The 112,095-nt window shown below is 68.4% G+C and carries 106 protein-coding genes, 1 pseudogene and 1 other annotated feature (2 of these 108 only partly in view); of the genes and pseudogenes, 46 read left to right on the plus strand and 61 right to left on the minus strand.

Features of this window, described 5'->3' with window-relative positions; translation table 11 throughout:
- From J4O73_RS01870 to hslU, 10 genes are all read left to right on the plus strand, one after another.
- On the plus strand, nt 1-639 hold the end of the coding sequence (locus J4O73_RS01870; protein WP_426214207.1) for a CHAD domain-containing protein. 885 nt of this gene lie to the left of the window's left edge; only the last 639 of its 1,524 coding nucleotides appear in the window; its start codon lies off the left edge, out of view; its stop codon occupies nt 637-639.
- A 318-nt stretch (nt 640-957) separates the two neighbouring features.
- Nucleotides 958-2,211: a Zn-dependent hydrolase gene (locus J4O73_RS01875; RefSeq protein WP_426214208.1), complete on the plus strand. Its 1,254-nt coding sequence runs from the start codon at nt 958-960 to the stop codon at nt 2,209-2,211.
- A 257-nt stretch (nt 2,212-2,468) separates the two neighbouring features.
- Complete coding sequence (locus tag J4O73_RS01880) at nt 2,469-3,752, plus strand: beta-ketoacyl-ACP synthase (protein WP_426214209.1); 1,284 nt, start codon at nt 2,469-2,471, stop codon at nt 3,750-3,752.
- A complete protein-coding gene (locus J4O73_RS01885; protein ID WP_426214210.1) occupies nt 3,749-4,513 on the plus strand; it encodes an SDR family NAD(P)-dependent oxidoreductase in 765 nt (254 codons plus the stop codon). Before J4O73_RS01880 ends, J4O73_RS01885 begins: the two co-directional genes overlap by 4 nt.
- A gap of 7 nt (nt 4,514-4,520) precedes the next feature.
- Nucleotides 4,521-4,802, plus strand: coding sequence for an SH3 domain-containing protein (locus J4O73_RS01890; RefSeq protein ID WP_426214211.1), 282 nt, complete (start codon nt 4,521-4,523; stop codon nt 4,800-4,802).
- 99 nt (nt 4,803-4,901) lie between these two features.
- A complete protein-coding gene (locus J4O73_RS01895) occupies nt 4,902-5,924 on the plus strand; it encodes a zinc-binding dehydrogenase (protein WP_426214212.1) in 1,023 nt (340 codons plus the stop codon).
- 76 nt (nt 5,925-6,000) lie between these two features.
- A complete protein-coding gene (locus tag J4O73_RS01900; RefSeq protein ID WP_426214213.1) occupies nt 6,001-6,996 on the plus strand; it encodes a lipid A biosynthesis lauroyl acyltransferase in 996 nt (331 codons plus the stop codon).
- A gap of 9 nt (nt 6,997-7,005) precedes the next feature.
- Nucleotides 7,006-7,791: a DUF1223 domain-containing protein gene (locus J4O73_RS01905; protein WP_426214214.1), complete on the plus strand. Its 786-nt coding sequence runs from the start codon at nt 7,006-7,008 to the stop codon at nt 7,789-7,791.
- A 52-nt stretch (nt 7,792-7,843) separates the two neighbouring features.
- Nucleotides 7,844-7,899, plus strand: a sequence feature (sul1 is cis-regulatory element that is thought to sense ions involved in sulfur or methionine metabolism; They are found in Alphaproteobacteria).
- Nucleotides 7,900-7,999: 100 nt separating this feature from the next.
- On the plus strand, nt 8,000-9,448 hold the full coding sequence (locus tag J4O73_RS01910) for a SulP family inorganic anion transporter (protein WP_426214215.1): 1,449 nt from the start codon (nt 8,000-8,002) through the stop codon (nt 9,446-9,448).
- Between the two features lie 98 nt (nt 9,449-9,546).
- Nucleotides 9,547-10,860, plus strand: a complete 1,314-nt coding sequence (hslU, locus tag J4O73_RS01915; protein WP_426214216.1) for an ATP-dependent protease ATPase subunit HslU — start codon at nt 9,547-9,549, stop codon at nt 10,858-10,860.
- Between the two features lie 342 nt (nt 10,861-11,202).
- On the opposite strand, the gene J4O73_RS01920 is transcribed toward hslU, so the two are convergent.
- Nucleotides 11,203-12,240 (minus strand): SDR family oxidoreductase, encoded by a 1,038-nt coding sequence (locus J4O73_RS01920; protein WP_426214217.1) that lies wholly within the window; start codon nt 12,238-12,240, stop codon nt 11,203-11,205.
- Between the two features lie 181 nt (nt 12,241-12,421).
- Between J4O73_RS01920 and J4O73_RS01925 the strand changes: the two genes are divergently transcribed.
- The 3 genes from J4O73_RS01925 (at nt 12,422) to J4O73_RS01935 (ending at nt 14,920) form a co-directional block, all read left to right on the plus strand.
- Nucleotides 12,422-13,168 (plus strand): YebC/PmpR family DNA-binding transcriptional regulator, encoded by a 747-nt coding sequence (locus tag J4O73_RS01925; RefSeq protein WP_426214218.1) that lies wholly within the window; start codon nt 12,422-12,424, stop codon nt 13,166-13,168.
- Nucleotides 13,169-13,257: 89 nt separating this feature from the next.
- Entirely contained in the window at nt 13,258-14,319 is a 1,062-nt protein-coding gene (ada, locus tag J4O73_RS01930; RefSeq protein ID WP_426214219.1) for a bifunctional DNA-binding transcriptional regulator/O6-methylguanine-DNA methyltransferase Ada, read from the plus strand.
- A gap of 181 nt (nt 14,320-14,500) precedes the next feature.
- On the plus strand, nt 14,501-14,920 hold the full coding sequence (locus J4O73_RS01935) for a hypothetical protein (RefSeq protein ID WP_426214220.1): 420 nt from the start codon (nt 14,501-14,503) through the stop codon (nt 14,918-14,920).
- A gap of 10 nt (nt 14,921-14,930) precedes the next feature.
- Here the strand turns inward: J4O73_RS01935 and grpE are convergent, their stop codons facing one another.
- Both grpE and J4O73_RS01945 read right to left on the minus strand, forming a co-directional pair.
- The gene (grpE, locus tag J4O73_RS01940; protein WP_426214221.1) at nt 14,931-15,521 is read right to left on the minus strand and encodes a nucleotide exchange factor GrpE; all 591 of its coding nucleotides are present in this window, start codon (nt 15,519-15,521) and stop codon (nt 14,931-14,933) included.
- 111 nt (nt 15,522-15,632) lie between these two features.
- Nucleotides 15,633-18,425 carry a [protein-PII] uridylyltransferase gene (locus tag J4O73_RS01945; RefSeq protein ID WP_426214222.1) on the minus strand — a complete coding sequence of 931 codons (2,793 nt, stop codon included), beginning with the start codon at nt 18,423-18,425 and terminating at the stop codon, nt 15,633-15,635.
- A gap of 157 nt (nt 18,426-18,582) precedes the next feature.
- On the opposite strand from J4O73_RS01945, the gene J4O73_RS01950 reads away from it, so the two are divergent.
- Nucleotides 18,583-19,548 (plus strand): aliphatic sulfonate ABC transporter substrate-binding protein, encoded by a 966-nt coding sequence (locus J4O73_RS01950; protein WP_426214223.1) that lies wholly within the window; start codon nt 18,583-18,585, stop codon nt 19,546-19,548.
- A 10-nt stretch (nt 19,549-19,558) separates the two neighbouring features.
- Here the strand turns inward: J4O73_RS01950 and J4O73_RS01955 are convergent, their stop codons facing one another.
- Together J4O73_RS01955 and J4O73_RS01960 are read right to left on the minus strand one after the other, a co-directional pair.
- Nucleotides 19,559-20,965, minus strand: coding sequence for a TAXI family TRAP transporter solute-binding subunit (locus J4O73_RS01955; RefSeq protein WP_426214224.1), 1,407 nt, complete (start codon nt 20,963-20,965; stop codon nt 19,559-19,561).
- Nucleotides 20,966-21,027: 62 nt separating this feature from the next.
- Nucleotides 21,028-22,431, minus strand: a complete 1,404-nt coding sequence (locus J4O73_RS01960) for a TAXI family TRAP transporter solute-binding subunit (protein ID WP_426214863.1) — start codon at nt 22,429-22,431, stop codon at nt 21,028-21,030.
- A 140-nt stretch (nt 22,432-22,571) separates the two neighbouring features.
- Between J4O73_RS01960 and J4O73_RS01965 the strand changes: the two genes are divergently transcribed.
- From J4O73_RS01965 to polA, 6 genes are all read left to right on the plus strand, one after another.
- A complete protein-coding gene (locus J4O73_RS01965) occupies nt 22,572-23,144 on the plus strand; it encodes a regulatory protein RecX (protein WP_426214225.1) in 573 nt (190 codons plus the stop codon).
- Between the two features lie 87 nt (nt 23,145-23,231).
- Complete coding sequence (locus J4O73_RS01970) at nt 23,232-24,446, plus strand: putative DNA modification/repair radical SAM protein (protein WP_426214865.1); 1,215 nt, start codon at nt 23,232-23,234, stop codon at nt 24,444-24,446.
- Nucleotides 24,446-26,035 (plus strand): UdgX family uracil-DNA binding protein, encoded by a 1,590-nt coding sequence (locus J4O73_RS01975; protein ID WP_426214226.1) that lies wholly within the window; start codon nt 24,446-24,448, stop codon nt 26,033-26,035. Before J4O73_RS01970 ends, J4O73_RS01975 begins: the two co-directional genes overlap by 1 nt.
- 134 nt (nt 26,036-26,169) lie before the next feature.
- Nucleotides 26,170-26,424: a hypothetical protein gene (locus tag J4O73_RS01980; RefSeq protein WP_426214227.1), complete on the plus strand. Its 255-nt coding sequence runs from the start codon at nt 26,170-26,172 to the stop codon at nt 26,422-26,424.
- Nucleotides 26,425-26,552: 128 nt separating this feature from the next.
- Nucleotides 26,553-26,687: a hypothetical protein gene (locus J4O73_RS01985; protein ID WP_426214228.1), complete on the plus strand. Its 135-nt coding sequence runs from the start codon at nt 26,553-26,555 to the stop codon at nt 26,685-26,687.
- A gap of 25 nt (nt 26,688-26,712) precedes the next feature.
- Complete coding sequence (gene polA, locus J4O73_RS01990) at nt 26,713-29,841, plus strand: DNA polymerase I (RefSeq protein ID WP_426214229.1); 3,129 nt, start codon at nt 26,713-26,715, stop codon at nt 29,839-29,841.
- Nucleotides 29,842-30,014: 173 nt separating this feature from the next.
- Here polA and J4O73_RS01995 read toward each other — a convergent pair whose 3' ends face one another.
- Nucleotides 30,015-30,302, minus strand: a complete 288-nt coding sequence (locus J4O73_RS01995) for a GIY-YIG nuclease family protein (protein WP_426214230.1) — start codon at nt 30,300-30,302, stop codon at nt 30,015-30,017.
- 194 nt (nt 30,303-30,496) lie between these two features.
- Here J4O73_RS01995 and J4O73_RS02000 point away from each other — a divergent pair, with 194 nt between their 5' ends.
- On the plus strand, nt 30,497-31,471 hold the full coding sequence (locus J4O73_RS02000) for an NADPH:quinone oxidoreductase family protein (protein ID WP_426214867.1): 975 nt from the start codon (nt 30,497-30,499) through the stop codon (nt 31,469-31,471).
- Nucleotides 31,472-31,531: 60 nt separating this feature from the next.
- Here the strand turns inward: J4O73_RS02000 and J4O73_RS02005 are convergent, their stop codons facing one another.
- The 6 genes from J4O73_RS02005 to J4O73_RS02030 form a co-directional block, all read right to left on the minus strand.
- Entirely contained in the window at nt 31,532-32,545 is a 1,014-nt protein-coding gene (locus J4O73_RS02005) for an adenosine kinase (protein ID WP_426214231.1), read from the minus strand.
- A gap of 74 nt (nt 32,546-32,619) precedes the next feature.
- Nucleotides 32,620-34,011 (minus strand): MFS transporter, encoded by a 1,392-nt coding sequence (locus tag J4O73_RS02010; RefSeq protein ID WP_426214232.1) that lies wholly within the window; start codon nt 34,009-34,011, stop codon nt 32,620-32,622.
- Nucleotides 34,012-34,078: 67 nt separating this feature from the next.
- The gene (locus J4O73_RS02015; protein WP_426214233.1) at nt 34,079-35,008 is read right to left on the minus strand and encodes a glutaminase; all 930 of its coding nucleotides are present in this window, start codon (nt 35,006-35,008) and stop codon (nt 34,079-34,081) included.
- 141 nt (nt 35,009-35,149) lie between these two features.
- On the minus strand, nt 35,150-36,919 hold the full coding sequence (locus J4O73_RS02020; protein WP_426214869.1) for an ABC transporter ATP-binding protein: 1,770 nt from the start codon (nt 36,917-36,919) through the stop codon (nt 35,150-35,152).
- 200 nt (nt 36,920-37,119) lie between these two features.
- Entirely contained in the window at nt 37,120-38,511 is a 1,392-nt protein-coding gene (locus tag J4O73_RS02025) for an MFS transporter (protein ID WP_426214234.1), read from the minus strand.
- Nucleotides 38,508-39,260, minus strand: a complete 753-nt coding sequence (locus J4O73_RS02030; RefSeq protein ID WP_426214235.1) for a PRC-barrel domain-containing protein — start codon at nt 39,258-39,260, stop codon at nt 38,508-38,510. The genes J4O73_RS02025 and J4O73_RS02030 overlap by 4 nt, the downstream gene beginning before the upstream one ends.
- A gap of 279 nt (nt 39,261-39,539) precedes the next feature.
- Between J4O73_RS02030 and J4O73_RS02035 the strand changes: the two genes are divergently transcribed.
- Nucleotides 39,540-39,935: a hypothetical protein gene (locus tag J4O73_RS02035; protein WP_426214236.1), complete on the plus strand. Its 396-nt coding sequence runs from the start codon at nt 39,540-39,542 to the stop codon at nt 39,933-39,935.
- A gap of 6 nt (nt 39,936-39,941) precedes the next feature.
- Here J4O73_RS02035 and J4O73_RS02040 read toward each other — a convergent pair whose 3' ends face one another.
- Nucleotides 39,942-40,376 (minus strand): PRC-barrel domain-containing protein, encoded by a 435-nt coding sequence (locus J4O73_RS02040; RefSeq protein WP_426214870.1) that lies wholly within the window; start codon nt 40,374-40,376, stop codon nt 39,942-39,944.
- A gap of 451 nt (nt 40,377-40,827) precedes the next feature.
- Between J4O73_RS02040 and J4O73_RS02045 the strand changes: the two genes are divergently transcribed.
- Complete coding sequence (locus J4O73_RS02045) at nt 40,828-41,184, plus strand: SWIB/MDM2 domain-containing protein (protein WP_426214237.1); 357 nt, start codon at nt 40,828-40,830, stop codon at nt 41,182-41,184.
- Between the two features lie 66 nt (nt 41,185-41,250).
- On the opposite strand, the gene J4O73_RS02050 is transcribed toward J4O73_RS02045, so the two are convergent.
- From J4O73_RS02050 to J4O73_RS02065, 4 genes are all read right to left on the minus strand, one after another.
- The gene (locus J4O73_RS02050; protein ID WP_426214238.1) at nt 41,251-41,406 is read right to left on the minus strand and encodes a hypothetical protein; all 156 of its coding nucleotides are present in this window, start codon (nt 41,404-41,406) and stop codon (nt 41,251-41,253) included.
- Between the two features lie 114 nt (nt 41,407-41,520).
- A complete protein-coding gene (locus J4O73_RS02055; RefSeq protein ID WP_426214239.1) occupies nt 41,521-42,915 on the minus strand; it encodes an MFS transporter in 1,395 nt (464 codons plus the stop codon).
- 126 nt (nt 42,916-43,041) lie between these two features.
- A complete protein-coding gene (locus tag J4O73_RS02060; RefSeq protein WP_426214240.1) occupies nt 43,042-43,779 on the minus strand; it encodes a peptidase inhibitor family I36 protein in 738 nt (245 codons plus the stop codon).
- Between the two features lie 4 nt (nt 43,780-43,783).
- Nucleotides 43,784-44,416, minus strand: coding sequence for a 2OG-Fe(II) oxygenase (locus J4O73_RS02065; protein ID WP_378968606.1), 633 nt, complete (start codon nt 44,414-44,416; stop codon nt 43,784-43,786).
- A gap of 260 nt (nt 44,417-44,676) precedes the next feature.
- On the opposite strand from J4O73_RS02065, the gene J4O73_RS02070 reads away from it, so the two are divergent.
- The 3 genes from J4O73_RS02070 to J4O73_RS02080 all read left to right on the plus strand — a co-directional run bounded on the left by J4O73_RS02070 (nt 44,677) and on the right by J4O73_RS02080 (nt 46,763).
- Complete coding sequence (locus tag J4O73_RS02070; RefSeq protein WP_426214241.1) at nt 44,677-44,997, plus strand: hypothetical protein; 321 nt, start codon at nt 44,677-44,679, stop codon at nt 44,995-44,997.
- 113 nt (nt 44,998-45,110) lie between these two features.
- Nucleotides 45,111-46,379: a PQQ-dependent sugar dehydrogenase gene (locus tag J4O73_RS02075; RefSeq protein WP_426214242.1), complete on the plus strand. Its 1,269-nt coding sequence runs from the start codon at nt 45,111-45,113 to the stop codon at nt 46,377-46,379.
- Between the two features lie 66 nt (nt 46,380-46,445).
- Entirely contained in the window at nt 46,446-46,763 is a 318-nt protein-coding gene (locus J4O73_RS02080; RefSeq protein ID WP_426214243.1) for a c-type cytochrome, read from the plus strand.
- 123 nt (nt 46,764-46,886) lie between these two features.
- Here J4O73_RS02080 and lepA read toward each other — a convergent pair whose 3' ends face one another.
- The 3 genes from lepA to J4O73_RS02095 all read right to left on the minus strand — a co-directional run bounded on the left by lepA (nt 46,887) and on the right by J4O73_RS02095 (nt 49,965).
- Nucleotides 46,887-48,689 carry a translation elongation factor 4 gene (lepA, locus tag J4O73_RS02085; RefSeq protein ID WP_426214244.1) on the minus strand — a complete coding sequence of 601 codons (1,803 nt, stop codon included), beginning with the start codon at nt 48,687-48,689 and terminating at the stop codon, nt 46,887-46,889.
- Between the two features lie 213 nt (nt 48,690-48,902).
- Nucleotides 48,903-49,139: a hypothetical protein gene (locus tag J4O73_RS02090; protein ID WP_426214245.1), complete on the minus strand. Its 237-nt coding sequence runs from the start codon at nt 49,137-49,139 to the stop codon at nt 48,903-48,905.
- A 46-nt stretch (nt 49,140-49,185) separates the two neighbouring features.
- Complete coding sequence (locus tag J4O73_RS02095) at nt 49,186-49,965, minus strand: HugZ family protein (protein ID WP_426214246.1); 780 nt, start codon at nt 49,963-49,965, stop codon at nt 49,186-49,188.
- Between the two features lie 225 nt (nt 49,966-50,190).
- Here J4O73_RS02095 and J4O73_RS02100 point away from each other — a divergent pair, with 225 nt between their 5' ends.
- From J4O73_RS02100 to J4O73_RS02115, 4 genes are all read left to right on the plus strand, one after another.
- On the plus strand, nt 50,191-50,901 hold the full coding sequence (locus tag J4O73_RS02100) for a response regulator transcription factor (protein WP_238201179.1): 711 nt from the start codon (nt 50,191-50,193) through the stop codon (nt 50,899-50,901).
- A gap of 11 nt (nt 50,902-50,912) precedes the next feature.
- Nucleotides 50,913-52,757, plus strand: coding sequence for a stimulus-sensing domain-containing protein (locus J4O73_RS02105; protein WP_426214247.1), 1,845 nt, complete (start codon nt 50,913-50,915; stop codon nt 52,755-52,757).
- A complete protein-coding gene (locus tag J4O73_RS02110; RefSeq protein WP_426214248.1) occupies nt 52,757-53,197 on the plus strand; it encodes an HPr kinase/phosphorylase in 441 nt (146 codons plus the stop codon). The genes J4O73_RS02105 and J4O73_RS02110 overlap by 1 nt, the downstream gene beginning before the upstream one ends.
- A gap of 173 nt (nt 53,198-53,370) precedes the next feature.
- The gene (locus J4O73_RS02115; RefSeq protein WP_378975367.1) at nt 53,371-53,772 is read left to right on the plus strand and encodes a PTS sugar transporter subunit IIA; all 402 of its coding nucleotides are present in this window, start codon (nt 53,371-53,373) and stop codon (nt 53,770-53,772) included.
- Here J4O73_RS02115 and J4O73_RS02120 read toward each other — a convergent pair.
- From J4O73_RS02120 to J4O73_RS02135, 4 genes are all read right to left on the minus strand, one after another.
- Nucleotides 53,738-54,577: an EamA family transporter gene (locus J4O73_RS02120; protein WP_426214872.1), complete on the minus strand. Its 840-nt coding sequence runs from the start codon at nt 54,575-54,577 to the stop codon at nt 53,738-53,740. The genes J4O73_RS02115 and J4O73_RS02120 overlap by 35 nt on opposite strands.
- A 47-nt stretch (nt 54,578-54,624) precedes the next feature.
- Nucleotides 54,625-55,311 (minus strand): ribulose-phosphate 3-epimerase, encoded by a 687-nt coding sequence (gene rpe, locus J4O73_RS02125; RefSeq protein ID WP_426214249.1) that lies wholly within the window; start codon nt 55,309-55,311, stop codon nt 54,625-54,627.
- Between the two features lie 171 nt (nt 55,312-55,482).
- Nucleotides 55,483-56,343 carry a phosphoribulokinase gene (locus J4O73_RS02130; RefSeq protein WP_426214250.1) on the minus strand — a complete coding sequence of 287 codons (861 nt, stop codon included), beginning with the start codon at nt 56,341-56,343 and terminating at the stop codon, nt 55,483-55,485.
- A 27-nt stretch (nt 56,344-56,370) separates the two neighbouring features.
- A complete protein-coding gene (locus J4O73_RS02135; protein WP_426214251.1) occupies nt 56,371-57,420 on the minus strand; it encodes a class 1 fructose-bisphosphatase in 1,050 nt (349 codons plus the stop codon).
- Between the two features lie 167 nt (nt 57,421-57,587).
- Between J4O73_RS02135 and J4O73_RS02140 the strand changes: the two genes are divergently transcribed.
- Both J4O73_RS02140 and J4O73_RS02145 read left to right on the plus strand, forming a co-directional pair.
- Nucleotides 57,588-58,535, plus strand: a complete 948-nt coding sequence (locus J4O73_RS02140) for a LysR family transcriptional regulator (RefSeq protein ID WP_426214252.1) — start codon at nt 57,588-57,590, stop codon at nt 58,533-58,535.
- 2 nt (nt 58,536-58,537) lie between these two features.
- On the plus strand, nt 58,538-59,773 hold the full coding sequence (locus tag J4O73_RS02145) for an NAD(P)/FAD-dependent oxidoreductase (RefSeq protein ID WP_426214253.1): 1,236 nt from the start codon (nt 58,538-58,540) through the stop codon (nt 59,771-59,773).
- On the opposite strand, the gene J4O73_RS02150 is transcribed toward J4O73_RS02145, so the two are convergent.
- Nucleotides 59,748-60,647: a LysR family transcriptional regulator gene (locus J4O73_RS02150; protein WP_426214254.1), complete on the minus strand. Its 900-nt coding sequence runs from the start codon at nt 60,645-60,647 to the stop codon at nt 59,748-59,750. The genes J4O73_RS02145 and J4O73_RS02150 overlap by 26 nt on opposite strands.
- A gap of 104 nt (nt 60,648-60,751) precedes the next feature.
- Here J4O73_RS02150 and J4O73_RS02155 point away from each other — a divergent pair, with 104 nt between their 5' ends.
- From J4O73_RS02155 to J4O73_RS02180, 6 genes are all read left to right on the plus strand, one after another.
- Entirely contained in the window at nt 60,752-61,366 is a 615-nt protein-coding gene (locus tag J4O73_RS02155; RefSeq protein WP_426214255.1) for a glutathione S-transferase family protein, read from the plus strand.
- A gap of 7 nt (nt 61,367-61,373) precedes the next feature.
- Nucleotides 61,374-62,306, plus strand: a complete 933-nt coding sequence (locus J4O73_RS02160; protein ID WP_426214256.1) for a pyridoxamine 5'-phosphate oxidase family protein — start codon at nt 61,374-61,376, stop codon at nt 62,304-62,306.
- Nucleotides 62,307-62,410: 104 nt separating this feature from the next.
- Nucleotides 62,411-62,791: a response regulator gene (locus tag J4O73_RS02165; protein WP_378975365.1), complete on the plus strand. Its 381-nt coding sequence runs from the start codon at nt 62,411-62,413 to the stop codon at nt 62,789-62,791.
- Between the two features lie 47 nt (nt 62,792-62,838).
- On the plus strand, nt 62,839-64,812 hold the full coding sequence (locus tag J4O73_RS02170; RefSeq protein WP_426214257.1) for an AI-2E family transporter: 1,974 nt from the start codon (nt 62,839-62,841) through the stop codon (nt 64,810-64,812).
- Nucleotides 64,813-64,909: 97 nt separating this feature from the next.
- Complete coding sequence (locus tag J4O73_RS02175) at nt 64,910-66,511, plus strand: hybrid sensor histidine kinase/response regulator (protein ID WP_426214258.1); 1,602 nt, start codon at nt 64,910-64,912, stop codon at nt 66,509-66,511.
- Nucleotides 66,512-66,537: 26 nt separating this feature from the next.
- Entirely contained in the window at nt 66,538-66,849 is a 312-nt protein-coding gene (locus tag J4O73_RS02180) for a plasmid stabilization protein (protein ID WP_426214259.1), read from the plus strand.
- On the opposite strand, the gene J4O73_RS02185 is transcribed toward J4O73_RS02180, so the two are convergent.
- Nucleotides 66,846-67,748 carry a ketopantoate reductase family protein gene (locus J4O73_RS02185; protein ID WP_426214260.1) on the minus strand — a complete coding sequence of 301 codons (903 nt, stop codon included), beginning with the start codon at nt 67,746-67,748 and terminating at the stop codon, nt 66,846-66,848. The two genes, J4O73_RS02180 and J4O73_RS02185, sit on opposite strands and share 4 nt — an antisense overlap.
- Entirely contained in the window at nt 67,745-70,795 is a 3,051-nt protein-coding gene (gene ydiJ, locus J4O73_RS02190) for a D-2-hydroxyglutarate dehydrogenase YdiJ (RefSeq protein WP_426214261.1), read from the minus strand. Before ydiJ ends, J4O73_RS02185 begins: the two co-directional genes overlap by 4 nt.
- A gap of 96 nt (nt 70,796-70,891) precedes the next feature.
- Between ydiJ and J4O73_RS02195 the strand changes: the two genes are divergently transcribed.
- The 6 genes from J4O73_RS02195 to rpmG all read left to right on the plus strand — a co-directional run bounded on the left by J4O73_RS02195 (nt 70,892) and on the right by rpmG (nt 76,410).
- Complete coding sequence (locus tag J4O73_RS02195; protein ID WP_426214262.1) at nt 70,892-71,230, plus strand: hypothetical protein; 339 nt, start codon at nt 70,892-70,894, stop codon at nt 71,228-71,230.
- A 149-nt stretch (nt 71,231-71,379) separates the two neighbouring features.
- Nucleotides 71,380-73,692 (plus strand): ribonuclease R, encoded by a 2,313-nt coding sequence (rnr, locus tag J4O73_RS02200; protein WP_426214263.1) that lies wholly within the window; start codon nt 71,380-71,382, stop codon nt 73,690-73,692.
- 57 nt (nt 73,693-73,749) lie between these two features.
- Nucleotides 73,750-74,211, plus strand: a complete 462-nt coding sequence (locus J4O73_RS02205) for a DUF983 domain-containing protein (RefSeq protein ID WP_426214264.1) — start codon at nt 73,750-73,752, stop codon at nt 74,209-74,211.
- Nucleotides 74,171-74,923 carry an NUDIX hydrolase gene (locus tag J4O73_RS02210; RefSeq protein ID WP_426214265.1) on the plus strand — a complete coding sequence of 251 codons (753 nt, stop codon included), beginning with the start codon at nt 74,171-74,173 and terminating at the stop codon, nt 74,921-74,923. Before J4O73_RS02205 ends, J4O73_RS02210 begins: the two co-directional genes overlap by 41 nt.
- A 71-nt stretch (nt 74,924-74,994) precedes the next feature.
- Nucleotides 74,995-76,134: an MFS transporter gene (locus J4O73_RS02215; protein ID WP_426214874.1), complete on the plus strand. Its 1,140-nt coding sequence runs from the start codon at nt 74,995-74,997 to the stop codon at nt 76,132-76,134.
- Between the two features lie 108 nt (nt 76,135-76,242).
- Complete coding sequence (gene rpmG / locus J4O73_RS02220; protein ID WP_010684598.1) at nt 76,243-76,410, plus strand: 50S ribosomal protein L33; 168 nt, start codon at nt 76,243-76,245, stop codon at nt 76,408-76,410.
- A gap of 46 nt (nt 76,411-76,456) precedes the next feature.
- Here the strand turns inward: rpmG and J4O73_RS02225 are convergent, their stop codons facing one another.
- From J4O73_RS02225 to J4O73_RS02370, 30 genes are all read right to left on the minus strand, one after another.
- Nucleotides 76,457-77,362: a LysR family transcriptional regulator gene (locus J4O73_RS02225; protein WP_426214266.1), complete on the minus strand. Its 906-nt coding sequence runs from the start codon at nt 77,360-77,362 to the stop codon at nt 76,457-76,459.
- Nucleotides 77,363-77,440: 78 nt separating this feature from the next.
- Nucleotides 77,441-79,102, minus strand: coding sequence for an OFA family MFS transporter (locus J4O73_RS02230; protein WP_426214267.1), 1,662 nt, complete (start codon nt 79,100-79,102; stop codon nt 77,441-77,443).
- Nucleotides 79,103-79,237: 135 nt separating this feature from the next.
- Complete coding sequence (locus J4O73_RS02235; protein WP_378968553.1) at nt 79,238-79,531, minus strand: formate dehydrogenase subunit delta; 294 nt, start codon at nt 79,529-79,531, stop codon at nt 79,238-79,240.
- 5 nt (nt 79,532-79,536) lie between these two features.
- Nucleotides 79,537-82,404: a formate dehydrogenase subunit alpha gene (gene fdhF / locus J4O73_RS02240; RefSeq protein WP_426214268.1), complete on the minus strand. Its 2,868-nt coding sequence runs from the start codon at nt 82,402-82,404 to the stop codon at nt 79,537-79,539.
- A 10-nt stretch (nt 82,405-82,414) separates the two neighbouring features.
- On the minus strand, nt 82,415-83,974 hold the full coding sequence (locus J4O73_RS02245) for a formate dehydrogenase beta subunit (protein ID WP_426214269.1): 1,560 nt from the start codon (nt 83,972-83,974) through the stop codon (nt 82,415-82,417).
- Nucleotides 83,971-84,447 carry a formate dehydrogenase subunit gamma gene (locus J4O73_RS02250; RefSeq protein WP_426214270.1) on the minus strand — a complete coding sequence of 159 codons (477 nt, stop codon included), beginning with the start codon at nt 84,445-84,447 and terminating at the stop codon, nt 83,971-83,973. The genes J4O73_RS02245 and J4O73_RS02250 overlap by 4 nt, the downstream gene beginning before the upstream one ends.
- 258 nt (nt 84,448-84,705) lie before the next feature.
- Entirely contained in the window at nt 84,706-85,362 is a 657-nt protein-coding gene (locus tag J4O73_RS02255; protein ID WP_426214271.1) for a glutathione S-transferase family protein, read from the minus strand.
- Nucleotides 85,363-85,453: 91 nt separating this feature from the next.
- Entirely contained in the window at nt 85,454-85,915 is a 462-nt protein-coding gene (locus tag J4O73_RS02260; protein ID WP_426214272.1) for a cytochrome c-type biogenesis protein, read from the minus strand.
- Nucleotides 85,912-87,915, minus strand: a complete 2,004-nt coding sequence (locus tag J4O73_RS02265; protein ID WP_426214876.1) for a heme lyase CcmF/NrfE family subunit — start codon at nt 87,913-87,915, stop codon at nt 85,912-85,914. Before J4O73_RS02265 ends, J4O73_RS02260 begins: the two co-directional genes overlap by 4 nt.
- 7 nt (nt 87,916-87,922) lie before the next feature.
- Nucleotides 87,923-88,435: a cytochrome c maturation protein CcmE gene (gene ccmE, locus J4O73_RS02270; protein ID WP_426214273.1), complete on the minus strand. Its 513-nt coding sequence runs from the start codon at nt 88,433-88,435 to the stop codon at nt 87,923-87,925.
- 105 nt (nt 88,436-88,540) lie between these two features.
- A complete protein-coding gene (gene ccmI, locus J4O73_RS02275; RefSeq protein WP_426214274.1) occupies nt 88,541-90,025 on the minus strand; it encodes a c-type cytochrome biogenesis protein CcmI in 1,485 nt (494 codons plus the stop codon).
- Between the two features lie 144 nt (nt 90,026-90,169).
- Nucleotides 90,170-91,588, minus strand: coding sequence for a sensor histidine kinase (locus J4O73_RS02280; protein WP_426214275.1), 1,419 nt, complete (start codon nt 91,586-91,588; stop codon nt 90,170-90,172).
- Nucleotides 91,589-91,673: 85 nt separating this feature from the next.
- Nucleotides 91,674-92,351, minus strand: coding sequence for a response regulator transcription factor (locus J4O73_RS02285; RefSeq protein WP_378968539.1), 678 nt, complete (start codon nt 92,349-92,351; stop codon nt 91,674-91,676).
- Nucleotides 92,352-92,393: 42 nt separating this feature from the next.
- Nucleotides 92,394-92,765, minus strand: a complete 372-nt coding sequence (locus J4O73_RS02290; protein ID WP_426214276.1) for a PepSY domain-containing protein — start codon at nt 92,763-92,765, stop codon at nt 92,394-92,396.
- An 88-nt stretch (nt 92,766-92,853) separates the two neighbouring features.
- Entirely contained in the window at nt 92,854-93,063 is a 210-nt protein-coding gene (locus tag J4O73_RS02295) for a hypothetical protein (protein ID WP_426214277.1), read from the minus strand.
- Nucleotides 93,063-93,392 (minus strand): hypothetical protein, encoded by a 330-nt coding sequence (locus tag J4O73_RS02300; protein WP_426214278.1) that lies wholly within the window; start codon nt 93,390-93,392, stop codon nt 93,063-93,065. Before J4O73_RS02300 ends, J4O73_RS02295 begins: the two co-directional genes overlap by 1 nt.
- Before the next feature lie 28 nt (nt 93,393-93,420).
- Entirely contained in the window at nt 93,421-93,921 is a 501-nt protein-coding gene (locus J4O73_RS02305; protein ID WP_426214279.1) for a hypothetical protein, read from the minus strand.
- A complete protein-coding gene (locus J4O73_RS02310) occupies nt 93,918-94,436 on the minus strand; it encodes a phage tail tip lysozyme (RefSeq protein ID WP_426214280.1) in 519 nt (172 codons plus the stop codon). Before J4O73_RS02310 ends, J4O73_RS02305 begins: the two co-directional genes overlap by 4 nt.
- A gap of 48 nt (nt 94,437-94,484) precedes the next feature.
- Nucleotides 94,485-95,951, minus strand: coding sequence for a DUF2793 domain-containing protein (locus J4O73_RS02315; RefSeq protein WP_426214281.1), 1,467 nt, complete (start codon nt 95,949-95,951; stop codon nt 94,485-94,487).
- A gap of 17 nt (nt 95,952-95,968) precedes the next feature.
- Entirely contained in the window at nt 95,969-99,874 is a 3,906-nt protein-coding gene (locus tag J4O73_RS02320; protein WP_426214282.1) for a baseplate multidomain protein megatron, read from the minus strand.
- A gap of 17 nt (nt 99,875-99,891) precedes the next feature.
- Complete coding sequence (locus tag J4O73_RS02325; protein ID WP_426214283.1) at nt 99,892-100,350, minus strand: peptidase P60; 459 nt, start codon at nt 100,348-100,350, stop codon at nt 99,892-99,894.
- On the minus strand, nt 100,347-101,222 hold the full coding sequence (locus tag J4O73_RS02330; protein ID WP_426214284.1) for a DUF2163 domain-containing protein: 876 nt from the start codon (nt 101,220-101,222) through the stop codon (nt 100,347-100,349). Before J4O73_RS02330 ends, J4O73_RS02325 begins: the two co-directional genes overlap by 4 nt.
- Nucleotides 101,219-101,854, minus strand: coding sequence for a phage distal tail protein, Rcc01695 family (locus tag J4O73_RS02335; RefSeq protein ID WP_426214285.1), 636 nt, complete (start codon nt 101,852-101,854; stop codon nt 101,219-101,221). Before J4O73_RS02335 ends, J4O73_RS02330 begins: the two co-directional genes overlap by 4 nt.
- 13 nt (nt 101,855-101,867) lie before the next feature.
- The gene (locus tag J4O73_RS02340; RefSeq protein ID WP_426214286.1) at nt 101,868-102,449 is read right to left on the minus strand and encodes a phage tail tape measure protein; all 582 of its coding nucleotides are present in this window, start codon (nt 102,447-102,449) and stop codon (nt 101,868-101,870) included.
- The gene (locus tag J4O73_RS02345; RefSeq protein ID WP_426214878.1) at nt 102,446-102,664 is read right to left on the minus strand and encodes a phage tail assembly chaperone; all 219 of its coding nucleotides are present in this window, start codon (nt 102,662-102,664) and stop codon (nt 102,446-102,448) included. The genes J4O73_RS02340 and J4O73_RS02345 overlap by 4 nt, the downstream gene beginning before the upstream one ends.
- On the minus strand, nt 102,661-103,017 hold the full coding sequence (locus J4O73_RS02350) for a gene transfer agent family protein (RefSeq protein ID WP_426214287.1): 357 nt from the start codon (nt 103,015-103,017) through the stop codon (nt 102,661-102,663). Before J4O73_RS02350 ends, J4O73_RS02345 begins: the two co-directional genes overlap by 4 nt.
- Nucleotides 103,018-103,031: 14 nt before the next feature.
- Entirely contained in the window at nt 103,032-103,442 is a 411-nt protein-coding gene (locus tag J4O73_RS02355) for a phage major tail protein, TP901-1 family (protein WP_426214288.1), read from the minus strand.
- Between the two features lie 13 nt (nt 103,443-103,455).
- Nucleotides 103,456-103,872: a tail completion protein gp17 gene (gp17, locus tag J4O73_RS02360; RefSeq protein ID WP_426214289.1), complete on the minus strand. Its 417-nt coding sequence runs from the start codon at nt 103,870-103,872 to the stop codon at nt 103,456-103,458.
- The gene (locus J4O73_RS02365) at nt 103,869-104,222 is read right to left on the minus strand and encodes a head-tail adaptor protein (protein WP_426214290.1); all 354 of its coding nucleotides are present in this window, start codon (nt 104,220-104,222) and stop codon (nt 103,869-103,871) included. Before J4O73_RS02365 ends, gp17 begins: the two co-directional genes overlap by 4 nt.
- A gap of 24 nt (nt 104,223-104,246) precedes the next feature.
- The gene (locus J4O73_RS02370; RefSeq protein ID WP_426214291.1) at nt 104,247-104,810 is read right to left on the minus strand and encodes a head-tail connector protein; all 564 of its coding nucleotides are present in this window, start codon (nt 104,808-104,810) and stop codon (nt 104,247-104,249) included.
- Nucleotides 104,811-104,836: 26 nt separating this feature from the next.
- Here J4O73_RS02370 and J4O73_RS02375 point away from each other — a divergent pair, with 26 nt between their 5' ends.
- Both J4O73_RS02375 and J4O73_RS02380 read left to right on the plus strand, forming a co-directional pair.
- On the plus strand, nt 104,837-105,559 hold the full coding sequence (locus tag J4O73_RS02375; protein ID WP_426214292.1) for a S1 family peptidase: 723 nt from the start codon (nt 104,837-104,839) through the stop codon (nt 105,557-105,559).
- Between the two features lie 168 nt (nt 105,560-105,727).
- Nucleotides 105,728-106,579, plus strand: coding sequence for a S1 family peptidase (locus J4O73_RS02380; protein WP_426214293.1), 852 nt, complete (start codon nt 105,728-105,730; stop codon nt 106,577-106,579).
- 79 nt (nt 106,580-106,658) lie between these two features.
- Here the strand turns inward: J4O73_RS02380 and J4O73_RS02385 are convergent.
- From J4O73_RS02385 to J4O73_RS02400, 4 genes and pseudogenes are all read right to left on the minus strand, one after another.
- Nucleotides 106,659-106,760: pseudogene (locus tag J4O73_RS02385) on the minus strand (phage major capsid protein); the annotation flags it as partial.
- A 71-nt stretch (nt 106,761-106,831) separates the two neighbouring features.
- Nucleotides 106,832-107,428, minus strand: coding sequence for a hypothetical protein (locus tag J4O73_RS02390; RefSeq protein ID WP_426214294.1), 597 nt, complete (start codon nt 107,426-107,428; stop codon nt 106,832-106,834).
- A 9-nt stretch (nt 107,429-107,437) separates the two neighbouring features.
- Nucleotides 107,438-109,621, minus strand: a complete 2,184-nt coding sequence (locus tag J4O73_RS02395; protein ID WP_426214295.1) for a hypothetical protein — start codon at nt 109,619-109,621, stop codon at nt 107,438-107,440.
- A 60-nt stretch (nt 109,622-109,681) separates the two neighbouring features.
- Nucleotides 109,682-112,095: the 3' portion of a phage tail tip lysozyme gene (locus tag J4O73_RS02400; RefSeq protein WP_426214296.1), read on the minus strand. Its footprint extends 493 nt past the window's final position; only the last 2,414 of its 2,907 coding nucleotides appear in the window; the start codon falls outside the window, past its right edge; it ends in the stop codon at nt 109,682-109,684.

A 112,095-nucleotide genomic window follows, 5' to 3' on the forward strand; every position in this document is an offset into this window, starting at 1 on the left:
ACGGAGCCGTTCGGCCACGCCCGCAACCTCGACGTGTTCCTGCACGATACGTTGCCGGTCCTGGCCGAGCACAACCCCGACCATCCGGGCATCGGCGAGATTGGTGAGAAGGCCAGGGCCGCCCGAGAAGAGGCCTATGCCGCCGTTAACGAGATCCTGGCCAGCGCACAATGGCGCGGCCTGCTCCTCGACATCGCGGGCTGGGTCGAGGCAGGACCGTGGACGGAGCAGGACGCGGCCCGGCAGGATGGGCGGCACTTCGCGGCCGGTATCCTCGACAAGGCGCGTCGCCGTCTGAAGAAGCGGGGGCGCGGCCTGCGCCACCTCGATGCCCATACCCGCCACAGGGCACGGATCTCGGCCAAGAAGCTGCGCTACGGCGCGGAGTTCTTCGGCGGCCTGTTCCCGAAGTCCAAGGCGCAGCGGCGCCAGAAGGCGTTCGGCCATGCCCTGTCGGACCTGCAGGACCATCTCGGAACGCTGAACGACATCGAGACCGCCCGCAGCCTGCCTCTCGGAATCGCGAGCGAGGACGGGCCGGCGATGCCTGAGATCGATGAGAAGCGGGTGACGGAGTTGCTCGACAAGGCGGCAGACGCGCGCGCCGACCTCCTCGACGTCAAGCCCTTCTGGCATTGAGGCGGTCGCACGAAAGCACCGGAACGGCGCGGCTCTGGGGCATGCCGCATTCCGCTCCGGCGCTAACGGGACGAGGACGAACCCGACCAGGGATTGGAAGGGTTCGTCCTGTCGGCCGCGCGAGGGGGGGAGCGCGACCGGACATGATCATGAATCGCTCATGTTGCCGGTCGATGTCTGAACGTCGCCGAATTCAACGCTTGCGAGAAAAATTCGCTCTCCACGGCCATGTTCCGCACCGTCATGCATGCGTTGCAGAGCGAACTGGCATGCTAGATGCCATCATGCGTCGGCCGCGCGAAGCGACGAGGATCCGGTATGAATGACGTAAGCCCTAGCAGCACCCACAACCTGCGCGCCGATGGTTCGCGCCTTTGGGCGACGATCCATGAGACGGCGCGATTCGGGGGCACGCCCAAGGGTGGCATCAACCGGCTGACGCTCTCCGCCGAGGACGGGCAGGTGCGGGACTGGTTCCGGGATGCCTGCGAGGCGGCGGGTCTGACGGTGAGCGTGGATGCGCTGGGCACCCAATACGCTCTGCGCCCCGGCAAGGACATGAGCTTGCCCCCGATCGCCTTCGGCTCTCACCTCGATACGCAGCCGACCGGCGGGAAGTTCGACGGGGTGCTCGGCGTGCTCGCCGGTCTCGAGGTCATGCGCAGCCTGAACGATGCGGGCATCGAGACGCGGGCGCCTCTTCTGCTCGTGAACTGGACCAACGAGGAAGGCTCACGCTTCGCCCCCGCCATGATGGCATCGGCGGCCTATGCGGGCGATTTCACCACGGACGAGATCCTGGCCAAGCGCGACGTGGCGGGCACGACCGTGGCCGAGGCGCTGGACGCCATCGGCTATCGCGGTGGCGAGGCGGTGGGCGAGCGCGCCATCGGTGCCTTCGTGGAACTGCACATCGAGCAGGGGCCGATCCTGGAGGCCGAGGGCAAGACCATCGGCGTGGTCGAGGGCGGACAGGGCATCGCGTGGTTCGACGGCTCGGTGGAGGGCTTCGAAAGCCACGCGGGCACGACGCCGATGCCCCGCCGCCGGGACGCCCTGCTCGGCCTTGCGGAATTCGCTCTCGCAGCAGAGCGCATCGCCCTGGCTCACGGGCCGAGCGCCGTGGCGACGATCGGCGAGGCGACCATCCAGGCGCCCTCGCGCAACGTCGTGCCGGGCCGTGTCGCCTTCACCATGGATACGCGCGACCCGCGCTCAGAGACCCTCACCGCCATGGAGGAGGAACTGCGGGCCGCCGCCCAGGAGATCGGCGAGCGTCGGCGCCTGTCGATCGTGCTGGAGCGGATCTGGCGCAAGGAGCCGGTGCCGTTCGATCCCAAGGTCGTGGCGGCGGTGGATGCAGCGGCCGAGGGGCTCGGCCTGTCGCGGCGGCGGATCATTTCGGGGGCGGGGCACGATGCCTGCAATCTCGCCGCAAAGGTGCCCGCCGCAATGATCTTCGTGCCCTGCAAGGACGGCGTGAGTCACAACGAATCCGAATCATCGACCGAGAGCGATTGCGCGGCCGGGGCCGACGTCCTGCTCCAGACGGTGCTGCGGCTGGCGAACTGATCGTCCGACCTCGGCCCGTCCCTGGATTGCTTCGCTCCGCTCGCAAAGACGGCGGTGGGGCTTCGTCTCCCTCGACGTCATCGCGAACGCAGTGAAGAGACCCAGGGCAGCGGGACGATTCCGTTCGAGGCACATCCCGGAATGATTTCTCTCCGCTGATATAGTCGGTGCAAGTCTCGACGGGCGGCGTGACGCGCCGCCCGCCTTTTCATTCCACCCGGCTGTGCGGCGGCGAAAAATCTCGTACAGAGCCGTTCATGACCGCAAGCGCCTATCGCGACGCCAGGGGCCGACCGCTCATCGCGGTGACGGGCATCGGCCTGGTTTCCTCCCTCGGCCAGGGCCAAGCCGACACCTGGGCCGCCCTGACCGAGGGGCGCTCCGGCATCCGCGAGATCGCGCGCTTCTCGACCGAGGGGCTGCGCACACGCATCGCGGGCACGGTCGATTTTCTCGATACCGACCCGCTGGTGGCCCCGCTCCTCTCGGAGCGCTTCGCCGCCGTGGCGGCGGAGGAGGCGCTCGAACAGGCGAGTCTCGGGACGAAGGGCGACTTCCCCGGTCCTCTCTTCATCGCCGTCCCCCCGGTCGAGATGGAATGGCCGCAGCGCCGGGCTCTTGCGGAGGCCACCGGCGGCAACGGGGATGTCGACTATGCCGGTCTGCTCCGGGCGGTCTCCACCGGCCGGTTCGATGCGTGGCACGACCTGTTCCTGTTCGGCACCGTCGCCGAGCGCATCGCCGAACGGTTCGGCACGCGCGGGTCGCCGATCTCCCTCTCGACCGCCTGCTCCTCCGGCGCGACCGCGATCCAGCTCGGCGTGGAGGCGATCCGCCGGGGCGAGGCCTCCGCCGCCCTGTGCATCGGCACGGATGGCTCGGTGAACCCCGAATCGCTCATCCGATTTTCACTGCTCTCGGCGCTCTCGACCCGCAACGAGGTACCCGAGGAAGCCTCTCGCCCGTTCTCGAAGGACCGTGACGGCTTCGTGATGGGCGAGGGTGCCGCCGCCCTCGTGCTGGAGGATGCCGGGGCGGCCGTGGCGCGGGGCGCGACGATCCTCGGCTACGTGCTCGGCTGCGGCGAGAAGGGCGACGGCTTCCACCGCACCCGTTCCAGCCCGGACGGCGCGCCGATCATCGCCGCGATCCGCGCGAGCCTCGACGATGCCGGCCTCGCGCCGGACGCCATCGATACGGTGAACGCCCACGGCACCTCGACGCCGGAAAACGACCGGATGGAGGCCATGGGCATCGCCGCCGTGTTCGGCGAGCGCGCCGCGAGCCTGCCGGTCACCTCGAACAAGTCGATGATCGGCCACACGCTCACCGCCGCCGGGGCGATCGAGGCGGCGGCCTCGCTGCTCTCCATCCGCCATGGACGGATTCCGCCGACGATCAACTACCGCACCCCCGATCCGGCGCTCGGCCTCGACATCGTGGGCGAGGCGCGGGACCTGCCCGTGCGCACGGTCCTGTCGAACTCCTTCGGCTTCGGCGGCCAGAATACCTGCCTCGTCCTCGCGGCGGAGCCGGCATGAGCGCGGAGAAGGAGAAGCGCGTCCTCGTCACCGGGGGCGGCAGCGGACTCGGCGCGGCCATCGTGCGTAGCCTTGCCAAGGCGGGCTACCCGGTCGACTTCACCTACCGCGCATCGGGCGAGGCCGCCGCAGCGCTCGCCGCCGAACTGAACGAGGCCCATCCCGGCCTCGACATCCGGGCCCATGCCCTCGATCTCGCGGACAAGGCGGCGCTCGACGCCTTCTGCGAGCGCGCGGAGGAGGCGGGCTATCACGGGTACGTTCACAATGCCGGCCAATCAGCCGACGGGCTCGCGGCCATGTTCGACCAGGACAAGGCCGAGGCGGCGATGCAGGTGAACTTCTTCTCGCTGACCCGCATCGCCAAGTCGCTGGTGCGTGGCATGACCCGCGCCCGCTCGGGGCGGATCGTCGCCATCGGCTCCGTCGCGGCGCTTCAGGCGAACACGGGTAACGCGGCTTACGCCGCCACCAAGGGCGCGCTGATCGCCTATTGCCGGACACTCGCCGTCGAGACGGCCAAGCGCGGCGTGACGGTCAACGTTATCGCTCCCGGTTTCATCGACACGGCGATGCTTGCCCCCTACGCGGCCTACCGGGCCGGGATGGAGAAGCAGATCCCCGCCGGGCGTTTCGCGCAGCCCGAGGATGTCGCGGCGCTGGCGACCTTCCTGATGAGCGAGGGCGCGGCCTACATCACCGGAACCGTGTTGCCCGTCGATGGCGGCCTGACCGCGATGATGGGCGTCCACCGCACCTGACCGGCCGATGACCTTTCCCCGCCTCGCCCTCCTCCTGCTCCCGGCCGTCTTCGGCGCGGGGGCGGCCCGTGCCGATCCGGAAGCCTACCGCGTCACCGGCCTTGCACCGGGGGAGCCCCTGAGCATCCGCGCCGAGCCGGATGCCGCCGCCGAAGTGGTGGGCGAGATCCGCAGGCGCGCCCTGGTCTTTGGCTGCACCAACGACACCCCGAGCCGCACCACATGGTGCCGCGTCAGCGTCGGCCGCACGGTCGGCTGGGCGCGGCGGCGGTATCTCACGCCGGATTGAGCCGGGATGCCGCGTTCGCGGCGCTGTGATAACCCCCTTTACCGTCATTGCGCGCGGGCCGAGCCGCAATCGATCGGATCCATATCAGCGAACATGCCCATGCGAGCTCTGCAACTCTTCGGTGACCGCGACCTGCGCCTGACCGAGGTCGAGTCGCCGCCGCCTCCCGGACCCGGCGAGGTGCGGCTTCGCATTCGCGCCGTGGGGCTCAACTTCATCGACGTCTGGGGCTTTCGCGGCATGGCCTTCGCGAAGCGGAAGATGCCGCTCATCGTCGGCGCCGAGGCGGCGGGCGAGGTCGAATCGGTCGGCGAAGGCGTCACTGGCCTCGCTGTCGGCACCCGTGTCGTCCCTTACGGCGCACTGACCTGCGGCCAGTGCCGGGCCTGCCGCGAGGGCCGCGACAACCTCTGTGAGGATGTCGGCGGCGTGATGGGCTTCCACATTGACGGGTTTGCCCGCGAACTCGTCACCATGCCTGCCCGCCTCGTCGTGCCGGTGCCGGATGGCGTCGAGGATGCGGATGCGGCCTGCGCGGGCATCGCGTTCGGAACGGTGCAGCACATGCTGTTCGACAATGCCAAGCTCGAACCGGGGGAGAGCGTGCTCGTCCATGCCGGCGGGTCGGGGATCGGCACCGCCGCGATCCGCATGGCCAAGGCGATCGGCTGCACGGTGTTCACCACGGTGGGCGACGACGAGAAGGGTGCCAAGGCCGCCGAACTCGGGGCCGACCACGTGATCAACTACCGCACCGAGCGTTTCGAGGGCGAGGTGCGCCGCCTGACCAAGCGCAAGGGCGTGGATGTGGTGTTCGAGCATGTCGGTGCCGATACGTGGAACGGCTCCCTGCTCTGCCTGAAGCGCGGCGGGCGGCTCGTCACCTGCGGCTCGACCTCCGGCCCCAGCACGACGATGAACCTGATGCAGCTGTTCCAGCAGCAATATCGCATCACCGGCTCGTTCGGGTGCAGCCTCGCCAACATCCGCCAATCGTTGGACAAGATGGCGCAGGGAATCCGGCCCGTGGTCGATACAGTCTACCCGATGGCGGAGTTCACCGAAGGGTTGGAGCGGCTCGAGTCGCGCAAGGTCTTCGGCAAGATTCTCGTTTCACTGTGAGGCGCGGACGACTGACGTTCGCACCGCATCGCAAAACATGGTCTAAGGGCGCACCTCGCCCCGGAACCCGACTCCTTTGCTGCGCCTCGCCCTCATTCTGAAGCGGTCCTTTCCGCGACTTGCCGGCTTCGCCAGCATTCCCTTGATCCGCCTGATCTTCTTTCTGGCCCGCCTGCTCGGGCCGGAGCGGGCGGCCGCCTTCGGCGGTGGGCTGCTGCGCCGCATCGGCCCGCTCCTGCCCGCCCACCGGACGGCGCTCGCCAATATCCGCGCGGCCTTTCCCGGCCTGCCAGAGGCGGAGGTTAAGGCCATCGCCCTCTCGGCCTGGGACAATCTGGGGCGGACGGGGGCGGAATACGCCCATCTCGACACGTTGCTCGACTACGATCCCGAGGCCACCGGACCGCTGCGCAGCGAGGTGACGGGCATCGAGCATTTCTTCTCCCTGCGCGACGACGGTCAGCCGGGGCTGATCTTCTCGGCCCATCTCGCCAACTGGGAACTGCCCGCGATCTGCGCGGCGAAATTCGGTCTGGAGGCGACCGCCGTGTTCCGGCCGCCGAACAACCCGGCCGCCAAGCGGCTGGTCGAGGAGGTTCGCCGCAGCACGATGGGCGGGCTTGCGGCCTCCGGTCCCGGTTCGGCCTTCTCGATGCAGGGCGTCGTGGAGCGAGGCGGCCATCTCGGCCAGCTGATCGACCAGCACTTCACCCGCGGCGTGGTGGTGACCTTCTTCGGCCGCCCCTGCCTCGTGAACCCCCTGCTCGCCAAGCTCGCCAAGCACTACGATTGCCCGGTCCACGGGGTGCGGGTGGTGCGCCTGCCCGGCGAGCGGTTCCGCCTGGACCTCACCCCACCCCTCGATCTGCCGCGCGACGCCGACGGCGCCATCGACGTGCCGGGCGCCATGCAGGCGATGACCGACGTGATCGAGGCGTGGGTGCGGGAGAATCCCGGCCAATGGCTGTGGATGCACCGCCGCTGGCGCCCCGACATGCTGCCGAAGACCGCGCCGAGAAAAGCCGCCTCTCAAGGCAACGTGACTTCCCAGGTCGAGCCGACCGCGATCTGATTACGCGGCATGAGGCAATCCACCGTGCATCCCCTGTCTCCGGTCCGGCGCGCCCTTCCCTGCGCCCTGGCGGGGTTCGGCTGCCTGCTCACCAGTGCTGGGGCGAGGGCCGAGCCTGTCTCGGCGGTGGTCGAATTGTTCACGAGCCAGGGCTGCACCGCCTGCCGCGCTGCCGATCCGGTCATGCGCGACCTGGCGCGCAAGCCCGGCCTGATCGCCCTGACCCTGCCCGTGACTTACTGGGACTATCTCGGCTGGCGCGACACGCTCGGCCTTCACGTCCTCAACGAGCGTCAGCGTGCCTATGCGCGGGCGCGGGGCGCCCGGCAGGTGGTGACGCCGCAAGCCGTGGTCGACGGCAGTCTGAGTGCCGTCGGCTCCAACCGGCAGGCCGTCGAGCGGCTGGTTCAGGATTCCAGCCGTACCGCGCCCCTGCCGGTTCCGGTGAGCGCGGAGGTGAAGGGCGACCAGATCGTGGTCGAGGTCGGCGCCCGTCCCGCCGGGAAACCCGAGCCGAAGCCCGAGAGCAAGGACGAGGTCTGGCTCGTGCCGCTGCTGAAGCGCCGCGACGTCAAGATCGAAGGCGGCGAGAGCGGAGGCCGGGTGGCGAGCTACGTCAACGTGGTCCGCGGCCTCGTGCGGCTCGGCCTCTGGACCGGCCAGCCGGCCCGGTTCGAGGTGCCCGTTTCCGCTGCGGCCCTGCCCGATGCCGATGGCTGGGTCGTGCTGTTGCAGCATGGGCGCGAGGGGCGCCCCGGCCGTATCCTGGGCGCAGCCAAGGGACCGGGGCTGTGAACCTCGCCTCTGTTGCATTGCAGCGAGCGTCCGCGTAACAGGATCCTATTCGCAAGGACCCGGTGCAAGCCCGGGTGGCTCTTCCGGCCGCCGATCCGCCGGACCACGCATTCGAGACGCGCCCCTGCCCATCGCGGCGGTCTCCCTGCGGTTTCAATCGATGACCTCACCTTCCCCTACCGCCCCCGTGGCGGGATTTGGCGCGCGTTTGCGTGACGCCCGCACCGAAATCCTATCCGGCCTTGTCGTCGCCCTCGCCCTCATCCCGGAGGCCATCGGCTTCTCGGTGATCGCGGGTGTCGATCCGAAGGTTGGCCTCTACGCCTCGGTCGTGATCGCCTGCACCATCGCCTTCACCGGTGGCCGCCCGGCAATGATCTCCGCCGCCACTGCCGCCACGGCCGTAGTGATGACCACCCTCGTGCGCGACCACGGGGTGCAATACCTCTTCGCCGCGACCATCCTGATGGGGCTTATCCAGATCGCCGCGGGCTTCCTGAAGCTCGGACGGCTGATGCGTTTCGTCTCGCAATCGGTGATGACCGGCTTCATCAACGCCCTGGCGATCCTGATCTTCATGGCGCAGCTACCGGAACTGACCGGGGTCAGCCCGGCGACCTACGGGCTCGTCGCACTGGGCCTCGCGATCATCTACGGCTTCCCCTACCTCACCCGGGCCGTGCCCTCGCCGCTCGTGGCGATCGCCGTGCTCACCGCTCTGACGGCGTGGCTCCAGCTCGACGTGCGCACCGTAGCCCATCTCGGCGCCCTGCCCTCGACCCTGCCGAGCTTCACGCTGCCGGAGGTCCCGTTCACCCTCGAGACGCTGCGCATCCTCCTGCCCTACGCCGCGACGCTCGCCGCCGTCGGCCTGCTGGAGAGCCTGCTCACCGCGCAGATCGTGGACGACCTGACGGATACGGGCAGTTCCAAGAACCGCGAATGCTACGGCCAGGGCCTCGCCAACATCGCCTCGGCCCTGTTCGGCGGCATGGGCGGCTGCGCGATGATCGGCCAATCCGTCATCAACGTCTCGTCGGGTGCACGGCGGCGGCTCTCGACTTTCGTGGCGGGCGCCGTGCTGCTGGTGCTGCTCGTCGCCTTCCAGGGCCTGCTCGCCGTTGTGCCCGTGGCGGCGCTGACGGCGGTGATGATCATGGTGTCGATCAACACCTTCTCCTGGCGCTCCCTCGCGCGACTGCGGAGCAACCCCCTCCCCTCCACCGTGGTGATGCTGGCCACGGTGGCCGTGGTGGTGGCGACGCGCGATCTCGCCATTGGCGTGCTCGTGGGCGTGCTGCTTTCGGGCGTGTTCTTCGCGGGCAAGGTGGCGCGACTTAGCCGGATCGACTCGGCCCTGTCGCCTGATGGCAAGACCCGCACCTACACGGTGACGGGCCAGGTCTTCTTCGCCTCGGCCTCGACCTTCTCGGAGGCGATCGACGTGCTGGAGCCGGTGGAGCGCCTCGTGATCGATGTCGGCTCCGCTCATTTCTGGGACATCTCGGCGGTGGGCGCCCTCGACAAGGTGGTGCTGAAGGCCCGCGAGCGCGGCCGGATCGTGGAGGTGCGCGGCCTCAACGAAGCGAGCGCGACCCTCGTCGAGCGCTTCGGCACCCACGACAAGGCCGTTTCCACGCCCCTCGCACATCACTGACGGAGCGTCCTGCCACCACGCCCCCTTGCGCCGCGCGTGCCGGGACCCCATTCCCGGCAGGCCGGCACAGGGGCCGGGGTCCAGGAAAGAGTCAGGCGGTGACGACGTTCTCTCCGCGCGAGATCGTGTCCGAACTCGATCGTTTCATCGTCGGGCAAAACGAGGCCAAGCGGGCGGTGGCCATCGCGCTCCGCAACCGCTGGCGGCGACAGCAACTCACCGGGCCGCTCCGCGAGGAGGTGGCGCCCAAGAACATTTTGATGATCGGCCCGACCGGCTGCGGCAAGACCGAGATTGCACGGCGGCTGGCCAAGCTCGCCAACGCTCCGTTCCTGAAGGTCGAAGCCACGAAGTTCACCGAGGTCGGTTATGTCGGCCGCGATGTCGAGCAGATCGTGCGCGACCTCGTGGAAGTCTCGATCGGGCTGACCCGCCAAGCCAAGCGCGAGGCGGTGAAGGCCAAGGCCGAGGCGGCGGCCGAGAACCGCATCCTCGATGCCCTGGTCGGTCCCACCGCCAGCGCCGCCACCCGCGACAGTTTTCGTAGAAAGCTGCGCAACAGCGAACTCGACGACAAGGAGGTCGAGATCGAACTCGCCGCCGGGTCGCCCTCCGGCCTGCCGATGTTCGAGATTCCCGGCGTGCCGGGCGCCTCCATGGGCGCGATCAACATCGGCGACATGCTGGGCAAGGCGCTCTCGGGTCAGCGCGGCAAGCCGCGCCGCATCAGCGTGCGCGACGCCTACGCGCCCCTGCTCGCCGAGGAATCCGATAAGCTCGTGGACGACGAGGCCCTGACCCGCGAGGCGATCCGCGAGGTCGAGGATAACGGCATCGTCTTCCTCGATGAGATCGACAAGATCTGCGCCCGCGAGGGCCGCTCCGGCGCCGACGTCTCTCGCGAGGGCGTGCAGCGCGACCTCCTGCCCTTGATCGAGGGCACCACGGTCGCCACGAAGCACGGGCCGGTGAGGACCGACCACGTGCTGTTCATCGCGAGCGGCGCCTTCCACGTCTCGAAACCGTCCGACCTGCTGCCGGAATTGCAGGGCCGCCTGCCGATCCGGGTCGAGTTGCAGCCCCTGACGGTCGAGGACTTCAAGCAGATCCTCACCGCCACCGAGGCGAGCCTCATCAAGCAGACCCTCGCCCTGATGGCGACGGAGGGCGTGACCCTGGACTTCACCGACGATTCCATCGACGCCCTCGCCAAGGTCGCGGTGGAGGTGAACGGGTCGGTCGAGAATATCGGCGCCCGCCGCCTCCAGACCGTGCTGGAGCGGGTGCTGGACGAGATCTCCTTCACCGCCACCGACCGCTCCGGCGAGACGGTGACGATCGATGCCGTCTATGTCCGGCAGAGGGTCGAGAACCTCGCCGCCAACGCCGACCTCAGCCGGTTCATCCTGTAGGGGTCAGCTCTCTCCCACACTCTCGCCGTCATCGCGAGCGCAAGCGAAACGACCCAGGGCTGCGGGACGTCTCAGGACGTAGCGGCGCCCTGGATTGCTTCGCTTCGCTCGCAAAGACGAAGGGGGGCAGCAATCAGCCCCGCCGCCAGAGGGTCGAGAACCTCGCCGCCAACGCCGACCTCGGCCGGTTCATCCTGTATGGGTCGGCTCTCACTGCCCTCTCTCACACCCGCCCCGTCATCGCGAGCGCAAGCGAAGCGACCCAGGGCTGCGGGACGTCTCAGAACGTAGCGGCGCCCTGGATTGCTTCGCTTCGCTCGCAAAGACGAAGGGGGGCAGCAATCAGCCCCGCCGCAGACGCCGCCGTTCCTCGTCGCGCCCATGTGCCTCGGTGGCGAAGAGCATTGTCCCCGCTGCCAGCCCAAGGGCGGCGGCGATGCCGAGTTTCAGCCATTTGGGATCGGCCGCCGTGACGCGGGAGGACGAGCGCGAATCGAACCGGCCATGGGCGCCGGGATCGGTATCGACGGGCTCGTAGAGGTTGTCGGGGCGGTTCTTCGAGGCCTGCACGCTGGTCATCTCTCCACGATAGCCGTGACGGGCGAGGTAGGTGTCGATCCAACCCGGGATCAGCATGTTGCCGAGGATCGCCTTCCAGGCCGAAGCGCCGATCCAGAGTTCGCGGGGCGCTTCATGAGCCGCCCGGTAGACGTGCCGGGCGATGGCCTCGGGCTGATAGATTGGCGGGACGGGTTCGAGCTTGCGCGGCAGGCGCGAGCGCGCCCAATCGAATTGCGGCGTGTTCACCGCCGGCAATTGCACCATCGTGACGCGCACTTTGCTGCCGTCGTGCAGCAATTCGGAGCGGAGTGAATCGACGAAGCCGCGCACCGCCGCCTTCGCCGCGCAATACGTGGCCTGGAGGGGGATCGAGCGGTAGGCCAACGCCGAGCCGATATGGACGATGGTGCCCCGGTTCGCGGGCACCATGTGCTTGAGGGCGGCGAGCGTGCCGTGAACCTGGCCCAGATAAGTGACGTCGGTGACGCGCTGGAACTCTTCCGGGCTCGTCTCCTGAACGGGGGAATAGACCGTCACCATCGCGTTGTTGACCCACACGTCGAGACCGCCGCAGGTCTTGGCGACGGCGTCGGCCACTTCCTGCATGGCCCGTGCGTCGGCCACGTCGGCGGCGAAGGCGATGGGGTTGCCGCCCAAGCGCCGCACGTCGTGGATCGTGCCCGCCAGCCCGACCTCGCCCCGCGCCACGAGGCCGACATTCCAGCCATGGCGGGCGAATTCGCAAGCGATGGCCCGGCCGACGCCGGCGCTGGCACCGGCCACCACGACGGTTCGGCGTTTCGAGTATGAGGAGGGCATCAAGGCTCCGGTACGGGATAAGTCGTCGGCCCAACGCCCATGACAACCGTTCTTTCCCGCCTTGCCCGGGGAATGTGCGCGTTGCCTCCCTCAAGCCCGGCGGCCTATAAAAACCGCAGTTCCGCCAGTGGCACCGGGGGCTCGCCCTCCCGCGCCACGCTACACGTAAGTCCGAAGGCACATGGCCGGTCATTCCCAGTTCAAGAACATCATGCACCGCAAGGGCCGCGTCGATGCGGTCCGGTCCAAGATCTTCGGTAAGCTCGCCCGCGAAATCACCGTGGCGGCCAAGCTCGGCACGCCGGACCCCGCGATGAACCCGCGTCTGCGCGCCGCCGTGCTCGCCGCCCGCGCCGAGAACATGCCGAAGGACAACATCGAGCGCGCCATCAAGAAGGCGACCGGTGCCGATGGCGAGAACTATGAGGATATCCGCTACGAGGGCTACGGACCCGGCGGCGCCGCGCTGATCGTCGAGGCGCAGACCGACAACCGCAACCGCACCGCCTCCGATGTCCGCTCGGCCTTCACCAAGTCCGGCGGGAGCCTCGCCGAGACCGGCGCCGTGGCCTTCATGTTCGACCGCGTGGGTGTGATCGCCTACCCGGCGAGCGTGGCCGATGCCGACACGATGCTGGAAGCCGCCATCGAGGCGGGCGCGGACGACGTCACCTCCGGCGAAGAGGGCCACGAGATCATCTGCGCGCAGGATTCCTACGGCGAGGTCACCAAGGCGCTCGAAGCCCGCTTCGGCGACCCGACCCGCACGGGCCTGATCTGGAAGGCTCAGAACACGGTCGACGTCGATGACGAGACCGGCGAAAAGCTGATCCGCCTCGTCGAGGTGATCGAGGATCAGGACGACGTGCAGAACGTCTACGTCAACTTCGCCCTGTCCCCGGCGCTGATGGCGAAGCTCGAAGGCTGATCCGTCACGCGAATTGCGGAGCAAGGCGCGGGATGCCGATCCGTGAGGGCCGACGCACCATGGCGGACACCCTCGACGGAACCCAGGCCATGCAAACGACCCTCCTTCCCAGCGACGCGGATGCACGCTGGGACGCGCTCCTCACCCGCGACGCGCGGGCCGATGGAGGCTTCGTCTACGCGGTGCGGACGACGGGCGTGTATTGCCGTCCAAGCTGCGCCGCCCGCAGGCCCCGCCGGGAGAACGTGACCTTCCACGCGGACGGCGCGGCCGCCCGCGCGGCGGGTTTTCGCCCCTGCCAGCGCTGCCGACCGGATGAGCCGCCCCCGGACCAGCGCCGCCGCGAGGCCGTCACCCGCGCCTGCCGCGCGATCGAATCGGCCGAGACGCCGCCGGCCTTGGCCGACCTAGCCCGCGCGGCGGGGATGAGCCCGTTTCATTTCCACCGGATCTTTCGCGAGGTGACGGGCGTGACGCCCGCCGCCTTCGCCCGCGCGAAGAGAGCGAGCCGGCTCGCGAAGGCGTTGCCGGGAGCGGGCTCCGTCACCGGGGCGCTCTACGAAGCGGGCTACGCCGCCCCGAGCCGGTTCTATGCCGAAGCGGGGGACAGGTTGGGCATGACGCCCTCGCGCTACCGGAAAGGCGGCGCCGGGGCGCGTATCCGGTTCGGGATCGGCACCTGCAGCCTCGGCGCGATCCTCGTCGCGGCGACCGAGACCGGCCTCTGCGCGATCCTGCTCGGGGACGATCCCGATGCGCTGGTGCGCGATCTTCAGGATCGCTTCCCCGCCGCCGAGCTCGTGGGGGGTGATGCCGCCTTCGAGGAGTGGATGGCGCGGGCTGTCGGGCTCGTGGAAACGCCGGGTCTCGTCCACGACCTGCCCCTCGATATCGGCGGCACGGCCTTCCAGCAGCGCGTCTGGCAGACGCTGCGCGCGATCCCGCCCGGCACGACCGCGACCTATGCCGATGTCGCCCGCGCCATCGGGGCGCCGGGCTCGTCGCGCGCCGTAGCGCTCGCCTGTGGTGCCAACGCCCTCGCCGTGGCGATCCCCTGCCACCGGGTGGTGCGCTCGGATGGAAGCCTGTCGGGCTACCGCTGGGGCGTCGCCCGCAAGCGCGACCTCCTCACCCGCGAGGGCGTGCCGTAGAGTCTTCTGCACGCCGGCATCCGACAAAGCATCGTTTGACAGCTTTTCGACGGGTTCACTACTTCGGTTGCGCAATCCTCAGTAGTGGATGCCTATCGCGAAAAGTGTGAAATCTTCGGTTAGCCGGCCGAACGTCATTGCCGAGGTTCCGTTCCGGCCTAGCTCGCAGGGAGAGTGGGCGATGCCGGAGACTCATGCCGTGCCGAACGTTCGAACCCGTATCCTGAGCCGCGTTCCCGTCGCCTCGCTCGCCACCGCTCTGGCCTGGGCCGCCCCTGCCGCCACCGCTCAAGAGGCGATCAACACGCCGCGCGGGCCGGGCTTCCTGATCTACGGAAATTACTGCGGGCCTGGCAATCGCGGCCCCGCCTATCGGCCGATCGACGCCCTCGACACGGCGTGCATGCACCACGACGCCTGCTGGCCGGACGATCCGGCCGTCCTGCCGTCCTGCAGCTGCAATGACAGGTTGCATGTCGAGGCGGGCCGGGTGGCGCGCGACCCGCGCGCGCCGGAGAAGACACGCGAGACCGCGCGCTTCATCTCGGATCTCGCGACGGCCTTGCCCTGCGAGCCCGCCGCGGTTCGGGCGGGCCGCTAGGATCGGAAGTTCAGGCCGCGTCGGCGGGGTTCGGGGCGGCCTTCGGACCACCCTTGGCGACGCCGACCAGCGCCGGGCGCAGGACCCGGTCGCCGATGACGTAACCGGTCTGGACCACCTGCACGACCGTACCGGCGGGCACCTCGGCATTCGGCACCTCGAACATCGCCTGATGGCGATTCGGGTCGAACTTCTGGCCTTGGGGCTCCACCGGCTTCACGCCGTGGCGCTCGAGGTTCTTCACGAGGTCACGCTCGGTCAGCTCGATGCCGTCGATCAGGCCCTTCAGGGCGCCATCGGCAGCGTTGCGCTGATCGACCGGCACGCTTTCCAGCGCCCGGCGGACGTTGTCGGCAACGTTGAGCATGTCGCGGGCGAAGTTCGTCACGGCATAGGCGCGCGCATCCGCGACCTCACGCTCGGTGCGCCGACGGAGGTTTTCCATCTCGGCGAGCGTGCGCAGCATCCGATCCTTCAACTCGTCGCGCTCGGCGGTGAGCAGGGCGAGGGCCTCGGCCACGGGATCGACGGAGGCGTCGGCGGGAGCCGACACGGCCTCGTCCTGGGAGGGGACGTCCTGAGACTTCTCGTCGTTCGTCATCGCATCTTCGAAAGAGTAGCGGTCCAGGATTAAACCGGGCGTGATATCAGGCCGCGACCCCGTGAAATCAACCCAAGCCGTTGCGATGAGGGGCCTTCGTGACCGATTCGGTCACGTCTCCCGCAGCGGTGGGGTCGTCACGAGGGCTTCCAGCCCCTCGGCTTTCAGGATCGCCACGTCGGCGGCGAAGACCTGCAACACCGACTTGCGAATCGCCACCTGCCGGTCCGGCTGGGTGACGCGGGTGCCGGTGAGGTCGGTCACGTAGAACACGTCCACGGCCCTCTCGCCGAAGGTCGCCACATGCGCCGAGGTGATGTTGAGGTTGAGCGCGCCGAGCGCGCTCGTCAGGTCGAAGAGCAGGCCCGGCCGGTCGAGCCCGGTCACCTCGATCACCGTCTCCCGGCTCGACAGGGCGTTGTCGATGGTCACGTCCGGCGCGACGAGGAACGTCTTGGCGCGGGCGCTGGTCGGGGGGTGCTTGTCGGCCACGAGCTCCGCGATGCGGATTTCGCCCTTCAGCGCCCGGTCGATCACGTCGGTGATGCGCTTCATGCGGCGCAGCTCGTCCTCGTCCCGCTCGAAGGCACGGGAGATGACGAAGGTGTCGAGGGCGAAGCCGTCCGTGGTGGTGAAGATCTGCGCATCGACGATGTTCGCACCCGCCGCCGCGCAGGCCCCCGTGACGATGGCCAGTAAACGGGGGTGGTCCGGCGAATAGACGGTCACCTCCGTCACCCCGCGCACGGGATCGAGGCCGACCTCGGTGGCACTGGTGCGGCCCTCCTCCTCGGTGCGGCGGAGGAGCTGCGCGTTCTTGATCTGCCGGTTGGTGTCGACCTTCAGCCAATAGGCCTGCTTGTGGCGGGCGGCGTAGGCGTCGAACACCGCCGAATCCCAATCCGGCAATTGCTCGCGCAGGCTCATCTGGATCAGCCGCACCCGATCGGTGCGGGCAATCTCGGAATGGCCGCCCGAGAGATAGACCTCGGTCTCGTCGTAGAGGGTGCGCAGCAGCGTGCCCTTCCACGCGGTCCACACACCCGGCCCCACGGCGGTGATGTCCGCCACGGTGAGGATGGTCAGCAGCTTCAGCCGCTCCAGGCTCTGCACGATGGAGGCGAAGCGCTCGATCGTCTTGTGGTCGGAGAGGTCCCGGCTCTGGGCCGTCATCGACATGAGCAGGTGGTGCTCCACCAGCCACGCCACCGTCTCGGTCTCGGCGGGGGTCAGGCCGAAGCGTGGGCAGAGCTTGCGCGCGATCTGCGCGCCCGCCACCGAATGGTCCTCCGGCCGACCCTTGGCGATGTCGTGCAGAAGGATCGCGACGTAGAGCGCCAGACGGTTGTGGTGCGCGTGGATCAGCCGGGAGACCAGCGGATAGGTCTCTTCGACGCGGCCCGATTCGATCGCGGCCAGCACGCCGACCGTGCGCAGCAGATGCTCGTCCACCGTGAAGTGGTGGTACATGTTGAACTGCATCATCGCGACGACGCGGCCGAAATCCGGAATGAACCGGCCGAGCACGCCCGCCTCGTTCATCTCGCGCAGGGCCTCCTCGGGGGCGTTGTGCGACGTCAGGATATCCAGGAACAGCCGGTTCGCCTCCTCGTCCCCGCGCAGAGACGGGGTGATGAGGCGTAGCGAACGCGTGGCGAGGCGCTTGGCGTCCGGATGGATCGGCACGTTGTGCCGGTCAGCCAGCCAGAACAGGCGGATCAGGTTGACCGGATCGCGCTCGAACGCATCCTCCGAGCGCAGGTTGACCCGGCCGTGGTCGATCCAGAAATCCTCGGCCTCCACGGAGGTCGCGCGGAAGCGGTCGCGGAACTTGCCGATCCAGCGGTCGAGCACGGGGGTGCGCTTGGCATGGCGCGCCTCCATCTCCGCGCTGACGATGGCGGTGAGATCGCCGACATCCTTGGCGACCCGGAAATACGCCTTCATGAAGCGCTCGACGCCCGACAGGCCGCCTCGCGATTCGTAGCCGAGCCGCTCAGCGATGCGCGGCTGGAGGCCGAAGGACAGGCGCTCCTCGGCGCGCTTTGTGGCGAAGTGCATGTGGCAACGCACCCGCCACAGGAACTCGTCGCACCGCTCGAACAGGGCGTATTCCTCGGGCGTGAACAGCCCGGCGCCGACGAGCTCGCTCTGGTCGCGCACGCGGTAGGTGTATTTCGCGATCCAGAACAGGGTGTTGAGGTCGCGCAGGCCGCCCTTCCCGTCCTTGACGTTGGGCTCCACGAGGTAGCGCGACATGCCCGCCTTCGCGACGCGGGTGTCGCGCTCGCGCAGCTTGGCCTCGACGAATTCGGAGGCCGAGCCGACGATGACCTCGGCATCGAAGCGCGTCACCAATTCCTCGAACAGGGTGCGCGAGCCGAACAGGTAGCGGGCTTCCAGCAAGGCCGTGCGGATCGTCATGTCCGCGCGCCCCTCGCGCAGGCATTCCTCGACCGAGCGGGTGGCGTGGCCGACCTTCAGCTTCAGGTCCCACAGGACGTAGAGCATCGCCTCCACGACGCTCTCGGACCACGCGGTCTGCTTGTACGGAAGCAGGAACAGGAGATCGATGTCCGAGCCCGGCGCCATCGTGCCCCGGCCGTAGCCGCCAGTGGCCACTACCGCCAGTTGCTCGCCTGTGGTCGGATTGTCGTTGGGATAGAGACGCCAGACGACGGCATCATGGATCGCCCGGACCACCGCATCGGTGAGACGCGATAAGCTCTGCGCGCATTCCATGCCGTTACGATCGCGCAGGAGGTGTTCTTCGGCCTGCCGGTGGCCGGCCTCGATCACCCGGCGCAATTCGGGCACGAGGACGGCGCGCAGCCGGGTGGGCTCCCGGATATCCCGGTCGAGGCCTGCGATGAGCGAGTCGAGCTCTGCAACGGGGTCGAGCATGCCTCCCGTTAGCATGATATGCCTACGTTGCCAGTCATGCCTGCATGACGCAGTGGGCAATCCCGTCTTTCGTCCTGCAAGACGGACAGATCGTTTGACAAAAAGAACGAACCGCCCTAGCTCGGCAGCATAAGCAAGAAGCCGAGGAGACGATTCGATGCCGTTGGTCCGCCGCTCGATCCTGGGGGCTGCCGCCGCCCTGGCCATGGCCCTGTGCGGGAGCGGCCCGGCCGCCGCCGCAGACCCGTCCGAGATCCGGCTCGACTGGGCGACCTACAACCCCCTCAGCCTTCTCCTGAAGGAGCGTGGTTATGTCGAGGAGGCCCTGAAGGCAAAGGGCATCAAGGTCCGCTGGGTCCAGTCCCTCGGCTCGAACAAGGCCCTCGAATTCCTGAATGCCGGGGCCATCGACATTGGCTCCACCGCCGGGGCCGCCGCCCTCGTGGCGCGGATCAACGGCAACCCGATCAAGGCGATCTACGCGTTCTCCCGGCCGGAATGGACCGCCCTCGTCACCCGCAAGGACACGGGCATCACCAAGCCTGCCGACCTGAAGGGCAAGCGCGTGGCGGTGACGCGCGGCACGGACCCGCACATCTTCCTGATCCGCGCCCTCCAGGGTGCCGGGCTGACGGAGAAGGACGCCAAGCTCGTCCTGCTCCAGCATCCGGACGGGCGCACCGCCCTCGACCGGGGTGACGTCGATGCCTGGGCGGGCCTCGACCCGATGATGGCCGCCGCCGAGATCGAGAACAACGACGTGCTGTTCTTCCGCGATGCCTCCGCCAACACCTGGGGGGTGCTCGACGTGCGCGAGGCCTTCGCCAAGGAGAATCCCGACCTCGTGAAGGTGGTGATCGCCGCCTACGAGCGCGTGCGTGCCGAGGCCCTGAAGGATCCGGCGGCGCTCAAGGCGGCCCTGGTCGCCGCGACCAAGCTGCCGGAGCCGGTCGTCGCCCGTCAGTTGGAGCGCACGGACCTGTCGCAACCCGCCATCGGCAAGACGCAGGCGGACGCGATCCGTGCCGCCGGTGTGGCCCTCCAGCAGGCCGGGGTGATCGCGGCGGATGTCGATGTGGCCAAGGCGGTCGATGGGCTGATCGACCCCGCGTTCAACCCGTAAGGGGCCGCCTCTATCCCTCGCCCATCTCCGCCACCCGGAGATGGGTCGGCCGCGCCGTGCGGATCTCGCCCGTTGCGGCGAGGCGGCAATCATGGATCGTCGCCCTGGCCGTATCGATGGCAATCGCCACGGCCGACATGGTCCGCGAGTCGGGCTCCCGCTCGCGGGCATAGCGGACCACGTCGGCGGCGAGGCGATCGACCTCGACGGTCAGCCCTTCGATGGCGGCGGGATCGGAGAGCGCTCTGGCCTGCCCGGTGATCTCGATCAGCCGGTCCATCACGTCGTCGATGCGCTCGTGCTGCAAGCGCGACAGGCGCTGACGCACCCAGGCAAGGACCGAGACGAGCCCGCCCGCCAGGGCGCCGAGCAGATAGAGCGTGTCGCCATACCGCTCCACGAAGCCGTGCTGCTCGCGCTCGTAATAGTCGATCGCGCCGGGGTGGATCGGAATGCGGGCGCTGGTGGCCGCAGCGGTCGTCTCGTAGGCGGGGGCAAGGACGTATTCGGCGGCATCGGTCTGAAGCGCTGCCGCCGTGCGCTTCTCGAACAATTGCTGGGTGATATCCGCCGCCACCACCCGGCTGAGGGTCGAGCGGGCCATGAGCCGGTAGGAGGCACCGACCGTCTTCACGTCGTCGGCGGGGAGCTTCGGGCGTCCCGTGAACAGGCCGCCGGGGATCGTCACCGCCTGCAATTTCGGGAAGCGTTCGATGATGGCGTCGTCGTCCTCCACGGCGACGAACTCGACCTTGCCGTCCTTCGCCACCGACCGCACCGCGCCGACGAGGGCGATGGCCTTCGGCGCCGAAGGCGCGATGATGCTGAGGAAGGCATCGATCCGCTTCTCCTTGAAGGCCGCCGCGACGGCCTCCGTCTCCACGGGCACGAGTTGCACCGTGGTGGCCCCCAGGTGCCCGGCCGCGGGCGCCGTCTCCAGGGTGAGGCCGTGATAGGAGAGGAGATTGCGCAGAAGCGAGTAATCTGCGTCCTTCTGCGCCCCGATGCCGAGCCGCTTGCCGCCGAGCTTGGCGAAGGTCTTGATGCCCGAGGGCTCGGGCGAGGCTAGAATCATCGCCTGATCGCGCAGGATCGCCAGCGTGAGCCCGTTGGTCGGCAGCAGCACGTCGGGCCGCACCACGGCGAGGTCGGCCCGCCCGTCCTGCAGGGCGGCCGCGCTCTCGCGCACGTCGTCGAAGGACAGGATCTTGAGGCGGACGCCCTCGTTGCCCGCGTCGAGGGCGTCGGCATAGGCCTTGATGAGACCCGGCTCGGTGCCGTCCTTCGGGGCGACCGCAATGGTCAGCGTCGTCGGCCGCAGCAGGTACCATGCCGCCGCGCCCGCCAGCCCGAGGAGCAGGACGCTGGCGACGAGCAGCACCTCGCGGCGCATCACGAAGGCTGTCAGTGAGGGCATGGGAAGGGTTAGTCCTGCACGTGTGCGCAGGCCCAACGCAGACGTGGCCTTAGAGTGCCCTGCTATTCGGCGGCGGGCAGGTGCAGGGCCATGAGCTGAGCTGAGCGGCGGCGCTCGGGCGCCTCGCCCGGCGGCAGGCCGATCCGCCGCCTCGCATCGCCCACTGCCTCGTGGACGCCGTCCACCGCCAGGATCAGGGCGCTGACGGTGCGCATGTCGATCGACCGCTCGCGGGTCTGTGCGACGACGTCGGCGATGAGGTCGTCGATCTCGAGCACGATGGTATCGAGCTCGGCCATGGTCGTGGCGGCGCGGATCTCGCGCAGGATGTCGAGCAGCCGGTCGAGGACGATGTCGATACGCTCCCGGCGCTTGCGCGCGAGACGCTGGCCGAGCCACGCGAAGCCGGAGCCGATCGTGCCGCCGAAGAAGGCGACGAGGTAGATGTAATCCTCATAGCGATCGAGGAAGGTCTGCTGCTCGCGCTCGAAATAATCGACCGCGCCGGGGTGGTTCGGCAGCCGTGCGGAGGTGGCCGCGACGGTGGTGTCGAACTCGGGCGCCTTCATCAGCTTGGCGATGGGCGCGGCGGCGGCGAGGCGGGAGCGCCACTCGAACAGGTGCTGCGTCGCGGAGGCGACGGCGACCCGGCTCACGGTGCCCCGTGCCATCAGCCGGTAGGATGCGCCGACCGTGCGAATCTCTTCCTCGGGCCGCTTGGGCCGCCCGCCGAACGTGCCGGCGGGGATCGTCACCGATTGCAGTTCCGGGAAGCGTTGAAGGATGGCATCGCCGTCGGGGATCGAGACGAAGCCGATCTTGCGCTCCGGCGAGCCGGTTTCGACGGCCCGCACCACAGTGGACGCCACCTTGGAGGTCGGGCTCGCGATCACCGCGACCGCATCCACGCGCTTGTCCGCAATGGCTTGGGCGATCTCTCCGGGCTTTAGCGGCACCACCGTGACGTGCCCGGCTCCCGGCTCGGCCGCCTCCTCGCCCGTCGCCGTATCGGGCACGAGATCGTAGAAGGACAGGACGTTGGCGAGGAAGGGCAGATCCGCCCCGTGCCGCACCACCATGCCGAGGCGCTTGCGGGCGAGATCGGGAAAATCATCGATCTCGCTCTGCTCCGGCCGGGCGACGAGCAGGGCCTCGTCGTGCAGGATCGCCAGCGTCAGGCCGTTCTCGGGCAGGAAGACATCGGGCCGCACCACCGCAAGGTCTGCCTTGTTGCGCTGGAGCGCGAGACCGCTGTCGCGCACGTCCTCGTAGCGGACCACCTTGAGGCGGACATCCTCACGGGCCCGGTCGAGGGCCGCCGCATAAGCGTCGATCAGTGAGGCCTCGGGCCCATCCTGCGGACCGACCGCCACGGTGAGCACGGTCGGGCGCGATAGGTAGAACACCCCGCTCGCCAGGACGACGAGACCGAGCGCCACCATCAGGAGGAGCCATTCGCGCCGCATCAGGATGGCTGCGGCAGAGCGCAGCTTCCTCTGCAGTGCCCCCGACACGGCATGAGGAGGGACGGAGCCCGGCCTGTCGCGTTGCGCGCGTTCCATGGGTCGTTCATGAAGCGCAAACCTGTCCAGATCGTGAAGAACACGTGAAGCGCCCCAGCGTTGCATCTTCCGGGCCGGAGACACCTCCCACCCCGCCGCGGCCGGTCAGCGCAGCGTGGCTCGAACGGGCCGCGCTCGACTATCTGCAGCGCTACAGCGCCTCCACCGAGATGCTGCGCCGGACGCTGCTCCGGCGGGTCGAGAAGCGGGCGCGGGCGCGTGGCGAGGAGCCGTCCGACTTCGCGCCGATGGTGGAGACGACCGTCGCCCGCGCCATCTCGGCGGGTCTGGTCGACGATGCCCGCTTCGCCGAGGGGCGTCTCGCTGCCCTGCGCCGCCGGGGCGCGTCGCGCCGCGGTGCCAGCGCCAAGCTCGCAGCCAAGGGCGTCCCGCGCGAGGTGGTCGAGGCGGTCATGGAGGCGGAGCGCGACACGCTGAACGAGGAGGACAGCGAGGAGAAGGCGGCCTGGGCCTATGCCAAGCGCCGCCGCCTCGGCCCCTACCGCCCGGCGGCGCGGCGGGCCGAGTACCGCGAACGCGACCTCGGCAGCTTGGCGCGGCAGGGCTTTCCCTTCGCCCTCGCCCGGCGGATCGTCGAGGCGGACGACGTTCCCTGAGGGGTGCGGCGATCCGGCCCGGGAGCATTCCTCCGGGCCTCGAGTCTACCCCTTGAGTCTCCGGATAGAGTGTTCATCTTCCGTTCCATGGACGAAGCTCTCGCGACGAAACTGCGCATCCTCGCCGATGCCGCGAAATACGACGCCTCCTGCTCGTCGTCCGGCGCGCCCAAGCGCGCGGCGGGCAAGGACGGGCTCGGCTCCACAACGGGCGCCGGGATCTGCCACGCCTACACGCCGGATGGGCGCTGCATCTCCCTGTTGAAGATCCTGCTCACGAACTGGTGCCTGTTCGATTGCGCCTATTGCGTGAACCGGCGCTCCTCGAACGTGCGCCGGGCGAAGTTCACCGTCGAGGAGGTGGTGAACCTCACCGTCAACTTCTACAAGCGTAACTATATCGAGGGCCTGTTCCTCTCCTCGGGCATCATCAAGTCGCCCGACCATACGATGGAACTGCTCACCCGCGTGGCCAAGTCCCTACGCCGGGACCACGGTTTCGCGGGCTACATCCATCTGAAGTCGATCCCCGAGGCGAGCCCGTGGTTGATCGAAGAGGCGGGGCTCTATGCCGACCGCCTGTCGATCAATGTCGAGCTTCCGACCGAGGCGAGCCTGGGTCGGCTCGCGCCGGAAAAGGATGGCGCGGCGATCCAGGGCGCCATGGCGCAGATCGGCGAGCGGATCATCGAGGCCAAGGCCGAACGCCGCCGCTTTTCCCCTGCCGGGCAATCGACGCAGGTGATCGTCGGCGCCGACGACACCACCGACGCGGCGCTCATCGCCAAGAGCGAGAACCTCTACGGCAGCGTCGGCTTGAAGCGCGTCTATTATTCGGCCTTCAGTCCAATCCCCGATGGCTCGCAGATCCTGCCCCTGAAGCCACCGCCGCTGGCCCGCGAACATCGGCTGTACCAAGCGGATTGGCTGCTGCGCTATTACGAATTCTCGGCGGAGGAGGTCGCTTCGGCCTCCGAGGGCGGCATGCTGGCCCTCGACATCGATCCCAAGCTCGCCTGGGCGCTGAAGAACCGGGACAAGTTCCCCGTCGATGTGAACAAGGCCGATCGCGAGATGCTCTTGCGCGTGCCCGGCCTCGGGGCGCGGGCCGTCGAGAAGATCGTGAAGGCGCGCAAGCACACGACCCTGCGCCTCGACGACGTGGCCCGGCTGACCTCGAGCCTCAAGCGCGCTCGCCCCTTCCTCGTCGCCGCCGACCACCGGCCGGTCGCCCTGACTGACCGGCTCGACCTGCGCACCCGCCTCGTCGATCCGGTGCAGCAGCAGCTGAGCCTGTTCTGATGGAGGAACATTCCTCCCGACCACGCCCGCATCCTGAGGCGCCGACGCCGGGCGGCGGCCTCGAAGGAGAGATCCAGGGATCGCCGCGCGCTCTGGAGCCCTCCTTCGAGGCGGCCGAAGCCGCACCTCAGGATGAGGGCGCGGGTTGGAAAACAGGCCGTCATGCCCCCCACACCATTCTCCTCCGCCCCGGCGCCGACCTTCCCGGTTTCCGCGATGCCGCCCGGCGCCTCGTGGCCCGGGGCGTGCCGCCGGAAGCCGTGAGCTGGGGCGTCGAGACCACGCCGTCCCTGTTCGGTGGAGGAGCGGAGCCCGGCGCGCAAACGCCCCTCGCCCTGCCCCGCGCCGTAGCCGCCCTGATTCCGCAGGTCGTGCCGCACCGGGATCCCGAGCGGTACGGCCTCCTCTACAGCCTGATCTGGCGCAGCCTCCACGGCGAGCGGCATCTGATGGAGGTGGCGAGCGATCCGCTCGTGCACCGCCTGACCCGCATGGCCAAAGCGATCGCGCGCGACCTGCACAAGATGCACGCCTTCCTCCGTTTCCGCCGGATCGAGGGCGAGGCGGGCGAGCGCTTTGTCGCGTGGTTCGAGCCCGACCATCATATTCTGGAATCCGCCGCGCCGTTCTTCGTGCGGCGCTTCGCCGGGATGCGCTGGACCATCCTGACGCCCGAGGGACGGGCCATCTGGGACGGCGAGGCGCTGTCCTACGGCCCGCCGGGCAGCAAGGCCGACCTGCCCGAGGGCGACGGCTTCGAGGCCGGCTGGCAGACCTACTACGAGACGACCTTCAACCCCGCCCGCGTCAATCCGAGGGCGATGAAGGCCGAGATGCCGAAGAAGTATTGGCACAACATGCCCGAAACGGCCGCCATCCCCGCCCTGCTGCGCGGGGCCTCGGCGCGGACCGAGCAGATGATCGAGAGGGAGCCCACCGTGCCCGCACGCCGCGAACCCGCCCGAGCCGTCGCCGCGATGGCCGATCAGGATCCGAAGAGCCTGGACGATCTCAACGCGATCATCGCCCGCACCGAACCCCTCGTGCCGGGAGCGACCCAAGCCGTGCTGGGCGAAGGCCCGATCGGCGCCACGGTCGCCTTCGTGGGCGAGCAACCCGGCGACCAGGAGGATCTGAAGGGCCGCCCCTTCGTCGGCCCGGCGGGCCAACTCCTGACCCGCGCGATGGCGGAAGCCGGGATCGACCGGGAGGCGAGCTACCTCACCAACGCGGTGAAGCACTTCAAATTCACCCTGCGCGGCAAGCGCCGCATCCACGAGAAACCCACGGCGGGCGAAGTCAGCCATTACCGCTGGTGGCTCGACCGGGAGTTGGATTTCGTGGCGCCCAAGCTCGTCGTGGCTTTGGGCGCCACCGCCGTGCTGGCGTTGACGGGCAAATCGATCCCGATCACCCGCTCACGGGGGCCGTTCCGCTTCGACCGGCTGGACAACCGCTTCCAGGGCTACATCACGGTTCACCCCTCCTACCTGCTTCGCCTGCCCGACGACGCGAAAGAGGAGGCTTACGCCGCCTTCTTGGAGGACCTGAAGCGTATTGCCGCGCTCGGCGCCGAGCTCGCGGCCTAGGCAGACTGCTTTAATCCCTCGTGCCGCGTGCGAGCAGGCACGTCGCACCGGGAAAGAGCGACCCATATCCCTCTCATGACAGACGAAGCGGACGGAACAACCGATCCGCACTGCACACGGAGAGAGATATAGCCATGAAGACCCGCATTGCCGCTGTTGTCGCCGCCCTCGTCATCGGTGCCGCTGCCCCCGTCACCTCCGCGATGGCCTATCCGTTCGCCCGCGACACCGGCCCGCTCTACACCGGCTCGATCGGCGTCCACGACACGCCCTTCTACGAGGCTCATCCCGGCTATTGCCGCCCGAGCTCGGCCGCCGAAGGCAACGCCAACCAGCAGACCCGGCCGGTGAAGCAATACGGCCAGACCAGCGGCGGCAACCGCTGCTGATCGAAACAAGAGACCAGTGAATGAGAGCGGCGAGGCCAGCGTGCCTCGCCGCTCTCATGCCTGAAGCGCGCCGACGCATCGGAGCTGACGCTTGCGGACCCCATCCCCGTCTTCCATGGCGGCAGGTGATGGATGCAGGCAATGTCTATCGCCCCATGTATGATGGAGTCTCGCTGGACATCGTCCGGCTGACCATTCACGACGAGGTTCCCATCCTCGTCGCGGCGGCCGAAGCCGAACTCGGGTCACCGCCGGATCGTTGACGCTTGCCGCGAGCCCCGGAAATCGATGCCTGCCGAGTCCGCTCCTGCTTCCAAGTCCGTCGGCCCCGGCGATCAGGTGATCCTGGTCGATGGATCGTCGTTCATTTTCCGGGCCTATTTTCAGTCGATCAACCAAGATCAGAAGTACAATTCCCGCCCCTCTGACGGTCTGCCGACCGGGGCGGTGCGGTTGTTCTGCACCAAGATCGCGCAGTTCCTGCAGGATGGCGCGGCGGGCATCATGCCGACGCATCTCGGCATCGTCTTCGACAAGTCGGAGGGCTCGTTCCGCAAGGAAATGTTCCCCGACTACAAGGGCCACCGCCCCGATGCGCCCGACGACCTGAAGCGCCAGATGCCGCTGATGCGCGATGCCGTGCGCGCCTTCGGCCTGCACGCCATCGAATTGGAACGCTACGAGGCCGACGATCTCATCGCCACCTATGCCCGGCAGGCGGAGGCGCGGGGCGCGGGCGTCATCATCGTCTCCTCCGACAAGGACCTGATGCAGCTCGTCGGCCCGCTGGTGCGATTCTACGATTTCGAATCCGGAGCCAAGGGGAAGCCGGGCTACCGGCCCGAGCGCAACCTCGACGTGGACGCCATCATCGCCAAATGGGAGGGCCTGAGCCCGAACCAGATCGGCGACGCGCTGGCGCTGATCGGCGACACCTCGGACAACGTGCCCGGCGTTCCCGGCATCGGCCTGAAGACCGCTGCCGCCCTGATCAAGGAATTCGGCTCCCTCGAGGCGCTGCTGGAGCGGGCGGCCGAGATCAAGCAGCCGAAGCGCCGGGAGACACTGCTCGCCAACATCGATCAAGCCAAGCTCTCGCGAAAACTCGTCGCGCTGATGGAGGACGTGCCGGTCCCCGTCGATCTCGATGACCTCGCCGTGCCGAAGCCCGACCCGGAGAAGCTCGTCGGCTTCCTGAAGGCGATGGAGTTCAACACCCTGACGCGGCGCATCGCACAGATGCTCCATGTCGATCCGGAGAAGGTGAAGCCCGACCCGTCCCTGGCGCCGGGCGCGAAGGCGCAGGACGGCGCAGTGCCATTCTTCGGCGACAGCCTGCCGCCGGACCCCGAAACCGCCGCAGCCGGGGCCGAGCGTCCACCGGGTGCCGCTCCGCCCGAGGGGGGCGAGGTCGATCCCTTTGCCGATCTCGGCTTGCCGGATGAGGCTCCGAAGCCCCGTGGCCCCGCCGAGCCCACGCCGGGCGCCCTCGTGGCGGCACGGGCGGGCGAAGCGGTAAAGCCGTTCGATACCGCCGCCTACGAGACGGTGATGTCGGTCGAGCAACTCGATGCCTGGATCGCCGAGGCGGAAGAAGCCGGAGTGGTCGCGGTCGATACCGAGACCGACTCGCTCGATTCCTTCCGCGCGGGACTCGTCGGCGTGTCCCTAGCCGTGGCGCCTGGACGCGCCTGCTACATTCCCCTGGCCCACCTGCGGACCGCGACCGGACCGACGACCGATGCCGGTGACCTGTTCGGCCAGGGGGCGGCGGCGAGCGACGTGGTGGAACCGGTGCCCGGCCAGATTCCGCTGGCCGATGCCATCGCCCGGCTGAAGCCGCTTCTCGAAAATCCCGGGGTGCTCAAGGTCGGGCAGAACCTGAAATACGATTGGGTCGTGTTCTCCCGATACGGCATCGAGGTCGCGCCGTTGGACGACACGATGCTGATTTCCTACGTGCTCGATGCCGGCAAGGGCGGGCACGGCATGGACGAACTCGCCCGCCGCCATCTCGGCCACCAGCCGATCACCTTCTCGGACGTCGCCGGGACCGGTCGCGCCAAGGTCACCTTCGACCGGGTCGCCCTCGACAAGGCCACCGCCTACGCCGCCGAGGATGCGGACGTGACGCTGCGCCTGTGGCGGATGATGAAGCCGCGCCTCGTCGCCGAGAAACGCGTCACCGTCTACGAGACGCTGGAGCGACCGCTCCTGCCGGTCATCGCCCGGATGGAGATGGCGGGCATCCGCGTCGACAGGGACATGCTGAGCCGCCTGTCGGGCGATTTCTCCCAGATCCTCGTGCGTCTCGAGGAAGAGATCCAGGAGGATGCGGGGGAAAAATTCTCAGTCGGCTCACCGAAGCAGATCGGCGACATCCTGTTCGGCAAGATGGGCCTGCCCGGCGCCAAGAAGACGCCCTCCGGCCAATGGGCGACGCCCGCGACGCTGCTGGAGGAGCTGGCTCAGGCGGGGCACGAGTTGCCCAAGAAGATCCTCGAATGGCGGCAGCTCTCGAAGCTGAAATCGACCTATACCGACTCGCTCCAGACCCATGCCGACCGGGAGACGCAGCGGGTCCACACCTCGTTCTCCCTCGCCGCGACGACGACGGGCCGTCTTTCTTCCTCCGAGCCGAATTTGCAGAACATCCCCGTGCGGACGGAGGAAGGGCGCCGCATTCGCCGGGCCTTCGTGGCGGCGCCGGGCATGAAGTTGATCTCGGCCGATTACTCGCAGATCGAGTTGCGCCTCCTCGCGCACATGGCCGACATCCCCGAACTGCGCAAAGCCTTCGAGGACGGCATCGACATCCACGCCGCTACGGCGAGTGCGATGTTCGGCGTACCGCTGAAGGAGATGACGCCCGATCTGCGCCGCCGGGCGAAGACCATCAATTTCGGCATCATCTACGGCATCTCGGCCTTCGGCCTCGCCGACCGCCTCGGCATCGGCCGCGAGGAGGCGTCGGCCTTCATCAAGCAGTATTTCGAGCAGTTCCCCGGCATCCGGGACTACATCGACACGACGAAGCGCAGTTGCCGGGACAAGGGCTACGTCACCACCCTGTTTGGCCGGGTGTGCCACTACCCGCAAATCCGCTCGAACAACCCCTCCGAGCGGGCGAGCGTGGAGCGGCAGGCGATCAACGCGCCGATCCAGGGCTCGGCCGCCGATATCATCCGCCGGGCGATGACCCGTATGGAGACCGCTCTGGCGGCCAAACGCCTTGGCGTGACCATGCTGCTGCAGGTCCACGACGAACTGGTGTTCGAAGCGCGCGAGGACGAGGTCGAGGCCGCGATCCCGATCATCGCCTCCGTCATGGAAGAGGCCCCCGCCCCCGCCCTGACGCTCAAGGTGCCGCTCGTGGTGGAAGCCAAGGCTGCCTTGAATTGGCAGGAGGCGCATTGAGGCCGACTCAATGCCGTCTTTGCGAGCAAAGCGAAGCACCCCAGGGAAGCGCTACGTCCGGAGGCGGCCCGCTACCCTGGATGGCTTCACTGCGTTCGCCATGACGGATGTGGCTTAGAACCGTCATTGCGAGCGAAGCGAAGCCATCCAGGGCTCCGCGACGCCGCTCGGTGTCACGCGAGGCCGGGGTACAGGTCGTTCCAGTCCGGGTTCATCGCCTCGATCGGTGCCAGCTTGCGTTTGCGAGACCCGGCTTTGATCTGCTTCTCGCGATCGATCGCTTCGGTCATCCGGTCATACGCTTCGTACCAAACCAAGAGCTTGCAGCCGTATTGTCGCGTGAAGCCTGGAAGCAATCCCTCGCGATGTTCATAGGCACGCCGGGCGAGATCGGAGGTGACGCCGACATAGAGCGTACCGTTGCGGCGGCTGGCCATGATGTAGACGTGTGGCACGCGCACGGCGGCTCTCGCGGTGGATTGCGTTGGAGGTCGCGGACCCCTGGATTGCTTCGCTTCGCTCGCAAAGACGGGAAGCATCGTGTCCACAGGATCCTTCTTCGCTATCCATCGTCATTGCGAGCGAAGCGAAGCAATCCAGGGACGCGCTACGTCCGCAAGCTGTGTGGCGACACGAGAACACCGGGAGCGAAATGATGCGGGCCCTCCTCTGCCAGAGCCTCGACGGCGCGGACGCCCTCGCCATCACCGAGCGGCCGGATCCCGAGGCCGCGCCCGGGCAGGCTCTCGTTCGCATCACCCTGGCCGCGCTGAACTTCTTCGACACGCTGATCGTCGCCGGACGCTATCAGGTGAAGCCGCCCCTGCCCTTCTCGCCGGGGGGCGAGGGTGTCGGCGTGGTCGAGGCGGTGGGCGAGGGTGTCAGCGGTCTCGCGGTTGGGCAGCGTGTGGTGATCCATGCCGGATACGGCTGCTGCGCCGAGCGCATCGCCATCGATGCAACGAGGCTCACCCCCGTGCCGGACGGCGTGCCGGACGAGCAGGCGGCCGGGCTCACCATCACCTATGGCACCACCCTCCACGCGCTCGCCAACCGGGCGAAGCTCAAGGCGGGTGAGTGGCTGGCCGTGCTCGGCGCCTCGGGCGGGGTCGGGCTCGCGGCGGTGGAACTCGGGGCGCTGATGGGCGCGAAGGTCATTGCCTGCGCCTCGTCCGAGGAGAAGCTCGCCGCCGCCTATGCCCACGGGGCCGCCGAGGGCCTCGTCTACAAGCCCGAGACGCTCAAGGACGACCTGCGCCGCCTCACCGGCGGGGCGGGTGTCGATGTGGTCTACGATGCGGTCGGCGATGCCTTCGCGGAGCCCGCCCTGCGGTCTCTGGCATGGCGGGGGCGCTACCTCGTGATCGGCTTCGCGGCGGGCGAGATTCCCCGCCTGCCGCTCAACCTGATCCTGCTGAAGGAACTCGATGTGCAGGGCGTCCACTGGGGCGCCTTTACCGAGCGCGACCCGGAGGCTCACCGGGCCGATCAGGCGCAGCTGCTCGCCTGGGTGGCAGAGGGCAAGCTCACCGCCAAGGTCCATGGCGTCTATCCGCTGGACGCGTACCGCGAGGCGTTCGGGGTGCTGATCCGGCGGGAAGCCGTGGGGAAGGTCCTGCTGCGGGTGTAGCTGCCTCCGTCATTGCGAGTGAAACGAAGCAATGACGGGGCTGAACTTATGAGGCGTCCCTTACAGCAGCCCCTTCTCCCGCGCGAGCATCACCAGATCCGCCTGCGGCCGGGCGCCGATATGCTGGATCACTTCTGCTGCGGCCAGAGCGCCGAGGCGGGCGCTGGCGGCGTGGTCGAGCCCGCGGGCATGGCCGGCCAGGAAGCCGGCGGCAAACAGATCGCCCGCGCCGGTCGTGTCGACCAGGTGCTCCGCGGGGCTCGCCGCCACCTCCCGGACATGGCCGCCATGGACGACGAGGGCGCCCTTCTCCGAGCGAGTGACGAGGCCGAGCATGTGCATGCCGCGCCCGTTGCGCTCGTCGCGGAGCGCCGCCACGGCCTTCTCCTCGTCGTCGGTCTCGTAGAGGCTCTTCAGCTCGCCAAGATTGGCGAACAGGATGTCGATGCTGCCGTCCCGGATGAGCCCCAAGAACTCGTCGCGATAGCGGCCGACGCAGAAGGCGTCGGAGAGGGTCAGCGCCACGGCGTTGCCCGCGCGGTGAGCGATCTCGACCGCCTTGCGGAACGCGTCCTTGGCGGCGGGCGGATCCCACAGGTAGCCTTCGAGGTAGACGACGCGGGCGGAGGCGACCGTCTCCTTATCGACCTCATCCGGTCCCAGACCCTGACAGGCGCCGAGATAGGTGCTCATGGTGCGCTCGCCATCCGGCGTCACCAGCACCAGGCAGCGGGCCGTGGCCGGGCCGTCCGTGGCGGCGGGCACATCGAAGCCGACGCCCGTGGCCTTGAGATCATGGCGGAACAGGTGGCCCAACTCGTCGTCGCGGACGCGGCCGATGAAGGCGGTCTTCGCCCCGAGCATCGCGGCGCCCACGGCGGTGTTGGCGCCCGAACCGCCGGAGACGATCGTCGACTGACCCATGGCCTGGAACAGCGATTCCGCACGCGGCTCATCGATCAAAGTCATTGCACCCTTGGCGATGCCCTCCTTCTCCAGAAAGGCATCATCGGTGCGTGCGATCACATCGACGATGGCGTTGCCGAGGACGAGGAGGTCGAGGGGGGCCGCCATGAGTTGATCCGTCTGCCAAGAATTCCGGCGGCTGTGACACCGGGCGCCCGCAGGATCAAGGCTCGGCGGTCATCTCACCCCGCGATGTCTTCCAAGGCCACGTCCCGCGTGCGCGGCCCGAGCAAGCCGACGAGGCCGCCCGCCACGAGCATGGCGGCGGAGATGAACACGAACACGCCCGCCGTGCCCTGCTCACGCAGGACGAAGGCGATGATGAAGCCCGTGAAGATCGCCGAGAAGCGGCTCCAGGAATAGACGAAGCCCACCGCCCGTGCCCGGATGCCGGTGGGGAACAGCTCGGCCTGATAGGCGTGGAAGCTGTAGGACATGACGTTCGAGGCGAGCGTCAGGCCGATGCCGAGGGCGACGATGGCGGTGACGTCGCGCATCTGCGCGAAGGCGAGGCCGCAGGCGATGTAGACGAGCGCCGCCGCCACGATGACGTGCTTGCGCTCGAACCGATCGGCGATGAGCAAGCCGATCAGCGGTCCGACCGGCGCGGCGAGCGCGATGAGCGCGGTGTAGGCGAGGCTCGACGTGATGGTGATGCCTTGCCCGATCAGCAGGGTCGGCACCCAGTTGGCGAAGCCATAGAAGCCCACCGTCTGGAAGATGTTGAACCCCGCCATCATCAGGGTGCGGCGCCGATAGGGCGGCTTCCACATATCGCGGAAGGCGCCGCGCGGGGTGGCGCGCTGGGGCGCCCCCGGTGGCGGGAGGGAACGGCCGTATTCCGCCTCGACCCGCGCTTCGAGCTTGGTCATCACCGCCTCAGCCTCGGCGATCCGGCCGCGCTCCACGAGCCAGCGGGGGCTCTCGGGCAGGCCGGAGCGCATCCACCAGACCAGCACCGCCGCCAAGGCGCCGATGAGCGCGACCCAGCGCCAGCCATCGAGCCCGAACGGCGAGAGCGGGATCAGCAGGTAGGACAGGAATGCGACGACGGGCACCGCGCAGAAGCCGATCGCCTGGCACAGGGCGAAGGCCCGGCCCCGGATCGCCTTCGGCACCAGTTCCGACAGGTAGCTGCCGATGGTCACCATCTCGAGCCCCAGCCCGATCCCGGCGATGAGCCGCCAGAGGTTCAGCCCGAACGCCTCGGTCTGGAAGGCCATGACGACGTTGGCCGCCGTGTAGGACAGGAGCGACCACGTGAAGATCGCTCGCCGCCCGAACCGGTCCGCGAGCCAGCCACAGGCGACCGTGCCGATGAACAGGCCGGTGAAGAGGGCAGCGATGAAGCCCGCGACCCCCGTCGCCCCGAAGAGGCCCGGCGTGGTCGGCGTCAGGATCCCCGCCTTGACGAGGCCCGGTGCCACATATCCGGTGAAGAGCAGATCGTAGAGTTCGAAGAAGAAGCCGAGACCGAGCAGCGCCACGATGCGCCAGACGCTCCGCGTCGCGGGCAGCCGATCGAGCCGGGCGACGATCAGGCCCGGATCGTGGGACGCCGCACGTGTCGTCATGGAGGTGGCTCGTTCATGGGATCGCTGCGCCGCTTGCCCCGGAAAGAGCAGAGGCGCAAGGCTAAGGTCACACTCCGAAGACCGACCATCCCATCCGCTGCGTCAGACGTTCCAGAGCGATGCGGCCGAGATGCGAATTCCCGGCGGCGTCGAGTCCGGGCGACCAGACGGCGATGGACGCCTTGCCCGGTGCCACGGCGAAGATGCCGCCGCCGACGCCACTCTTGCCGGGCAGGCCGACCCGGTAGGCGAAATCCCCCGAGCCATCGTAATGGCCGCAGGTCAGCATGATCGCGTTGATGCGGCGCGCCCGCTCAGGCGATACGACGTTGAAGCCGGTGGCCGGGTTCATGCCGTTATGGGCCAGGAACTGCCCCGCCGTGGCGAGTTGGCGGCAGGTCATCGCGATGGCGCAATGGTGGAAGTAGACGCCGAGGGTGTAATCGACCGGATTCTCGATCACTCCGAAGGACTTCATGTAATAGGCGAGCGCCGAGTTGCGAAAGCCCGTGCGCCGTTCGGAGGCCGCGACCTTCTCGTCGATGAAGACACTCGGGTCCTGCGCCAGGAACTGCATGAAGCGCAGGATCTCGCCCAGCGCCTCGCGCGGCTCGTGACCGGAGAGGATCACGTCCGTCACCGCGATGGCCCCGGCATTGATGAAGGGGTTGCGCGGCACCCCGCGCTCCCGCTCCAACTGGACGATGGAGTTGAACGGATTGCCCGAGGGCTCCCGGCCGACACGCCGCCACAAGCGGTCACCGATCATGCCCAGCGCCAGGGTGAGGGTGAAGACCTTCGAGATGCTCTGGATCGAGAACAGCACCTCGCTGTCCCCACCCGCGCTCACGCGCCCGTCCCCGTCGATCACCGCCATGCCGAACCGGTTCGGGTCCACATGGGCGAGTTCGGGAATGTAGTCCGCCACCGTGCCGCGATCGGGCCGTGCGGCCATCTCCTCAGAGATTTCACGGACGACGCTATCGAGATCGGGCATGGCCAGTCAGGGTTTCAAAAGGTCCGAGACCTTTTGCGGGCACAGGGCGGCGCCCTGCCATGATCGGAGCTTTGCCCCGACCCCACCAAAGGGATGATCCCTTTGGGATCCCGGTCCTTTAAGCAAGGACCGGGCCCGGCGTCACGCGGCGGCGAGCGTCGCGCCCATCGTTTCCTTCTTCATCAGTTCGCGGAAGAAGCCGTCGAGATGCGTGAGCTTCTCCGGCGAGCCGTCCTGCGCGATCCGGCCGCCTTCCAGCACGACGATGCGGTCGAAATCCTGAAGCGTCGAGAGGCGGTGGGCGATGGCGATCACCGTGCGGCCCTTCATGAGGTTGGCCAGCGCGTGGCGGATCGCCTGCTCGGATTCCGCGTCCAGCGCCGAAGTCGCCTCATCGAGAAGCAGGATCGGCGAGTTCTTCAGGATCGCGCGGGCGATGGCGATGCGCTGGCGCTGGCCGCCCGAGAGCTTCACGCCCCGGTCGCCGACGATGGTGTCGAAGCCCTCCGGCAGGGCCTTGATGAAGTCGGTGCAATGGGCTGCCTCGGCCGCCTGCCAGACCTCCTCGTCGGTGGCGTCCGGCCGCCCGTAGCGAATGTTCTCGCGCAGCGTCCGGTGGAACATCGACACGTCCTGCGGGACGACGGTGATGAACTCGCGCAGGGAATCCAGCGTCACCCGGTCGATGTCCTGCCCGTTGATGCGGATCGAGCCAGACTGCACGTCATAGAAGCGCTGGATCAGCGAGAACAGGGTCGACTTGCCGCCGCCCGACTTGCCGACGAGGCCGACCCGCTGGCCGGGCTCGATGGTCAGGTCGAAATCGGTGAAGACACTGCGCCCGTCGGGATAGTTGAACGCCACGTGCTCGAACTCGATCTTGGCGCCCTGACCTGCCAGCGGCTGCGCCTCGGGATGGTCCACGAGGTCGTGCGGCTGCAGCAGGGTGTGCAGGGCCTCGGACATGCGAGCCGTGTGCTGCGTGGCATCGACCAGCGCGACGGCGAGATCGCGGGTGGCGGCCAGGATTCGGATGCCGAGCGTGCAGACCAGCACCACCTGCCCGTTGGTCGCCTGCCCGACCTCCCACAGCCGGATCGACCAGTAGAGAAGGCCGAGGATCGCGAGCACGGTGAGGATTGCGTGAACGATGCGCAGCTTCTCGAGGTAGAGGAGCGACGAACGACGCGCCCGCATCTCGGTGGCGACGGTGCCCTCGAAGCGGACCCCCTCGCGCTTGAAGGCCGAGAAGGCGCGCACGAGGGACATGTTGCCGACGAGGTCGACCATCTCGCCATCGACGCTCGCGGCCTTGGCGGCGAAGTCGTGGTGCAGCGGCTTGCCCGCCGAGGCCATCTTGAACATCAGCACGACGACCGCCGCGAAGATGCCGGCCAGGATTCCGGCCATGGTCAGGCTGACGGTGGCGATGTAGGCGATCGAGCCGAAGGCCGCGACCGTCGGCGGCATCACGTTGAACACGAACATGTTCTCGACCGTGAAGATCGCGTTCGAGGTCGCGGTGATGCGGCTGGCCAGGGTGCCCGGCTGACGGTCCGAGAAGAAGGTGGGCGAGTGTCCGGTCAGGTGCCGGAACAGGTCGCGACGAATATCGCCCGTGACACCGACGAAGGTGAAGGCGCCCGTCAGCGCGGCCACTCGCCAGAGCATGTTGTCGATCGCGATGAACGCGATGAGGACCGTCAGCGCGCTCCAGATGCCGGTATTGGCCGGACCCGGCCCCTTGGTGAGCGCATCGACGACCCCCTTCAGGGCGTAGTCGGTCGAGACCGAGAAGCCGACCGCGCCGAGCACCGAGATGAGGATGACCAGATGCGGCAGCCAGCGGCGGCGCAAATACCGTCCGACGAAGGCAAAGGGCCGTTCGGCGTATCGGTGGAGTTCTTCCATCGTGGCGACCATTCCGTTCTCGCGTGACCGGCCGGCGGCAACCGTGCGAGCATGCGGTATTGAGGGCAAGTCCGTCCCGTAGCGCCAACGCAGCAGCGTTGCCATACGTTGCAGTGTGACGTTCCGGATCGCGTGCTTTTAGTCCACCAAGCTGAACATAGCTTGAGGGGATCGCTCAAGCGAAAGCGATGCCGCGCCGGTCAGGGGGCTTGCGCCCCCGTCGCTTCGGGCACGCGCGATCGACGCGTCTCCGGCATGATCAAGGCCACGAGTATGAAGGCGGCAAAGCCCAGGAAGGCGAGGCCGAGGAACGCGCTGTGGCTCCCGAGCCTGTCGGCCATGATGCCCGCGATCGAGGTCGAGAGGGCGGCGCCGATGCCCATGGCGGTGCCCACGGCGCCGAGCGCAAGATTGAACCGCCCCGTGCCGCGCGTCAGATCCGAGACGACGAGAGGCACCATTACCCCGAGCACCGAGGCGGACACGCCGTCGAGTACCTGGATTGCTACGAGGCCGTAGGGATTCGTGGTGGAGGCGAGGAGCAGGCCGCGCAACGGCAGGGCTGCGAAGCCGACGAGCAGCACCGGGTATCGCCCGAACCGTTCCGTCGCCCGCCCGACCGCCGGTGCACACACGGCAAGCACCGCCTGCGGAACCATGATGCAGGCTGCCACCAGCGCGGTCGCGGTCTCGCTCGCGCGAAGGGTCAGGACGCTGCCGACGAGGGGCATCATCGCCGCGTTGGCGAGGAAGAACAGCATCATGCAGGCGCCGAAGCTGAGCAGGCCGCGATTGGCCAGCAATGCCCGCAAGCCCCCGCGCCCCTCGAACGGGGCGGGGCTCGCCTCCTCGGAGACGCGCGAATTGGCTTCGATCTCGCTGGCGCGGATCGCCGACAGGGCCATCACCGCGGGGACCCCGAGGGCGGCGGTGAGATAGAACACAGCTCCATTCGAGAGATAATACCCGCAGGCGCCCATGCCCGCTGCGGCGATGGCGTTGCCGAGCGCCTGAAAGCTCGCGTTGCGCCCGAGGCGCTCACCCGCCCGGGCATGGCCGACGAGGCCGATACTGATGGCGGCGATGGCGGGAGTGAGGACGCAACTCGCCGCCGAGTGCAGGGCCATGGCGAAGAGCACGACGAGGAAGCTCGGCCATACGGCGAGCGCCAGGGCGCTGCCCGCGACCGCGATGACTGCCACTCCGGCCGCGAACCGCTTGGAGCGCGCGGCATCGACGAAGGCGCCTCCCGGCACCTGCCCGAGCAGGCCTACGAGGCTGCCGACCGTCAGCGCGAAGCCGATATCCGATTGGGTCCATTTCGCCTGGGAGAAATAGACGGCCAGGAACGGCCCGAACCCGGTCTGAAGGTTGGCCACGAAGAAGGCGAACGCGTCGAGGCCCCGGCGGCTCACGGTCGAGACCGGAGCTCCCTGCCCCTCCGGGGCGGGAGGCCCCGCGACCGGCTCCGCCGACGCGACGATCCGCGGGCGCATCTCGGCCGGAAGCTCCTGCCGCGGCTCATCACCTCTGGCGTTGCGCGCCGGAGCCGCCGGAACGAGGGGCCGTGCCTTCAAACCGGCCACCGTCATTTATCTTGAGCCCTCTCGGGCGAAGCTGCTGCGGAGGGCGGCGCAGCCTGAGGCGGCGCGGCCGGAGCCGAAGCGGCGGGTGTCGGCTGGACAGGGGGGGCAGGCGGGCTCGCGGGCGCGGCCGTCTGCCCGGCGGGGGTCGCGCCCGCCTGGTCACCACCGTCCGGCGGGGTGGTCCCACTCGCGGGGCCGAGCACGACGATGGGCTCGCCCGACTTGTATTCCGGCGAGACGCGGACCTGATTGCGGGTCAGCGCGACGGAGAGTCGGCGCTCCTTGCCGTCCGAGGCGAAACGCAAGGCACGCCAATCCACGGCGATCTTGCGGGTGCCCACGCCGAGAAAGCCACCGAAATCGATGATGGCTGCGCGGGGATGGCCTTCCTTGTCGATGATCACGTCGATCACCCGGCCGAGTTCGTCCCCCTGCGCGCTGCGAACGCTCCGGCCGAGCAGGCTCTCGTAATCCGACGTGTCGAGGACGGTCGCGGGCGTGCCCTGCTGCGGCGGCGCCCCAGCGGCCGACCCCGTGGCGGGAGGCGCCGCGGGGACGGAAGCAGACGGCACGGCCGGGGAAACCGGGGCGGCGGGAGGCGCGGACGGCACGACGGCAGGCGGCGCTGCGACCGGTGCGGGCGCGGCACCCGGGCCGGAGGCGCCCTCACCGCCGGGCGGCGGTGTCTGGGCGGCGGCCCCCGTCGCCCCCAGGGCGAGCATCATGGCCGCGATCATCCGACTGGTAGTACGCACGCGTCGTCCTCTGTGAAATCCGATGGGCGGCCAGGCGGGGAGCCGTGCCGCCCGAATCCGGCGCGGCAGGACGGGGGTAACGTCCGACCTGGGCGAAGTTATGGATCAGGTCTGTGGGCTCACGGCAACAGGCCGCAAGATCCGCGCCGTCCGGGCCCCGCATCGATGGGACGGCGGCTTCGTTGGAAGGGTTGCGTCTGTTTTTCGCCGCAACCCCAGCTTAGATCCGAAGATATGATCTGCGGCCCGGACGATCGGGGTCCGCGTAAGGAACCATCCATGTCGCGCATCTCGTCGTCGGGCACCGCGCCCGCCCTGCTTCTCGCCGTGTCCCTGGCCGCGGGCGGTCTCGCGGGCTGTCAGGCGCTCGGCGGCACCGCTGGCGTGATGCCCGAGACGGAGGTCGGCCTGCCCCCGTCCCTGCGCGGCACGATTCCGAACCGTCAGGCCCATTCGGCGAGCGTCGATGAAGAGGGCCGCCCCCTCCCGGCCGCGCCGACCCGCAACATCGCCATCCCCAAGAACGCAGGCAGTGCAAGCCGCTCCGCCGATGCGAGCGAACGTCGCATCCGCCGGGAGGATCTCGAGGGCAGCGACGGGCGCAGCGGTGGCTCCAGCAGCATGGCCCCCGCCCTCACCCCCGGCGGCTCCGTCGGACTCGGCGGCAAGTTCTGAGGCGCCTCAGGCAGCCTGGAACCGGCTGCCGTAATAGTCCTCGAGCTGCTTCTGATAATCCGGGTCGGCGAAGCTGTCCTCGCCCGGCCCGTGGCTCGGCGCCCCGGCGAGGGCGCCGGGATCGACGTCGACCACATAGCCGCCCAGCTCCGTGCTGTAGCGAAGGGCCCGCCAAGGCAGCGGATGGTGGTTTTCCCCAAGTCCGAGGAAGCCCCCGAAGGCCAGGACGGCGTAGGCTACCTGCCCCGACACCTTATCGACCATGAAATTGTGGACCGAGCCGAGGTGGCGGCCGGTGCCGTCGTAGACGGCGGTGCCTTCGACCTTGTTCGAGGCGATGAGGCGCGGGGTCTCGTCGAGGGCGATGCCCTCGCCCGCCGGATCGAGTTCCATCGTGCCCGGCTTCCTGACGGCGCGTTCGGTCGGCAGATCGGTGGGCATCATCTCTCCTTTCGCTCCTACGCGGCATCGCGAAGGACGATACCCAAACCATACGAGCACCGCCGTCGCCGGTTCCCTCGGGAGGCACGAGAAGCGATTCGCAGAGCGAAGGAACGTGGCCCGCATCAGGCCGGACGGATACGCGGAGACTGGTCCAACGGCCTCCGAAGGGCCGCTCAGAGCGTCCGCAGGTGAAAAGAACCGTGCGAACCTGTCACCAAGACTTGCAAATCATGGTTTTGTTCATGTTTCATATCCCAACCTGCGCGATAAGATTCAGGTTCGGCGCACTTGCCGAACGGGCGGAAGTCAGGTCCGCCCTGTGGATTGAGGCGGTCAGCACCCGTTTTCCCCTTGGAACGGGCGCGGCACCGCTTAGTTGAAGCTGCTATGCTGACGCGGCGACGGGGCGCGGTTCGCCCCGGTGAGGTCCGAGCATCGGAGGATATTGATGGCGACGAAGACGGAGAAGGCTGCGCCGAAGGCGGCCAAGACCACGAAGGCTGCTTCTGATTCCGCCCCCGCCAAAACCGCCAAGCCGGCAGCCAAGTCGGCAGCCGCGAAGCCGAATGCCCTTCAGCAGCCGCTGAAGCCTTCGGCCGAGCTCGGCGCCATCGTCGGCACCAGCCCGCTCCCGCGCGGCGAAGTGGTGAGCAAGGTGTGGGAATACATCAAGAAGCACAACCTGCAAAACCCCGAGAACAAGCGCGAGATCGTCGCCGACGACAAGCTGAAGAAGGTCTTCGGCAAGGATAAGTGCTCCATGTTCGAGATGAACAAGCACCTCGCGGCACACCTCAAGGCCTGAGTTCCTCCGGCCCGCCGGACCGGCCCCAGGGCCGGTCGCGGCGGATTTCGCGGTCGGCGATTCCGTTCAGGCAAGATATTGCAGAACGTCGCCATCGACCCGCATGGCCGCGCCCATCGTGGCGCTGGCGGCCGAGCTGCACGGGCAGGCCACGAGATCGGCGACCTCGTCCCCACGGGCGAGTCGTAGATCAGCGCCGTTCGCCGGTGCTCGGCCACGCATTGGCGGCAAGCTCTTCGACTTCATCCCCCCTCTACTCGGGGAAGGGCTCGACCCCTTGCCAAGGGTCTAGCTAGGCAGGTCGCTCGTCACCGTCACGCCGCATGCGGACCAGGGCTAGACGCTCTGCGGCCGACGTAGGGCGCTGGTGCAGGCGCCGATGGCGGAGAGCACGACGGCCACGCCGAGCGACAGGGTGACCGCCCAACTCGCCCCGAGACCGTGGGTGAGTCCGAATAGCACAGCGACCATGGCGGCTCCGAGCGATTGCCCTGTGAGCCGTGCGGTCGATTGCATGCCGCTCGCCCCGCCGCTGCGCTCGCGCGGGGCGGAGGTCACGATGATGCGGTTGTTGGGCGACTGGAACAGGCCGAATCCGAGCCCGCAGAGGGTGAGCCGCCAGACGATGTCGAAGAACGGCGCCCCCTCCGGCAGCAGGGCAAGGAGCGCGACGCCCACGGCCATGACCACGAGCCCTACGCCGCCAAGCAGCCCCGGCGGGTAACGGTCGGCAAGACGTCCCGAGATCGGTGCCATCACGGCCACGGCGATGGGCCACGGCGTCATCAGAAAGCCCGTCTGCGTGCTCGACAGGTGGAGCACGTCCTGGAAGTAGAAGGGCAGCGCCACGTAGCAGGCCATCTGCGCCGCGAAGGCGCAGATTGAAGAGGCCATGGACAGGGCGAAGGCCGGGATCCGCAACAGGTCGACTGGCAGCAGCGGCGCGGGCAGGCGGACTTGGCGGCTTACGAAGATCACGCCGAAGACCAAGGCGCCGATGATCTCGGCGATGGCCTGCCCCTTCGCGCCGGGATCGCCGAGCCGGTCGATGCCGACAATCAGCAACCCGAAGGTCAGAGCATTGAGGAGCGCGCTCAACGCGTCGAAGGGCCTGCGGCTCTCGGGCGTCGCGGGCAGGGTCCGCGAGGCAACGGCCAGCGCCAGCAGGCCCACCGGCACGTTGACGAGGAAGAGCCACGGCCAATCGGCCACCGAGAGGATGGCGGCGGCGACGGTCGGCCCGGCGGCGGAGGCCACCGCCACCACCAGCGCGACGTTGGCCACCCCGGCCCCGATGATCTTGTGCGGGTAGATGAACCGGACGAAGCCGATATTCACGCTCATGATCGCCGCCCCGGCGAGTCCCTGGACGATCCGCGCCATGACGAGCAGGGGCAGGGTCGGTGCGAGGGCGCAGGCGAGGGAGGCCGCAATGAAGACCGCGAGTCCCGGCAGGTAGACGCGCCGGAAGCCGAAGATGTCGCCGAGCGAGGCGAAGGGCAGCAGGCTCGCGGTGACGGCGATCTGATAGGCGTTGACCACGAAGATCGCGTCCGACGGCTGCACCGAGAGGTCCTTGGCCAAGACCGGCAGGGCGACGTTCACGATCGCCCCGTCGAGGACGGCCATGGTCATCGCCAACGCGATGGCCGCCATCGCGAGGCGCCGTTCGCGGATCGGCAATCCATCCTGCGAGGGGGCCGCGGCGGTCCCGGCCGCGATCTCAGCCATGCTGCGCGCTCCTGCGGCGCCGGAACGGGCCGTGAAGGGGGAGGGGCCCACGCTCTCGCGCAGGCGAGCGCCAGCGTCGAGGGGCTCGACGTGTCTTATGTCACCGCACGAGGCGATGAGCGCCGGTCAACCGGCGCGGCGACCGCAGCGGACATAGGTGGAGGTGCCGCGATTGCTGGTCCAAGTCAGCCGATCGCCTTCCACGAGGAGGCGGACCTGCGACGACCAGCGGCGGCCGCGATCGCTGCACTCGGCCGCCATGAGCCACGCGGCGCCGCTGCGATGGCCGTCATGGAAGGTGCAGGTGGTTCGCCCCGCCCGCGCCCGGTCGGCCGAGATCGTGGCGGGCAGGTAGCCCCGGCGGCGGGTCGGGCTGAGGCAGGCGGCGGGTGTCGGCCCCCAGGTGCCGACATACTCCGCGCTGGCCTGCGCCGGACGACGGGCGGCGGTGGGCGCCACGGCCTGGATCGCGTCGGGGGCGGGCACCGGCGCGGCGACAGCGAGCCGGGTCTCGGCCGGCGGCGCAGCGGGTGCCACGTCCGGCGGCAGATCCGGCAGCACCACCACCTTCCGCCGGGCGTCGTCGGGGCGACGGGTGTCCTCGGCGGGAGCGGACGGGCGGAAGGGAAGGTCCTCGCGCAGGTAGGTTGCGCAATACGCGAAGAGGCCGCCCCAGCCCGCGACGAGCAGGGCCGGGATCACGTGGCGGGCGCCGACCTTTCCGGCGGGCGCGCGCGGCTCGTCCGCCGGAGGCGCCGCCACAACGAGGGCGCCACCGCCCTGCTCGGCCGGCAGGCGTTCCGGGGAGACCACGATGCCGGTCGGCGCGTGCTGCCACTCGGCCCTGTCGAGCGCGATGTCCATGGCCTCAGCGTCCGAAGATGCCCTTCAGGAACTGGGCGGTGCGGTTGCGCTTGCGCTTGCGCTCCAGTTCCGAGGCATCCTTGAGCCACGCCACCTGCACCACCCGGCGCTCGCCCTCGAAGGGCTCGTGGCCGTGCCAGGAATTGTCGGCCCGCAGGAAGGCGAACATGGTGCCCATGGTCGGCGGCACCTCGACGGCGAAGGGCTCGAAGTTCTTGCCGTCGTAGAGCACCCGAAGGCGTCCTGCCGCCGGGGCGTCCCAGGCATCGTTCATGTAGACGAGGAGGGTCAGTACCTTCGACGGGCCGTCCGTGTGGATGGCGCCGTACTTGAGCTGGCTACGCTTCATGATCGTTGTGAGGCGGGGGCAGGAGACGAGGTCGATCCCGAACTTCTCGCCGAGGATGCGGGAGAACTCGTCACTCTCCAGTTCATCGATCAGCGCCTTGAACCGCCCCTGCAGCGAGACCTCGTCCACCGTGAGATAGCCGGGCTTGCCGATTTCCGGGAAATCGCGGCGGATCTCGTCGATCGCGGCCGGATTCAGGACGTTGGTGCCCAGTGTGTACGGGTAGGGCTCCCTGGCGAGCGGCGCGGCGCGAATCGCCTGAACGTCGAGGATCGAGAGAGCCGACATCGCTGGTTGTCCCTAGACTTCAAAGCGTCGCGAAACGGGAATCACGCGGCGCGTGCCCTCGCAAGCGGATCGCATTCACAATTTGTTAGGGCCGACATGTCTCAGCCCCGGGCATTTAGTCGGCCGAATGCGGCGGTCAGACGGCGAAAGCGGTGAGGTGGCGCATTCCGGTGACAGTCGCCGGGCGCGGTGCCGTGCAGGATGACCGGACCCGCGGCCTGTCGCGGGGCGTGCGTAACTTGGATCCGGTATCACCTGCGATGAGGCCGTCGGTCCTCGCCCTGCTCATGGCCTCGCATGCCGCCGTCGCGGCCGGGCTTCCCGCCCGTGCCGAACCGATGCGCTCACCCCGCGGTTCGGTGACGGCCCGAATGACCTGCGCCGACGCGATAGCGCTGGTGAAGCGCGAGGGCGACATCATGATCGCCGCCGGGTCCGTGCCCGAGCGCCTCGTGCGGGATCGCAGCCAATGCGAATTGTCGGAGATCGCGGAGCTGCGCTTCGTGCCGACCCGCGACAACCCGCAATGCCCGATCGGCTACCGCTGCCGCGAGCCGGGCTTCGAGGAATGGAACTGGTAGGGGCGTCACGGCGGACAATTCCCGTCACCCTAATCCCTTGTGCGCGAGAGATGCCGTTCTATCCTTTGCGCCATGCCGCCCGGAGGACAGGGCGGGTCGGGAGAGACCGCTCCATGCGTACGCTGATTCTCGCCGCGCTGCTCACCGGCGTGGCCCTACCGGCTCTGGCACAGGGCGCCGCCCCTGCCGAGACCAAGGCCAAGACGGACGATCTCGAGAAGCTTCAGGGCTTCCAAAGCACCAACACCCAGGCCGCACCGGAGATTCCGCAGACCGGACGCCGCGCCGACGCGATCCGCAAGACGCTCACCAAGGTGAAGCTGCCGGACGGCTTCAAGATCGACCTCTACGCCGTGGTGCCCGATGCCCGCTCGATGGCTGTGGGGCCGAATGCGGGCGTCGTCTTCGTCGGCACGCGCAAGTCGAAGGTCTACACGGTCACCGACCGCGACAAGGACCGGGCCGCCGACGAGGTGAAGGTCTTCGCCCCCGGCATCGACTTCAAGATCCCCAACGGCGTCTGCTTCTCCCGCGACGGCGTGCTGACCGTGGTGGAGCAGAACCGCGTCCTCGCTTTCCCGGCGGCGGAGTTCTTCTACGAGAATCCGGACGTGGCGGCGGGCGTGCTGGTCAAACAGGGCGAGCTGATCCCGGCGGCCGAGGAAAGCTTCAACCACACCGCCCGCGTCTGCCGCGTCGGGCCGGACGGCAAGACCTACATCGCGCTGGGCCAGCCCTATAACGTGCCGCCGGCGGCGAAGGGCGATCTCTACAAGAAATGGGGCATCGGCGGGATCGTGCGCATCGATGCCGACGGCAAGAACAAGGAAGTCTACGCCACCGGCATCCGCAACTCCGTCGGCATGGACTTCGCCACCGACAAGAGCCTCTGGTTCACGGATAACCAAGTCGACGGCATGGGCGACGACAAGCCGCCGGGCGAGTTGAACCACGCCACGAAGGCAGGCCAGAATTTCGGCTTCCCGTGGTTCGGTGGCGGCGCGGTGCGCACCGTCGAGTACAAAGATGAGACCCCGCCCGCCGACGCGGTGCCCCCGATGGCCGAGCTGCCGCCCCACGCGGCCGATCTCGGCATGACCTTCTACAACGGGAAGATGTTCCCCGACTCGTACAAGGGCGGCATCTTCATCGCCGAGCACGGCTCGTGGAACCGCACCCAGCCGATCGGCGCGCGGGTGATGTTCGCCAAGCTCGGCGCTGACGGAAAGGTCGAGTCGGTCAAGCCCTTCGCGGAAGGCTGGCTGACCGGCGACGGCGAATATCTCGGCCGTCCCGTGGACGTGGCGGTGATGCTCGACGGCTCGCTGCTCGTCTCCGACGATTCCGCCGGTGCGATCTACCGCATCTCCTACGAGAAGTAGTCGTTCGAAGAGTCGCTCCCCTCCCTCACGGAGGGGAGCCGCCTTGCATCAACCGAGCCGGATTCGATGACCCGTCTGTTCCTCATCCTTGCCGCGGCTCTCGTGCCGCTGACGGCGCAGGCGGGCGATGCCGCCGCCGGCAAGAAGCGCGCGACCGCCTGCCAGACCTGTCACGGGATGGACGGCCTCTCGAAGCTGCCCGAGGCGCCGAACCTCGCTGGGCAGGTCGAGCCCTATCTGGTGAAGGCACTCACCGAGTATCGCGAGGGCAAGCGCCAGAACGAGATCATGAACGTCGTCGCGAAGGAACTGACGGACGCGGATATCGCGAACCTCGCGGCGTATTACGGCGGCATCCAGATCGACGTGCTGCCGCCGGGGTGATCCGACCCGCGCCGTCATTGCGAGGAACGAAGCAATCCAGGGAAACACCACGTTCGGAAGCGGCCCGCCGCCCTGGATTGCTTCGCTGCGCTCGCAATGACGGGACAGGAGGGCGCAGCTCCCTCAATCGTCCATCTTCAGGGCGGCGATGAACGCCTCCTGCGGGATCTCGACCCGCCCGAACTGGCGCATCTTCTTCTTGCCCTCTTTTTGCTTGTCGAGGAGCTTGCGCTTGCGCGAGATGTCGCCGCCGTAGCACTTGGCGGTCACGTCCTTGGAGAGCGCCCGGATCGTCTCGCGAGCGATGATCTTGCCGCCGATCGCCGCCTGGACCGGGATCTGGAACAGGTGGCGGGGAATCAGATCCTTCAGCTTCTCACACATCGCCCGGCCGCGACTCTCGGCGCGGGTGCGGTGGACCAGCATCGAGAGGGCGTCCACCGGCTCGGCGTTGACGAGCAGCGACATCTTCACGAGGTCGCCCTCGCGGTAGTCCGAGACATGATAGTCGAAGGAGGCGTAGCCCTTCGAGATCGACTTCAGCCGGTCGTAGAAATCGAACACCACCTCGTTGAGCGGCAGGTCGTAGATGACCATGGCGCGCTTGCCGACGTAGTTGAGGTCGATCTGGACGCCCCGGCGGTCCTGGCAAAGCTTCAGCACGCCGCCGAGATACTCGTCCGGCGTAAGGATCGTGGCGCGGATCCACGGCTCCTCGATGGTCTCGATCTTCATCACGTCCGGCATGTCGGCCGGGTTGTGCAGCTCCTTGGTGGTGCCGTCACGCATCTGGAGGCGGTAGACCACCGAGGGGGCCGTCGAGATCAGGTCGAGGTTGAACTCGCGCTCCAACCGCTCCTGAATGATCTCCAGGTGCAGCAGGCCGAGGAAGCCGCAGCGGAAGCCGAAGCCGAGCGCTGCCGAACTCTCCATCTCATACGAGAACGAGGCGTCGTTCAGCCGGAGCTTGCCCATCGCCGAGCGCAGGTTGTCGAACTCGGCGGCATCCACCGGAAACAGGCCGCAGAACACCACCGCCTGGACTTCCTTGAAGCCCGGCAGCATCCCGGAGGTCTGGCGCTTGTCCTCGGTGATGGTATCGCCGACGCGCGTGTCCGCCACCTCCTTGATCGAGCCGGTGAAGAAGCCGACCTCGCCCGGGCCGAGGGCATCGATCTCGGCCATCTTCGGGCGGAAGACACCGATCCGGTCGACGCCGTAGACGGCATCCGCGCCCATCATGCGGATGGTCATGCCCTTCTTGAGCTGGCCGTCCACGATGCGCACCAGCACGACGACGCCGAGATAGGCGTCATACCAGCTGTCCACGAGCAGCGCCTTGAGTGGCGCAGCCGGGTCTCCCTTGGGTGCGGGCAGCTTGGTGACTATGGCTTCCAGCACCGCCTCGATGTTGAGTCCGGTCTTGGCCGAAATCGGCACCGCCTCGGAGGCGTCGAGGCCGATCACTTCCTCGATCTGCTCCTTCACCCGGTCCGGCTCGGCGGCGGGAAGGTCGACCTTGTTGAGGACGGGCACGATCTCGTGGTTGGCGTCGAGCGCCTGATAGACGTTGGCCAGCGTCTGCGCCTCGACGCCCTGGGAGGCATCGACCACCAGCAGCGACCCCTCACAAGCGGCGAGCGAGCGCGAGACCTCGTAGGCGAAGTCCACGTGGCCGGGCGTGTCCATGAGGTTGAGGATGTAGGTCCGGCCGTCCTTGGCCGGATATTCGAGGCGCACGGTCTGCGCCTTGATCGTGATGCCGCGCTCCTTCTCGATGTCCATCGAGTCGAGCATCTGTTCGCTCATGTCGCGCAAGGCGACGGTGCCGGTAGCCTGGATCAACCGGTCAGCGAGCGTCGATTTCCCGTGGTCGATATGGGCGACGATCGAGAAGTTGCGGATGGTGTCGATCGGGGCGGTCATCGATGTTCCGTTCGGGCGCACGTCCGCGCCAGGGCGCATGCCGTCAAATCGCGGAGGTCGGGCGAGAGGCCGACCGGGCGCCAGCGAGATAGCAGCGACGGGCCACAGCGTCGAGCGCGCGACGGGTCGCAACGCCCGAGCGGATCCCGGAAAGACAAACGAAACCGCCCGAAGCGGGGGCTCCGGGCGGCTCGCCTGTCGTTCGAAACGAGCTTACCGGCCGCGATCGCGGATCAGGCGCTCGATTTCGGCCTCGCCGTGGGAGCGGGCCTTGGCCTCGGTGGGATGCTTCCGGTCCGACCGCTGGTGAAGCTTGCCGTGCTTGCGGATGCTCCACTGGTAGAGCGCACCGCTCTCGCCGACCGGGTGAACTTCGAGGCTGAAAGGGAAGGTGTCGGAATGCGTATCGTTCATGCCGCCCATATGGGGCGTTTGGACGCCATTTGCCATCCCGGCAACGCAATCCTTTCATACCGAGGTTGTGCTCAGCGCACGATTACCCGTTCTCGGACGTTCGCGCGCGGGCGGCCATGCTGACGAGGCTCTTGCGCAGCCCGCCCATATCCGAGACCGGCTCGGGATAGAGCACCCGCGCCGTCCGGTCGCCCGCCATCAGATCCATGCCCTCCGGATCGAGGCCGCTGAGGCGCCACGGAGCCTCCGGCTCGCCCGCCCCCGCAGCGTAGAGGGCGATGGCATCGGCATGGTCGCTGTTCATATGCTCGATCGCGCCGCTCTCACCGGCCACGATCGCCTCCCGGCCGGTCAGGTCGAGCAGGAGTTCGGAGGGGGTGAGGGTCGCCGCCTTGGCGAAGCCGCCATTCAAGTGCCCGGCCTCCGGCGCCAGGGCGAAAAACCCGAAATCCGGAAAGTCGGCGTAGAGCTTCGCCTTGGGATGGCGCGCGAGAAACCGCTCCCGCACACGGGGCTCGGACGTCTGCGTCGCCCCTCCGTTGACCGTGAGGCGGGGATGGGCCAGCGGGTCGCCCTTGCCGCCCTGGCTGAACAAGAGCGAGCAGCGCGGATCGGCCAGAAGGTTGCGGGTATGGGCTGAAAGGCGCGACAGCAGCATCAGCGGCGTGCCGTCCGCATCGGTGGCGATGGTAACGAGGGAGGCGAAGGGCATGCCCTCCGCGTCGATCGTCGCCAGGGCTCCGGAGCGGATGGTACGCAGGAGCATCCGCGACAGCCCGATCGCATCGAAGGGCGCCTCCGACGCCGGAAGAGGCCGGGCCGGCCCCTTCGGACCTTCCGTAACGCCGCCCGTTTCAGCCATCGCCTGCTCCCGTTTTCGTGAGCGGTCCTGAGGATTACGGCCAAGCTATGACCGCCGCTCGCTTTTTCTCAGGGAACATATTAAAGCACCCATCCCCCTCGGCGCGAGCCGGAACCGCTTCTTGCGGCGGTATGCCCTCGTGTCGACAGCCAGCCCCGCAGGGGCCGGGATGCGTCGCGGCCGCTTCGGCGACCGCGCCCGATCCCGTTCAGCCAGGGATTGCGCATGCCCACCATTGCCCTCGTCGACGACGACCGGAATATCCTGACCTCCGTTTCGATCGCGCTGGAGACGGAGGGCTACCGGATCCAGACCTACACGGACGGGGCCTCGGCCCTGGACGGGCTGCGCCACTCTCCCCCCGATCTCGCGATCTTCGACATCAAGATGCCGCGCATGGACGGGATGGAACTGCTGCGGCGGCTGCGCCAGAAATCCGACCTGCCGGTCATCTTCCTGACGTCCAAGGACGAGGAGATCGACGAATTGTTCGGCCTGAAGATGGGCGCGGACGACTTCATCCATAAGCCGTTCTCGCAGCGGCTGCTGGTCGAGCGGGTGAAGGCGGTGCTGCGCCGCTTCGCCAAGGAAGCGCCCGGCGCCCCGCCGCGTGGCGAGGCCGAGGCCGCCGCCCGTTCCCTCGAGCGCGGCGCCCTGATGATGGATCCGGAGCGCCACACCTGCACGTGGAAGGGCGAGCCGGTGACGCTGACCGTGACCGAGTTCCTCATCCTCCAGGCGCTGGCTCACCGGCCCGGCGTGGTGAAGAGCCGCAACGCCCTGATGGATGCGGCCTATGACGATCAGGTCTACGTCGACGACCGCACCATCGACAGCCACATCAAGCGCCTGCGCAAGAAGTTCAAGGCGACCGACCAGAGCTTCGACATGATCGAGACGCTCTATGGTGTCGGCTACCGGTTCAAGGAGGCGTGAGCCCGATCAGGATGGATCGCTCACACGTGTCGTCGCAGCCCGCCTCCCAGGCCCACGCCGCCCCCGCCGAAGACGCCCCCACCCGTCCCTGGTCACGCCCCTGGACGCGCCACGCGCTGTCCTATCCCCTGCGCCTGCCTCGCGCCCTGTGGGATGCGGTTGGCCAGCGGGCGTCGTCGAGCCTCACCCGGCGCATCGTCGTCCTGAACCTCGTCGGGCTCATCGCGCTGCTCGTCGGCTTCCTCTACCTGAACCAGTTCCGGCAGGGGCTGATCCAGGCCCGAGTGCAGAGCCTCGCCATCCAGGGCGAGATCATCGCCGGTGCCATCTCCACCTCGGCCTCGGTCGATACGGATACGATTCGCGTCGATCCCGACAAGCTGCTGCAGCAACAGGCGGGCGAGGGTGACGAGGAAGCGCAATCCCTCGCCTTCTCCCTCAACCCCGAGCGCGTAGCCCCTCTCCTCGCCCGGCTCGTGACGCCCACCGGCAATCGTGCCCGGGTCTACGATCAGGAGGGCGGGTTGCTGTTCGACACCCGCACCCTGTTCAAGCGCGGCGACGCCTCACGCGCCGAGCCCGCGGCAGGCCGCCCTCATAAGGCGGGGCTGCTCGAATCGGCCTTCGACACGGTGCATGCCAAGCTCACCGGCCTGTTCGGGCGTCCGGCGCCGCAGGAGGAAGCGGGGCCGGCCAACGGGCATTCTCTGCGCGAAGTTCAGGCGGCCCTGAACGGCGCCCGTGGCAGCCTCGTGCGCCGCAATACGCTCGGCGAGACCACGGTGTCGGTGGCGGTGCCGATCCACAAGGCGGGTGCCGTGCGCGGTGCACTGCTGATCTCGACCCAGGGTGATGCCATCGACCGGGTCATCGCCTCAGAGCGGTTCGGCCTGTTCCAAGTGTTCCTGGTGGCCGCCCTGGTGATGGTGGTGCTGTCCTTTCTGCTGGCGGGCGCCATCGCCGGGCCGGTGCGACGCCTCGCGGAGGCCGCCGAGAAGGTCCGCATGGGCATCAAGACCCGGGAGGAGATCCCCGATTTCACCGAGCGTACCGACGAGATCGGCCATCTTTCCGGCGCGCTGCGCGACATGACCCAGGCGCTGTACCGGCGCATCGATGCCATCGAGAACTTCGCCGCCGATGTCAGCCACGAATTGAAGAACCCCCTGACCTCGCTGCGCAGCGCGGTGGAAACCCTGCCGCTGGCCAAGACCGAGGAATCACGCGGGCGGCTGATGGCGATCATCCAGCATGACGTGAAGCGCCTCGACCGCCTCATCAGCGACATCGCGGACGCCTCGCGGCTCGATGCGGAACTCGCCCGAGCCGAGGCGCGGCGGGTCGATCTCAAGAAGCTTCTCTCCACCGTGGTCTCGGTGGCGAACGAGCGGCGGCGGGCGAAGGATTGCCTGATCCAGCTCGACCTCGACCCCGCCGACCCGGAGGGCGCCTATGCCATCATCGGGCATGACAGCCGCCTGGGCCAGGTGGTGAACAACCTCCTCGACAATGCCCGCTCCTTCTCGCCCTCGGACGCCAAGGTCCGGGTGGCCTTGCGCCGGGTGCGCAGCGAGATCGAGCTGGTCTGCGAGGACGAGGGGCCGGGCATCCCCGAGCACGCGCTGGAGCGCATCTTCGAGCGCTTCTACACCGATCGTCCGGAACAGGGCTTCGGCCAGAATTCCGGCCTCGGCCTCTCGATCTCCCGCCAGATCGTACAGGCGCATCGCGGCACGATCCGCGCCGAGAACCGGCCGGGGGCACCGAACGAGGAGGGCGAGCCCACCGTGCGCGGCGCCCGCTTCATCGTGCGCCTGCCCGCCGCGCCCCGGCAACTCTCGCAGCACGCGGCTTGATGGAGAGCCTTCACGCCGCCTGCGTCGCCCTCGGCGAGGCGGGCGTGCTGATCATGGGGCCCTCGGGGGCGGGCAAGTCGACGCTCGCGCTGCTGCTCGCTGATTCGCCGGGTGGGGCCTTCGTCGCCGACGATCGCGTTCAGGTCGCCGTGCGGGAGGGGCGTCTCTCCGCGCAGCCCCATCCTGCCGAGGCGGGACGGGTGGAGATTCGCGGGCAGGGCCTGCTCGCGGTGGACTCCCTGGGCCTGGCGACTCGGCCGGAAGTACGGCTCGCCCTCGCCATTGATCTCGTCGAGACGCAGGCACGCCTGCCCGAGACAGCGGAGGATGCGCGAATCCTGGGGATACCTCTCCGCCGCCTCATCCTTGATCGCGAGGTCAGGCGCGCGGGTCTCGCGCCTCTGCTGGTGAGGGCTGCCCTGCGGGGGACGCAAGCGTGACTTCGCAGCCGCACACGCTCGGCGTTTTGATTTGTCCTCGTGCAACCCGTAGCGTCTGCCTCCCGGGCATGGCATGATTCAAGGATTGCGCGGGCAAAGAGTCGCGATCGCCTTGTGAGAATCTGTGCAATGCACAACATGGCGGCCGCCACAGGATGTCGGAACACGTGTCGATGATTGGCATGGTGCTCGTCACCCACGGTTTGCTCGCGACCGAGTTTAAGGCCGCTCTCGAACACGTGGTTGGCCCACAGGATCAGATCGAGACCATCACGATCGGTCCGGAAGACGATATGGAGTTGCGCCGTCGGGACATCATGTCCGCGGTGTGCCGGGTGAACACGGGCGAAGGCGTCGTGGTCCTCACCGACATGTTCGGCGGCACGCCGTCGAACCTTGCCCTGTCGTGTATGAACGGCGGCTCGGTCGAGGTGGTGGCGGGCATCAACCTGCCCATGCTCATCAAGCTCGCGAGTGTCCGCGACGAGGAAAGCCTCAGCGACGCCGTGCTTCACGCCCAGGAAGCGGGCCGCAAATACATCAACGTCGCGTCGCGGGTTCTGGCGGGGAAATAGGCGCGGCTGAAGCCGGACGGCGCGTGGCGGTGATTCCCGCCGAGGCCGAGATGATCAGGCCGATGGCAAGCCATTGCACCGGCGTCAGCGCTTCGCCGATCAGCAGGTAGGCCAGCAGGGCGGCCACGGCAGGCTCCAGGCTCATCAGCACGCCGAAGGTCGTCCGGTCGAGGCGGCGCAGGGCGACCATTTCCAGCGAGTACGGCAGGGCGCTCGACAGCAGTGCCACCGCGAGGCCCAAGGCCAGAATCGTCGGGCTGAACAAGGCCATACCCGCCTCCGCGAGGCCGAAGGGCGCCACGACGAGGGCGGCGGCCAGCATGCCGAGGGCGACGGCCTGACCGCCATCGACACGGCCCGCCCGCTGCCCGAACAGGATGTAGAGCGCCCAGGCGACACCCGCCGCCAGCGCCAGGGCGATCCCGATGGGGTCGAGTCCGCCCGCACCGCCGAGGGGCAGAAGCAGCCCGAGGCCCAGCACGGCCAATCCGATCCAGGCGAAATCCGAGCGCCGCCGCGATCCGGCGATGGCCAGGAGAAGCGGACCGGTGAACTCGACCGCCACGGCAGGGCCGATGGGGAGCCGCGTCAGGGACAGGTAGAACAGCAGGTTCATCACGCCGAGCGCTGCCCCGTACAGGGCGATCCATCCGGCATCCCGCGCCGACAGGCTCCGGCGCCACGGGCGCCAGATCGCGATCAGCACCAGGGCCGAAAAGCCGACGCGCAGGCTCGACGTTCCGGCAGCACCTGCCGCAGGGAACAGCGACTTTGCGATGGCCGCTCCGCCCTGGAGCGAGACCATTCCGGTCAGCAGGGCCGAGACGGGGAGAAGGATGGGGGCACCCGGCCTCACACCGACAGACTGCGGCCGGAAGCCCCTTCGGCACCCTCGCGGATCGCGGCGATGCGCTCGGCATAGGCGGCCGGGCCACCGCCGAACACGGCGTTGCCCGCCACGAACGTATCTGCCCCGGCCCGGCTCGCGAGCCGCACCGTGTCAGCGTCGATGCCGCCATCGACTTCGATGCGGATATCCCGCCCCGCGATCATGGCGCGGATGCGCGACACGGTTTCGAGGGAGCTCTTCAGGAAGCTCTGCCCGCCGAATCCGGGATTGACGGTCATCACCACCACGAGATCCACGATGTCGAGGAGCGGCTCGACGGCGGTGGCGGGCGTGCCCGGATTGATCGCGATGCCTGCGCGCTTGCCGAGATCGCGGATCGTCTGGAGCGAGCGGTGGATATGCGGCCCGGCCTCCGCATGCACGGTGATGCCGTCCGCCCCCGCCTGGGCGAAGGCCGCGAGGTAGGGATCGGCGGGCGCGATCATCAGGTGAACGTCGAAGTACTTCTGCGTGTGGGGACGCAGGGCCTTCACCACGGGGGCGCCGAAGGTGATGTTGGGCACGAAATGCCCGTCCATCACATCGAGGTGGATCCAGTCGGCGCCCGCCTGCTCGACGGCGCGAACCTCCTCCGCAAGCCGCGAGAAGTCGGCCGAGAGGATCGAGGGAGCGATGACGGGAGGAAGCATCGGACGTCTTTCGAGGATTCTGACGGGAGGCCCCATCCGTCATTGCGAGCGAAGCGAAGCAATCCAGGGAAACGCCACGTTCGGAGGTGGCCCGCTGCCCTGGATTGCTTCGCTTCGCTCGCAATGACCGGGCTGTTCAGGCCGGCTCTTCGCGCGGGACCGTCACGAACGTCAAGCCAATCGCCGCCGCCGCTCCACGAGCTGCATGATGATCGGCGTCAGGATGAGCTGCATCGCCAGATCGAGCTTGCCGCCGGGGATCACGATGGAATTCGCCCGGCTCATGAACGAGTCGTGGATCATCGAGACGAGGTAGGAGAAGTCGATCCCCTTCGGGTTCTTGAAGCGGATCACCACCAACGATTCGTCGGCCGTGGGAATCCAGCGGGCGATGAACGGGTTCGAGGTATCCACAGTCGGGACCCGCTGGAAGTTGATGTCCGTCCACGAGAATTGCGGACAGATGGTCTGCACGTAATCGGGCATGCGCCGCAGGATCACGTCCGTCACCGCTTCCGTGGAATAGCCGCGGAACGAGCGGTCCCGGTGCAGCTTCTGCACCCATTCGAGGTTGATCACCGGCACCACGCCGATCTTCAGGTCGGCATAGCGGGCGATGTCGACCTGATCGTTCACGACGCAGCCGTGCAGGCCCTCGTAGAACAACAGGTCAGAGCCGGCCTGGAACTCCTCCCAATCCGAGAAGGTGCCCTCGGGGATGCCGTAGAGCCGGGCATCGTGCGCGTCGTGCGCGTAATGGCGCGTGCGACCGCCGCCCGATTCGGAATAGGTGCGGAACACCTCTTCCAGCTCGGGCAGCAGGTTCGCCTTGGGCGCGAAATGCGAGAGCGTCGCCTCGCGCGCCATCATCTGGCGCATCGTGTCCCGGTCGAAGGCGTGGAACCCGTCGCCCTCGATATAGACGGCCTGGACATCCTCCCGGCGGAAGATCTGCTCGAAGGTGTTGCGAACGGAGGTGGTCCCGGCTCCCGATGAGCCGGTGACCGAGATGATGGGGTGGCGCGCCGACATCGCCCTGTCCGAACCGGGGGGACGTCCTCAGGGCCGGATCAGGCCGCGCTGGCCGAACAGCGGCGAGCGGCCAGCATCCGGCTTGCCGCCGGCGTAGTAGGTGCCGACGCAGGCCACTTCCTCGGCCGAGCCACAGATGAGCGGGGCGCGCTCATGGATGCCCGTGGCGACGAGGTCGAGGATGCGCTCCTGCCCGTCCGTGGCGGTGCCGCCCGCCTGCTCGATCAGCATGGCGACGGGGGCGACCTCGTACAGCAGCCGCAGGCGGCCGCGGGCATAGCCCTTCCGTGAATCGCCAGGGTACAGGAAGACACCGCCGCGCGTCAGCACGCGCTGCATGTCGGCCACCATCGAGCCGAGCCAGCGCATGTTGTAGTCCTTGTCGCGCGGCCCTTCGGACCCGCGCAGGCAATCCTCGACGAAGGCCTTGACCGGCGGGTCCCAGAACCGGGCATTCGAGGCGTTGATCGCGTATTCCTTGGCGGCAGCCGGGATCTTCATGGCCGCGACGGTGAGCCGGAACTGGCCCTGCTCCCGGTCGAGCACGAAGGTCTGCGTCCCCTGGCCGAAGGTGACGATGAGGGTCGTGGCCGGGCCGTAATTGACGAAGCCCGCCGCGAGCTGCGTCGTGCCCGGCGTCCGGAAGCTGGCCTCCACGTCGTCGCCCGGGATCGCCGGGCGGATGCCGAACACGGTGCCGACCACCATGTTGACGCCGATGTTGGACGAGCCGTCCAGCGGGTCGATGGCGACGGCCAGCGGCGCGCCGGGGTTGAGCACCATGACGTCGGTGGCTTCCTCGGAGGCCACGGTGGCGACGGGGGCGCCACGCAGGGCCGCCGTGACGCGATCATGCGCGATCACGTCGAGGGCCTTCTGCACGTCGCCGTCGCTGTTCTGGTCGCCGGTGGCGGCGAGGTCGCCGCCGAGCGCGCCACGCCCGATCACGGCGCTGATATCGATGGCCGCCTCGGCCACGGCTGTGACCACCGCCACGGTGTCCCGCAGGCCCGCATCGGCCTGCACCACCTGAGCGAGGTAGGCGTCGAGGGGTGTCCCGACCGCTAGATCCGCCATCGGCCTGTCCTTCTTCCGGGCTGTTACGTTTGGGTTCGGACCTGTAGCCGTCCGGAGCCGTCCATCATAGACGGCCGTGATGGTGGATCGATAAGAACCGTTGGCTACCCTCGTCAAGAAATGTGCATAGCCTTGCGACTTGGGTCAAAAAAAACGAGAACGCCGCCATGCGCAACCTGTCCCTGAAGCAACTCCAGGCGGTCGCGGCGGTGGCCAAGCTCGGCACCATGACGCGGGCCGCGCAGGAACTGAACGTCACCTCGGCGGCTCTCTACGCTCGTATCCGCCAGTTGGAGGAGGAGGCCGGGCTCCTCTTGTTCGACCGCACGCCGTCCGGGCTGAAGCCCACGGATGCGGGGCGCGAGATGCTGTGGGCCATCGACAGCATCAACACCATCCTGGAGACCTGCACCGACCGCCTGCGCTCCTTGCGCGGAATTTCCGGCGGGCGCGTCGCCCTGGGCGTGGTGACGACGGCCAAATACTTCGCGCCGCAGGTGATCGCGGGCTTCTCCAAGCTGCATCCGGGGGTGGAGATCAGCCTGTCGGTGCGCAACCGCGGCCAGACGGTCGAGGCCCTGCGCGGCTACGAGATCGACTTCGCGGTGATGGGACGCCCGCCGCGCGACTTCCCGATCGAGGCCGCGACCTTCGGGCCGCACCCGCTCGTGCTCGTCGCCGCGCCGGATCATCCTTTGGCCGGACGCAAGGGGCTCGCCCGCACGGATCTGGCGGACCAAGCCTTCTTCATGCGCGAGGAGGGCTCAGGCACGCGCACGGTATTCGAGGAATTCATGAGCGGCGTGCTGGTGAAGCGTGCCCTCCTCGATATCGACACCGGCTCGAACGAAACGATCAAGCAGGCGGTGATCGCCGGGCTCGGCCTCGCCCTGCTCTCGGCCCATTCGGTCGCGGCGGAGGTGGAGAGCAAGCGGCTCGCCGTGCTCGACGTGGCGGGCCTGCCGATCCGGCGCGACTGGTACGTGGTGCGGCGCGCGGACAAGGTGCTCGGCCCGGCGGCCTCGGCCGTCTGGAGCTATCTGATGAGCGATGGGGAACGGTGGCTGCCCGGCCTCGACCTCGTCACGCCGGTCAAACTGGTGCGGGAGAAGTAGGCGTGGAACCGGGCATCGTCATCGTCGGCGCGGGCCAGGCGGGTTTCCAGGCAGCCGCATCCCTGCGTGAGGGCGGCTATGTCGGGGGCCTCGCCCTGGTCGGCGACGAGACCGCCCTGCCCTATCAGCGCCCACCCCTGTCGAAGGCCTATCTCGCGGGCAAGACCGATGCGGAGGGCTTGGCCCTTCGCCCCGCCTCGTTCTTCGCCGAGCACCGGATCACCCTCCATGCCGGGAGCCTCGCCCGGTCCATCGACCGCGAAGGCCGCCGCCTCGTGCTCGCGGACGGCACCGCCCTGCCTTACGCCCATCTCGTCCTCGCCACCGGCGCGCGGAACCGGCCGTTGCCGGTGTCCGGCGCCGACCTCGCCGGCGTGCGCCAGCTCCGTGGCCTGACCGATGCCGACGCCCTGAAAGCGGCTCTGGTGGGTTCGCCGCGCATCGTCGTGATCGGGGCAGGGTTCATCGGGCTCGAATTCGCGGCCGTGGCGGCCAGCCGCGGGCTCGACGTCACCGTGGTCGAGGCTGCCGACCGGCCCATGGCGCGGGCTGTCTCGGCCGACACCGCCGCCTTCTTCCGCACGGCGCAGGAAGGGCTGGGCGTACGCTTCGCCTTCGACGCGGGGGTGAGTGGGATCCTGGGTCGAGAGGGCCGGGTGAGCGCCGTGTCCCTGACGGATGGCCGGGAGCTTCCCGCCGAACTCGTCGTGATCGGCATTGGCGTACTGCCGAACGCGGACCTCGCCGCCGAAGCGGGCCTGCCTGCGACGGATGGCGTGCGCGTCGATGCCTTCCTGGCGACGCCCGACCCGGCGATCTCGGCCATCGGCGATTGCGCCCGCTTCCCGAGCCCCTTCGTCCATGGCCTTCCCGGCGATGGCACGATACGGATCGAGTCGGTTCAGAACGCCATTGACCAGGGCCGCTGCCTCGCGGCACGGCTCACCGGCAGACCGGCGGCCTACGCAGCTTTGCCGTGGTTCTGGAGTGACCAGGGCGCGCACAAGCTCCAGATCGCGGGCCTGTCGGCCCCCGGCGACGAGGCGGTGATGCGGGGGACGGGCGCGGCCTTCTCGGTGTTCCGCTTCAGGGCCGGGCGGCTCCGCGCGGTCGAGTCGGTCAACCGGGCGGGCGACCACATGATCGCCCGGCGCCTCCTGACCGCCGGAACCCCGCTCGCTCCCGATCAGGCCGCCGATCCGGCCTTCGACCTCAAGGGTTTGGCGACCGCTCGTTGAGCACGGGCAGGCTCCGCAACATTCCGGCAGCGTGATCGAGGAAGGCAACGACCCGCGCGGGCCGGTACTCCGCCGCCTGCGTGACGATCTGGACCGGCAGGGGCGGCGGCTCGTACGGGCCGAGCAAGCGGATGAGGCGCCCCTCGGCCAGATCCTCCGCCGCCTGATACGACAGGACCCGGGCGATGCCGCGCCCGGCCCGTGCGGCACCGAGAGCCGCGTCCACGTCGTTGACGATGAGCCGGGGTGCCAGCCGCACCCGGGTCCGGCCGAACTGCCATTCCCGTGGCCCCGGCCGGATCATGCCCTGGATCGTCTCGTGCGCCGCCAGATCGGTGGGGCGAACGGGCGTCCCGCGAGCAGCAAGGTAGGCCGGGCTCGCCACGAGGATGCGGCCGACCTGCCCGACCTTGCGAGAGACCAGCCGCGATTCCGCCATCGCACCGATCCGCACGGCCACGTCGAGGCCTTCCTCCACGAGGTCGACGTTGCGGTCCACAAGCCTCAGCTCGATCTGCGTCTCCGGAAAGGCATCTAGGAAGGCCGAGACGACAGGCGCAACGTGCCTTCGCCCGAACTGCACCGGGGCCGTGATGCGCACGAGGCCGCGCACCGCGCCCTCCCCCGCCCCCGAGATCGCCGCTTCGTAGCCTGTGACGAGCCCGCGCGCCTGCTCCGCCAGAGCAAGTCCGGCCGGGGTCGGCGCGAGGCGGCGGGTGGTGCGGGCCACGAGACGGGTGCCGACCCGCTCCTCGAGCCCCGCGAGAGCGCGCGTCGCGGCGGCGGGAGAGCGGCTCATCCGTCGCGCAGCCGCCGCGAGGCTCCCGGTCTCGACCACCGCCACGAAGAAAGCGAGTTCCTCCAGCCGATCCATGGCTCGTCCGATTGTTGCGCCATCTGAAATTCTGATCGTCAAAGAGAGCCCGTATCGCGCGAGGGCAGCAAGAGCGATCTTTCCCGGCGGAAGGAGATTCCGCCATGACGACCCCCGACATCACCCTCTATGGCCTGCGTCTCTCGGGCCATTCCCACCGGGCCGAACTGTTCCTCGCGCTGCTCGGCCTGCCGTACCGGTTCGTCGAGGCCTTTCCGCCTACGGAGGAACTGCGTCGCCTGAATCCCCTCGGGCAGATCCCAGTGCTCACAGACGGCGACACGGTGATCGCCGACAGCAACGCGATCCTCGTCTATCTCGCAGCCCGCTACGCGCCTGGGAGCGACTGGATGCCCGCCGACGCCATCGGCGCGGCACAGGTGCAGCGGTGGCTGTCGATCGCGGCGGGGGACGTGCGTTTTGGGCCGGCCCGGGCGCGCGTGATGGCCGTGTTCGGCACCCCCGGCGACCGCACGGCGGCGCTCGCCCTGGCGGAGCGGGTGCTGACCTTCATGGACGGTCATCTCACCGGGCGCGACTTCCTGGCGGCGGCGCATCCGACCCTCGCCGACCTCGCGTGCTACGCCTATGTCGCGCATGCCCCGGAGGGCGGCGTCTCGCTGGATCCCTATCCGGCGATCCGAGCCTGGATCGGCCGGGTCGAGGCTCTGCCGGGCTTCGTCGCCATGCCGTCCTCTCCGCTCCCGGGCGCGGCGTGAGACAACGATGGGCACGTTCCATGCGGATGAGCGCGCTGCGCAGGCTTTGGCCGGTCGCGTGCTCGCGGACAATCCGGCGATCCGCCCCTTCATGCCCGACCAGCACCGGACGTTCTTCGCCGGTCTGTCCTGGCTGTTCCTTGGCGCCGTGGACGATACGGGCGCGCCCATCGCCACCGTGCTGACCGGTGAACCCGGCTTCGTCCAATCGCCCGACGCGACGCACCTCACCATCGCCGCGGAGCCAAGCCCGGACGATCCCGCTGCTGCGGCACTCGCCGGGGGGGCGCAGGTCGGCCTGCTCGGCATCGATCTCGCGACCCGCCGTCGCAATCGGGCGAACGGCACCCTCGTCGCCCGCGAGGGAGGCGGTCTGACCGTGGCGGTCGAGGAGAGCTTCGGGAACTGCCCGAAATACATTCAGCGGCGGGAGCATTGGCCCGTTCCGCGGAAGTCCGGCGCGACTCACCGCCTGGCGGGTCTCGACGCGGCGGCGCGCGGCGTCATCGAGGCGGCGGACACGGTGTTCGTCGCAAGCCGTGCGCGGGACGGGATCGGCGGTGCCGACATCTCGCACCGGGGCGGGCGGCCGGGATTCATCCGGGTGGAGGGCGAGACGCTGACCCTGCCCGACTTCTCCGGCAACCGCTTCTTCAACACCTTCGGCAACCTCCTCGGGGAGCCGAGGGCGAGCCTGCTGGTCCCGGATTTCGAGACCGGCGACCTACTCGTGCTGCAGGGCGAGACCGAGATCGACTGGAGCGCCCCCTCAGCCGGTGGGTTCGCAGGCGCGGAGCGGATCTGGCGCCTGCATATCCGCCGGGGCTGGCGCCGCCCGGCAGCCCTTCCCTTTGGTTGGAGCGCGCCGGAACCCGCCGCGCAGATCGCCCTCACGGGATCCTGGGCGGCGGTGCCGCAGGAATGTCGTGTGGAAGAGTGAACCCACCGGGACCGGAAAGGCCCGCGCCGCGTTGGGAGGTGTTGGACATTGTGCATCGCCGCGCGATGGCGCAGAGCAATCGCGGGGCGATGGGGGGTTGCCGGATGGCGAAGATACTACTTGTCGAGGATCATGAGGAGATTTGGGACTTCCTGTCCCGACGCCTGAAGCGTCGAGGCTATGAAGTGATTCTGGCCCATGATGGGGAGGCGGGCGTACGTCAGGCGCGGGCCGGGCAGCCGGATGTGATCCTCCTCGACATGAACCTTCCCGTCCTCGACGGCTGGTCCGCCGCCCGCGCCCTGAAGGCCGGCGCGGATACTCGCTCCATCCCGATCATCGCGCTCACCGCGCACGCCATGTCCGGCGACCGTGACAAGGCGATCCAGGCGGGCTGCGACGACTATCATCCCAAGCCGGTCGATTTCTCGAAGCTGCTCAGCCAGATCAGCACGGCCCTCGGGGAGACGGCGCAGACCGGCTGAGGCCGGGACGGCACGGGTGGGGTCAGGGGTTTGAGGGAAGCGTATCAGTGAGCGAGGATCCGGTCACCGCGCAGCGCCTGAAGCAAGGCCTGCCGATCATGGTGGCGCTCGCCTCCTTCCTCCTCGTCGTGGGGGTGATGGCGGCGTTGTACTTCGGGCGCGAGATCCTCGTGCCCGTCGTGCTGGCGATTCTGCTGAGCTTCGTGCTCGCACCCTTCGTGCGCATGCTGCGCCGGGTGCGGGTGCCACGGGCGCCCGCCGTTCTGATCGTGGTCGTGACCGTCTTCGCCGCCCTGTTCGGGATCGGCAGCCTCATCGCCAGCGAGGCGTCGCAGCTCGCGTCCGACCTGCCGCGATACACGATGGTGATGCGCGACAAGATCCGCGACCTGCGCGGAGCGACGGACGGGTCGAGCTCGCTTTCGCGCCTCGTGGACATGGTGCAGGACCTCGGCGCGGCGATCCAGCCGCCTCCGGCCGCCGAGTACAAGGGCGAACCGGGCTCGCCGACCCACCCGCTCACCGTGGAACTCAGCCCCGCCCGGGCGAGCGTGCTCGACACGCTCCAGACCTTCGTGGGCCCCGTTCTCCACCCGCTGGCCACCACTGGCCTGATCCTGATCTTCACGATCTTCATCCTGATGCAGCGGGAGGACCTGCGGAACCGCGCCATCCGCCTGATCGGGCCGGGCGACCTGCGGCGCACCACCGCCGCGATCGACGACGCCACGAGCCGCCTGTCGAAGTTCTTCCTGGCGCAGCTCGCCCTCAACATCGCCTTCGGCGTGGTGATCGGCGTCGGTTTGGGGCTGATCGGCGTCCCGAGCCCCACCCTGTTCGGCGTCCTGGCAGCGATCCTGCGCTTCGTGCCCTATATCGGCGCGGCGATCAGCGCCTTGCTCCCGGTCATCCTGGCGGCGGCGGTGGATCCCGGTTGGTCCATGGTGATCTCCACCGTGATCCTGTTCCTCGTGGTCGAGCCCCTGGCGGGCCACGTGGTCGAACCTCTGCTCTACGGACATTCCACCGGCATCTCGCCGGTGGCGGTGATCCTGTCGGCGACGATCTGGACCTTCCTCTGGGGACCGATCGGCCTCGTGCTCGCAACGCCGCTCACGGTGTGCCTCGTGGTGCTCGGCCGCCATGTCGACCGGCTCTGGTATCTCGACATTCTGCTGGGCGACCGGCCGGCGCTGGCGCCCCCGGAGATCTTCTATCAGCGCATGCTCGCCAACGACCCGGCGGAGGCGATCGAGCAGGGGCGCCAGTTCCTGAAGGAGCGCGCCCTCGTCACTTATTACGACCAGGTCGTGCTCGCGGGACTGCTGCTGGCCCAGGAAGATTTGTCGCGCGGCACGCTGGTCCGCGAGCGTCAGGATGAGGTCGGCGCATCGATCCGCGCTGTCGTCGCGCGGCTCGGCACGAGCCCGGTCGCTCGTCGGCCACGGCGCGGCAAGGCCGGACGGGGCGCGGATACCGAGACGGCGGCGGCCCTCGACGCCATCGGCCCTGACAGGCAGGAAGCGGCCATCGTGCTCGGGCCGGAGGATCTGGCCCCGGCGTGGCGGGGCGCACGACCCGTCCTGTGCGTGTCGAGCCGGGGGCCGTTCGATGAGGCGGCGACGCTGATGCTGAGCCAGATCCTCGCCCGGCACGGCCTCGCCTCGCAAACCCTGTCCATGGCTGCGATCCGTGGCGGCGAACGGCCGGAGGAACAGGAGGGCATCGCGATGGTGTGCTTCTCCTATCTCGAACCGGTCAGCCTCTCACAGGTGCGGTTCACAGTGCGGCAGGCGCGGGCCGCCATTCCCGGGGTGCGCGTGCTCGTGGGATTCTGGCGCGAGCGCGACCCGGCGAGCCTCGCCCGCCTGCGCCGTGCGACCTCGGCGGATTACCTCGTCACATCGCTGAGCGACGCCCTCTCGGCCGCGCTCGAAGCGAGCCGGGCGCCGCATCCGATGCCCGCCCTGCCGGACGCTTCGGCGCCGAGGGCCGCTCTCACGGCGGAAGCCGTCGCCTGAGCCATGCGGATTCCCCCCAAGCTTCGGGGAACTGTTGGCGCCGGTAGCGCGATTCCCACCGTCGCCCGAGCCGCCCGGGATGTGTGAGACAAGAGACATGTCCGAGCCACCCGGGACCCGCGTCCACGACGACGCCCCCGCCGAGGTGTCCGATCCGCGCAGCGAGATCTTCTTCGCCGCTGTCGAGACGACCCGGATGCCGATGATCGTCACCGATCCCCGGCAGCCGGACAATCCGATCATCTTCGCCAACCGCGCCTTTTTGGCGATGACCGGCTACACGCCCGAGGAATTGGTCGGGCGGAATTGCCGCTTCCTGCAAGGCCCCGAGACCGACCCCGAGACCGTCTCCCAGGTCCGCCAAGCGATCGCCGAGCGACGGGAATTCGCCACCGAGATCCTGAACTACCGCAAGAACGGCTCGACCTTCTGGAACGCCCTGTTCGTCTCGCCCGTGCACAACACGGCCGGTGAGCTCGTCTATTATTTCGGTTCGCAGCTCGATGTGTCGCGCCGTCGCGACGCTGAGGAGGCGCTGGGCCAAGCGCAGAAGATGGAGGCGCTCGGCCAGCTGACCGGCGGCATCGCCCACGACTTCAACAACCTGCTTCAGGTCATCGTCGGCTATGTCGACATCCTCGCGGCGGGGCTCGAGAAGCCGGATGCGGACCGGGCGCGGCTCGGGCGCGCCACCGACAACATCCGGCAGGCGGCCGAGCGCGCCACGACGCTGACACAGCAGCTCCTCGCCTTCGCACGCAAGCAGCGCCTCGATGGGCGCTCGGTCAACCTCAACACCCTCATCGAGGGCATGCGGGAGATGATCACCCGCTCGGTCGGCGATGCGGTGCAGGTGGAGTTCGACCTCGCGGAGAACCTCTGGAATTGCCGCGTCGACCCGACCCAGGCCGAGGTCGCGATCCTCAACGTGCTGATCAACGCCCGTGACGCGATGACCGGCGGCGGGACCGTGCGGATCACCACGGCCAACCGCACCGTGACCGTGAATACGGACCGGGATATCGGCCCCCTGCGCGAGGGGCGCTACGCCTCCATCGCCGTCAGTGATACCGGCACCGGCATGCCGCCCGCCGTGCTGGCGCGGGTGATGGACCCGTTCTTCACCACGAAGGAAGAGGGAAAGGGCACCGGACTCGGCCTGTCGATGGTCTACGGCTTCGCCAAGCAATCGGGTGGGGCCGCGCAGATCGAGTCCAGCGTCGGCGCGGGCACGACGGTCAGCCTGTCCTTCCCGGCCATCGAGGGCGAGCAGGCCATGCCCGCCAAGGTCACCCTGCGCACCGTGGACAGGGAGGGCACCGAGACGGTCCTCGTGGTCGATGACCGGCAGGACGTGGCGGAACTGGCTCGGACCATCCTGCGCGACTTCGGCTACACGGTGTTGATGGCGGGCAGCGGCAAGGAGGCTCTGGAGATCCTCGATTCGAGCGAGCGCATCGATCTGCTGTTCACGGACATGATCATGCCCGGCGGCATGAACGGCGTGGTGCTGGCCCGCGAGGCCCGCCGCCGCCAGCCGCGCCTGAAGGTTCTGCTGGCCACCGGATACGCGGAAGCGAGCCTTGAGCGAACCGATGTGGGGGGTTCGGAATTCGAGATATTGAACAAGCCCTACCGCCGTACGGAACTGATCCGTCGGGTTCGGGCCATCCTCGACGGCCCCACCGGCGTCACGTGAGGCCGTCGCCCACTGGAGAGCGATCCATGTCCCAGGGCGACAAGTCGAAATACACCGACAAGCAGAAGCGCAAGGCCGAGCACATTGCGGACTCCTACGAGAGTCGCGGCGTGCCGGAAAAGGAGGCGGAAGCCCGCGCCTGGGCGACGGTCAACAAGGACGATGGCGGCGGCAAGCATCCTGGCGGGTCGGGCCGGGCGAAAAACACAGGCCACCCCGCCGCGCACAAGGGCGGCAAGACCGGCGGCGCGGCCTCGGCCAAGCGCAGCGCCGCGGACCGCTCGGCTTCCGCAAAGAAGGCCGCCGCGACGCGAAAGGCGAACGCCGCGAAGGGTTAGCGGCCGGGCTCCACCAACTTCACCAGTGTGTGCAACACCTGGTTGGCCGGTGTGGGGATGCCGAGGCGCTCTCCCTCGCGGACGACCTTGCCGTTGAGGTGATCGATCTCGGTGGGTCTGCCCCTGGCAAGGTCCTGCGCCGTCGAGGAGCGCTGCTCGGCCATGGTCCGAGCGATGGCTTCGACCTGGGCGAGCATGTCCTCCGGCAGGTGGATGCCGCAGGCCGTGGCGACTGCGACGCATTCGGCCGTGACCTCTGCCAGCACTGTTGCCACGCCCTCTTTCGCGAAGAGCTGCCCATAGGGCTTGCCGCCGAGCGCCGAGAGCGCGTTCCAGGCACAGTTGATCGTGAGTTTCGCCCAGAGCGCATCCCGCACCCGATCGGACACGCTCGTCGGGATGCCGGCGGCGTTGAGCCAATCCGCCACCGCCTCGCCGCCTCTCCCCAGGATCAAATCGCCACGCCCGTGGTGACGGACATGGCCCGCCCCCTCCATCGCGGTGGCGACATAGACTGCCACCGGCACGACCGGCCGACCGATCACCGCCGCCAGACGCTCGCCGTTATCGACACCGTTCTGCAGGCTGAGGATCGTCGCATCCGGCGTGAGGTGCGGGAGCATCGCGATGCCCGCCGCTTCGGTATCGCCCGATTTCACGCAGACGAGGACGAGATCCGCCCCCGCCACGCCCTCCGGCCCAGCCACGGCGACAAGCGGGATGGTCTCGCGTCCCTCGGCGGTGTCGAGCACGAGGCCCCGTTCCGCCACGGCCTCGACCAAGGCGGGTCGTCCGATCAACGTGACGGGATGCCCGGCCCTGGCCAGCACGGCGCCGTAATAGCAGCCGACCGCTCCCGCCCCCATGACGGCGACGCGTCGTGTCCGGGCTTGGCTCATGCCGCGAGAGTCTTCGGAGCCGCGACGGGGCTCGTCCGCACATGGTCGAGCAGCGCTCGCACCGGATGGCGCAGGCGGATGCCGTCGATGATCTTCACCTGAGAACGGCAGGAATAGCCATCGGCCAGGAGATCGCCCGCGCCCTCGTGGACCCGCTGCGCCCAGCTCTGCCCGTAGATGATCTCGGACGTCGTCCGGTTTCGGGCCTCGTGGCCATAAGTCCCGGCCATGCCGCAGCAGCCCGAGGCGGGTACATCGAGTCGCAGGCCGAGATGGAGAAACACGGCCTGCCAATCCTTCACCGCACCCGGCGCGTTGGTGCGCTCGGTGCAGTGGGGCAGCAGGCGAAACGTGCCACCGCCGCCTCTCGGCGCGACCGCATCGAGCCGTCCGGACAACCATTCCTGCACGAGCTGAACCTTCGGCACCGCCCCATCCGGCAGGATGGCGGCATATTCCGAGCGGTAGGTGAGCGTCATGGACGGATCGATGCCGATCAAGGGCACCCCTTCCGCCGCAAGCGCCCGCAGGGAGGCAGCACCGTCGGCGGCAACCTTTCCGAACCGGGCAAGGAAGCCGTGGACATGCAGCGGCTTGCCGTTCGGCCGGTAGGGCGCGAGCCAGGGCCGGAAGCCGAGCTCGACTAGCAGGGCGCAGAGGTCGGCGACGAGTTCGGCCTCGAAATGCGTGGTGAAGGCATCCTGCACGATCACGACCGACGCCCTCCGCTCCTCGGCGCTCAGGGCGCGCAGGGCGGCAGGCGTCGCGATGGAAACGCCGAGATCGGCGAGCGTTCCCGCGAGGTCGAAGGTCGACAAGGCAGGAATTGCCACCAGCCCGAGCTTGGCCAAGACCGTGCGGGCCACGGGGTTCGCCGACAGGGCGTTGCCGAGGCGAGGCATCCGCGCGGCGAGGGGCAGCACATGTTCGAGGGCGCCGATCAGGTGGTCCTTCAGAGGGCGCGGATAGCGTTGGTGGTAGAGCGCCAGGAACTTCGCTCGGAAGCTCGGCACATCGACCTTGATCGGACAGGAACCCGTGCAGGACTTGCAGGCCAAGCAACCATCCATCGCCTCCTTCACAGCATGTGAGAAGTCGTTCCGGTCGCCCGCCGGGCGAAGGCTGCGGAGAAGGTCGCGCAGGGGGCTCGGCCGCTCCCGGCGCAGCGCTGCGGTCGGATCGGCCCCGGCGGCTGCGGCGAGCCGAAGCCATTCGCGCATGAGCGAGGCGCGGCCCTTGGGCGAGTGCCGCCGCTCCCGGGTCGCCTTCCAGGACGGGCACATGGCCTCGTCCGTATCGTAGGAGAAGCAGGCACCGTTGCCGTTGCAATGGAGCGCCGCGTCGAACTCGGCGCGGATCGCGGGGGGAATGGTGCGGTCGGCCTCTCCGCGCCGGGGCACGCCGTCGATCCGCGTCAGCGCGTGGCCGGAGGCCGAGGCGATCTTGCCGGGATTCAGCCGGTCGCCGGGATCGAAGGCGCGCTTCACCGTTTCCAGCACGGGCATGAGCGGCCCGAAGGTCTCCGGCACGAATTCCGAGCGGAAGCCCTTTCCGTGCTCGCCCCAGAGCAGGCCGCCATACCGCTTGGTGAGTGCGACGACGCCCTCCGTGACCTCGCGGATCAGCGGCGCCTGCGCCGGATCCTTCAGATCGATGGCGGGGCGGACATGCAGCACTCCGGCATCCACATGGCCGAACATGCCGTAGCGCAAGCCCTTGGCATCGAGGAGGGCGCGGAATTCGGCGATGTAATCGGCCAACACCTCCGGGGGGACCGCCGTATCCTCCACGAAGGGGATCGGCCGCGCATCGCCCTTGGCGGCACCGAGGAGGCCCACCGCCTTCTTGCGCATGGTCCACAGCCGCTCGATGGCAGCACCCTTCGCCACCGTGTAGCCGACGCGCTTGCCGTGGCTCTCCTTCTCGGCGTCGAGAGCGTTCGTCAGCCGTCTCAGCGCTTCCTCGACGAGGGCGGGCTCGTCGCCCACGAACTCCACGAGGTTGATGCCCTCGACCGTCCGCCCCGCCGGATCGTCTGGGAAGAAGGCCCGCACCTCGGCCCAGATCGGGTCCTTGCGGGCGAGGCCGAGCACCGTGGAATCGATCGTCTCGACAGAGGCCGCGCCGAAGGGCATCAGCGCCTGCGCATCGCGCAACGCGGCGTCGAAATCGACGTAGGACAGGGCGACGAGTGCAGAAGCCTTCGGGATCGGCAACACGTTGAGCCGCGCCTCGGCGATGAGGGCGAGCGTTCCTTCAGCACCGCAGATCAGGCTCTTCAGGTCGAAACGGCCCTCCCCGTCGCGGACATGGGCGAGGTCGTACCCGGTGAGGCAGCGGTTGAGCTTGGGGAAGCGCTTCTCGATCAGCGCCGCGTTCTCGGTGATCGCGGCGTCCACGGCCCGGTGAATGTCCCCGACACGGCCGGGCCGCGCCTGGGCGGCGGCGAGGCCCTCCGCATCCAGAGGCTCGGCGGTCCAGACCGTACCGTCGGTGAACACACAGGTCAGCGCCAGCACGTGGTCGCGAGTCTTGCCGTAGAGGCAGGAGCCCTGCCCGCAGGCATCGGTCGAGACCATCCCGCCGATCGTGGCGCGGTTCGAGGTCGAGAGTTCCGGCGCGAAGAACAGGCCGTGCTTGGCGAGTTCGCGATTCAGCTGATCCTTCACCACCCCCGGCTCGACGCGGACGATCCGGTTCTCGACGTCGATCTCGAGGATGCGGTTCATGTGCCGCGAGGTGTCGACCACGAGCCCGTGCCCGAGCGATTGGCCGTTCGTGCCCGTCGCGCCGCCGCGGGGGCGGATGACGATTTCGGTGAAGCGTGGATCGTCCAGCAGGCGGGCGATGCGCACGAGGTCGTCGCGGGATCGCGGGAAAGCCACGGCGCCGGGCTCGACCTGATAGATCGAGTTGTCGGTGGCGAAGACCGTGCGATCGGCTTGACTGAGGGAGAGATCGCCTTCGAAGCCACGCACCAGCAATTCGGCGCAGGCGGCCTCGTAGAGGGGGACCGCATCGGCGGTGCGGGTAAGAACCGGGATCATGGGACGCGTTCTACACCCGCCCGCCCGCGAGGGAAGCCGAAGAGGCTGGCACCGGCCTTGCCAGTCCGTCGCAAGGATCGAAAGCCGGGAGTGGGCATGAGCGCGGATGTCGACAGGGTCAGGGGTGCCCTGGCGGAGCTGATCAAAGCGGCCCTGCTGTCGGATGATACCAAGAGCCTCGCCTGCCGGGAGGAGGCTTCGGCCCGTATTGCCGACTTGACCGCGAACCCGCCGGACCCGGCGGATGTCAGGATGGATGGCGCCTGGACCCTCGCCATTCAGGACGCCGAGACGCCGGAGCTCGTGCCGGAGGAGGGCCAAGTGAGCCTCACCCTGCCGCGCCAATGCCTCTTCACCCTCGAGGAAGTGCTGGCGCCGGGCTTCGACCGGGACGAGGCGGTGGAACGCATCCGCAAGTCGGCCTCGACGGGGTGACACGGGAATGGCTTGACCGAAGCCAACCTGCGGCATCTGTTGAGGAACACGGACGAGGCGTTGCCCTGCGCCACCTGTGCCACCACCTTTGAGGGAGGCGCAGGCCGCACGGCATGCCCCGCCCTTTCTCAAGACACGGCACGGATTCGTTGGCACCCCGCACCCGCGCGAAGGCGGATACCGCCCTCCCCCAGACGATCCCGACGCGCGAGCAGATCCTCGCCTTCATCGCCGAATCCAAGGAGCGCGTGGGCAAGCGCGAGATCGCCAAGGCGTTCGGCGTGAAGGGTGGCGCGGCGAAGATCGAACTGAAAGCCGTCCTGAAGGAGATCGAGGCCGAGGGCGGCCTTGAGCGCGGGCGCGGCGGATTTCAGGCTGCCGGGCACTTGCCTCCCGTGGTGTTGGCCGACATACGCTCTCGCGACCGCCACGGCGACTTCCTGGCCGTGCCCGCCGAATGGAAGGGCGAGGGCAAGCCGCCCTCCATCGTGCTCATGCCCGTGCGGGGCGGACGAGGCGCCAAGCGACCCGCGCCGGGCATCGGCGACCGCGCCCTCATCCGTGTCGAGCGCGACGCCGAGGGCGGCTATTCCGGGCGCGTCATCAAGGTCATCGGGAAGAACAAGGCCGAGATCATCGGCGTCTACCGCGCGGGCGCTCAGGGCGGTCGCATCGTGCCCGTCGACAAGAAGGCGCAGGGCAAGGAGATCCTGATCCCGCCGGGCGAGGAAGGCGAGGCCAAGGACGGCGACCTCGTGAGCGTCGCGCTGGAACGCGAGACGCGCTTCGGACTGCCGCGTGGACGGGTGCGCGAGCGCCTGGGCTCCCTCGGCTCCGAGAAGGCGGTGAGCCTCATCGCGCTCCACATCCACGGCATCCCGCACGTCTTCGCCGATGCGACGCTCGCCGAAGCGGACGCGGTGAAGCCCGCGACGCTGAAAGGCCGTGAGGATTGGCGTGACCGCCCGCTGCTGACCATCGACCCGCCGGATGCGAAGGATCACGACGACGCCGTGATGGCAGAGCCTGACGAGGACCCCGGCAATCCGGGCGGCTTCGTCGTTACCGTCGCGATCGCCGATGTCGCGGCCTATGTCCGCCCCGGCACGAGCCTCGACCGGGAGGCGCTGGAGCGTGGCAACTCGGTCTATTTCCCCGACCGGGTGGTGCCGATGCTGCCCGAGCGCATCTCGAACGATCTCTGCTCGCTGCGCGAGGGTGAGGACCGCCCGGCCCTCGCCGTGCGGATGGTGATCGCCGCCGACGGGGTGAAGCGCCGCCACAGCTTCCACCGGGTGATGATGCGCTCGGCGGCCAAGCTCTCCTACGCGCAGGCGCAAGCCGCCATCGACGGGCATGGCGACGAGAAGACCGGCCCGCTTCTCGACCGGGCGTTGCGCCCGCTCTGGGTCGCCTATGCTGCCCTGAAGACCGCCCGCGACCGGCGGGGGCCACTGGCGCTCGATCTCCCGGAGCGCAAGGTGCTCCTGACGCCCGAGGGCGGCGTCGACCGGGTGATCGTGCCCGAACGCCTGGACGCCCACCGGCTGATCGAGGAGTTCATGATCCAGGCGAACGTCGCCGCCGCCGAGACGCTGGAATCGGCCAAGCAACCGCTGATCTACCGGATCCACGACGAACCTGCTCTGGAGAAGATGCGTGCGCTGGGCGAGGTGCTGGGTTCGGTCGGCATCAAGTTGCCGAAGGAAGGCGCGCTCCGGCCCGACTTGTTCAACCGCATCCTGCGCTCGGTGGCCGAGACCGAGCACGCGATCTTCATCAACGAGGTCGTGCTGCGCTCACAGGCCCAGGCCGTTTACGCCTCCGAGAACCTCGGCCATTTCGGCTTGAACCTGCGCCGCTATGCGCATTTCACCTCACCGATCCGGCGCTATGCCGACCTCATCGTCCACCGGGCACTGATCACGGCCTGCAAGCTCGGGTCAGGAGGCCTCTCCTCCGACATCTCAGCGGGAGATCTCGCCGCCATCGGCGAGACCATCTCTGCGACGGAGCGGCGGGCCATGGCCGCCGAGCGCGAGACGATCGACCGGCTCATCGCGGGCCACCTCGCGGACCGGGTCGGCGCGACCTTCGCCGGGCAGATCTCGGGGGTGAACCGGGCCGGCCTGTTCATCAAGCTCGACGAGACCGGGGCCGACGGCTTCGTACCGATCTCGCAACTCGGCGCCGACTATTTCCGCCATGAAGAAGGCCGCCACGCCCTCGTCGGCGAGCGCACGGGTGAAACGTTCCGGCTCGGCGACCGGGTCGAGGTGCGGCTCGTGGAGGCGGCACCCGTGGCGGGCGCCCTGCGTTTCGAGCTTCTGAGCGAGGGACGGCAGGGGTCGAGGGGTGGCGGCACCCGCAAGGGTCCCGGACGGCCGTTCAAGGCAGCGTCGCCCGGCCGCCCGGCAGGCATCCGCACCTCGAGGTCGCGCCATCGGGGCTCCCGCCGCTGAGGGCGGGGATGATACGATGATCGCGCGAAGGGCAGAAGGAATGAAGGCTCCATGCCGATGACCGAGACTCCCGCCCCGGTCCGCACGGGACTGATCCGCTCGATGGCGCGCGGCTTCATCGGCCGCTGCCCGCATTGCGGAGAGGGCAAGCTGTTCGGCCGCTTCCTGAAGGTCCGGCCCGAATGCGAATCCTGCGGGCTCGAACTGTCGCATCATCGCGCCGACGATCTGCCGCCCTACGTGGTGATCTTCATCGTCGCTCACATCGTGGGCTACCTCATCCTGGAGACGGAGAGCGCCTACGATGTCCCGCTCTGGGTCGAGCTTGGCATCTGGCCCATCTTCACCCTGGTTCTGGCGCTCGGCCTGCTCCAACCCGTGAAGGGGGCCGTCGTCGGCCTGCAATACGCCCTTGGCATGCACGGCTTCTCCGCGCTACCGCGAGGCCGCCCCGCTCCGGGGCCGGAGGAGACACGCCTTGCCCCAGCCGGACCCGGCGGCGCCGCAGGCCGCCCCTAAGGCCGCACCCGAGGCAGCGCGTCCGGCCGCGAGCCTCCGCCCTCGCGACGCGGCGACGATGATCGTGCTCGACCGTCGTGGCCGGGGTGGTCCGAAGGTCCTGATGGGGCGGCGCAACGCCCGGCTCGCCTTCATGCCGGGCAAATTCGTGTTCCCCGGGGGGCGGATCGAACTCGGTGATCGCTCCATGCCGGTGGCGGGCGCCCTGTCCGACCATGCCGAGACGATGCTCTCCCGGCGCATCACCCGGCCGCCGCACCATCTTGGCCGCGCCCTGGCACTCGCCGCAATCCGCGAGACCTACGAGGAGACGGGGATCATGCTCGGAACCACCGAGTATGGTCCGCCGGAAGAGGTGCCCGATGGTTGGGAAGCCTTCCAGCGCCACGGGGTCCTTCCGGATCTCGAAGCCCTGCACGTCGTCGCCCGAGCGATCACGCCGCCGAAGCGCGTTCGCCGGTTCGACACGCGCTTCTTCGCCATCGACCGCACCTGTGTTGCCGCCGAGGAGCCGGGCCGGGTGAGCGAGGACACCGAACTGACCGAACTCGCCTGGGTGCGCCTCGACGCAGCGCGCAAGCTCGATCTGCCTTACATCACCCGTGCCATCCTCGATGAGCTCGAGGTCCAGATCGCCGTCGACTTCGCGCCGTATCGGCAGATCCCCTTCCACTTCGAACGCTACGGCCGCCGCGAGCGGGAGTTTTTGTGACACAAACACATGGATCCGGCTCTGTTGCGGCGGCCGGTGAACGGGGTTGGGAGCCGAGCGACCGGGAACGGATCGCCGCCATCGCGGCGGCCATCGCCTGTGTCGCGGTCGTCGGGATCGGCCTGAGCCTGTCGATTCCGCTGCTTTCCATCGAGATGGAGCGGAGGGGCGCGTCGAGCACGCTCATCGGCCTCAACACGGCGATGGCAGGCATCAGCAGCATCTGCATCGTGCCGTTCGTGCCGCGCATCGCGGCGCGGTTCGGTGTCGTGCCCCTGCTGACCCTCTCGCTGATCGTCTCGGCGGCGAGCCTCGTCGCCTTCCCGCTCCTACCGGGCATCCTGCCCTGGTTCCCCCTCCGCTTCGTCTTCTCGGCGGGCTTGGGGGCACTGTTCGTCCTGTCGGAATACTGGATCAACGCGGCAGCGCCCCCGGAGCGGCGGGGCCTCGTGCTCGGCATCTACACGACCGTCCTGGCGCTGGGCTTCGCGGTGGGTCCAGTGCTTCTCGCCCTCGTCGGCACGAATGGTCTGTGGCCCTATTTGACCGGCGCGCTTCTCGTTCTGGCCGGACTGCTGCCCGTGTTCCTCGCCCGTGGCCTGTCGCCCGCCGTCGAAGGTGGGACCGGGCGGGGCGTGTTCGGCTATATCCGCCTCGCCCCCGCCGCCTTGTTCGCCGCCCTGCTCTACGGCGCCGTCGAGACGGGCATCTTCGCGATCCTGCCGCTCTACGGTTTACGGATCGGCTATGACGCGCAGGGCGCGGCGGGCCTCGTGAGCCTGATCGCGCTCGGCAACGTGCTGTTCCAGATCCCCTTCGGATGGCTCGCCGACCGGGTGGACCGGGGGCTCGTGCTGCTCGGCACCTGCCTCGGCTGCGCCCTGGGTTCGGCCCTGATTCCAGCCGCCTCCGGCTCGGCGATGTCGCTCGGCGTCCTGTTGTTCCTCTGGGGCGGGCTCGCGGGCACCCTCTATACGGTCGGCCTCGCGGCCTTGGGCGCGCGGACCTCCTCCGCCGATCTCGCAGGCGCCAACGCGACCTTCGTGGTGCTCTACAATGTGGGCCTGATTCTTGGTCCGCCGGTCATCGGCGGGGGGCTCGACCTGATGCCCCCGGACGGCTTCGCCTACGCCCTGCTCATCCTGTTCCTGGCCTATGCGCTGCCCCTGGCGGGCATCCTGGCACGGGGCCGGACGCGGCGATCCCCTTGACCTGAACGCCCCGATCGGGCATGCAACCGGCCGAATTCGGCCGGGCCTTCCCGGCCCTTTTGCGTTTCGCTCAAGCGGCGGAATGCCACCCGCTCAGGAGCAACCGCCATGGCCAAGGCCGTCACCGTCAAGATCAAGCTCGTCTCCACTGCCGACACGGGTTACTTCTACGTCACGAAGAAGAACTCGCGCACGCAGACCGAGAAGCTCTCCATGCGCAAGTACGACCCCGTCGCGCGTAAGCACGTCGAGTTCAAGGAAAGCAAGATCAAGTAAGCGCGTCACCCGCGCCGAACGTCAGGCCGCCTCAGGGCGGCCTTTTTCATGCGCCGGTCTCGGCTTCCATCGCCTGCGCCAAGTGCCGGGCGACCGAAACCAGGGCCGTGACCATGGGCGTCGAGGGCTCTCGCCGGGGCGCCACGAGGCCGATTGTGTGAACGACATCGGGGGCGGTGATCGGAATCGCCTGGAGCCCGTCGATCGCGCCGAGCGCATTGACCAGCACGGCGGGCATGATCGACGCCCAGCGCAAGGTGCGCACATGGCTCATCAGAACGATCATCGAATTCGATTCGAGCGTGGCGGCGGGCTCGCCGCCCGCCGCGCGGATCTGTTGGTCGATGATCCGCCGATTCTGCATGTTGGGTGTCAGCAGGCACAGGGGCACCTGACCTGTCTCGGCCCAGGTCACTGATTTGCGGCCGTCGTAGGGGCCGCCCGCCGCCGTCACGAATCGATAGCGCTCCTGATACAGCGGCACCGAGACCACGCGCCCCAGGGGTTCGTTGTCGAGGTAGGTGAGACCTGCATCAGCCTCCAGATTCTCGATCAGGGAAAAGATGTCGGTCGAGGTGGCCGACTCGATCGTCAGGCGAACATCCGGGTGGCGCTCACGATAGGGGGTCGTCAGCCGCGCTACCATCGGCAGCGCCGTAGGAATGGCCGCGATCCGCAGATGCCCGGTGAGACCCCGGCGCAGGCCGGTGACCTCCTCATGCATGGCCCGGGCATCGGCTACGATGCGCCGCGCCCAGGCGAGGACTCGCTCGCCCTCCGGCGTAAAGCCCTGGAAGCGCGAGCCGCGCAGCACGAGCTGCACGCCGAAGCGGTTCTCAAGCTGCTTCACTCCGGCCGAGAGGGTCTGCTGCGTGACGCCGCAGGTCTCGGCCGCGTGGCCGAAATGCTGCTCGCGGGCCAGCGCGAGCAGGAAGTCGAGCTTGTCGATCACCTAGGTCTTTCCCGGCCCATCGGATCAAGCTGAGTTAAGCGCCCGGCCGCCTCCGCACAATCCGGGCGCGGATCCCCGTCAACGAAACAGGATGAGGGCCTTCGACAGGGTGATGCCAATGCCCCACAGGATCGGGATGCCGACGACCGCCCAGGCGAGGAGCGCCCCGAGGCTGAACCCGCCCCGGCCGATGCCGAAGGAGCCAGAGGCGACCTGACGCGTGCCAGGGGCGGCCCCGAGCGCCGCGACATCGGCATCGGCCATGAACCAACGCTTGGCCAGCGGCCGCACCGCGAGATTGCAGACGAAGCCCGCCACGAGGAAGCCTGCGAGGATGTACATCGTCCGGCCGTAGAGATCCGCCCCCTGCACACCCGAGGCAGCCTGGATCTCGCGGATCTTCGTCACGACGAACGGCCCGACGATTCCTGCCGTGGACCATGCGGTGAGCAGCCGTCCGTGGATGGCGCCCACGAACTGCGTGCCGAAGATGTCGGCGAGATAGGCCGGGATGGTCGCGAAGCCTCCGCCATACATCGAGAGGATGATGCAGAAGATCGCCACGAACAGCGCCTGCGCTCCCGCATTGGCCGCGCTGGGAGCCGCAGCATAGAGCAGGGCACCGAGCAGGAAGAAGGTCGCGTAGGTTACCTTCCGGCCGATCCGGTCGGACAGGGAAGCCCAGAAGAACCGCCCGAGGATGTTGAACAGCGACAGCAATCCGACGAAGCCCGCCGCGATGGCCGCGACCTGAGCCTTCTGCCCACCATCGAGGGCGGAGAGCGCCGTGCCCGGCTGGCCGATGAGGGCGCCGCCGAAGATCTCCTGAAGCATCGGTGAAGCCAGCGCCAACACGCCGATACCCGCCGAGACGTTCAGGCACAGCACCAGCCAGATCATCCAGAACTGGACGGTCTTGTGCGCGTCCCGCAGATGGACGTGACCGGCGGCGATCATCTTGTTGGAGGTGGCGGCGGGCGGCGTCCATCCGTCGGGTTTCCACCCGGCCGGGGGCACGCGATAGCCGAAGGCGCCCGCCATCATGAACAGCAGGTAGCCCACGCCCATCACGGCGAGCGTCTGCCAGACACCAGCCGAATCCGGCGTACGGAAGGTCTTGATGAGTAGGTCGGCGAGGGGCGAGCCGATCATCGCGCCGCCGCCGAACCCCATGATCGCCATGCCGGTGGCCATGCCGCGCCGGTCGGGAAACCATTTGATCAGCGTCGAGACCGGGGAGATGTAGCCGAGGCCGAGGCCGATGCCGCCGATCAGGCCCATGCCGAGCCAAAGCAGCCAAAGCTGATGGATGTAGACCCCGAAGGCGCCGATGAGGAACCCGCCCGCCCAGCACAGGGCAGCGACGAGCCCGGCCTTGCGCGGACCCGCCTTCTCCAGCCAGCCGCCGAACAGGGCCGCGGAAAGGCCGAGCACGACGATACCGATGGAGAAGATGGTGACGAGATCGCTGACCCGCCAATCGCAGGTCGTCGTGAACAGGGCCGTCATCACGCCCATGTCCGGGCAAGCAGCCGGGGTCGGCTGACCGACCGAGAGAGCACGGCTCAGCGGCAGCCAGAAGACTGACAGGCCATAGGCCATGCCGATGCAAAGATGAATGGCGAGAGCGGCAGGAGGAACGAGCCAGCGATTGAAGCCGGGCCTTGCAACAATCCGTTCACGGGACAGGAAGCCATGAGAAACGTCGGGCGCGACTGCGCCCGCAAGACCTGTCGTCATTCGGGATCCTCCACACTCGGCCTCTTGTCGGACCGAGCATGGAATTCGTTTAGCCTTCCACGGCGCGCAAGGCTACCGCACGGAAGACATCGCCTGTTTAATCCCAGACAAAGCGCGGAAATTCTTGGGCAACACTCAGCCCGCGTCGCTGGCCCCTTCACCAAGTTTCTGCGGATCGCGCGTGGCCGGGCGAACCGGGCTTTCGGCCGATGGCTCGTCGATGTGCATGGCCTTGCGGACGAGAATATCGGCCTTGTCGCCGAAGGCCGGCAGCGCGGCCTCCAGCTTGTGCACCATCTTGGGGGTCCAGAACGCCTGGATGTGCTTGTGGACGCCGGCCACCGCCTCCTCATCCGGATAGGACCGGAAGAAGGAGGCGATCTGGTTCGCCATGCGAAGGAGCTTATCCTCCTGGGTCGCAGCCGCCATCGCGCTTACTCCGCCGCTTCCTTGGCCGCACCCTGAGCGATCCGCGTCAGGGAGAAGTCCTCCTCGTAGAACTTCGCCTGCCAGTCGGAGGGCCGGTTGGTCCGCCGCACCTGCACCGCCGTCACCTTGTATTCGGGGCAGTTGGTCGCCCAATCCGAATAGTCGGTGGTGATGACGTTGGCGCCGGTCTTGGCGTGGTGGAAGGTCGTGTAGACCACACCCGGCTGCATCCGCTCGGAGACCCGCGCCTTGAGGGCGATGTCGCCCGAGCGGCTCTCCAGGGAAACGAGATCGCCATCCACGATGCCGCGCAGTTCGGCGTCGAACGGGTGGATCTCCAGCACGTCCTCCTCGTGCCAGCGGGAGTTCTCGGTGCGCCTTGTCTGCGCACCGACATTGTACTGGGACAGGATCCGGCCCGTGGTGAGGATCAGCGGGAACTTCGCCCCTGTCCGCTCCTCGGTCGGCACGAACTCGGTGATCATGAACCGGCCCTTGCCGCGGACGAACCGGTCGACGTGCATCATCGGGGTGCCGAGCGGCGCCTTCTCGTTGCACGGCCACTGGATCGAGCCGAGCTCGTCGAGCTTGGCATAGGAGACCCCCGTGAAGCTCGGGGTGAGGCTCGCGATCTCAGCCATGATCTCGGAGGGATGGCTGTAGTTCATCTCGTAGCCGAGAGCCTTGGCGAGGAGGATGGTGCCCTCCCAGTCACCGTAGCCACCCAGCGGCGGCATCACCTTGCGCACGCGGCTGATGCGCCGCTCGGCATTGGTGAAGGTGCCGTCCTTCTCCAGGAATGACGCGCCCGGCAGGAAGACGTGAGCGTATTTCGCCGTCTCGTTCAGGAAGATGTCCTGGATGACGATGCATTCCATCGCCATCAGGCCCGCCGTCACGTGGTGTGTGTCGGGGTCGGACTGGGCGATGTCCTCACCCTGGATGTACATGCCCTTGAACGAGCCATCGACGGCCTCGTCCAGCATGTTGGTGATGCGCAGGCCCGGAGCATTGTCGAGCTTGGCGCCCCACAGGGCTTCGAAGCTCTCGCGGGTGGCATCGTCCGAGACGTGGCGGTAGCCGGTGAGCTCGTGCGGGAACGAGCCCATGTCGCAGGAGCCCTGCACGTTGTTCTGGCCGCGGAGCGGGTTCACGCCCGCGCCGAGCTTACCGATGTTGCCGGTGGCCATGGCGATGTTGGCCATGCCCATGACCATGGTCGAGCCCTGACTGTGCTCGGTGACGCCCAGCCCGTAGTAGATGCCGGCCGCGCCGCCCTTGGCGTAGAGCCGCGCTGCGCCGCGCACCGCCTCGGGGTCGAGCCCGGTGAATTGCTGCTGGCTCTCCGGCGAATGCCGCTCCTCGGCGACGAAGCGCGCCCAGGATTCGAATTCCGGCAGGTCGCACCGCTCGCGGACATAGGCTTCGTCGATCAGCCCTTCCGTGACGATGACATGCGCCATCGAGTTGATGAAGGCGACGTTCGAGCCGGGCTTCAGCGGCAGGTGGAAGTCCGCCTTGATGTGAGGCGACTTCACAAGATCGATCTTGCGGGGATCGGCGACGATGAGCTTCGCGCCCTGACGCAGGCGCTTCTTCATCCGCGAGCCGAAGACCGGGTGGCCGTCGGTCGGGTTGGCGCCGATGACCAGGATCACGTCGGAGTTCTCGACGGACTTGAAGTCCTGCGTGCCAGCCGAGGTGCCCAGCGTCGACATCAGGCCGTAACCGGTCGGCGAGTGGCAGACGCGGGCGCAGGTATCGACGTTGTTGTTGCCGAAAGCGGCCCGGACCAGCTTCTGAACGAGGTAGGCTTCCTCGTTGGTGCAGCGGGACGAGGTGATGCCGCCGACCGAGTCCTTGCCGTACTTGGCCTGGATGCGCTTGAACTCGGACGCGGCGCGGTCGATCGCCTCTTCCCAGGACACTTCACGCCACGGATCCGTGATCTTCTCGCGGATCATCGGCTTGGTGATGCGGTCCTTGTGGGTGGCGTAGCCGTAGGCGAAGCGGCCCTTCACGCAGGAATGGCCCTCATTGGCCTTGCCGCCCTTGTAGGGGACCATGCGCACCACGCGGGTGCCCTGCATCTCCGCCTTGAACGAGCAGCCGACGCCGCAATAGGCGCAGGTGGTGACCTCCGCGTGCTCGGGCTGGCCGAACTCGTGGATCGTCTTCTCTTGGAGGGTCGCGGTCGGGCAGGCCTGCACGCAGGCGCCGCAGGACACGCACTCGGATTCCATGAAGTTGGTCGGCCCGGCGGCAACACGGCTGTCGAAGCCGCGACCGGCGATGGTCAGTGCGAAAGTGCCCTGCACCTCCTCACAAGCGCGCACGCAGCGGTTGCAGACGATGCACTTCGACGGATCGTAGGTGAAGTACGGGTTGGACTCGTCCTTCGGCAGGTACTTCTCGGCGGTCGGGACGACGTGGTTGTCGCCCTCGTAGCCGTAGCGCACGTCGCGCAGGCCGACGACACCGGCCATGTCCTGCAGCTCACAGTCGCCGTTGGCGGCGCAGGTGAGGCAGGTCAGCGGGTGGTCGGAGATGTAGAGCTCCATCACGCCCTTGCGGAGCTTGGCGAGCTTCTCATTCTGCGTGTGCACGACCATGCCGTTCTCGGCGGGCGTGGTGCAGGAGGCCGGCGTGCCGCGACGGCCCTCGATCTCCACGAGGCAGAGACGACAGGAGCCGAACGGCTCAAGGCTGTCGGTGGCGCAGAGCTTGGGGATCTGCGTCCCGGCGGTCATGGCAGCGGCCATGACGGAGGTTCCGGCCGGAACCGTGACCTCCATGCCGTCGATCGTCAGTGTGACGGTCTGCTCGGCGACCCGGATGGGCGTGCCGTAGTCGATTTCCTTGATGAGGGCCATGGAAGCCTCCTCACTCAGCCGCCGCAGGCAGGGAGCCCGCGCGGTGAAAATCCTCGGGGAAGTGGGTGATGGCGCTCATCACGGGCATCGGCGTCAGGCCGCCCATGGCGCAGAGCGAACCGTCGGTCATGACCTCGCAGAGATCCTCGACCAGCTTGAGATTCGCCTCCGGCCGGATGCCCGCGATCACTTTGTCCATCGTCTCGACGCCGCGCGTCGCGCCGATGCGGCAGGGGGTGCACTTGCCGCAGGATTCGGTGGCGCAGAACTCGAAGGCGAAGCGGGCCTGGGCCGCCATGTCGACGGTGTCGTCGAACACCACGATGCCGCCGTGGCCGACGAGGCCCTTCTTGGCCGCCATCGCCTCGTAATCGAGGGGCGTGTCCAGCAGGTGATCGGGGAAGTAAGCGCCGAGAGGGCCACCGACCTGCACCGCGCGGACCGGACGGCCCGAGCAGGTGCCGCCGCCGTAATCCTCGATCACCTCGCGGAGCGTGACGCCGAAGGCGAGCTCGATCAGGCCGCCATGCTTGATGTTGCCCGCGAGCTGGATCGGCAGAGTGCCCAGCGACCGGCCCATGCCGTAATCGGCATAGGCCTTGGCGCCGTTCTCGAGGATCCACGGCACGGCCGTGAAGGTCATGACGTTGTTGACGAGCGTCGGCTTGCCGAGGAAGCCCTTGAGCGCCGGGATCGGGGGCTTGGCCCGCACGATGCCGCGCTTGCCCTCCAGGCTCTCCAGCAGGGAGGTCTCCTCGCCGCAGATATAGGCGCCGGCCCCGAGGCGGACTTCCAGATGGAAGGTCTTGCCCGAGCCGAGGATGTTCTCGCCGAGCACGCCGGCCTTCACGCCGTTGGCGATGGCCTCCTTCAGGGTCTCGAAGGCCTGCGGGTATTCGGAGCGCAGATAGATGTAGCCCCGGGTCGCCCCCGTCGCGACCGCCGCGATGGTCATGCCCTCGATGAGATTGAAGGGGTCGCCCTCCATCATCATCCGGTCGGCGAAGGTGCCGGAATCGCCCTCGTCGGCGTTGCAGACCACATACTTCTGGTCCGCCTTGGCGAGCATCACCGTGTTCCACTTGATGCCCGCCGGGAAGCCGGCGCCACCGCGTCCACGCAGGCCGGATTCGCGCACCGCCGCGACGATGCCCTCGGCATCGAGCTTCAGCGCGTTCTCAAGGCCGCGATAGCCGCCATGGGCCCGGTAATCGTCCACCGAGACGGGATCGATGACGCCGCAGCGGTGGAAGGTCAGGCGCTGCTGCTTGGCGAGGAAGGGAAGCTCTTCCGGCTTGCCGAGCCGCAGGGGGTGCTCGCCGCCCGTGGTCAGGCCGCCGTCGAGCAGGCCGTCCACGTCCTTCTGGGTCACGGGGCCGTAGGCGATGCGGCCTTCAGGGGGCGCGACCTCGATCATCGGCTCCAGCCAGAACAGGCCACGGGAGCCGGTTCGGACGATGGTGACGTCCAGGCCGCGCCGCTCGGCGCCCGCGAACAGCGCGCGGGCGACCTTGTTGGCGCCGAGGCCGAGGGCCACGGCATCGCGGGGGATGTAAAGGGTGACGCTCACTGGCGTACCTCCGTCAGGGCGGCTTCCAGAGCGTCGGCGGTGAGATGCGCGACGGGCTCGCCATCGACCAGGGCGGCCGGGCCGTTGGCGCAGAGGCCGAGGCAGTAGACCGGCTCGACATGGGCCGAGCCGTCCTTGGCGGTGCCGTGCCAGTCGCAGCCGAGACGACCGAGGATCTCGCGGTGCAGAGCGTCCGAGCCCATCGCCTGACAGGCTTCGGCGCGGCATAGCTTCACCGTATGCCGCCCATGAGCGGGTTCCTTACGGAAGTCGTGATAGAAGCTGACACAGCCGAACACCTCGGCATTCGACATGTTCAGCGCATCGGCGATCAGCGGGATCGCGCCGGAATCCACGTAGCCAAAGGTCTCCTGCAAGGCGTGCAGGATCGGCAGCGTAGCGCCTTCCAAATGGCTGTGCTCGGCGATGATGCCCGACGCACGGTCGGCGCTCCAAGGCTCGTGACGCGGCATAGGTTTCCTGCCCAGTCTGTTCCTTTTCTAAGTCCAAGTGGAACAGAATTGCAGGTGGGCTTCAATCGCGCTGTCCGGTGAAGCGACAAAGGACGTCTGTCGAACTGTTACCTCGCGAGCGACGGGATTGTGCGGTGCGCTGAGCGAGGCCGCCCTTAACGAAACCTTTCCCTCTGTCTTCAGAGCCTTCCAGACCGTCCTGAGTCACTGCGATCGGCTGTCGAGGACCATGGGAGACATGCAAAAAAATGCCGCCTGTCAGAACTCCATGTCGAGTTCCTCGATCTCCTCGGGCTCGTTCGCGGCGGCCTCGGCCCATTCCACCATCAGCGGCCAGTGCAGGATGGTGTCGCGATAGGCGGCCGCGCCCGGCGGCAGCTTCACGTCGTAGGTGCGGAAGCGGGTGCAGACGGGGGCGAACATCGCGTCCGCAAGGCAGGGAGTCTGCCCGAACAGGAATGGGCCCTCATAGCGGTCCAGGCAATCGTCGAAGATGGTGACGATGCGCTCGATATCGGCCTTCGCGCCGTTGAACAGCCGGAAGCCGGGATGGAACGCCTTCAGGTTCATCGGCAGGGCCGAGCGCAGGTTCACAAAGCCCGAATGCATCTCGCCCGAGATCGAATGGCAATGCGCCCGCTCGGCCCGCCCCTGAGGCAGCAGCTGCGCCTCCGGAAAGGTTTCGTTCAAGTAGGCGGTGATGGCGAGGGTGTCCCACACGACGATGTCGCCGTGACGCAGGCGGGGGACGAGGAAGGAGGGCGAGAGGTGCAGCAGCTCGGCCCGGCTGGTCGTATCATCGCCGGACAAAACCTCCGTGGAGAAGTCGAGCCCCGCCATCCGGCAGACCAACCAACCCCGCAGGGACCAAGAGGAATAGTTGCGGCTGGAGATGGTCAGCGTCGCGGCGTTCATCGTCCCCTCCGACATCGCGTCGATTCGCGAGGCAGATCCAAGACTCGTGCCGAACGGTCCGGATAGGCGAATCAGGCCGATGCGGGAGAGCCTACTCCCGTCTCAGAAGCGCCGCGACCTCCGCCTCCTCCGCCGGGGAGAGAGAACGTGCCGCATTCGTGGAGCGACGCCGCGAAAGGCGCCATAGCCCGAACAGGCCGAGGAATACGGCCAGGGCGGGGGTCAGCCACAGGATGAGCGTGTGAAGCGCGAATACCGGACGCAACAGAACGAACTCGCCGTAGCGCGCCACCACGTAGTCGCGCACCTGCGCGTCGCTATCGCCCTTCGCCAGACGATCGCGCACCAGCAGGCGCAGGTCCTTCGCGAGGGGAGCGTCCGAATCATCGATGGACTGATTCTGGCAGACGAGGCAGCGCAACCCCTCGGAGATGTCCCGCGCCCGATGCTCCAGGGCGGGGTCCTTCATCACCTCGCTCGGCTGGACGGCTACCGCCGGAAGAGGCGCGAGGAGAAGCGCGGCGATGAGCGCGTAACGCGTCTTCGCGCTCATTCCGCAGGCACCACGCTCGTGGGAAGCGCGCGGCCCTTCGCCTTGGCCGGGGCGCCGACGCGCATCCGCCGGTCGGTGAGAGACAGGCCGCCGCCCAGCGCCATCACCACGGCGCCGATCCAGATCAGCAGCACCAGGGGCTTGTAGTAGAGACGCAGGCCGATGGAGCCATCCTTCCCGACCTCGCCGAGGCTGGCATAGACCTGGCTTGCCCCGACCGTGAGAAGGCCCGACTCCGTCACCGTCATCTGGCGGCTCGGATAAAACCGGCGGCCGGTCTCGACCTTGCCGATCTCGTCCCCAGCCTTGTCGCGGATGGTGAGGAAGGCACCCGCCTCCTCGTAGTTCGGGCCCTTGCGCGGAGCGACCCGATCGAGGGTCGCCTCATAGGGGCCGACCGCGAGGGTCCCGCCGGGGTTGATGCTCGCCAGCCCCTCGCTCGCCCAGCCCTGGGCGGCGATGCCGATCACCACCACGCCGACGCCCGCATGAGCGAGCGCGGTGCCCCAGGCCGAGCGCGGCAGGCCGATGGCCCGGCGGGCGATCTCGGAGGGAGCCCGGGTCCGCCGGGCGCCGTAGCCGCGGGCGCGGCCGATGATCTCCAAAGCGGAGCCGATGATCAGGTAAGCACCGAGCCCGATGCCGACCGGCGCCATGATCGGCCCGCCGATGCTCATGGCGAGCACGCCGAGACCCACCGCCAGAGCCAGGGCAAGGGCGAAGAACAGGCGCTGCGACGCCGCCAGCATGTCCCCACGCTTCCAGGCGAGCGCCTGACCGAACGGGACAATCAGCAGCAGCGGGATCGCCAGGGGGATGAAGGTCGCGTTGAAGAAGGGCGGTCCGACCGTGATCTTGTCGCCGGTCAGCATCTCCAAGAGCAGCGGATAGAGCGTCCCCACGAACACCGTCGCGCAGGCGGCGACGAGGAACAGGTTGTTGAGGACGAGCGAGCCCTCCCGCGAGATCGGCGCGAACAGCCCGCCCTGGCGTAGCAGCGGCGCTCGCCATGCGAACAGTGTGAGCGAGCCGCCGATGAACAGCACGAGGATGGCGAGGATGAACACGCCGCGCGTCGGATCGGTGGCGAAGGAATGCACCGAGGTCAGCACGCCCGAACGAACGATGAAGGTGCCCACGAGGGAGAGCGAGAAGGTCAGGATGGCGAGCAGCACCGTCCAGACCTTCAGGGCGTCGCGCTTCTCCATCACCACGGTGGAGTGGAGCAGGGCCGTGCCCGCGATCCAGGGCATCAGGGAGGCGTTCTCGACCGGATCCCAGAACCACCAGCCCCCCCAGCCCAGCTCGTAATAGGCCCAGTAGGACCCCATTGCTATGCCGAGGGTGAGGAAGCACCACGCCGAGAGCGTCCAGGGCCGCACGGCCCGTGCCCAGACGGCGTCGATCCGCCCGTCGATCAGTGCGGCGACCGCGAAGGCGAAGGAGATCGAGAAGCCGACATAGCCGAGGTAGAGCAACGGCGGGTGGATCGCGAGACCGGGATCCTGCAGCAGCGGGTTGAGGTCGCGACCCTCCAGCGGCGCGGGCACGACGCGGGTGAAGGGGTTCGACGTCGTGATGATGAACAGCACGAAGACGAAGGTGATCAGTCCCTGCACCCCGAGGGTATTGGCCCGCAGGCGCGGCGGTACGGAATTGCGCGCCGCGGCGACACAGGCCCCGAACAGCGTGAGGATGAGCACCCACAGGAGCATCGAGCCCTCGTGGTTCCCCCACACGCCGGAGAACTTGTAGATCAGCGGCTTCTGGGTGTGCGAATTCTCGACCACGTTCTGGACCGAGAAGTCCGACGTCACATGCGCCCAGGTCAGGGCTGCGAAGGCGAAGAGCACGCAGGCGAACGAGCCGAGCGCCGCCTGAAAGGTTGCCTGCCGTAGAGTCGGGTCGTTCGACCGCGCCGCCCAGATCGGCATGGCCGTCTGGACGAGCGACAGCGCGAGCGCCAGGGCGAGTGCGAAATGTCCGGTCTCGACGATCACGTCCGCCTCACCGTTCGCTGCGCGGTCCGAGGGTGCCGCCATTCGCGGCCGCCGAAGGAGCTGCGGCGGGGGCGGCGCCCTGGGCGCCCCCCTCCTGCCAGCGGCCCTGCTTCTTCAGGGCGTCGGCGACCTCGCGGGGCATGTAGGATTCGTCGTGCTTGGCCAGCACGGTATCGGCGCGGAACCGGTGGCCCGGTTCCAGCACGCCTTCGGCCACCACGCCCTGCCCCTCTCGGAACAGATCGGGCAGAAGGCCCTTGTACTGCACGGCGATGGTGGCGCCGTGGTCGGTGACGGCGAAATCGATCGTCTGGTCCGGCCCGCGCTTCAGCGAACCGTCCTGAACGAGGCCGCCCAGCCGCAGGCGCGTGCCCACGGGTATCGCCTGCGCCTCGATATCCGAGGGCGACTTGAAGAAGACGATGGAGCCGCTCATCGCGAACAGGATCAGCCCTACGGCCAGCGCGAGAACGCTGCCGCAGGAGAGGATCAGGACGAGGCGGCGCTTCTTGCGCGTCACGACGGATCGTTCCCCCACATCCGGTCGATGCCGGATTTCCAACAGTGACCAGAGGGTGTCGGACGCGACGGCCGCCCGGTCAAGGGCGGGAGGGCGTCAGGCCCCTCAGGGGCGACCTTTGGCGTCAGGGCCCAAAAGGCCCAGATCACGAGCGAGGCCGTCGAGTCGCGCCAAGGCCTCGCCGTTGGCAGCGAGCGCCATGCGGGCCCGGTCGAGGGCTCTTTCGGCTTGCTCGCGCTCGCCCAGCACGCTGTAGGAACGCACCAGCCGCATCCACTCGTCGGGACTGCCGCCCTTTGCGCCAAGGCGCCGGTCGAGGGCTTCGACCATGCCCCGCACGGCGGCATCCCGCTCGGCCGGGGGCATGGCGCGCACGGCCGCCATGGCGGCCTCGGTGTCGGCGCGAGCCTCCGGCGATGCGGCCTGGGGGGTCGCGGCTTGTGGCTTCGCAGCCTGCGCCTGGCCGAGGCCGAGCTCCGTCGCCGCCGCTTCGACTTCCGACAGACCCTGACGGTTGCCGTCGAGCGCCGTGCGCGCCCGCACCAGAGCTGCCTGGGCTTGGTCCCGCTCGCCGAGCACGCTACGGGAGCGGATCAGCCGGATCCACTCGTCCGGCGTGCCGCCCCCGTCCTTCAGGCGAGCATCGAGCCCATCGACCATACCGCGGATGGCGGCCTGTTGCTCGGCGGGAATGGTCCGGGGCGCCTGTCCCTGCGCGGGTGGGGGAGCGGGCTCGCCCTTCAGCCGGGCGAGGGTCGACCGGACGGCTCCAAGCCACGGGGCATCGGGCGCGCTCACGGATTCGAGGGTGGTGAGTTGGCGGATGGCTTCGCCGGTATCGCCCGCCTGCTCGGCGGCACGGGCGACGTAGAACCGTGCCTTGGCCGCCTTGGGGTCCTTGGCGAGCGCCCGCTCGAACAGGTCCTTCGCCTGTGGGGAGACGCTGCCGTCACCGGCGGCGGTCAGGGCCTCGCCCCAATCGGCCAGGGTCTCGGGTGAGTCGCCCTTGAGCCGGGCGATCTGTCCATAGGCGCGGGCGGCGTCATCGAAGCGGCCCGTGCGCATGTAGACGGGCGCCAACACCTGCCAGCCACGGGCGTCGTTCGGGTCCCGGGCGAGGCGGGCCTCGATCTGGCCGACCGCCTTGGTCAATTCGTCGTTGCCGCCCCGTGCGGCAACCCGGTCGGCCTCCGTCTGCGCGGGCAGTTCCGGCGAGCCGTAGAGGCCGTAGGCGATCAGGGCGACGAGGGGGATGGTCGACAGGGCGAAGGCGGAGGCCGCGCGGCGGCGGCGCAGACGCGGCTCCGCGAGCGTCGGCGCATCCTCGGCCGGCCCGACCTCTCGGCTCGCCCGGAGCAGGCGGCGGGCGGCCTCGGCACGGGCGGCCTCGGCCTCCTCTGGCGCCATCAGGCCGCGCTCCACGTCGCGGGCGATCTCGGAGAGCTGATCCTCGTAGAATGCGGTTTCCGTCGCGACGAGCGCCTCGGGCTCCTCGCGGCGCGTGTCCGCAACGCGGCGCGACATCGGCCACAACAGGCAAAACACAGCCGCGGCAGTCATGCCCGCCAGGATGAACCAGATCGCCGTCATCAGATCCCGCGTACGAACCGGATGGGTCCGGTCTTCATATGGTGGCGGCTCCGACCTGACGTCATGCCTCGGACGAGCGGTACGGTGTCACTCATGTGAGCGCCGCTGACAACCCTTGCCGTAAGCCTCTGACGAGGCCCCCGCTCAATGCCCGGCCACCCCGGCCGGAGCATCCCCCGGCACTTCGAGCACTGCCCGCAAGCCGCCGAGCGTCGCCTGATCGAGGCTGAAACGCCCGCGATACAGGGCCGCGAGATCCGCGACGATGGAGAGGCCGAGCCCCGAGCCCGGCTTCGATTCATCGAGCCGCCGCCCCCGTCCGAGCACGGCCTGCCGCGCATCGGGGGGGAGGCCCGGCCCGTCATCCTCGATGGTCACGACGAGATGGTGATAACCCTCCCTCGCGATCACCTCCGACCGGATCGAGACGCGGCCGTGGGCCCATTTCGACGCGTTGTCGACGAGGTTGCCGACCATCTCCTCGAAATCCTGCCGCTCGCCCCGGAAGCGCAGGCCGGGCGGCACGTGGACGTCGTAGGCGATGTCCTTGTCGCGGTAGATCTTGCCGAATGTGCGCACGAGGCCCGCCAGCGCCGGCTCGATCTCCGTCGATGTGCCGAGGGTCCCCGCCAGCGCCGCCGCCCGCGCCCGGTCGAGGTGGTAGTTCACCTGATCGCGCATCACCGCCGCCTGCTCGCGGATCTTCTGCGCCAGATCCTCCGGCGCGTCGGACGAGCCGACCTCGTTCACGATGATCGAAAGCGGAGTCTTCAACGCATGGGCGAGGTTGCCGACCTGGGTGCGGGCGCGCTCCAGGATTTCCCGGTTCGTCTCGATCAACAGGTTCACCTCGCCGGTGAGCGGCGCGATGTCACGGGGATAAGTCCCGGTGATGCGGTCGGCTTCGCCCTGGCGGATGGCGCCCAGCGCCGCGCGCATCTTCTTGAGGGGCGCGAGGCCGAATCGGATCTGCAGCAGCGTCGTGATCGCCAGCGACGCCCCGAGCAGGGCGAAGGTCATGTAGAGGGCGTTGCGAAAACGATCGACGTCGTTGACGATCTCGTCGGCAGGCCCGGCGACGCGCACCGTGTAACGGCCCTCTTCGCCGAGATCGACGTCGCGCTCCATGATGCGCAGGAGTCGCCCGTCCTGTCCCTTGCCGTAGCCCTGACGGATCTGGCCGACGCCGACCTTCCCATCCGCGTCGGTCGCGGGTGGCAGCGACACGCCGACGAGAGAGCGCGAGGTGCGGATGTCACGCGGCTTCGCATCGGGCTTGCCCACCTGCCAGTACCAGCCGGACAGGGGTAGGTCGAAGCGCGGATCGCCCAGCGAGAAGGTGCGGCTCTCGGGGTCGTTCGGGGTGACGAGGTCGGTGGCGAGGTTGTTGGTGAAGACGAGGAGGCGGCTGTCGAAGGCGCGCTCGGTGTTCTCGCGATAGAGGGTCGTGAGAATCCAGGCGGCGATCAGCAGAATCGCCGAACTCGACAGGAAGGCCGAGACGGCGAGGCGAACAGCGATGGAGCGCCGCCGCAGGGCCAGAAGGTCGAAGAGGCGGTGCATCGGCGCGCCGGTTCCGGGATCGCTCACACCGGAGCGGCGGCGTCGTAGACCACCTCACCCCGCCCCGGCAACCGGGCTACGTCCATCACACTCTGGCCGCCGGGTGGTTCGGATCCACGAGGTAGCCGAGGCCGCGCACCGTCTGGATGAGATCGACCGCGAGCTTCTTGCGCAGGCGCCCGACGAAGACCTCGATCGTATTCGAATCGCGATCGAAATCCTGATCGTAGAGGTGCTCGGTCAGTTCGGCGCGGGAGACGACCCGGCCGGTATGATGCATCAAATACGACAGCAGCCGGTATTCGTGGCTCGTCAGCTTCACCTGAGCGCCGTCCACGAAGACCTTGCCCGAACGGGTGTCGAGGGTGACGGGGCCGCAGGTGATCTGGCTGGAGGCATGGCCTGCCGCGCGGCGCAGCAGGGCGCGCACGCGGGCCATCAGCTCTTCCATGTGGAACGGCTTGGTGACGTAATCGTCCGCCCCGGCATCGAAGCCGTCGACCTTGTCGGACCAGCGGTCGCGAGCGGTGAGGATGATGACGGGGGTCTTGACCCCCGCGCGGCGCCACTTCTGCAGAACGGTGACGCCGTCCGCCTTGGGCAAGCCCATGTCGAGGATGATGGCGTCGTAGGGCTCGCTCTCGCCGAGATAGCCGCCCTCCTCGCCGTCATAGGCCTTGTCGGCGACGTAGCCCGCCTCTTCCAGCGCGGCGACGACCTGCCGGTTGATGTCCTTGTCATCCTCGACGACGAGCAGTCGCACGTCTCACTCCATTCCGGTCGGCACGCTTTGAGCGGCGCGCCGTCAGTATTGACCCGCGACCTTACCGGTTCGCGCATCCACGATGACGTGCACGAAGTGCCCGTCCCGGCGCAAGGCCGTCAGCATGTAGACGAGGCCGTCCTCGATCCGGCACAGGCTGGCCCGTTGGATCTCGGCGCGGGGGATGACCGTGCGCGCGGCGCGGATGGCGGCGATGGGCTCGATCACCCGGCGCTCGCCGACCTCCTCGCGCATGTCGGCCGGAGAGAGGCAGGTCTCGATCCGGGGGGAAGGTGCGAGGGCTGCCTGAGCGGTCTGCGTCGCCGGGGCATCCTCGGCCATGGAGCCGATCCCGCCCACGGCGAAGGCCGCGATGGTCAGGCAGATGGCAGAGAGGGCGATGGCGTAGCGCATTGGGCTGAGCTTTGTTCCCAAGGCACTGAATAGGCCCTGAATACGGGTGCCGTCCCGGCCGATGCGGCGAGGATCCGCCGGTCGTGGCTCAGTTCTCGGGCGTGAGGCGGCAAAACTTCTCATGGGATGATCGTGCGCTGCACACCATGACGAGCGAACCCGCCTCCGGTTCCCTCTTTGTCTGGGGATGGAGCTTCAGCCCGAGTTCTGCGCCAAGATGAAGGCTGCCCACCAGGACGAGTGGCGCCGCGAGGGTGAGCCATAGCCGCGTGAGGATTCGATCGGCCTTGAAGGGCATCAGCTTTCTCCCTTGAGGATCGTCCAAAGGGACCGGAGCACCGGCAGACGCTCAGCGATCCAGGCCGCTTGATCCGAGAACCAGTGCGCCACAGCCGCCGCGCCGAGGAAGGCCACGACGACGACGTGCTTGAGGCGCCGCAGGAGGTTGCTCAGCACCTGCCGCTCGATGCGTTCGTCCACGATCTCATCGAGAAGGGCGAGGCGTCGCTCGTCCTGACGCGCGAACCAGCGGTTCCAATGCGGCGGAAGGCGGATGGGGCGAGGGTGAAGGCCCTGCGCCGCATCGCCCTCGTCCGGGTCGGGGGGCTCGGAAGACTCGATACCCATCGCGCTCCTCCGTGCCCCCGCCCCCGCCTTACCCCCGGTGGGGCGGTTCGGCCGCGAGCAGCCGCAGGGCGGGCTCGAGGACCGTCTCCTTGCTGGCCCGCTCGTCGAGGAGCAGCGCACCGAAGATCCGCGCCGCCACGCCCTCAGGACCGCCCGCGCCACGCACGACGCGGGCAGGGGCGGTGGCGAGGACGTGCTTCGTGCCCTCCGCGACCACTGCCGGGGCGACGTCGACGCCGACCCTGTGACCGCGCACGGCACCGGACACGGCGTTCTGGCCGTAATCGGCGCCCGCGCGGATCGCCGCCTCGACCCGCTCGCGGGTGAGGATGGACGCGGCCCAGGGGGCGGCGCGGGCGATGCCGGCCGTGGCCGCCGCCGCCGCAATGGGCACGAGCGCCGAGGTCACGGTGGAGAAGAGCACGCTCAGCCATTCGCCCCAGGGGATCGCAGCGGCCGGCTCCGTCCCGGTGGCGAAGGCGGGAACGGTCGTGCAGAGCAGGGCGAGGATCAGCGAAACACGTGTCATCGGCGTCTCCTTGGCGGTGTGGAAAGGGATTGGACGGGGCACCCACGGATCGCCGCGAGCGCCCGGCGCGCCCAGACGAGGCGGCGCGGCAGGGCGGGAATGCCGGGGCGCTCGAACAGGCGGCAGACCGTCTCGGTCGCCTGCGCCAGGGTCATGCTGCGCCTCAGGGCCGCTAGCGCGTCGGCTTCCGGTCCGCGCAACTCCGCGACGAGGTAGCCTTCGTTGGCGGCATCGGAGGCGGGGTCGAGGCCGTGTGCTTGGCTCCATCGCTCCATCGCGACCCGGCGTGGGCCGGTCCACTGAGCGAGACCCCAGCCGCCACGGGAGCCGCGCTTCAGAGGCGCGATCTCCTGGAGGTCGCGGAAGCCTCCGGTCTCATGGCCTAGATTGCCAAGCAGCCCCGCCGCCTGGACATCGGTGAGGGCGAGGTCGCGCATCAAGACAGGCCCCAACCGCGCGCAACGGGCGGTGAAGGGATCGATGGCGGACACGCCGGGAGAAGGAGGTCGCACCATGGCACGCTCCGGAGTTCGGGACAGGTTCGGAAGAGGTCTTCGGCCGGACTAGACGGCCTCGGAGATCAGGCAGATCTGGAGGGCGGCCGAATCTGCGGAGGCCGTTGGTTCCGTGTAAGAGTACAGCCGTAGACGATCACCCGCGTTCTGGACGGTCATCCGGCTATAGGCGAAGGTCGAGCGAATGGCGCTGCCCGTTCCGGTAAAATGCCAGAGGAACCAGGGACCGTCGGCTTCGTCGGTATAGACGCCAAGACCGTATTGGGTGCCGGAAGCGGTGCGGTCGACAAGGCGGAGATTGGCGTCGATCTGATAGATCCCGGTGCGTGGGCAGACATACCAGTTGTTGGTAGAGTCCCAGTTCTGCCCATCATCGGACAAGATGTTCGGCATCGCGATTCGGTGGAACCCATTGTCCAGCACCTGTTTCGGGCCGGGATAGGCGACCGAAGTAAAGGTGCTGCGGTTCGCCGTCGGCTTCCGGCCCGCGACCGTCCAGCGGCTGACGCCGTCGCTTTGCAGGGAAAGGAACGCGTAGGGCGTGTCGAGCGTCAGCCCCGGCATGCCGTTGATCGTCTCGCTCGACGCGGGGTGAAGGCTGAGCGTCTGCGAGGGCGAGCAGGCGCCGGTCTCGTCCAGGAACGTGAGGTTCGTGCCCAAAGGAAACGTCGAGGCGGATGGCAGGGTGAGCGTCCGGGACGCCGTGAGCTTCGTGATCGCAACGATCCGGTCGGTCGCCTGGACGGTGTAGTCGGCATCCGAGATGGCCACCCGCGACGGCGCCAGGGCCCGCTGGACATAGGCCGTCGTCGCGAGCTGGGTCGAACTGTCCGTAGAGGCGGGGGTCGGGGCGACCGGGCTTTTCGCGAAGGAGATGATGCCCGTCGCCGCCGCAGCGGTCAGGGCTGTGACGAAGGCCGAGCCGTCGGATGACGTCTTCAGCACGAAATCGTCGCCACCGAGGGTTCCGAACAGGGCGCGGCTCGACCAACCGGTCTGAAAGACGAAGCCCGCATCCCGGCTCGCCAGCTTCTTGTTGACGGTAAAACGCGCGTCGCCCGAGCCGGGCGTGACATCGTCCCAAGAGAACAGGGCGGCATCGGATTTCAGGGCCAGCCGGTTCGTGGCGTCGGCCTGCGTGTTGATGCCGAGCCGGTCCGAGGCACCGGAGGAGGTCAGCGGCGCCCAGGCCTGCCCGTCGAAGACGTAGGCGCGCTTCTCGTCGGCGATGTAGGCGATCCAGCCCGCAGCGGGCACGGCACCGACCCAGACGCCGTCCGTGAACCGGACCACCTGCCCCGAGAGCCCCAGGCAGGCGCCTGTGGGAGAGGAGGCGGTGACGAGGTAGCGGTCGCCCTCGGCCGGGCTCGCCGGAGGTGCGCCGAGATCCTTATCGAGGCAGGCGAGTTGCACGAGGCCGTCGAGCAGCGCCAAGGCTTCGTTATGGGTCACGTGCTTCTGAGCCTGCCCCGCCGCCAGCAGCGGCAAGCCGAGATGGGTCGTGACGTCGGACATGGCATGAACCTCCGGGATCAGGCGCTGCGAATGGGGATGAGGGCGCGGGTGGCCGGGCCGGGGCCCGCCGTCGCGCCGACCTGGGCGACCGCCACGTCGAGGGCGCGCTGCGGGCCGCCGAAATCGGCCCTCTCCGTGTCGGCCGCATAGATCAGCGCAGGGGCGTCGGCCGCCATCGATCGCACCGCCCGGCCGCTCGCGAACAGCGTGACGAGGTAGCTTTCCGAAGGCTCGTCGAGTGGGATGTCCACCGGCTCCCAGGCATCAGCAGAGCGGCGCGCCTGGCGGATCCAGCTCAGGCGGACATCGCCCTTCACCCGCCGCGCCCGCAACTGCACCGGCCTGAGCGGCTTAAGCGCGCCGAGCCCGGCGGTGGCGTCGAGGGAGGCCATGGCCGGATCGGCGGGATCGAGGCCCGCCGCCCCGATCCGGTAGCGGAAGGCCCGGCCCGCCTCGTCGAGGCGATCAACCAGGGGCGTCACGGCCCCGTCGTCGAGCCGCACGATCAGGCTCCCGGCAGGTGCGCCCCTCGCCGCTCCCGCCTCGCTTCCCGCGAGCCCGCGCAGCAGCCCGGAGAGGCGGAACGTGTCGGCCCCCGTCGCCTCGGCGCCCATGGCCGACAGGATTTCGACCGTGCCGTCCGGCGCCAGGATGGCGAAGAGGTTGCCCCCTGCCAGCATGGCCCGAAGGGAGACCGAGGCGAGCGACCCGGCCCGCCGCAGCATGACGGCGAGACTCGCGCCCCTGTCACGGCGCCAGACCGGGCCGGGCGGCAACTCCGACAGGGTGAACCCGAGGCAGGCGGGAAATTCGACGCTGCCCTGGACGGCGAAGGCACCGCCGGCCTCCGCGCGCCAGACGATCAGCGGACCCGGCCAGGGCTCGGCGCCGACGGCGAGGTATTGGAGACCGGTGGGCGTGCCCCAATCCGCCGGAAGGTTCAGGGCGACGGGAAAGGGCGCGCCCGGGGCAGGCACCGCCGAGGCCTTCGGGGCTGCGGGGCTGCGCGGAACCAGGCGGACCGGGCCCATACGGGGCGGCACGCGGCTCGCCTCGATCCGCCGTCCGGCGGGGCTGTCATCGATCCGCTCGACCCGCACCACCATCGCCGGGTCCGGCCCGTCCGATGGCAAGGCGAGGCAATCGCCGGGCTCCACCTCCTGCCGCCGGGGGCTGAGGGTGAGAACCGCGTTGTCGCGGGCGGCGATGACCCGGTCGAGCCAGTCCTCGGCGAGCCCATCCCCGACCTCGCGGCGGGTGACGATGGCGGTCTCGATCCGCGTCTGCCCCCGTCGTCCGCCGACCGGGCGCGATGCGGCGGCGTTGGCCCGGCGGTAATCGAGGCTGTCGGACTCCGTGACCGCGATGGACACGCTCAGCGGCAGCGCGCTCTCCTCGGCCCGCACCCGGCGCAGGGTCGCCGCCTCCTCGGAGACCCGGACGAGATCCGCCTCCGCGAGGACGAGAGGTGGATCGTGGCGCGGCCCCCGCAGCTTCAGGGTGCCGCCATTCGCGGAGACATCCAGGCCATAGACCTGTGCGAGAGGTTCCAGGGCACCGCGTGCCGTGAGCGGCCGGTCGATGACGTAGCCGTCGAGATAGGCCGCCGCCTGGACCGCGACGGAGGCGTCGAAGCCGAGTTCGGTGAGGATGCGCTGGATCAGCAGATCGAGGTCGCAGCCCTCGATCCGGCCGGTGATCCAGTGCCCGAGCCGCCATTGCGGCGCATCCGCCCAGGTCGACGTCATGTCCGAGAAGACGGGGAAGGGTCGCGCGTCCCAGCACCAGACGAACAAGCAGGCCGGATCGACCATCCGCCCGCCATAGACCGTGGAGACCGGATTGTCGGAGGCCGAGAAGCCCGGCGCGACGGGGTCGAACCGGGAAAGCACCGCTTCGACGCCACGCAGCTGGATCAGGTCCTCGCGCAGGCCGCTCGATTCGGGCGGGAAGGCATTCTCGGAGGATTTCGGATCGGGGAAGACGTTGGGGCCGTTCGTGCCCTTGTCGACGGCCGGGACGCCGAGTTCCGTCAGCCAGATCGGCTTGCCCCCCGGCACCCACGCGGTGGCGCGGGTCTCGACGCCACCCTCGCGCTCGACATGGCGGTTGGACCACCAGCCGACGAGATCCTTCGGCCGGAAGATCCACGCCTTGCCATAGGCGCCGTCCGTGATCGGTACCCTGTTCTGGGCGGCGCGGGCGGCTCCATCCGGATAGAACCAGTCAAAGGCTTCACCCGAAGCCCCGGCGGCCTTCAGAGAGGCGCGGTCATGGATGTCGCCTGCGAGCGCGAGGTCGGCATGGGCGGGGGTATCGCGCCAATCGGTGAAGGGCGGATACCAGTCGATGCCCACCGCGGCGATGTTCGGATCAGCGAACAGGTCGTCGAGGGGGAAGTGGATCGTCGCTCCGCCGTCGCGGACATGGGCGCCGTATTCGGTCCAGTCGGCCGCATAGACCAGGGGTACGCTCGCCCCGGCCTTGGCGCGCACCTCGGCGGCGAGGGTTCGCAGCGCCGCCACCGCCGGATAGCCCGAGGCGCCGCGCACCCGCGTCAACCCGACGAGTTCGCTACCGATGAGCAGCCCGGCCACCCGGCATCCGGACGCGACCCATCCGGCCACGAGGTCCGCGTAATGCAGGACGAGGGCGCGGTAGCCTCCGGCGAAGAAGGCCGCGACCTGCGCCTCGGCGGCGGCGGTGCCGTCGGGGCTGCCGGTCACGCCGGGGGCAGGATCACAGGTGATGCGCCCGCGCCAGGGATAGGCCGGCTGGGACGCGCCCGGATTGCGGGGATCCGGCAGGGCGTTGCCCGGCGGCACGTCCATCATCACGAAGGGATAGATGACCACGTCGAGCCCACGCGCCGACAGTTCGGCGACGAGGCGCCCGAGCCCGGCATCGGACGGCGTGCCGCCATAGGCCGGGGTGACGCCGTCGGCCAGGCGGGACACGCTGCCCACCGCCGCGCGGGTGAGCCCCGCGACGCTCCATACGTCGCCCGTCGTCGTCTTGGTGCCGGTCTCGACCTTCGGTGCGACCCGGCAATGGCCCGCGCGCAGATCGTCCCCGAACCACGCCACCACCACGGCGACCCGGCGCAGGTTCGGGCACAGGGCCTGAAGCGCGTCGAGGGAGGCGAGCACGTCGCTCGCACGTGCCTGCTGATGGCGGTTCGCGCTCTGGGTGCGGCCGCAACCGAGATCGACGGTCACGGGAGCGGGATCGAGGACGAATTCGCCCGCGCCGGGAATGAGATCGACGGCACGGATCAGGCGGCACAGCCCGTTCACCGGCCGCACCACTTCGAAGGAGAATTGCGGGATGCGGTTGCCGTATTCGGCGAGCGGCAGGCCCTCGAACACGACGTAGGCGAGGCCGCGATAGGCCGGGGTGTTCTGTGCCCCTTCCTTGGCGACGATCAGCGGGTCGGCCGCCTGATCCGTCGTGCCGGTGTGCAGGCGCCACGTGACGCGGGTCAGATCGATTTCGGCCCCGTCCGCCCAGATCCGTCGAACGAAGGCGATCTCGCCTTCGCACAGGCCCACGGCGAGGTTGGCGAAGTAGGCATAGGCGGTACGCACCGTGCGCTGGCCGCTGGCGCCCTTCGATGGCGCTGCCGCCCGCTCGACGGTCGTATTGGCGACCTCCAGGGGTCGTGTCGCCCAGATCAGGCTTCCGCCGATCCGCGCCCGCCCATAGACGCGCGGGATCGGATCACCCTCGGTCGAGGTCAGGCCCGAGACGTCGGTGAGGCGCGGCCCCTCCACGAACTTCGTCTTGCGGCCGGAACCGAACAGGGCGCCGTCGATCACCGACCCGAGCGCCGACCCGGCGGCACGGCCGAGCCCGCCGCCGATGGGGCCCCCGATCGCGGAACCGAGGGCGTTGCCGACGGTGGAGAGGACCAGGGTCGCCATGGCGGGCTCCGTTCGGGTCAGGGGCGCGGCGGAAAGCGGAAGGCCCCCGCGAGATGGCGCCGCCACCAGGGGGTGAGGGCGACCTCCGTCACCTCCGCCCGGTCATGGGCGTGGATCATCGCGTCGGGGCCGGAGGCGATGGCGCAGTGGCGGGCGGGCAGGTGCGCGCGGAAGGCGAAGAGCAGGACGTCGCCGGGCCGGAGCGCATAGCCGCCCAAGGGCTCGTCCACCGGCAGGAGATGGCGGGTGGCGGCCTCGATGAACGGATCGTTGCCCGGCGGCGCGGATTCCGCCCAGGTGGCGCTGTAGGGCGGCGGGCGCTCAGGCTCGGACCCGTACAGATCGCGCCAGACCCCACGCAGCAGGCCGAGGCAATCGCAGCCGACGCCCCGGAGCGACGCCTGATGGCGATAGGGCGTACAGAGCCAGAGGCGCGCCCGCATCACCGCCTCCATCCCGGTCTCGTCGGCGCTCATCGGAAGTAGCTCCCGCCATCGAGGACGGGCTCCGAGCCGGGCACGCCGTGCAGCAGCGCGTCGTTGCCGGGCATGTGCGGGAAGCCCTGGAAGTTGACGGCATTGGCGAAGCGGTCTCGGCAGGTGGCGAGGCGTTTGTCGCAACCCGCCGTGAGGGTGAACGTGTCGCCGACAGCCACGGCGCGCGGGGGCGGCTCCCACAATTCCACCAAGTCGCCCGCCTGCAGCCGCAGATCGGCGGAGTGACCCGCATTGGCGCCGCCGGTCCAGACGAGGCGCCCGCCGGTGAACAGCCCCTCCGCATGGTTGCCGTCGAGGGCGACGCCCAAGGTCGCGGGCTCGGGTAGGGCGAGGACACGGCCCTCGGCCCGCCAGGGGGACAGGTCGACCCGGCAGCTTGCATCGCCCAGATGGGCGCAACAGGTCGCCCGATAGCTCCGCCCGACCTCGGCATCGAGCCGCGCGGCGACTCCCCGCAACTCGGCGACGAAGGCATCACCTTCGCGGCGGATTTCGCCGATCGTGCCGATATCGAGGAGAAGGCGCGTTTCGGGGTTCGTCCAGTCCACGAGCCACGTCTCGACGCTCGCTCCATCATAGAGGCCGCCTGCGATGTCGGCCTCCGTCAGGCCGAGGGAGGAGAGCGCTCCCGCCACGTCGCCGCCGGAGACGGCGAAGCCCGCTTCCGCGCTCGCCTCGGCGGCCTCGAGCCCCGTCCGGGCAGCATGGACAAGCCCGGCCAGGGTCAGATCGCGATCATGGTCGGTGAAGCCGAGGGCGGTGCCGTCGCGGCGGCGGAGCGACCAGCACCGGCACAGCGTGGTGACGCCACCCGCGACATGCGCAGTGAAGGCAGCGGGCAGATCTCTCACGGCACGATCTCCACGAGCGGCACCTTCGGGATCTCCCCCGCCGTGAAGGCGGCAAGATCGACGGTGAGGTCATCGGTGTCGAAGCGGACGGGCACGTCGAAGGCGAAGCCCGCCGTCACCGTGGCGTTTGCGGCGGGGGCCTTGGCGAGGGTGACGAGGCCTGTCGTGGCATCGCAGGCGAAGGCGGAGGCCGGGAGCTCCACGCCCGCCACGGCCACGCGCACGCTCCCCGCCACCGGCTTGGCGATGGCCCGGTGATAGGGCGCGAAGGCGCCGCCATAGGTCTTGGCGAGGGAGAATGCGACGCTTGTCCCGTCGCCTGTCCCGATGGTCTGGTCGAAGGGGCCGGGTGCCTGGCCCGGCGGGCCGGAGCGGAAATCGACCCTGTCGCGGTAGCGGAAACCGTAGAGGCGTCCGCGCCGCTCTTCGAAGAAGGCGATCACCGCGTGGAGCGCGTCGAGGCTGCGGATGCCGAAGCCGGCATCGTAGCGGCGGCGGGAATGGGCCCAGCGTCCGTTGCGGTGCTCGCGCCCCGAGGCCAGGCTGACGATCTCCGTCAACCTCTGCGGACCGCCGCTGCCGCGCAGCGCCACGTCGAGGGGGAACAGCACTTCGTGGAAGTCGTCGGCCATGGCGCCCTCCCGGTCAGAGGCCGCGCTGGCCGCGAGCCACCGCCCGCGCGAGCGTGGCAGCGACCTGCGCTTCGGATCGGCGGAAGGCACTGGGGTCGGGCGTCGCGATGGTCACATTGATCGAGACCGGCCGGGGTGAGGCCGCCGCCGCGACGCCGAGTTTCCCATCCGGCCCCCGGGCCAGCGGCATGATTGCCTCGGGACCCGCCTCGCCCATGAGCCCGGCGCCACCCGCCATCGGGAAATAGGTCGGCGCCGCCACGACCCCGCCCGTCGCGAAGGGCGTGACCCGCCCGCTCCGGAACACGCCGCCCCGGGCGAAGGCAGGTGTGGCTTCTTCCGTGTCGGTTTCCGTCAGGGATTTGAACAGGCTTTCGAAGCCGGATCGCAGCGGGCCGCTGGCCGCCTTGGCGGCAAGGGTGGCGAGCCGTGCCCCGATCGTGCCGAGCACGCCATCGAGGCTTCGACCGGAAGTGGCGCTGCGAGCGAGTGCATTGGTCAGGCTGCGGCCGAAATCCTCGGACAGGCGATTCAGGGTCCCGAGCTGCGCGATGCGTGTCGCGGTTTGACGGTCGGCATCGGTCTGGTCGCTCATGGCGTGTTCCCTGCGGGGGACGGATCGGGATGGGCCGCGAGCAGACCCTCGAAGGCGGCGCGGCTCAGGGGGGCATTGCCGCCGGGGAGAGGCAGGGCGGCGGCGAATTCACGGGGTGTGGCGGCCCAGAAATCGGCGGGTCGCCAGAAGAGGCGCCCGAGGGCGAAGGCCAAAGCCTCGTCCCAGGGAAAGGGCCGCGAGGGGGCGGGGCTCAGGCCTCGCTCTCCTCCCCCCGCGGCAGCGAAGGGTTTTCCGGCTGACTCGCGCCGAACGCGGCTTCCAGAACCTCGCCGAGGGCGGCGATGACCGCGCCGAGATCACCCGCGAGGGGCAGGCGGCGGACCTCCTCGTCCGGAAGGTCATGGCCGCCGCCGCGAAGGGCCGCGCCGAGAAGGGCGATGAGATCGCCGGTCCGGGGTCGGCCGGAGGCGAGGCGCCCGGCGAGACCAGCCAAGTCTTCGGCCCGGAGGGCCTCCTCCAGCTCGGCCAGCGCTCCGAGGGTGAGGCAGAGGGTGTAACGGCGTCCGCCCAGGGCGAGCGGTATCTCTCCGCGTCTGCGATTGGCCATGGATCGCCCCTCGCTCAGGCTGCGGTGAAGGCGATCGCGCCTGCGGATTCGAGGGTCATGTCGAACGTGACCTCGCTCGCATGGTCGCCGCGATAGTCGAGGCTCGCGATCTGGAATGGCCCCTCCATCGTGCCGAAGGCGGGGACGACGATCTGGAAGGCGGCAATCTGCCCATCGAAGAACATCTGCCGCAGACGGATGTCCGACGCCTGATCACGGAACACGCCGGAGCCCGAGACCGAGGCACGGCGGACCCCCGCCCCGGCGAGCAGTTCCCGCCAGCGCCCGGCGGAATCGGCATTGGTCACATCCACCGCCTCGGCGTTGAGCGTGAATTGCCGGGTCCGTAGACCCGCCACCGCGACGTAGCCGCCCGCCCCATCACTTGCCCGGATCAACAGGTCCTTGCCTGCCTGCGCGCCCATCTCATCCTCCTCGTCAGATCGTCTCGGTGACGGCCTCGGCCGTCAGGGTGGCGCGGGCCTCGCCCGTGCGTTCATCGCGGTTTGCCTTCAGAGCACTCACCCGCAGGGTCACGAGACGGCAGCCCTGGAGCGGCATGTCCGGGGTCGAGAGCAGCGCGGCCATGCGCGCGGCGGCGTCGAGGGCCGTGCGCACGGAGCCCGGCTTGGCGATCACCGCCACCTCGTGCCGGTGGCGATGACGCCCGGCTCCATCCACGGAGTCGTCCCGAACCTCGGATTCGCCAAACAGCGCGTAGACCGGCACGGCCCCACGCGGGGGCTCGTCGTAGAGCCGGACCGACCCGCCGAGCAGGGCCTTCAAGGCCGCGTCGGCGGCGAAGCGGGTGAGCACGCCCGCGCGGAAGGCCAGAAGGGGACTCGGATCGCTCATGCGGAGACCTCCGGCGGCAATTCCTCGACGTCGCAGACGATGTCGCGCCCGCATTCGTCGGGATCGGCGACGCTGCGGATCGAGAAGCGGCGCGTCCCGGCGCTGAGGCGCATGGAGGGCGACAGGCCGGTGCGGGCTCGCAGGGTGATGCGATGGGTGACGAGGCTGTCGGTCCGCCCCCCGCGCGGGCGCTGGACAGCGCCGAGGGTCGTGATCGCGCCCCAGAGGACGGGGCCGGGCACGAAGCGGCGGAGCACGCCGCCGAACCCGTCCGGCTCCTCCACCGGCCGTTCGAGCACGAACCGGCGCCGCCGCGCCCCGAGAGGCGGGCGTCGGTCAAAGGATGCCATGGCGGGCTCCTGTCGGGTGGAAAGTCAGAGACGCAGGCGGCGCGAGGGCGCGGCGAGGCGGCGGGCGTCATCGGGGGGCCTGTCGGCCTCGTCGCCCCGGTGTTCGTAGCGGGCGGCGGCCAGCCGCAACACGGCGAGCCGCAGATCCTCGGGGATCGGGGGGCCATCCCCGCCAAACCCGGCGGCGACCTCGATCACGATCGTCGCCAGGCCGGGATCGGGCAGGTTGCCGGTGAAGGACAGGCCGGGCGCCTCCAAAGGGTCCGGCCCGATGGTGACGAGGCCTGCAGGAAGTTCGGTGATCGTCCCGTCAGAGGCCGCGAGCCCGGCGCGGACGAGGCCGACGAGGGGGCTCAGCGGCAGGGGCAGCCAGCCCTCGGCGGGCCACCGGGCCAGGGCGATGCGGAAGCGCCCCGGGACGAGCACCCGGCGCGCCTCGGTCTCGAGGCTCACCCGCGCGGCCGAAATGAGCCTGGCGAGCAGGGCGTCCTCGACCCCGCCGTCTTCGGGATCGAGACGCAGGTACAACCGCAATTCCATCACGGTCACCGGCTCGACGGGGATCGTCGCGGCGCGTATCGGGGTCATCGCGCGGGTCTCCTTCAGGACGTTCGATGCCGTTGCCCAGAGCCGTGCTCGCCTTCTGCCTGATGCTGCCCGCCTTTCCGGCGGCGGCCATCGTGGGCGGGACCGAGGCTCCGCCGCAGAGCGCGGTGATGGTGTTGAACTCGGCGGGCGGCGTGTGCAGCGCCGTGGTGCTGGCGCCCGATGCGGTTCTCACGGCAGGCCATTGCGCCGCCGGGCCCCATGCCCTGCGGGTGCATTACCGCGGCACGGACGGATCGCCCGTCCTCGTCGAGGTGGCGGCGCGCGCGATCCATCCGGGCTACGATGCGGGCGCCGTCGCCAAGCGGCGTCGCTCGGTCGACCTCGCGCTGCTGCGCCCGTCCGAGCCCCTCCCCGCCCGCTTCGCCCCGGCCGATCTCGGCGCAGGCGAGGCGCGGACGGGCGAGACCTTGACCCTCTCGGGCTATGGAGCGTCGAAGCCCGGCGATCCGCGCTCGACCGGCACCTTCCGCAGCGTGGCAATCCCGGTGGTCGAGCCCTACGGCCCGAGCAAGCTGTTGGTCTGGATGCAGGGCGCCCGGGGGGCTGGGGCCTGCCAGGGGGATTCCGGCGGGCCCGTGGCGGGTGCGGACGGCGCGGTCCTCGCGATCACGGCCTGGATCGGCGGGAGCTGCGGCGGCCTGACCCAGGCGGTGCGTGTCGCCCCGCACCGGGACTGGATCGATAGGACATTAAGTACTTGGAACGTCTCGGCCCATTGGCAGCCCTGAGATGTCCAGAAGCAATCGGTCGATTCATTGAGTATTGCGGAACTTGAGCTTGGCCGACCGGTTTGTCCGGTCTACCGTCGTCTGGGCTCGGTTCGCGTTGCGTCACCTTGGCCATATCCGGAGTCCCCGATGCCTGCCCGTTTGCCCCGCACGACCGGACCGCGCAGGATGAGCCTCCGTCTCGCCGCCGGTTTGACGGCCTTCGCCGGCCTGTTCGGAGCCATGCCCGCCGCGCAGGCCGTGATCCAGGGCGAGGTCGCCCGTGATCCGAACGGCACCCGCACCTTCGTGGTGCGCGTCGAGAGCACGGATGGCGAGATCTGCTCCGGCACGCTCATTGGCCCGGACCTCGTCCTCACCGCCGCCCATTGCGTCATGCGCCCGGCGGGCTACCGCGTGGTCAGCGTCGATCGCGCCTTCCGGCAGCACCGCGTCAACGTCATCGCCGCGACGATGCATCCCGATTTCGTGCCCGGCACGACGCCGGAGGACCAGCCGGGGGTCGACCTCGCGCTCCTCAAGCTCTCCCAACCCCTCGGGGCCGACTATCTCCCCCTCGATCCGCGCAGCGCCGGGTCCATCGGCACGGGCGACACGGTGGAGATCGCTGGCTACGGTGTGGTGGCCGAGAATCGTCGCGGCAGCGCGCGGGTGCTGCGTCAGGCGGCCCTCGTCTCCATCGGCTCCCTTCAGGTCGCCAACCGCGTCACCGTGGTGACGGATCGCCGTCGCCTCGCCGAGACGGCGGGCGCGGGCGCCTGCCTCGGGGATTCCGGTGGGCCGATCCTGACCGGCGGACCGGGCGCTTATCGGATCGCCGGGGTGGTGAGTTGGTCGAGCGGCGCCATCCAGCAGGGCGCCCGGCGCACCGCCTGCGGCGGCTTCACCGCCGTGACGCCCGTGGCCGAGCATGCGGGCTGGATCGCCTCGCGGTCGGCCGAGCTAGCGCAGGTCCAGCCCGGCACCGAGATGCCCCGCCGTCACCGCGGCGACTGGATGGCCCGCCCCGGCCGGCGCTGAGACGCACCGGCCGTGACGCTGAGAGCCGTGCTTGCTTTCGCCGAACCGGCTTCCACTTCGGCGGCAAGCACTCGAGCAATCAGGCGAACTTCAAGAGCTTGATCGCCTCGAAGTCCTGCACCCCGCCGCCGACGCGCTTCGTGGTGTAGAACAGCACGTAAGTCCTGTTTGGTTTGGCACTAACAACTCAGGGGGTGCGTCGGTTTAGCGCACCCCGCATGCTCGGGGCCTGCGACTGTGCATGAGTGCACTTTAGGAGCCAGCGAGGAGTTGACCAGCGCGTACCTCCCCAAAAGCCACCACAAAGCCAGCCATGAGTTCTGCGAATAGCGGCTCTGCGTGGTCGAGATAGGTAGCGTCGCGGAAAATATTCTGCTTGCGCGTGGTCTGCTGCGCTAGCACCTGCTCGATGGTGTCAGCTTCCGCATCTGTGGCCCGTACCCAGATGTCCTTCTTGTAGGTGATCACCGGCACGACCGGCGCGGGCAGGTCCACGATGTTGAGCGTGGTCTCATCGAAGCCCTTCTGCTCAAACAGGCGGTGGGGCTTGTCGATGGTTGGGTCTACTCCCCGGATCACGATGATGCGCTCCTTGCCCACGGGCATCTGCTGCACGAGGGTGGCGCGAAGCACGCACTGGATTACAGCGCCCCTGTCGTCGGACAGCACCGTAGCCAGCACGTCGTTAGCGTCGAAGGCATCCGCTTTGTGCGCCCAATTCTCGTACCAGTCCAAGCCATCCGAGGTGCGCTGCATGAACAGCGCATCGCCGGGAGCAAGTTCGGGCCTTGTATCAGGGGTGTAAAAATCGAAATCACCTAGAATTTCAATGCTGGTGTAATCGCTCATTCAAATACCTCAAACATAACCGCAGGCATACCAGTTGCCGTTGCTGTCGCTCATCTGCAATTGGCGACCGCGACCGCCGGTGGCGTACCCGCTACCGTTGTTGCTCTGTAGGCCGGTGATCACACCGCCGCCCCAGGGCTCAGCCATGTTGGTTCCGTAGTTGCCGCAGTTGAGTTCGCCCACGTATGCCAGTCGGGCACTCTTGTTGTTGATGCGGTTGGTTGCAGTGTTCAGTCGGTCGTTGGCGAAGTCCGCGCAGCGCTGTTCAATACGCCCGTTGATGTCGCCAATCTGCTTCGTCCAGACAGACCCGTCCGTCCCGATGGACATATAGGCGTCGCCATTATCGAGGTTGATGTAGTAGAGGCGGTTGTCCTCGCGTAGCTGCCAGGCCGAACGAAGCCTACCGCCCCAGAGGAACGTGACGTTCGGGTATTCCTTGGAGATGACGAGGTCGCCACTCATCGTGTCGCCGGTCTTCTGCACGGCGTTTCGCGACCATGCAGCCGCCCGGTCCTCGATGCGGGTGTTCAGGTCGCCAATTTGTGCGGTCCAAACCTCGCCGCTCGTACCAATCGTGACCTTAGCGCCGTTCACGTACTCGATGTTGAAGCGGTTATCGCTCGGGCTGTGCTTGAGGCGCCAAGTGAAATCGCCGTGCCCATAAGGGACGTGGCAGAAGTCCATATAGGCGAAGCCGCCCCCGTCCCGGTTCGTCAACTGAACGAACGGGTAGTTCATGTCGATGTAGAGGCCGCCAGACATCGTGTCGCCAGTCTTGGCAACGCGCTCGTTTGAGCGAGCAATGGCAAAGTCGCTGGCACGGTTTTCGATACGGCTGTTCAGGTCGCCCAACTGGGATGTCCAGAACTGACCGGCATCATTCACGCGAGCCTTCCATGCTCCATCGCTGCCGAGGAAGCCAATCCATCCGCTGTTGTTGTGCAGCGAACGATCGCCCTCGTCGCTGTCGGTCATGATGATCTGCGAAGAAGGCTGACCGCGACCCACGATGAAGCGACCGCTGGTGCTCAAATCACCATTAAAGATGCCACCTGCCGCTGCCGTGAAATTACCGGCTGGATCAATGCTGCTGTAGCGATAAGCGCCGGGCGCACCAGTGCGTACCACGAAGTTGTTGGAGCCGGTGTCGGTGTAAACGTAGGTGTTACTGCCACCGGCATTGAGGCCAACACCGCCGAAGTTCACAACCGCGTTGAGATCGGCTTTGGTGCCAGGGTTGAAGTTACCGGGATGCCAGACGTCAGTACCGTTCACGCGCGGCGCAGCCTTGGTGTCCCATCGACCTGCACGGGCATCGTAAAAGCCGTTGATCGAGCCATCGTAAGTGCTCAGGCCAAGGCCATTCCACAGCAGCATGCGCACGTTGTGGGTGGCATACGTGGCAGCATCACCGTTGCCTGCCTGGAACTGGTTCGTGCCGGTGCCAGCGAGAGTGAGAGTGCCGACCATGTTGAGGATAGGCGCGCTAACAGCACCCGAGAATGCAGCGCCAGCTAGATCAGCCTTGAGCGCGGGATTGAAATTGCCGGTTGTCCAAATGGTACCGGGAGCACTGCCACTGAGAGTGAAGTCCTGGCTAGCACCATCGCTGGGACGCACCTGACGGAACAGCCAGTCATTGCCTCCACCAGCGTTCTTGGTGCTGTAAATCTTCTTCTGACGGAACGAGGTTGCGGGTGCGCTGGTGTCTTCCAGGGCCAGCACGCTATCGCTGGCCTTTTGGATGCTAACGTCGTCGGTGAAGTAGCGCGTGCCCACGGGCTGGTGCAGGAAGTTGTTGCCCGATACCACCACGCTAACAACCTGACCCTGCACGATCTCGTTCGCTGCCATTGCGCTGCCATCAGCGCGCAACAGAGGTCGAGTACCAAGGCCGTTGATGTTGAGCGTAGGCGCGGCTGTGTTGGTGAAGTTGGCAAAGAAGCGGTAGATTTCGCCGGTCACATAGCCTTCGGGCGGCTGAGAATACGTGAGCACGTAAGCGTTGGCGCTGCCCGTGCTGCTCACCATGACGTTGCTTCGATCAAACGAGCGTTTCACCGCTCCCATGAGAGCGCGAACCACACCACCAACCTGACTGGGCAGAATGCCACTGGGGAAGCCGTTGGGGCTGGGCTGGGTATTGCTGCTGTCGGCTTCACTCCAACTGGAGTTAGTTAGGTCTGCCATTCATCACCACTTTTCTTATTGTTGGAGGCTCCGCTATTTATCGCTGGGCCTCATAATCGTTCACTTGCGCTTGTTGTCCTTGACGTTGGCGTTCTCAATCTTGCGGGCTAACTCAGTCACGCTCTCGCGGAATGCAGCCGGCACACCGGGCGAAGCTGCGTATTCCAAGAGGTCCGCAACGGTCTTCTGCACACCACCGCGCTGAACCTGAGCGCGAGGCAGGTTGGCGATAGCTGCAACAACCCTCGGGCTCGTTAGCAGGATGTCTGCGCCCTTGGTGGCAGCGATAGTGCTGGCGCCAGTTGCGATGTTGCCCAGTGCCAGCGCGGCTTTACCCGTGGCTGCTGCACCACCGATTGCACCGATGCCAGCCAGACCGGCCTTTACGGTTTCGAGGTTGCTGGTGTTGCTGCCGTTCACGCTCTTGCCATAGCGCTTCATCTGCGCGGCGATGCGAGCCAGTCGGTCGAGATCGGCGCGGTATGCCTCGTTGGCTGTGCCATCGAACAGCGCGGCCTTGGCTTCCGCGCTCATGGTGTTCCAGCCCTTGAGGAAGGCGCTGGCCGAGAAGCCATCGCTGGTGGTGCCCATGCGCTGCACGGCAGCGGCAGTGAACTGGTCCCATGCTTCGCTGCCCTGCTCCTCCACGATCTGCCTGCGGGCAGCCGCGATCTTGTTGCCGCCCTTGTCGCTGCCGGTGAGCAGGTTGCCCAGTACGTTCTCTTCCACCTTGGCCGATAGGATGGGTGCAAGGTTCTCTCGTACGTTGGTGGGCGAGCCTTTGGCCATGCCAGCGCGGTAAGCGGCATCAGCCTCCTGCCATGCCGCACGAGCACCGTTGCCAGCTGCATCAGCGGTTGCGCCCATCTCTGCGGTGAGCGCGTCGTACATGCGGCCCAAATAGCCCTGCTCGGCAGCGTTGGTGCTGGCGCGCTGCAATCGACCAACCTGGGTGCGGGCCTCTTTGATGCTGTCGAAGGTGCTGCCGTTCACTACGTCTTCGCCCAACGCACGCACTCGACGCATGGCGCTGGCCAGTTCGGCTCCGTGGGTCTCACGGCCAAACGAGGTGATGTTGCTGCTCTCGTTGGCCAACGCGCGGCCGAGGTTGGCAATGTGGCTGCCTTGAACCGGGGTATTGCCGGTGAGCGCGCTGACATTGCCATACTGCTGATCGGCAGCATCGAAGAAACGCTGTTCAGCTTCGCCCGCTGCCTGCTTGAGGGTGTTGCCCACTTCCTGGGTGGTGCCGGGCATAGCGGTGGGATTGGTGCTGCTTGCGATGCCGCTCACGATGCGGTCGTTCTCAGCAGCCATCCTGGCCGCAGCATCCTCACCGGCCTTGGTAACTCGACTGCCCAACACCGGCACAGCACTCACAGCGCGTTCTAGGTACTGGGTGGGAGCGTTGGCTGTGGCCATGCCCACGGTGGGCTCAAGGCCAATCGCCCGCATATCAGTGACGGCATCTGTGGTAGCCTGCTTGCCGAACCCAAGAGTGCCACCGGCTGCGCCAAGGCCCTTGGCAACCAGTCGGCCTGCACCTTCACCGGCTGCGTTCGCTGCTGCCGTGATAGCTGCGTCCTGAACCTGCTCGCCCGTGGTGCGGCTGTCCGTGTTGCCGTAGTACCAGTTGATGCCGCGCTGCGCGGCTTCGCGGGCCGCCGTACCGCCGGTTGCCGCTCCTGCCAGTGCACCCGGCAGGTTGCCGATGGCACCACCACCAGCCGCACCCGCTGCACCGCCGATCATCTCAGCGAGCATGGGAGCGGCACCAGCGATGTCACCCAGCGAGGGGATCCAGCCCTTGTTGTTGTACTTCTGCCATTCGCCCTTGTCGTTTTGGTAGATGAAGTTGTCGCCGTCGTACGTTTGCGCGGTTGGGTAGTGCTTGCGCAGGGCGGTCAACTGATCCTCGTACTTGGGCAGCGCATCCACCTCAAAGCGGATGTTGGCTGGTGCCTCAGCCGTGTCATTGAACTTGTACTCGGCATTGGCCGAGGGCGTAGCTGTGTTTTGCTGGCCTGCGATGATCACCGAGGGAGTTGCAAAGCCCGCATAGGGGTTCCTGCTTTCACTCTGAGTTAGAGCCGGTTGCTGCGGTGCTGCCTGTGCCGTGGGCGTGGCAATGCCCGCGTAGGGATTGCCCGTGCTGCCGGGGGTGCTGCCGATCACACCAGCCGTCTGCACAGGGGCAGCAGCAGGAGCGGCTTGCACGGGGGTGGCAGGAGCCGCAGGCACAGCCGGGGTGGCACCGCTGAGAACACGAGCCGTCAGAGCATCAGCCTGTGCGCGGTCGGCAGATGCCAACTGTGCGCTGGGCTGGGTGGGTTCGGTGCTGCTGGGACCGCCGAGGGCGATCATGCCAGCGAGCGGGCTGGGTCCGAGATCGAAGCTGCTGTTGGCTACGATGTCGCGAGTGCTTGAATTTCCACCGCGGCCACCACGAGTGGCGGGCTCAGCGGGTGCAGCCG

It is taken from the genome of Methylobacterium sp. NFXW15, from assembly GCF_049887755.1.
In the GTDB taxonomy this organism is placed as follows: Bacteria; Pseudomonadota; Alphaproteobacteria; order Rhizobiales; family Beijerinckiaceae; genus Methylobacterium.

What these genes read in the sequence shown, in the direction of transcription:
- J4O73_RS02255 (WP_426214271.1), bottom strand. Translation starts at nt 85,362, where the DNA reads ATGAACGCCGCGACGCTGACCATCTCCAGCCGCAACTATTCCTCTTGG.
- J4O73_RS02115 (WP_378975367.1), top strand. Translation starts at nt 53,371, where the DNA reads ATGATTGGCATGGTGCTCGTCACCCACGGTTTGCTCGCGACCGAGTTT.
- J4O73_RS02010 (WP_426214232.1), bottom strand. Translation starts at nt 34,011, where the DNA reads ATGACGACACGTGCGGCGTCCCACGATCCGGGCCTGATCGTCGCCCGG.
- J4O73_RS02120 (WP_426214872.1), bottom strand. Translation starts at nt 54,577, where the DNA reads ATGGTCTCGCTCCAGGGCGGAGCGGCCATCGCAAAGTCGCTGTTCCCT.
- ccmI (WP_426214274.1), bottom strand. Translation starts at nt 90,025, where the DNA reads ATGACGGCGATCTGGTTCATCCTGGCGGGCATGACTGCCGCGGCTGTG.
- J4O73_RS01875 (WP_426214208.1), top strand. Translation starts at nt 958, where the DNA reads ATGAATGACGTAAGCCCTAGCAGCACCCACAACCTGCGCGCCGATGGT.
- ada (WP_426214219.1), top strand. Translation starts at nt 13,258, where the DNA reads ATGCAAACGACCCTCCTTCCCAGCGACGCGGATGCACGCTGGGACGCG.
- J4O73_RS02370 (WP_426214291.1), bottom strand. Translation starts at nt 104,810, where the DNA reads ATGACCCCGATACGCGCCGCGACGATCCCCGTCGAGCCGGTGACCGTG.
- J4O73_RS02235 (WP_378968553.1), bottom strand. Translation starts at nt 79,531, where the DNA reads ATGGCGGCTGCGACCCAGGAGGATAAGCTCCTTCGCATGGCGAACCAG.
- J4O73_RS02140 (WP_426214252.1), top strand. Translation starts at nt 57,588, where the DNA reads ATGCGCAACCTGTCCCTGAAGCAACTCCAGGCGGTCGCGGCGGTGGCC.
- J4O73_RS02390 (WP_426214294.1), bottom strand. Translation starts at nt 107,428, where the DNA reads ATGAGCGATTACACCAGCATTGAAATTCTAGGTGATTTCGATTTTTAC.
- J4O73_RS01905 (WP_426214214.1), top strand. Translation starts at nt 7,006, where the DNA reads ATGAGGCAATCCACCGTGCATCCCCTGTCTCCGGTCCGGCGCGCCCTT.
- J4O73_RS02155 (WP_426214255.1), top strand. Translation starts at nt 60,752, where the DNA reads ATGACGACCCCCGACATCACCCTCTATGGCCTGCGTCTCTCGGGCCAT.
- J4O73_RS02305 (WP_426214279.1), bottom strand. Translation starts at nt 93,921, where the DNA reads ATGACACGTGTTTCGCTGATCCTCGCCCTGCTCTGCACGACCGTTCCC.
- J4O73_RS02040 (WP_426214870.1), bottom strand. Translation starts at nt 40,376, where the DNA reads ATGCCCACCGATCTGCCGACCGAACGCGCCGTCAGGAAGCCGGGCACG.
- lepA (WP_426214244.1), bottom strand. Translation starts at nt 48,689, where the DNA reads ATGACCGCCCCGATCGACACCATCCGCAACTTCTCGATCGTCGCCCAT.
- J4O73_RS02365 (WP_426214290.1), bottom strand. Translation starts at nt 104,222, where the DNA reads ATGGCATCCTTTGACCGACGCCCGCCTCTCGGGGCGCGGCGGCGCCGG.
- J4O73_RS01935 (WP_426214220.1), top strand. Translation starts at nt 14,501, where the DNA reads ATGCCGGAGACTCATGCCGTGCCGAACGTTCGAACCCGTATCCTGAGC.
- J4O73_RS02025 (WP_426214234.1), bottom strand. Translation starts at nt 38,511, where the DNA reads ATGACGGTGGCCGGTTTGAAGGCACGGCCCCTCGTTCCGGCGGCTCCG.
- J4O73_RS02100 (WP_238201179.1), top strand. Translation starts at nt 50,191, where the DNA reads ATGCCCACCATTGCCCTCGTCGACGACGACCGGAATATCCTGACCTCC.
- J4O73_RS02020 (WP_426214869.1), bottom strand. Translation starts at nt 36,919, where the DNA reads ATGGAAGAACTCCACCGATACGCCGAACGGCCCTTTGCCTTCGTCGGA.
- J4O73_RS02180 (WP_426214259.1), top strand. Translation starts at nt 66,538, where the DNA reads ATGTCCCAGGGCGACAAGTCGAAATACACCGACAAGCAGAAGCGCAAG.
- J4O73_RS02205 (WP_426214264.1), top strand. Translation starts at nt 73,750, where the DNA reads ATGACCGAGACTCCCGCCCCGGTCCGCACGGGACTGATCCGCTCGATG.
- J4O73_RS02250 (WP_426214270.1), bottom strand. Translation starts at nt 84,447, where the DNA reads ATGCCGCGTCACGAGCCTTGGAGCGCCGACCGTGCGTCGGGCATCATC.
- rpe (WP_426214249.1), bottom strand. Translation starts at nt 55,311, where the DNA reads ATGCTTCCTCCCGTCATCGCTCCCTCGATCCTCTCGGCCGACTTCTCG.
- J4O73_RS02260 (WP_426214272.1), bottom strand. Translation starts at nt 85,915, where the DNA reads ATGAGCGCGAAGACGCGTTACGCGCTCATCGCCGCGCTTCTCCTCGCG.
- J4O73_RS02050 (WP_426214238.1), bottom strand. Translation starts at nt 41,406, where the DNA reads ATGCGTGGCCGAGCACCGGCGAACGGCGCTGATCTACGACTCGCCCGT.
- J4O73_RS01980 (WP_426214227.1), top strand. Translation starts at nt 26,170, where the DNA reads ATGAAGACCCGCATTGCCGCTGTTGTCGCCGCCCTCGTCATCGGTGCC.
- J4O73_RS02080 (WP_426214243.1), top strand. Translation starts at nt 46,446, where the DNA reads ATGACCCGTCTGTTCCTCATCCTTGCCGCGGCTCTCGTGCCGCTGACG.
- J4O73_RS02295 (WP_426214277.1), bottom strand. Translation starts at nt 93,063, where the DNA reads ATGCCCTTCAAGGCCGATCGAATCCTCACGCGGCTATGGCTCACCCTC.
- J4O73_RS02175 (WP_426214258.1), top strand. Translation starts at nt 64,910, where the DNA reads ATGTCCGAGCCACCCGGGACCCGCGTCCACGACGACGCCCCCGCCGAG.
- J4O73_RS02320 (WP_426214282.1), bottom strand. Translation starts at nt 99,874, where the DNA reads ATGGCGACCCTGGTCCTCTCCACCGTCGGCAACGCCCTCGGTTCCGCG.
- J4O73_RS02350 (WP_426214287.1), bottom strand. Translation starts at nt 103,017, where the DNA reads ATGGCCAATCGCAGACGCGGAGAGATACCGCTCGCCCTGGGCGGACGC.
- J4O73_RS02195 (WP_426214262.1), top strand. Translation starts at nt 70,892, where the DNA reads ATGAGCGCGGATGTCGACAGGGTCAGGGGTGCCCTGGCGGAGCTGATC.
- J4O73_RS02300 (WP_426214278.1), bottom strand. Translation starts at nt 93,392, where the DNA reads ATGGGTATCGAGTCTTCCGAGCCCCCCGACCCGGACGAGGGCGATGCG.
- J4O73_RS01960 (WP_426214863.1), bottom strand. Translation starts at nt 22,431, where the DNA reads ATGCGGCGCGAATGGCTCCTCCTGATGGTGGCGCTCGGTCTCGTCGTC.
- J4O73_RS02035 (WP_426214236.1), top strand. Translation starts at nt 39,540, where the DNA reads ATGTCGCGCATCTCGTCGTCGGGCACCGCGCCCGCCCTGCTTCTCGCC.
- J4O73_RS02055 (WP_426214239.1), bottom strand. Translation starts at nt 42,915, where the DNA reads ATGGCTGAGATCGCGGCCGGGACCGCCGCGGCCCCCTCGCAGGATGGA.
- J4O73_RS01955 (WP_426214224.1), bottom strand. Translation starts at nt 20,965, where the DNA reads ATGCCCTCACTGACAGCCTTCGTGATGCGCCGCGAGGTGCTGCTCGTC.
- J4O73_RS02375 (WP_426214292.1), top strand. Translation starts at nt 104,837, where the DNA reads ATGCCGTTGCCCAGAGCCGTGCTCGCCTTCTGCCTGATGCTGCCCGCC.
- J4O73_RS02230 (WP_426214267.1), bottom strand. Translation starts at nt 79,102, where the DNA reads ATGACGACAGGTCTTGCGGGCGCAGTCGCGCCCGACGTTTCTCATGGC.
- J4O73_RS01945 (WP_426214222.1), bottom strand. Translation starts at nt 18,425, where the DNA reads ATGCTCGACCCCGTTGCAGAGCTCGACTCGCTCATCGCAGGCCTCGAC.
- J4O73_RS02280 (WP_426214275.1), bottom strand. Translation starts at nt 91,588, where the DNA reads ATGCACCGCCTCTTCGACCTTCTGGCCCTGCGGCGGCGCTCCATCGCT.
- J4O73_RS02005 (WP_426214231.1), bottom strand. Translation starts at nt 32,545, where the DNA reads ATGGCGGCCCCCCTCGACCTCCTCGTCCTCGGCAACGCCATCGTCGAT.
- J4O73_RS02310 (WP_426214280.1), bottom strand. Translation starts at nt 94,436, where the DNA reads ATGGTGCGACCTCCTTCTCCCGGCGTGTCCGCCATCGATCCCTTCACC.
- J4O73_RS02090 (WP_426214245.1), bottom strand. Translation starts at nt 49,139, where the DNA reads ATGGCAAATGGCGTCCAAACGCCCCATATGGGCGGCATGAACGATACG.
- J4O73_RS01890 (WP_426214211.1), top strand. Translation starts at nt 4,521, where the DNA reads ATGACCTTTCCCCGCCTCGCCCTCCTCCTGCTCCCGGCCGTCTTCGGC.
- J4O73_RS01970 (WP_426214865.1), top strand. Translation starts at nt 23,232, where the DNA reads ATGGACGAAGCTCTCGCGACGAAACTGCGCATCCTCGCCGATGCCGCG.
- J4O73_RS01985 (WP_426214228.1), top strand. Translation starts at nt 26,553, where the DNA reads ATGGATGCAGGCAATGTCTATCGCCCCATGTATGATGGAGTCTCGCTG.
- J4O73_RS02105 (WP_426214247.1), top strand. Translation starts at nt 50,913, where the DNA reads ATGGATCGCTCACACGTGTCGTCGCAGCCCGCCTCCCAGGCCCACGCC.
- J4O73_RS02380 (WP_426214293.1), top strand. Translation starts at nt 105,728, where the DNA reads ATGAGCCTCCGTCTCGCCGCCGGTTTGACGGCCTTCGCCGGCCTGTTC.
- J4O73_RS02045 (WP_426214237.1), top strand. Translation starts at nt 40,828, where the DNA reads ATGGCGACGAAGACGGAGAAGGCTGCGCCGAAGGCGGCCAAGACCACG.
- J4O73_RS02065 (WP_378968606.1), bottom strand. Translation starts at nt 44,416, where the DNA reads ATGTCGGCTCTCTCGATCCTCGACGTTCAGGCGATTCGCGCCGCGCCG.
- J4O73_RS02130 (WP_426214250.1), bottom strand. Translation starts at nt 56,343, where the DNA reads ATGTCGGCGCGCCACCCCATCATCTCGGTCACCGGCTCATCGGGAGCC.
- gp17 (WP_426214289.1), bottom strand. Translation starts at nt 103,872, where the DNA reads ATGAGCGATCCGAGTCCCCTTCTGGCCTTCCGCGCGGGCGTGCTCACC.
- J4O73_RS02060 (WP_426214240.1), bottom strand. Translation starts at nt 43,779, where the DNA reads ATGGACATCGCGCTCGACAGGGCCGAGTGGCAGCACGCGCCGACCGGC.
- J4O73_RS02070 (WP_426214241.1), top strand. Translation starts at nt 44,677, where the DNA reads ATGAGGCCGTCGGTCCTCGCCCTGCTCATGGCCTCGCATGCCGCCGTC.
- polA (WP_426214229.1), top strand. Translation starts at nt 26,713, where the DNA reads ATGCCTGCCGAGTCCGCTCCTGCTTCCAAGTCCGTCGGCCCCGGCGAT.
- J4O73_RS01950 (WP_426214223.1), top strand. Translation starts at nt 18,583, where the DNA reads ATGCCGTTGGTCCGCCGCTCGATCCTGGGGGCTGCCGCCGCCCTGGCC.
- J4O73_RS02095 (WP_426214246.1), bottom strand. Translation starts at nt 49,965, where the DNA reads ATGGCTGAAACGGGCGGCGTTACGGAAGGTCCGAAGGGGCCGGCCCGG.
- J4O73_RS01920 (WP_426214217.1), bottom strand. Translation starts at nt 12,240, where the DNA reads ATGCCCTCCTCATACTCGAAACGCCGAACCGTCGTGGTGGCCGGTGCC.
- J4O73_RS02150 (WP_426214254.1), bottom strand. Translation starts at nt 60,647, where the DNA reads ATGGATCGGCTGGAGGAACTCGCTTTCTTCGTGGCGGTGGTCGAGACC.
- J4O73_RS02340 (WP_426214286.1), bottom strand. Translation starts at nt 102,449, where the DNA reads ATGAGCGACCAGACCGATGCCGACCGTCAAACCGCGACACGCATCGCG.
- rpmG (WP_010684598.1), top strand. Translation starts at nt 76,243, where the DNA reads ATGGCCAAGGCCGTCACCGTCAAGATCAAGCTCGTCTCCACTGCCGAC.
- J4O73_RS02160 (WP_426214256.1), top strand. Translation starts at nt 61,374, where the DNA reads ATGGGCACGTTCCATGCGGATGAGCGCGCTGCGCAGGCTTTGGCCGGT.
- J4O73_RS02325 (WP_426214283.1), bottom strand. Translation starts at nt 100,350, where the DNA reads ATGAGCGCCGACGAGACCGGGATGGAGGCGGTGATGCGGGCGCGCCTC.
- J4O73_RS02355 (WP_426214288.1), bottom strand. Translation starts at nt 103,442, where the DNA reads ATGGGCGCGCAGGCAGGCAAGGACCTGTTGATCCGGGCAAGTGATGGG.
- J4O73_RS01885 (WP_426214210.1), top strand. Translation starts at nt 3,749, where the DNA reads ATGAGCGCGGAGAAGGAGAAGCGCGTCCTCGTCACCGGGGGCGGCAGC.
- J4O73_RS02135 (WP_426214251.1), bottom strand. Translation starts at nt 57,420, where the DNA reads ATGGCGGATCTAGCGGTCGGGACACCCCTCGACGCCTACCTCGCTCAG.
- J4O73_RS02335 (WP_426214285.1), bottom strand. Translation starts at nt 101,854, where the DNA reads ATGGCCGACGACTTCCACGAAGTGCTGTTCCCCCTCGACGTGGCGCTG.
- grpE (WP_426214221.1), bottom strand. Translation starts at nt 15,521, where the DNA reads ATGACGAACGACGAGAAGTCTCAGGACGTCCCCTCCCAGGACGAGGCC.
- J4O73_RS02395 (WP_426214295.1), bottom strand. Translation starts at nt 109,621, where the DNA reads ATGGCAGACCTAACTAACTCCAGTTGGAGTGAAGCCGACAGCAGCAAT.
- J4O73_RS01925 (WP_426214218.1), top strand. Translation starts at nt 12,422, where the DNA reads ATGGCCGGTCATTCCCAGTTCAAGAACATCATGCACCGCAAGGGCCGC.
- ydiJ (WP_426214261.1), bottom strand. Translation starts at nt 70,795, where the DNA reads ATGATCCCGGTTCTTACCCGCACCGCCGATGCGGTCCCCCTCTACGAG.
- J4O73_RS02000 (WP_426214867.1), top strand. Translation starts at nt 30,497, where the DNA reads ATGCGGGCCCTCCTCTGCCAGAGCCTCGACGGCGCGGACGCCCTCGCC.
- J4O73_RS02015 (WP_426214233.1), bottom strand. Translation starts at nt 35,008, where the DNA reads ATGCCCGATCTCGATAGCGTCGTCCGTGAAATCTCTGAGGAGATGGCC.
- J4O73_RS02110 (WP_426214248.1), top strand. Translation starts at nt 52,757, where the DNA reads ATGGAGAGCCTTCACGCCGCCTGCGTCGCCCTCGGCGAGGCGGGCGTG.
- fdhF (WP_426214268.1), bottom strand. Translation starts at nt 82,404, where the DNA reads ATGGCCCTCATCAAGGAAATCGACTACGGCACGCCCATCCGGGTCGCC.
- J4O73_RS02315 (WP_426214281.1), bottom strand. Translation starts at nt 95,951, where the DNA reads ATGTCCGACGTCACGACCCATCTCGGCTTGCCGCTGCTGGCGGCGGGG.
- J4O73_RS01975 (WP_426214226.1), top strand. Translation starts at nt 24,446, where the DNA reads ATGGAGGAACATTCCTCCCGACCACGCCCGCATCCTGAGGCGCCGACG.
- J4O73_RS02290 (WP_426214276.1), bottom strand. Translation starts at nt 92,765, where the DNA reads ATGCGCTACGCCATCGCCCTCTCTGCCATCTGCCTGACCATCGCGGCC.
- J4O73_RS02185 (WP_426214260.1), bottom strand. Translation starts at nt 67,748, where the DNA reads ATGAGCCAAGCCCGGACACGACGCGTCGCCGTCATGGGGGCGGGAGCG.
- J4O73_RS01895 (WP_426214212.1), top strand. Translation starts at nt 4,902, where the DNA reads ATGCGAGCTCTGCAACTCTTCGGTGACCGCGACCTGCGCCTGACCGAG.
- J4O73_RS02075 (WP_426214242.1), top strand. Translation starts at nt 45,111, where the DNA reads ATGCGTACGCTGATTCTCGCCGCGCTGCTCACCGGCGTGGCCCTACCG.
- J4O73_RS02165 (WP_378975365.1), top strand. Translation starts at nt 62,411, where the DNA reads ATGGCGAAGATACTACTTGTCGAGGATCATGAGGAGATTTGGGACTTC.
- J4O73_RS01880 (WP_426214209.1), top strand. Translation starts at nt 2,469, where the DNA reads ATGACCGCAAGCGCCTATCGCGACGCCAGGGGCCGACCGCTCATCGCG.